This is a genomic window from Streptomyces sp. NPDC097640 (assembly GCF_040302705.1).
GTDB lineage: Bacteria > Actinomycetota > Actinomycetes > Streptomycetales > Streptomycetaceae > Streptomyces.
This window is the reverse complement of record NZ_JBEOSB010000002.1, coordinates 461,372-576,714: the sequence shown is the minus strand read 5'-3', so window position 1 is coordinate 576,714 and position 115,343 is coordinate 461,372. Positions and strand designations below refer to the sequence as shown.

The following is a 115,343-nucleotide window of genomic DNA, read 5'->3' as shown; positions in this document are numbered from 1 at the left end:
CAGGCCGATGCTGGTGGCGGTGGCGACCCCGTCGGGGCCGTAGTGGGCGAATCCGGGGTAGAAGCGGGCTCCGAAGAGGTTGCTGACGGGCGCGTCGAGGAATTCGGGCACCACATGGTCCGCGACGCCCGCGAGGCGGGCGGCCAGTTCGCTGTCGCCCGCGTCGATGCCGACCACCGTGGCCAGCACCGTGCCGCCCGCGTCGCGCACTCGGCGCGCGCGCTCACCGAGCTCGGGGACGCTGTCGTCGCAGCTCGAGCACTCCAGCGACAGAAAGGCGACCAGCACCGGCCGGCCGGCCAGTTCGTCACGGGTGACCGTCGCGCCGTCGGCGGTGACCGCGGTGAAGGCGGGCATCCGGTCTCCGGGCTCGATGCCCAGCTCCAGCTCCCCGTCGACGGCGACGGGGCCGTGGTGGCCGTGGTGCGCGGCCGGCGGGGCGCTCAGCCGGGCACGCCAGCGGCGCGCCACGGCCAGGGTCAGCACGACGTTCAGCGCGGTGACCGCCGCGACCAGAACGAGTCCTGCGACGAGGTATTCCACGGGTGTCCTTTCCGGCTCCGGCGCCGTCTCACCGGCCGAGGTCCCCGACCGCGACCGGGGACTCGAAGAGCGCGGCGATGTCATCGACGAAGACGATCAAAGTGGTGAGCAGCCCGGCCGCGACGACGGCCAGTACGATCCCCGGCGCATGGGCGGGCACCCCGTCGCCCAGGCGCAGCACCACGAGGGTGCCCAGGCCGGCCGCCGCCAGCAGTACCGCGTTGCGGGCGACGTGCCAGCCGCTCATGGGGACCTCGCCGGCGCCGAAGCAGGCGCACTTCACCGTCTTCCCGCGGACCAGCACCAGGATCGGGACGGCCGTCAGCCCGCAGCAGAACAGCGTGGCGAGGACGAATCCGATGGTGACGGTGGGCGGGACGGCCAGCAGCAGCGCGATCAGCAGCTCGGCGACCGGGACCAGTACGGCGAGGGGGGACCTCAGCCGCGCGGGGATGAAGTCGAAACCTTCGAGAGAGGCGGCGAAGACGCCCGGGGAACGCAGCTTGGACACCGCCGCCAGCGTCATCACCGCCACCAGAGCGAGGCGGCAGGCAAGCGATACGTACAACACGGAGGCTCCTGGGAGGGGTTGCGCGAAGGCAAGGTGGCCGCGGCTCGTTCGGCGAGCTTCGGCGTGCCGACGTGGCCGCCCCGACGGGATGGCCACGTGGCAGATCAACCGGCGTTATTCAGTGCTTAAGCAAATCAGCAGTAGTTGTGGCTCATGCTGTACCAGGCGCCGCAGACCACCTTGCAGGCGCCGTTGGTCGAGCAGTTGCGACAGAAGCAGGTACCGCTCATTTCCTTGCACTCGGTGTACGGGTCCGGCGGGCAGGCGGCGTCGGCGGTGGCCTTGGGAAGCAGCACCTCGACGGCGCGGGTGACACGCTCGGTCACGCTGCGGAACATGGCTTCTCCTTGGGGTTGGTGTGATCGGTTTCCGCACACGGGTGGACCGCCGCCACGAAGGGACGTCGAACGCGGCGGCCGCGGCCCGCGCGGGCTTTGTGGGTGGGCCTTCGGGACGCTAGGAGGCGACCGGCTGGGCCCGCAGGGCGGCGACGCCCGCGCCCGCCGTGGTCACCATGCCGTCGGGCCCGTACCAGGCGTAGCTCGGGTAGTGCTTGGCGCCGTACCGCTTCGACAACTCGGCCTCGGAGTCCTCGGCGATCACGATGTCCATCACCTCGCCGAGCATCGCGGCCAGCTCGCTGTCGGCCGAGTCGTCTCCATGGACGATCGCCAAGGAGGTCCCTCCGTCGGCCCGCAGCCGCTCGGCGTGCCCGGCGAAGAGGGGCACGGCGTCGACGCAGGCCTTGCAGGTGAGCGAGAAGAACCCGACCAGGGTCTCCTTCTCGAGCAGAGTGCGCTCCGTCACCGCGGTGCCATCAAGGGCACGAGCGGAGAAATCCGGGAGCCGGTCGCCGGTCCGGATGTTGGAGATGGCGCCGGTCGTGGGGAAGCCATGACTGTGCCCGCCGCCGCCCGAAGCCTCCAGCTCCCGCCAACGGCGGAGCACCACCAGGAGGATCACCAGGTTCAGCGCGCTGACGACGCCGACCAGGACGAGCCCCACCACAGCGAAAATCACGACATGCGTCCTCTCCATGGAACCTGCGGGCACCGGCGCCCCGCGGCCGCTCGCCGATGACCTTGTCGAAGCGGGCTAACCGGTCCCTAACAGGCCCCTAACAGCCCGCCAACACCTCCCCCGGGAGGTTTCAGGGACAATGGAGATCCATCCCGAGCACGGCGGACCGCCGTGCTCACCTCACGGCAGGAGCTCAGGCACGTTGTCCCGGAAGCGCGAAACCCCCGCGGTCGGAACCCCCGCCACCGCCCCCGACCGGCTCGCCCTGCGGGCCGACTGCGCCAACTGCTTCGGACTGTGCTGTGTCGCCCTGCCCTTCGCCGCCTCGGCCGATTTCGCGGTCGACAAGCCGGCCGGGCGGCCGTGTACGAACCTCCAGGCCGACTTCCGCTGCGGCATCCACGCGCACCTGCGCGAGCGGGGCTTCTCCGGCTGCACGGTCTTCGACTGCTTCGGGGCGGGCCAGAGGGTCTCCCAGGTCACCTTCGGCGGCCGCGACTGGCGTCAGGCGCCCGACACCGCGCCGCGGATGTTCGAGGTGTTCCCCGTCATGCGGGCCCTGCACGAGCTGCTGTGGTACGTCACCGAGGCGCTGACCCTGCCACCGGCCCGCCCGGTCCACGCCGACCTCCGCCGCGCGCTGGAGGACATCGACGCCCTCACCCGCGGCAGCGCCGAGGCGCTGGCCGGGGTGGATGTGGCGGCGCTGCGCCAGGAGGTGAACGCCCTGCTGCTGCGGACCAGTGAACTGGTGCGGGCCCGGGTCCCGGGCCGCAAGAAGAACCACCGGGGCGCCGATCTCATCGGGGCCCGTCTGAAGGGCGCCGATCTGCGCGGGGCCAACCTGCGCGGGGCCTGTCTCATCGCGGCCGATCTGACCGGCGCGGACCTGCGGACCGCCGATCTGATCGGGGTGGACTTCCGGGACGCCGAGCTGACCGGAGCCGACCTCACCGGAGCCGTCTTCCTCACCCAGGCCCAGCTGAACGCGGCCAAGGGAGACGCCACCACGAGGCTGCCCCGGACGCTCAGCCGCCCGGCGCACTGGCCGTCCGGTGAATGATGCACGGGAACGGCCGCTGAGAAGGTATAACCGTTACCAGAACAAGAGTTGACGTTTTTCGACGAGACAGGGGCCGGGCTTGGACCGAGGGCCTCGGAGGTAACGGGTGCGGTATCGGGTCCTGGGTACGCTTGAGCTGAGGGACGGCGGCGAATGGGCCTCCCTCGGCCCTGCCAAGTGGCGCATGCTGCTGGCGGTGCTGCTGTGCCACGCCAACCGGACCGTGCCCACCGAGCGGCTCATGGACGAGCTGTGGGGCGAGGAGGGGCGCCCGCAGAGCGCGGGCAAGCTGCTCCAGACCTATGTCTCGCGGCTGCGGCAGGCCCTGGGGGACGAGTCCGGCGATGTCCTGATCACCGACAAGCAGGGGTACAAGGCCCACGGGTACCGACTCGTCGTGGAGGCGGCCGAGTTCGACGCGCACCGCTTCGAGCAGCTGGTCGAGGAGGGGCGGCGCGGTCTGGACCGGGGCGCCCCCGAGGCCGCCGCGGAGCGGCTGCGCGAGGCGCTGGCGCTGTGGCGCGGCTCCCCCTTCCAGGACGTGCCCCCGACCCCGGCCGTGGAGGCGGAGACCGCGCGGCTCGAGGAGTGCCGTCTGGAGGCCCTGGACGCCCGGGTCGAGGCGGATCTGCGGTGCGGCCGCCACGCCTCGGTGCTGGGCGAGCTGGAGACGCTGACGGCCGAGTACCCCTTCCGGGAGGATCTGCGCGGCCGGCAGATGCTGGCGCTGTACCGGTCCGGGCGGCAGGCCGACGCCCTGGCGGCGTACCGCGATCTGCGCCGGGCGCTGGCCGAGGAGCTCGGCGTCGAGCCGACCCCGGCGCTGCAACGGCTGCACCAGCGCATCCTGGCCGCCGACGAGACCCTGATGCCGCCGCCACCGGACCGTACGGAGGAGGGGGCACCGCCCGGCGGCTGGGGGTCGCCCTCGGCCGCTCCCCGGCCGGCTCCCCGGGGCCCCCAACAGCTGCCGCCCGCCAGCCCCGCCTTCACCGGGCGGCACAGCGAGGTCGCCGTGATCCGGACGCTGGTCGAGGAGCGGGACGACCTGGTGGCCGAGAGCGGCGAAGGCGGCGCGGGCGGGCGGCCCGTGGTGATCGCGGCCATCGACGGCACCGGCGGGGTCGGCAAGTCGAGCCTGGTCATCCACGCCGCGCACCAGCTCGCCGACCGCTTCCCCGACGGCCAGCTCTATGTGGATCTGCACGGCGCCACCGCGGGGCTGACCGCCCTGGACCCCGGCGAGGTGCTCGGCCGGTTTCTGCGCGCCCTGGGGGTGGACGGCTCCAGCGTCCCCAGCGACACCGACGAGGCGGCGGCCCAGTTCCGCTCCCTGGCGGCGGGCCGGCGGCTGCTGGTGATCCTCGACAACGCCGCCTCCGTGGAGCAGATCCGCCCGCTGCTTCCCGCGGGCCCCGGTTGCAGCGCGCTGGTCACCAGCCGCGAGATGCTCACCACCCTGGAAGGCGCCACCCATCTGCACCTGGACATCCTCCCCCGCGACCAGGCCGTCGCGCTGCTGGAGCGGATCGTCGGCGCGGAGCGGGTCGGGGCCGAGCCCGAGGAGGCCGAGGCCATCACCCGGCTGTGCGGCGGGCTGCCGCTGGCGCTGCGGATCGCCGGGGCCCGGCTGGCCGCCCGCCCCAACCGCCCGCTGCGCTCCCTGGTGGCCAAGCTGACCGACGCGCGCGGCCGGCTGGACGAGCTGAGCTTCGGCGACCTGGCCGTCCGTACCAGCTTCCAGGTCAGCTATGACGCCTTCCGCGAGGGCCGGCGGTCCGACGACCAGGACGCGGCGCGGGCGTTCCGGCTGCTCAGTGCATTGCCCGGGCCGGATGTGAGCCTGCCGGTGGCCTCGGCCCTGCTGGGCTTGAGCGAGAGCCGGGCCGAGAGCGCCCTGGAGCGGCTGGTCGACGCGCAGCTCCTGGAGAGCCCGGACTCGATCCGCTACCACATGCACGATCTGCTCGGGCTGTTCGCCTCCGAGCGGGCCGAGCAGGAGGACTCCGAGAGCGAGCGCTCGTCGGCCGTGACACGCGCGCTGTCCTGCTATGTGGCCACCGCGCAGCAGGCGGTCGCCCTGCTCGATCCGCTCCGCCCCTGGCCGCGCCACGCCGTCGAGGGCGCCGTGGTCCCGCTCCGCGACGGCCCGGAGGCGGAGACGTGGCTGAAGTCCGAACTCCGCAATCTGCTGGCCGCCGTTACCCACTCCGCCGACCAGCCGGAGCCGGTGGCGCGCCTCGGGATGTGGCTGGCGCAGTGTTTGCAGTGGTTCCTCTATCCGCGGGCGCACACCCAGGACCTCCGGACGATCAACGAGCTGGCCATGCGGACCGCCCGCCGCCTCGGCGACCTGGAGGGCGAGGCGTGGGCGCTCGACCACCTCGCGGGGGCGTGCTGGCTGGAGCACTCGTACGAGGACATGCGGGAGTGTCTGGAGTCCGCGCTGGAGATCTGGCGGGAGCTGGGTCATCGCGAGGGCGAGCTGCGCTCCCTGTGCAACCTGGCCGACGCGCTGTGCGAACTGGAGCTCCACGAGGAGGCCATCGAGATGCAGGAGCGCCATCTGGCCCTGGCCCGGGAGACCGGCGACCGGGCGGCCGAGGTGGTCGGCCTGGGCAACCTGGGCCGGGCCCACCGCGGTCTCGGGCGGTCCGAGGAGGCGCTGACCTGCTTCAAGGAGAGCCTGGAGGGGGCGCGGCGGACCGGCAACATCCACCACCAGGGGTTCGCCCTGTACGAGATGGGGATCACGTACATGGAGCAGGGGCGGTTCCCCGAGGGCCGGACGCACCTGGACCAGGGCCTGCCGGTGTGGAAGCAGGCGGGCACGTACGAGAGCTGGCGCGGGCACACCTGGAGCGGGCTCTTCCCCGCCTTCATGACGCTGGACGTACGGCCCGGCCCGCGCTGAGGCGGGCCGGGCGGGGGCTGGCCGTGGGTTACGGCTTGCGGGCGACGCCGCCGTAGGCCCAGACGCGGGACGGGTCGTGCTCGGCGCCGATGCCCGGCCGCCACAGCGGCAGTTGCACCAGGCCGGGCTCCAGAAGTTCCAGCCCGCTGAAGAATCCCTGGATCTGCGACAGGTCGCGTGCCCCGGACGAGACGGGACTGGTGAACCCGGACCAGTCCCGGTAGGGGTTCTGTGTGAAGTCGCCGGTGACATGGGACAGGACCAGACAGCTGCCCGGCGCGGCCCAGTCCATGAGCTCGGCGACCAGGCCCCAGGGGTCCTCCGCGTCGGCGATGTAGTCGAGGACGAACGCCAGCACGATCGCCACCGGTTGCTGCGGGTCGAGCAGCCGGCGCAGCTCCTGGTGGTCCAGGATCCGCTCGGGCTCGCGCAGGTCGGCCCTGATGGTGGTGGTGCCCGAGCCGGCCAGCAGGGCGCGTCCGTGACTGGCCACGATCGGGTCGTTGTCGACGTAGACGACCCGGGCCAGCGGATTGACCGACTGCGCGACCTCGTGGACGTTCGGGTTCACCGGCAGGCCCGAACCGATGTCCAGGAACTGGGTGATGCCGTCCGCGGCCAGGTCGCGGACGGCCCGGGCCAGGAAGCGGCGGTTGGACAGCGCGGTGTCCCGGACCTCGGGGGCGACCTTCAGAAACCGCTGGGCCTGCTCGTAGTCGGCGAGGTAGTTGTCCTTGCCGCCGACGAGGTAGTTGTAGACCCGGGCGGGATTCGCCTGGCGCCCCTGGTCGCGGCCGTGGCCGGTGTGTGGCCGGCTTCCCGGTGTCCTGAGCCCGATTCCGGCTCCGCTGCTGTTCATCCCGAATTCCCCTGACACGAGCATTGCCACCGCCTCACCGCATGCCGTTGCGCGTCATTGCCCGTGCGGCGCGAGCCCGGGCCGCCAGGTGACCGTTTCCCGCGGCCCCGGTTCCGCCCAGGCGACCGGGGCGCGGGACCACAGGTGGAAGGGCTGGTCGAGGTTCCCCTGCACCTGGCTGAGCTGTCCCCAGGAGTACACGTCCGAGTGGACGGCCGCGGCCTGAAGCGCCGCCTCGAGGCAGGCGCGTGCGGTTTTCTCCGCGCGGCAGGTGCCGCTGGGGCCGGACCCTTCCACTCCGCCGGAGACCTGAAAGGTGCTCCAGGCGTAGAGGGCTTCGCGCTCGGTGTGCGTGTGCTGTTGCTCGTCGACGTTCACTGGCCCTCTCCAGACGCATCCCAACCGGACGGCTGTAGCGATGTGTCCAGTGTGGAAGAGGGCGGGGTAGCGGCGGTATAGCGGCGGTAAACCGAGGGGCGGGCCGGTATACCGCGGCCACCGGTGAGCCCGTATCCGCTGGTGGGAGCCGGGTTCACCGGTGGGGTGGGCGCGCGGCGCGCCACTTGTCGCGGTATCGCCGCCTCAGCCGGCCGCGAACCGAGCCCAAAAGAAAAGGGCGCCTACTCGGCCAGCCAGTCCAGGATCTTGCGGTTGATGACCTCGGGCCGCTCCAGGTGCAGGAAGTGTCCCACCCCCTCGACCAGGTCGACGCGCGAGCCGGGCGGGAGGTGGTCCTTGGCGCTGCCGACCACGTCCGCGCCGATGCACCCGTCGTCCGTGCCGTGCAGATAGAGCGTGGGCCGCTCCCCGGTCCGGGTGACGGCCTCCTGCTCGGCGGCGTACTTCTCCAGGTGCTTCGACGGGTCGAACAGGGCGCGGTAGTAGCCGATGGCGGCCTCGAGGTTGGCCGGCTCCCGCAGGCTCTCCTTGACGTGGGCGATGTCCTGCTCGGCGTGGTGGTACCCCGGCGACCAGTCCCGCCACAGGCCGTCGATCAGCGCCATGTCGTGCGCCGCGGCCCCCGCCTCGGCCAGGGGCGTCTGGAACAGGAAGATGTAGAACGAGCGCTTGAACTGGCCGTAGTCGAAGCCGAAGAAGTCGGCCAGCACCCCGCCGAGCGGCGGGACGGTCATGGTGACGGCCCGCCGCCAGCGCTCGGGGGAATGGCCGGTGGCGCCGTAGGTGGCGATCGCGCCCCAGTCGTGTCCGATGAGCACGGCGTCGTCGCCGCCGCCGAGCGCGTCGTGCAGCGCGTTGGCGTCGGCGGCCAGCGCACCGGCCTGGTAGGCGCCGTCGGCGGGTATGCCGGTGGGCGCGTAGCCCCTCTGGAAGGGCGCGACGGCGTGGTAGCCCGCGTCGCCGAGGGCCGGCAGCAGATGGCGCCAGGTGTGCGCGGTGTCGGGGAATCCGTGGAGGCAGAGCGCCAACGGCGCGTCGGTCGGGCCCGCTTCGTAGTAGGCGAAGTCAAGTCCGTTTGCGTTGACATATTTCAGCTGTGTCACGCCGGGGATGCTATGCCACCCCCATGGGCTCGTCCATGAGCGGCAGGCGCCCCTGCCGCGGCCCACCGCCTCCCCCTTCGCCGGGCAACACCGTTGCGTTCACACGTTGTTCGATGTTGAGGGTGGCGGTGCAACACACGGGCGAGGGTGGCAGACTGCGCATCACACCGTCCAGTTGACCGAGCCACGGACGTGTGTGCGTATTTCCGGCACAGCCCGAGGGAGCCCCTATGACCGGCCAGAGCAGTGGAGTCGCGGAGGACAGCGGCTCCATGGTGCACCGCGGATTCCTCTACCAGGACGAGGAGGAGGTGGTCTCGGTCGGCGTGCCCTTCCTGCGCGCCGGTCTCGAGGCCGACGACGCCGTCGCCGTCGTCGCCTCCAAGGCGAACATCACGGCGCTGCGGGACGCTCTGGGCCAGGACGCCTCGTCGGTGCAGTTCGAGGACGCGCTCAGCTGGTACCAGCACCCGGTGCGGACCATCGCCGCCTACGACGCCTACGTCAAGGCCCAGAAGCCCCGCCGGGCCCGGCTGGTCGCGGAGCCGGTGTGGCAGGGGCGCACCCCGCTCGAGGTCGTGGAGTGGGCGCGCTACGAGTCCATCGTCAACGCGGCGTTCAGCGACTCCGGCGCGCGCGTGATCTGTTGCTACGACCGGGAGACGCTCCCGAACGAGATCCTCGACTACGCGCGGCGGACCCACCCCGAGATGATCGACGGCGAGGGGCCGCGCAGGAGCCAGCAGTACACCGACCCGGGCCCGTTCATCGCCACCTGCGACCGCCGGCCGCTCCCCCGCGCGCCCCGGCTGGCCGAGATGATGTCGATCGACACGGCCGACATGGACGCCCTGCGCGCCTTCGCCACCGAGCGGGCCGACCGCCACGGGCTTACTGGTGACGCGCTGCGCGACATGGTCTCCGCCGTGGTCGAGGTGGCCACGACCGCCGCCCGGCACGGAAGGGCGCCGGCCGCCCTCCGGATGTGGACCGACAACGGCGATCTGGTCAGCGAGATCTCCGGCCCCGGCCACTGGTACCCGGACGCGCTGTGGGGCTTCGCCCCGCCGGCCGACTCGGAGCCCGCGTTCGGGCTGTGGGGGGTCCGCATGCTGTGCGATGTGGTGCAGATGCAGGCCGACACGGACGGCACCGTCATCAGGCTGCGCACCCGTATCTGAGCGCGGATAAACCGCGGAAAGTCAGCGGCCCGGCGGGCGAGGGCGACAGCGCGTGTTCCTGAGGTGTTCACGCGCTGTCGCCTCCATCCGTCGGGCCGGATCACTACGGTGCCGATCATGAACGGACTTCAGGTGTCACGCCGCGCCGTGCTCGGCGGGGTCTTGGGAGGGGCCGCGGGGCTGGCGCTCGGCGGTACGGCGGCGGCCGCGGAGCCCGGGCGCGGCAGGCCGCCCCGGGTGCTGGTGGCCACCAACGAGCCCTGGGGTACGTACCACGTCAAGCCGCTGCTCGCCGAGGTGGCGCGGCGCGGGTGGCAGCTGACCCAACTGGTGCCGGACTACACCCAGATCACCCCCGGGGACCCGGTGCGGGTCGCCACCCCGGCCGACGCCCCGGAGGCGGATCTGCTGGTCGTCACGGGGGCCGGGGACTGGCCGGCGGACTGCGCCGCCCGGTTCCGGCGGCTCCCGCTGGCCGCGAGCGCCCTGGCCTACCAGAAGCCGGTCGAGGCGCCCCGCGCCCGCGAGCTGCGCCCCCGGATCCGGCTGCTGACCGCCTCCTCGCCCGCCGAGGGACGGGCGTTCGCCCAGTACCTGGGCACGCGGCGGCCGGTCCGGGCAGTCGGTTCACCGCAGACCGACGGCCTCCCGGCGCGCCGCCCGGAGCCCGGTCTGGTGCTCGTCCTGACCAGCGTCACGCACCCGGACGCCACGGGAGACGCGGCCCCGGGCACGGAACTGCTGCTGGCCAGTGCGGAGAAGCTCGCCGCGGCGGGCAAGCGGATCCTGGTCGGTCTGCACCCGCGCGAGGACCGCCGGCTGTGGGATCGCTACGAGATCAGCGACGTCCCGTCGGTCACGGCCTCCGCACGCGCCGAGGCGGCGATCGGCATCCCCGGGACGGTCTTCCCGCTGGTCGCCGCCGTCGGCACCCCCCTGGTCGGCTGCACCGACCCCGAACTGACCGTGCCGGACTACCTGCTGGCGGTCTGCTCGGCCACCGTGGACGACGCGAGCGCGGCGGTCGCCGCGGTGGACTCGGCCCACCTCCCGGACGCCGCCGTCCTCGCGGACGCCGTCGGGCCGGTCGGCGGCTCGGCCGCCCGGCTGCTCGACGCCTGGCTGCGCTGCGCCCGGCAGGGGGCCCGCCACCCCTGAGCGCGCTGCTGTGGTGCTCCTCGGTGCCGACGTGGTGCCGGCTCAGGGGTGGTGGTCGGCGCGGGTGGCGCGCCGGTAGGTCGTGGTGATCCGGGCGAGCTCCTCCCGGGATCGCGCGTCCCCCGAGCGCTGCATCTCGCGGTTCGCGGCGACGACGGCGGCGGTGGCCTCCCGTCGCGCCTTCTCGTAGGCGGCCAGGCCGCGGGAGAAGTCACGGGCGAGCTCCTCGGCCAGTACCCGGGCGTCGACGATGGCCTGCGAGGCCCCGTTGGCGCCGACCGGGTACATGGGGTGCGCGGCGTCGCCGAGCAGGGTGACCCGCCCTTCGCCCCAGGTCGGCAAGGGGTCGCGGTCGACCATCGGGTATTCCAGGATCTCCGGGCTGTTCTCGATCAGCGCGGGTATGTCCAGCCGGCCCAGGTCCCAGGCGCGGAAGTGCTCCAGGACCTCCTCGGCGCGCCCCGGGGTGTTCCAGTCGGCGCCGCCGGGCAGCGGGCCCGGCTCGGCCACCGTCACCATGGCCACCCAGTTCACCAGGGACAGGCCGATCGGATACGCGATCAGCTCGGCGCCCGACGGGCCGCGCGCGATGATCATGGAGCGGCCGCCGAGAAACGGCCCGGCCTCGGACGCCCCGCGCCACATCCGCACCCCCGACCACAGCAGCGGGCCCTGGTCGGGGTGCAGCCGGGCGCGCACCGCCGAGTGCAGCCCGTCCGCGCCGATCAGCGCCGCCGCCTCGATCTCGGCCCCGGGAACCCGGACCCGGACCCCCTCGGCGTCCTGCTCGAAGTCCAGCAGCCGGGCGCCGGTGCGTACGGCCTGCGGGCCGAGCCGGTCGTGCACCGCGGCCAGCAGCAGGGCCTGGAGCCGGCCGCGGTGCACCGAGTACTGCGGCCACCGGTAGCCCCCGGCGAGCCCGCGCGCCTCGGTGAAGAGCGTGTTCCCGGACGGGTCGCAGTACACGTTCTCGGCGGTGGCGACCGAGATGCGGGCCAGGTCCTCGCCGAGGCCGAGCGCGGTCAGCTCCCCCACGGCGTGCGGCAGCAGATTGATGCCGAGGCCCAGGGGGCGCAGCTCGCGGACGGCCTCGATCACGGTGGCCTCGATGCCCGCCGCGTGCAGGCTCAGGGCGGCGGTCAGCCCGCCGATCCCGGCCCCGGCGATGAGCACCCGCACGGTCAGCTCCTGATCTCGGGGCGGTCGATCACGCGCAGCCAGCTCCCGTCGGGCTGGCGCCGTACGACCTGGACCCGTCCGCCGGTGTTGTCGGCGGGGTGCGTGGAGGTGACGGCGAGGTCGCCGTTGCGGACGGTCGGCAGCGTCGGTTCCTGCTCGAAGCGGGGCACCTGCGCGAGCATCCGCTCGAACACGGCCCGGATCGCGTCGCGGCCGACCGTCTGCGACCCGGGCGGATAGGCGAGCACGGCGTCGGGCTCGTACAGCTCGGCGAGGCCCTCGGCGTCCCCGGCGTTCGCCCGCTCCACGAACAGGCGGGTGAGGTCCTCGGGCTCGGTGGCCCGCTCGCGGGCGGTGGTCCGATCGGTCATGGCTGCTCCCGGTCTCCGGTCGTCTCTCGTCCTGACACCTCCACTCTGCGGCCTCGCGATCTAGAAGTCCAAGAGCTGGTTGTGCTGCTCGCTAGAATCAATCGTTATGGAACTTCGGCAGCTCGAATACTTTGTGGCCGTGGTCGAGGAGGCCAACTTCACCAGGGCGGCGGAGCGGCTCCACGTGGCCCAGCCGGGCGTCAGCGCGCAGATCAAACGCCTGGAGCACGAACTCGGACAGGAGCTGCTGGACCGCTCGGGGCGCTCGGTGCGGCCGACCGAGGTCGGCGCGGCGGTCCTCCCCCACGCCCGGGCCGCGCTCTCGGCGGTGTCCGGGGTGCGGCTGGCCGTCGAGGAGCTGACCGGGCTGGTCCGCGGACATGTCGCCATCGGGACGGTGACCTCCCACAACATCGACCTGGCCACGCTGCTCGCCAAGTTCCACGACGACCACCCGGCAGTGGAGATCACCCTCACCGAGGACGGATCCGACCGGCTCATCGACGCGCTGCGCGGCGGCCGGCTGGACGCGGCGATCATCGCCTTCGGCACCACGCCCCCACCGGACCTCGAGACCCACGTCGTCACGGAGGACGCGGTGGTCGCGGCCGTCAGCCCGGATCACGAACTGGCCGGGCGGTCGACGATCCCGCTCGCCGCGCTGCGCGACCAGGTGCTGATCAGCCTGCCCCAGGGCACGGGCATCCGCTCGCTGCTCAACGATGCCTGCGCCGCGGCCGGGTTCACCCCGCACATCGCCTTCGAGGCCGGCACCCCCGCGGTGCTCGCCCAGCTCGCGGCGCGCGGGCTGGGCATCGCGATCGTGCCCTCGGGCATCGTGCGGCCGGGCGAGGACCTGCGCGCGCTCACGATCACCCGGCCCGCGCTGCGCGGCACCCTGGCGTTCGCCTGGCGCGCCGAGGGCCCCATCAGCCCCGCCGCCCGCGCCCTGATCGGGCGCGCGCGGCGGCAGATCGGCGACCGTGCAGCTCAGGGCAGCTCCAGGAGCGCCTGCACCGGGAGGTGATCGCTGGGGAACTGGCCGTCCCGGGAGTAGGTGTTGATGGTGGCGGCATGCGTGCGCACCGCGGGCGAGGTGAGGATCCAGTCGATCCGGTCGCCGTCCGGGACCAGCGGCTTGTAGCCGTGGAAGGTCGCGTACAGCGCGCTGCGCCGCTCGGCTGCGTCCCAGGCGTCGACCAGGGAGCCGCCGCCCAGCATCGCGTCGTAGACCGGGTTGCCGTGGGCTGCGACGTTGAAGTCGCCGGTGACGATGCGGGGCAGGGCGGCGTCGAGGCCGCCGAGCCGCTCGGTGATCAGCGCGGCGGCGCGCTCGCGCGCGGGCTGGCTGCGGTGGTCGAGGTGGGTGTTCAGGGCGTAGAACTGCCCGCCGGTGCGCTTGTCATGGAAACGGACCCAGGTGACCATGCGGACCACCGCCCCGCCCCAGGTGTTGGACCCGATCACATACGGGGTGTCGGACAGCCAGAAGTGGTCGTACTCGAGCGGTTCGAGGCGGCCGGTGTCATAGAAGACGGCCATGAACTCATCGCGGCTGCCGCCCGCCCGCCCCGTGCCCAGCCAGTCGTAACGCGCCCCGAGGTCCTGGGCGATATCGCGCAGCTGGCCGTACACCCCCTCCTGGGTGCCGAGGAGTTGGGGCGCCTCGCGGCGCAGCAGCTCCCGCATCACGGGACGGCGCCGGGCCCAGGAGTTGGGCTCGGCGTCGGAGGCGTAGCGGAGATTGAAGGTCATGACGCGCAGCCGCGCGTCGCGCTCCGGGCCGGAGTCGGCCTCGGCGGCGCCCTCGGCGTGGATGGCCAGTGGCATGGCCAGGGCCGCGGCAGCCGCGGCGCGCATGCCGTGGCGACGGCTGAACACAGGTGCGGGCATGGCTCCTCCGTAAGGTCCGGCGATGGCCTCAAGTCTCGGGCCTCGCGGTGTGGGCGAAGTGACCTGCGGTGACCGTGCTTTGAAACGTAGGACTACCCGCGGATTGCCGCCGAGCCACCGCGCGGCGGCTCGGATCGCGCGGATTTCCCCGCGCGATCTGTGTTGAGAGCGGCCGCGGCGGGGCAGGCGCCCCCGGGTCCGATGACCGTTCGATCAAAGGTTCCCGGGAGACTCAGTGCAGCAGGACAGCCCCACGCGAGTGCGAACTCCGTCGGCCGCCGCCGCGCCGCCCCGGGCCGGCGGATCCGCGGGCCGCACCCGCGACCCGTACTTCGACAACGCGAAGTACCTCACCATCGTGCTGGTGGTCTGCGGTCACGCCTGGGAGCCGCTCACCTACGGCAGCCGCACCGTCACCGCGGCGTATCTCACGGTGTACGCGTTCCACATGCCGGCCTTCGCGCTGATATCGGGCTATTTCTCGCGCGGTTTCGACCTGGGGCCCGGGCGGCTGCGGCGGCTCCTGACCGGAGTCGCGGTGCCGTACGTCGTCTTCGAGGTCGCGTACACCCTCTTCTACCGCTGGGCGCAGGACGACCCGGGCTATCCGATCAGCCTGTTCGACCCCTGGTATGTGATGTGGTTCCTGGTCGCGCTGTTCATCTGGCGGCTCACCACGCCGCTGTGGCTGGCCCTGCGCCATCCGGTGCCGGTCGCGCTGGCCCTGTCCGTGCTCGCCGCGGTCTCACCGGACGTGGGCGGCGATCTGGCCCTCCAGCGGGTGCTGGCGTTCCTGCCCTTCTTCGTCCTCGGGCTGTCGCTGCGGCCCGAGCACTTCACGCGGCTGCGCACCCGGCGGGTCCGGCTGGCCGCGCTGCCGGTCGGCGCGGGGGCGCTGATCGCCGCGTACGCGCTGGCGCCCCGGCTGGACGCGGGGTGGTTCTACCGCCGCGGGAGCGTGGCGGGCCGGGGCGTGCCGGCCTGGGCCGGGGTGTTCACCACCCCCGCGCTCTTTGTGCTGGCGCTGGCGCTGACGGCCGCGTTCCTGGCCTGGGTGCCGGGGCGGCGGCTGTGGATCACCGCGCTCGGTACCGGGACGATGTACGGCTTTCTGCTGCACGGCTTTGTGATCAAGTCGTCCCGCTTCTGGGACTGGTACGACCACCCCTGGCTGCACACCCCCGTCGGCGAGCTGGCGGTCACGGCCGCCGCGATCGCCATGATCACCGTGCTGTGCACCGCGCCCGTGCGGCGTGTCTTCCGCCCCCTGGTCGAGCCCCGGATGGCCTGGGCGTTCCGGCGCGAGACCGAGGCATCCGGCCGGGTCGCCGCCAAGAACGCCGCAAACACCGCGCAATATCAGAAAACAGCACAGGACACTCACTAGAGTGGGTGATATCCGCGCGAGGCGGGCACAAGCCATATCCGGAGCACACCGGACCGCCATCAGGTGAGAGACCAGGTGAGGAGTCGGCCATGCCGCAGACAATGGAGTGGAAGGTCCACCTCTACCTCTACGAGGACCAGGGAACGACGAAGGCGCGTGTGGTGCTCGACACGAAGGACACCTCGTTCACCGGCCGGGGCGTCGCCCGGTGCAGCCCCGAGGACCACGATGTGCCGGAGATCGGCGACGAGCTGGCGGCCGGGCGGGCCATGCACGACCTGGGCGAACAGCTGCTGATCGCCGCGGAGCGCGATATCGAGGGCGAGGTCGTCTCACACCGGCCACGGATCAGGCCGGCCCCCGGGTGGGCCCTGTAGGCGGTCGCTCCGCCGCGCGGCGCCGCTGGTGGACCAGCGGCGCGGCGGCTGCGCTGCGGGCGGCCGTCCGGCGCACGGCCGCCCGCAGCGGAGCCGCCCGCCGGAGGACCTCACCCCCAGCGGGTGGAGTAGCCGCTGTACCGCCGCCGGCCCGGCCGGATGACCAGCGTGGCCAGGAACCCGAGGAGTCCCGCGCCGATGAGCGCCAGCCCGGGGCCGAGGCTCTCCGCGTAGTTGACGATCCCGGCGAGCGACGACGTGTCGCCCTGGGTCCCCGGAATGATCGGGCTGACCTGTCCGCCCGTGCCTCCCGGCACAACCGGGGCGCCCGCGCCGTTGGCGCCGTTGGCGGGGGTGGTGGGCGCGGCGCCCGCGGCGGCGTCGCCGCCGCCGTCGCTCGCCGGGGCGTTCGGGATGGACACGCCGAGCGCCGTCAGCGCCTTGGTCACCGGCTGGAAGAAGGTCACGCCTCCGCTGGTGCAGTCGCCGGTGCCGCCGGAGGTCACGCCGAGCGCCACGTTCTGCGCGAACAGCGGGCCCCCGCTGTCACCGGGCTCGGCGCACACATTGGTCTGGATGAGCCCGCTGACGGTGCCCTCGGGGTAGTTCACCGTCGCGTTCAGCGCCGTCACCTCGCCGGACCGCAGCCCCGAGGTGCTGCCGCTGCGCGACACCTGCTGGCCGACGACCGGATCGGCGGCGCCGGTGATCCGCACGATCTGCCCGTTCCCGACGTTCAGCACGCTGCTCTGGTCCAGGTCGGCGTTCTGGTACTGCACGAGGGAGAAGTCGCTTCCGGGGAAGTCGCTCCTGACCGTCGTGCCGACGGTGGTGTTTCCCTGGTTGTCCGCGAACCACGGGGTGCCGTTCGGACCGCAGTGGCCCGCCGTCAGGATGAACCCGGCCTGGCCGTTGGTCACATTGAACCCCGCCGAGCAGCGCCCGCCCTGGGTGAAGATCGGCTCGGCGCCGGCGGTGCGGGTGGTGAAGGAGCCGGTCGTCCGCTCCATCCGCACCTCGCCGCCGATCTCCGCGGCCACCCCCTTCATCCGTGACCACTGGTCGGTGGAGACGGTGCTGTCGCCGAGCACCACCACCTTGTTGGTCGTGGCGTCCACCGCCCACGCGGTCCCCGCCACCCGGGGCGCCGCCCGTAACGTCTCGGTCGCCGAGCGCAGCTGCCGCATGCTGTACCGCACCTGCTTGGCCCGCGCGCCCGCCCGGGTGACCTCCTCGGCCGCCGCCTCGTCCGTCACCGCGACCACCGCCCGGCCGTCGGAGCCGATCCAGCCGCCGGCCGTACGGGAGGTGCCGAGCTTGTCCACCAGGCTCCTGGCCAGCTCGGCGTCCCGGGTGTCTCTCGCCCCCAGGGCCCGGGTGGGATCGCCGCCGGACTTGTGGGCGGGCGATCCGTCCGCCGCGGCCTGAGAGACCATCAGACCGCCGCACACCACTGCCCCGATGGCCACCAGGCGCGCGACACGGTGCGCCCTGCGCCGCGTGTGTCCCACCAGCCTGCCTCCTTACGTCGTTCCAGCACGGCGCCGCCCTCCGGTCGCCGGGGCCCGGGACGGCATGGACCCCCCTTCCATACGGACCGCGGCGCCATTCCGCTCACCACGACCTCAGATGACCGGGAAATCGGGGCCGGGCCACCTACGATCGTGAGAATGAACAGCGCAGACGTCCTGGCCGACGGCTTCGGCCGCGTTCAGGAGACGGTTCACGAAGCGGTGAAGGGGCTCACGGCGGACCAGCTGGCCACCCGCCTCGACGACAAGGCCAACACTGTCGCCTGGCTGGTGTGGCACTTGACGCGGGTTCAGGACGACCATGTCTCCGAGGTCGCGGAGACGGAACAGGTCTGGACCGAGGAGGGCTGGTACGACCGGTTCGGGCTGCCCTTCTCGGCGGCGGCGACGGGCTACGGACACCGGGCCAAGGACGTGGCCGCCGTCCGGGTGCCCCCGAAGCTGCTCCTCGGGTACTACGACGCCGTCCACGAGCGCACCGTCGGCTTCGTCCGGGGGCTGCGCGACGCCGATCTGGACGTGATCGTGGACGAGGCGTGGACGCCGCCGGTGACGCTGGGCGTCCGGCTGGTCAGCGTCATCTCCGACGATCTCCAGCACGCGGGGCAGGCGGCGTTCATCCGCGGCGTGCTGCGGCGGCGGTAGCGCGGCCCGAGGCGCGATCTGTCCCTCAGCGCAGCGCCATCCCTCCGCGCCGCGGCAGTCCGCCGCCCCGCCCCGGCTGCCGGTCAGCCGCGCCCGACCGTCACCGTGCGTGCCGCCGCCGCGCCCGGACGCGCAGCGCCCGGCGCTCCTCCTCGCTCGTGCCGCCCCACACGCCGTGGGTCACCCCCGCGTCCAGCGCATACTCCCGGCACTCGTCGATCACCGGGCAGCGGCCGCAGATCCGCTTGGCCCGCGCCCGTTGCTCCTGGGCCGCCGGGCCCGCCACCCCTACCGGGAAGAACAGTTCCGGGTCCTCGTCCACGCACGCGGCGTGGCGCCACCACTCCATGGCCGCTCCTCAGCTGCCGATCGCCGTACGCCTGACGGGGGGCGGGTCCCCAGCGGCCGGGGCGGCAAACGGCCGTGCGGGCTCCGAACTCCGGTTACGGCACATCACTTGTGACGGGCAGTCAGCTCCGCAGTCGCCCGGGCAGCCGGAACGCCTTAGTCGCGCGGCGGGCCGAAGCCGCCGCCGCCCGGCGTGTGGACGACGAGCACGTCCCCCGCCCCGGCCTCCGCCGTGTCACAGCCGTCGAGCCGGTCCACCGAGCCGTCGGCGCGCTCGATCAGGTTCTCGCCGCACGCGCCCGGCCCGCCGCCCGCCATGCCGTACGGCGGCACCCGCCGATGGCCGGTCAGCAGCGCCACCGTCATCGGCTCCAGGAAGCGGATGCGCCGGGTGACGCCGTGGCCGCCGCGCCAGCGGCCGCGGCCGCCGCTGCCGCGCCGCACCTCAAAGGCGTCCACGCGCACCGGGTAGCGCCACTCCAGGACCTCGGGGTCGGTCAGCCGGGAGTTGGTCATATGGGTCTGCACGGCGTCCGCGCCGTCGAAGCCGTCCCCGGCCCCCGAGCCGCTGGCCACGGTCTCGTAGTACTGCACGCGGTCGTTGCCGAAGGTGACGTTGTTCATCGTGCCGGAGCCCTCGGCCTGGATGCCCAGCGCCGCGTACAGCGCGCCGGTGACGGCCTGTGAGGTCTCGACGTTGCCCGCGACCGTGGCGGCGGGGAAGGCGGGCGCGAGCATCGAGCCCTCGGGGATGCGGACCTCGAGGGGCTTGAGGCACCCGCTGTTGAGCGGGATGTCCTCGGCCACCAGCGTCCGGAAGACATAGAGCACGGCCGCCATCACCACCGAGCTGGGCGCGTTGGCGTTGCCCGGCTGCTGCGGTGAGGTCCCGGTGAAGTCCAGTACGGCCCCGCGCGCCGCGCGGTCCACCCTCAGGGACACCTCGATGACCGCGCCGCTGTCCGTCTCGTAGCGGTACGAGCCGTCCTTGAGGCGCGGGACGATGCGGCGCACGGATTCCTCGGCGTTGTCCTGCACGTGTCCCATGTAGGCGTGTACGACGTCCAGGCCGAACTGTCCGATCATCCGGCGCAGTTCATGGATGCCCTTCTCGTTGGCGGCGATCTGGGCCCGCAGATCGGCGAGGTTGGCCTCGGGGGCGCGCGACGGATACGGCCCGGAGGTCAGCAGCTCGCGGGTCTCCCGCTCGCGCAGCCGGCCGTCCCGCACCAGCAGCCAGTTGTCGAAGAGCACGCCCTCCTCCTCGATCCGGCGGCTGAAGGCGGGCATCGAGCCGGGGGTGATGCCGCCGATCTCGGCGTGGTGGCCGCGCGAGGCGACGAGGAACAGCAGCTCGGCGCCGCGCTCGTCGAAGACCGGGGTGACGACGGTGACGTCCGGCAGATGGGTGCCGCCGTGGTACGGGTCGTTGATGGCGTACACATCGCCCGGCCGCATCGCGTCCCCGTTGCGCCGCAGCACCTCCTTGATCGACTCGCCCATGGACCCGAGGTGCACCGGGATGTGCGGGGCGTTGGCGATGAGATTTCCCCCGGCGTCGAAGAGGGCGCAGGAGAAGTCCAGCCGCTCCTTGATGTTCACGGAGTGGGCGGTGTTCTCCAGGCGCAGGCCCATCTGCTCGGCGATCGCCATGAAGAGGCTGTTGAACACCTCCAGCATCACCGGGTCGACCTCGGTGCCGACCGCCACGGTGCGCGGCCGCGGGCGCACCCGGGTGAGCAGCAGATGGCCGCCCTCGCCGACGGCGGCCCGCCAGCCCGGGTCGACGACGGTGGTGGCGTCCGACTCGGCGACGATCGCGGGGCCGGTGACGGCGTCCCCCGGGCGCAGTTCGGCGCGCTCGTACAGCGGGGTGTCCCGCCAGGCGCCCGCGGTGAACATCCGCACGGTGGCGGCCGGGCGCGGCCCGCCCGGGCGCCCCGGCCGCCCGCCCGGATACCCGCCGGTGGGGGCCGTGGGGCCCGCCGCGCCGACGGCCTCGACCGACACCGCCTCGGCCACGAGCGGCTTGTCCATGGTGAAGGCGTAGCGCGCGCGGTGCGCCCGTACGAACTCCTCGGCCATCGCCTCGGCGGTGTCCAGGCGGACCGGGATGGCCGAGTCGGTTCCCGCGTAGCGCAGATGGACCCGGGCCGAGGTGGTGACGGTCTCCTCGGGGACGCCGTCCGCGCGCAGCTCGGCGCGCGTCCGCAGCTCCAGCTCCGCGCAGGTCTCGCGCACCTGCGGCAGCGTGGCCTCGCCCAGCTCCGCCTCGACGGCCTGTGCGCGCATGGCGGTGGCGTCGGCCACGCCGATGCCGTACGCGGAGAGCACACCCGCGAGCGGCGGCACGACCACGGTGTTCACGCCGAGCGCGTCGGCGACCGCGCACGCGTGCTGGCCGCCCGCGCCGCCGAAGCTGGTGAGCGCGTAGCGGGTGACATCGTGGCCGCGCTGCACGGAGATCTTCTTGACGGCGTTGGCCATGTTGAGCACCGCGATGTCCAGGAAACCGGCTGCGGCCTCCTCCGGCCCGCGCCGGTCGCCCGTCTCCTCCGCGATCCGGGCGGCGAGGACGGCGAAGCGGCCGCGCACCGTCTCGGCGTCCAGGGGCTGGTCGCCGCGGGGGCCGAACACCGCGGGAAAGTGGCCGGGCTGGACGCGGCCCAGCATCACATTCGCGTCGGTCACGGTCAGCGGGCCGCCGCGCCGGTAGCAGGCCGGGCCCGGGACGGCCCCCGCGGAGTCCGGCCCCACGCGGTAGCGCCGCCCGTCGAAGTGGAGCACCGAGCCGCCGCCCGCCGCGACGGTGTGGATGTTCATCATCGGAGCGCGCATCCGCACCCCGGCCACCTCGGTGCCGAAGACCCGCTCGAACTCGCCCGCGTAGTGCGACACATCGGTCGAGGTGCCGCCCATGTCGAAGCCGATGACCCGGTCGTGGCCCGCCTCGCCGGAGGCGCGCACCATGCCGACCACCCCGCCCGCGGGGCCGGACAGCACCGCGTCCTTGCCCCGGAAGTGCGAGGCCTCGCGCAACCCGCCGTTGGACTGCATGAACATCAGCCGGATGCCGCGCAGCTCCGCGGCCACGTCCTCGACATAGCGGCGCAGGATCGGGGAGAGATACGCGTCGACGACGGTGGTGTCGCCGCGCGGCACCAGCTTCATCAGCGGACTCACCTCATGGGAGCAGCTGACCTGCGTGAAACCCAGCTCGCGCGCCACCGCCCCGACCGCCCGCTCGTGCGCGGCGTGGCGGTAGCCGTGCAGCAGCACGACGGCGGCGCTGCGGAAGCCGTCCCGGTACGCGGTGCGCAGCGCGCGTGCGGTGGCCTCCAGGTCCGGCGCGCGCACCACGCCGCCGTGGGCGTCCACCCGCTCGGGCACCTCGACGACCCGGTCGTACAGCGCCTCGGGCAGCACGATCCGCCGGTCGAACAGGCGGGGGCGGTTCTGGTACGCGATGCGCAGCGCGTCCCGGAAGCCTTCGGTGACCACCAGGACGGTCGGCTCGCCGGTGCGCTCCAGCAGGGCGTTGGTGGCGACGGTGGTGCCCATCTTGACGACAGCGATCCGGTCGGCCGGGATGGGCTCGTCGGGGGCGAGGCCGAGCGTCAGCCGGATGCCGGCGACGGCCGCGTCCCGGTAGCGCTCGGGGTGGTGCGAGAGCAGCTTGCGGGTCTCCAGGCGGCCGTCCGGGCGCTTGCCCACGACGTCCGTGAAGGTCCCGCCACGGTCGATCCAGAACTCCCAGCGTCCCGTCGTCACCCCGCCATTGTCGCCCCTTTTGTCCGGACGGCCGGGTCTGTGTGATCGGCCTGGTCGGTGTCGTGGGGGGTGTCGTGGGGGGTGTCGTGGGGGGTGTCGTGGGGGGTGTCGTGGGGGGTGGCCCGCTCGCGGGTGATGGTGGCGAGGGCGGCGCGGGTCTCCCGACGGTCCCGGGCGTCCAGCAGGTGGCCGGTGCCCAGCACGGCGTGGCGGCATTCGATGGCCGCCAGCCGGAGGAGGTCGGGCAGCAGATCGGTGCAGCGGTCGGCGACCCAGCGGGTGCCGCGCGTGGCCATCCACCAGGTGCCGGAGAGAAGCGACGGCGGCGGTCCGTCGAGCGCCTCGGCGGGCGGGTGGCCGGTGGCCATCCCGCGCGCGACGAGGCACGCGTGGAACTCCCGCGCCAGCAGCCGGTGTCCGAGCTCGCTCGGATGCAGCCGGTCCACGCTCCACGCCGCCCGCCGGGCGACCCAGGCGTGGTCCGCGAGATGCACATGCACCGCCTCGTACCGCCGGGACAGCGTGTGCACGACAGTGTTCACGGCGCGCATCCGGCGGGCCAGGGGCCGGGCGAGCGGGGGCGGCAGCCCCAGCATCCGGCCGGGGTCGGGGAGACACGCGGTGAGCACCACGGCGCCGTCGGCGCGCAGCGCGCCGATCGTCGTGTCGAGCGCCTCGGCGACCCGCCGGATGTCGAACGCGGCACGGAGGGTGTCGTTCGCGCCGGCCACGACCGAGGCGAGGTGCGGCCGGGCGGCGCGGGCGGCGGCCAGCTGCCCCTCGGCGACGTCGGTGGAGAGCGCGCCGCTCCGGGAGACGTTCACGAGCTCCACCGTCCCCGGGAGGGGCGCGAGCCCGGCCGCCAGGTGCACGGCCCAGCCGCGCCAGCCCCCACCGGGCGCGGGGTCGCCCATCCCCTCGGTCAGCGAGTCGCCGAGCGCGGCGAACCGCAGGGTGTGGGGTGCGCGGTCGACGGCGGCGGGCGGGACCGGGGCCCGCGGCCGCTGTACGGCCGGATGGCCGCCCGGGTCGTCCGGGTCGCTCGGGACGGCCGCGAAAACGGCCTGGGCGGCCGAAACCGGCGGCCGCGGAGAACGTGCCGGAAGCGGGCCCACGGTCAGGCCGGCCGGCTCGGCCGTCTCCGGCCGCTGCCCGACGGCTCGCCGCGCGGCGGTACGCGGCGCCACGACGACGCCGTCCGGCGGGACCTCCCCGTCCTCCCGCCCCGCCGGATCCGCCGGCACCGGGGCGCCCGGGCCCCACACCGCGGTCACCGCCGCCGCCCCGCGGAAGTGCCTGGCCGCGTCCGGCTGACCGCCCGCCACGACAGGGATCCCGCCGCCTGGCCCCGAGGCTGCCCGGGCGGGCGTCGCATCGCCGTACCGCTTTGCTGCTGCCGACCACCGGGTCCGTGGCACGGCGGCCGGTTCCGGTCGGCGCGGGCAGCGGCGGCAGCCGCGTGCACCGAGGCCGCGCTGAACGGCCGCCGGCGCCCCGGCAGGCCGCGGCCCCGCGTGCCCAGGTCATGTCCGCAGAGTCGCGGTCCTGGGCCCGGCGGGACATCGCGGACACGGCCCGGGCCCCGGCCGGGCGATCTCTGAGGCTGTGACTCCCCCGGCCTTCGCCCCAGATGAGTCCAGGCTGAAGGGGCGTCACAGGGCACAGGGGCGCCCTCGCGCCGGGTGCTGCGGTCGATGACCGGCTGACGCGGGGCGGCGGCCGAGACCGCCCCAACGGGGCCTGCGCCGCGGCCCGCGCTCATCGCCCGGTCCCGGCGGCCGGGCCGACCGGCAGGCCGTCCGTGCGCGCCGACGGCTCCGAGGAGGGGGCCTCATCGGTACGGCGATCACGACCGGAGACATCGCCGCTGACGAACGCCCCGCCGTGGACAGGAGACACATCGTGGACGGGCTGCGCGTCGTGCGCCGCGAGGAACGCGGCCACCGCCTCCGGCCAGCTGTAGCGCTCGGCGCGGGCACGGGCCGCGGCGCGGCGGATGGGCTCGGGGCGGGACAGGACGTGTTCGACGGCGTCCGCGAACGCCGCGCCGTGGTCGGCCGCCGTCGCGCCTGCGGCGCCGACGATGGCCGGGAGGGCGGACAGTTCACTGACGACGACAGGCGTGCCGCACGCCAGCGCCTCGAGCGCGGCCAGCCCGAAGGTCTCCGCGGGCCCCGGGGCGAGCACGACGTCGGCGCTCGCCTGGAGCGCGGCGAGCGTGCCCCGGTCGGCCACATGGCCCAGGAACGCGGCCGGGAGCCCCTCCGCGCGAGCGCGGGCCTCGAGGCGCGGCCGCAGCGGGCCGTCGCCCGCGACCACGAGCGCCGCGCGCACGCCCCGCCGGCCCAGTTCGGCGAGCGCGTCGAGCGCGCGGCCCGGTCGCTTCTCCGGCGACAGACGCGAGCACATCACCAGGAGCACCGCGGCGCCGCCCCGGTGCCGGTCGCGCAGCGCCGGGTCGCGGTGGGCCGGGCGGAAATGGTCCAGATCGACGCCCAAGGGGGCGCGTACGACGTTGCGCGCGCCGATCCGTACAAACTCGCGCGCCGCCCACTCCGTGGTGCAGACGATCCGCGAATACGCCCGCGCGGTGCGCACATTCAGCCGGTCGGCGGCCCGGCGGGCGGCGGCCTCGGGGACGCCCCAGGTGCGCAGCACGCCGTCGGCGCTCTCGTGGGAGACCATCACCGAGGGCACGCGCGCCCGGCGGGCCCACTCCCCCGTCCACCTCAAGGTGGTCCGGTCGGACACCTCGAGCCGGTCGGGCGCGAGCCCGTCCAGCAGCCGGGACAGCCGTCGGCGGTCGGTCAGCACCCGGTAGCCGCCGGTGCCGGGCACCTGGGGCCCCGGGACGGTGATCACCCGCCCCTGGGGGGTGAGCTCGTCGGAGGCGTGCGCGCCCGGCACCACCAGGACCGGCTCGTGCCCGGCCGCCCGGTAGCCCGCGCCCAGTTCGCGCAGCGCGGTACGCAGCCCGCCGGAGGAGGGGGTGACGAAGTTGGCGAGCCGGACGATCCGCAAGGGGGCGCCCATGCCGTCCGGGGTCTGGTCGGGCGCGCCCGCGCGCCGCTGTGGCGCGCTCATGCCCCTCCCTCCCGCTCAGTCCCGGCGCGCTCCAACGCACGGGCTTCCCTCGTCACTGCTCGCTCCTCCGTCGCTGCGCGGCTCCTCAGTCCAGCCCGCACAGCGCGCCAAGACACGCTCATACGGCCACCGCCGTACGGGTCGCCAGCACCTCGGTGTAGTGCCCGATGAGCTGGTCGCCGACCGCCTCCCAGGTGCGGCCCTGGACCACCTCGCGCCCCGCGTCGCCGAGCGCCGAGCGCAGCCGCGGGTCGGCGGCGAGGAGGGAGACGGCGTCGGCGATCGCGGCCGTGTCACCGGGCGGCACCAGCAGGCCGGTGCGGCCGTGGTCGACCAGGTCGAGCGGGCCGCCGGCCGCGGGGGCTATCACGGGGACGCCGCTGGCCTGGGCCTCCTGGACCGTCTGGCAGAAGGTCTCCTGCGGGCCGGTGTGCGCGAAGACGTCCAGGGACGCGAAGACGCGGGCGAGTTCGTCCCCGGTGAGTCGCCCCAGGAACCGGGCCCCGGGCAGCGCGGCGCGCAGCCCCGGCTCGCTGGGGCCGTCCCCGACGATGACGACCCGGACGCCGGGGAGCGCGCACACGGACGACAGGAGCTCGACGTTCTTCTCGGGCGCGAGCCGGCCGACATAGCCGACGATCAGCTCGCCGCCGGGCGCAAGGGTGCGGCGCAGCTCGGTGTCGCGGCGCCCGGGGGTGAAGCGTTCGGTGTCGACCCCGCGCGCCCACAGCCGGACCCGCGGCACGCCGTGGTCGTCGAGGTCGCGGGCGGAGGCGGTGGACGGGGCGAGGGTCCGGTCGGCCGCGGTGTGCACGGCGCGGATCCGCCGCCAGGCCGCGTTCTCGCCCTTGCCGAGGTACGTACGGGCGTATCCGGCCAGGTCGGTCTGGTAGATGGCGACAGCGGGGATGCGCAGCCGCAGCGCGGCGGTCATACCGCGGGCGCCGAGGACGAAGGGGCTGGCGAGGTGGACGACGTCGGTGCGGTGGGCGGTGAGGGCGGCGGCGAGGCGTCGGCTGGGGAGGGCGACGCGCACCTGGGGGTAGCCGGGCAGGGGCAGGGACGGGATGCGGAGGACGGGGTAGGGGCGGGAGGCGTCGGGGTCCGCCGGGCCCTCGTGCGGCACGGCGGGCGCGATGACGAGCGGATGGTGGCCGCGCCGGTGCAAGTGCCGGGCGGTCTGTAGGGCGCAGTGGGCGACGCCGTTGACGTCGGGCGGGAAGGATTCGGTGACGATGGCGACACGCATACCGGTGTTGTCGGCGTACGAGAGGTGGCCCCGGCATCGTGCACCTTTCGGGACGAGGAACGTCCCATGAGCGTTCGCCTTCGGGGTCGGCGGGGCGACGGTGCGGCGTGCCGCGGTTCACGGCGGGTGGCTCAGCGGCTACGCGATCCGTGCCACGGGGGACCGGGCGCTCGCGCCGGGTGGCGGGCCGGCGCGGTCAAAGCACTTGGGCCGACGTGAACGGGCTGGCGCGAGCAGGCCTGCGTGGGCAAGGCGCTCGGACCGGTGCAGCAGGCCGACTCGGGCAGGCCTCCGTGGGCGAGGCGTGGCGAGCGGGGCGCTCTGCCCAACGCTGGCGGGCTGGAGGCGGGCGGGGCGCCGCGCTGGGACCGGCGCGGGCAGGGCGGGCGAGGCGAGACGAGACGCTTGGACCGGCGCCGGCGGGCTGGCGCGAGCGAGGCGAGGCGCTCATGCCGGGGTGGCAGGCCTCCCTGGGCGAGGCGCGGCGAGCGGGGCGCTCTGCCCAACACGGGCGAGCTGGAGGCGGGCGGGGCGCCGCGCTGGGACCGGCGCGGACGGGCCGGCGCGAGCGGGCCGCGGGCTCAGACCGCCCTTGGGTCCGGGTCGATGCGGCTGCGGACCGCGGTCTGGACCTCCGCCTCCTCCACCGGGTCGGCGGCGAGTCTGCGGAGCTGTTCGACGACGCGGGCGTCGGCGGTGGTGGCGTGCCGGGCGGCCAGTTCGCGGGTGCTCTCCTCGCAGTCCCAGAGGCACTCGACCGCGAAGCCCGCGCCGAAGGAGGGGTCGGTGGCGGCCAGGGCGCGCGCCGCGCGGCCGCGAAGGTGGGAGGAGGCGGTCTCTCGGTAGATATGGCGGAGCACGGGCGCCGCGCAGGCGATCCGCAGCCGTCCGGCGCCGTCGACCAGGGCCCACAGGGCCGGTGCGTCGGGGCCCTCGGCCCGGACCGTGTCGCGCAGGGCGGAGAGTACGAGGGGCGCGTCGTACTGGCCGCCCCGGCAGGCCAGCATGGCGGCGGCCGCGGCGCCGAGGGCGTCGGGGCGCTGGGCCCACATCCGGGCCCGGTCGAGGGCGACGATGCTGCGCATCCGCTCGAAGGCGGCGAGGGCTCCCTGCGAGACCAGCTCGGCGGCGGCGGGGTCGGTGACGGCGGCCTCGATCAGGTCGAGCACCTCGGGATCGCCGGTCTCCGCGAGATGCCGCAGCGCCGCCGCGCGGGCCGCGTCGGGCGCGGCCGCGGCGGCGGCGAGCAGTTCGGGCCGGTCCTCGGGTCCGGCGACGGCGGCCAGGCAGCGGGCCGCGGCCTCGGGGCGGCGGGCGCCGGGCCGCAGATCGTCCTCTTGCTGGGCCCACAGGAGCACGTCGTGGACGCTCCAGCCGGGGCGCGGGCCCGAGGGGCTCAGCTGGCGCTGCCAGCGGTCGAAGGAGCCGTGTTCCTGGGCGGCGCGCACGCGGTCCCCGTGGCGGGGGTCGTCGGCCCACAGCCGCCAGGGCCGGGGCTCGTAGGCGCCGCGCACGGCGGCGGCCAGTTCGGCGTCACCGTCGGGGGTCTCGGGGTACCGGGCGAGGACGGCCGCGGCGAGGGCGCGCAGCTCGGTGTCCTCGTCGCGCAGGGCGAGCTCGTCCAGCGCCCACTGCCAGTTGCCGCCGGTCGCGGCGTAGCGGCGGAGCAGCCGGAGGGCGTCCTCACGGCCGTACGAGGCGAGGTGGCCGAGGACGGCGAGGGCGAGGCCGGTGCGCTCCTCGGCGGTGTCGATGAGGTCGTCGGGGTCGAAGAGGTGCTGTTCGATCTCGTCGAGCCCGGCATCGAGGTCGAGACAGAGCCGGGCGTAGTACAAGGAGCGGTTCTCCACCTGCCAGTCGCTCCGGGGGTCGTGCAGCACACAGTGGTGCAGCGCCGCGAGCGCCTCGGCCCGCGGGGCCGCGAGTGCGTGCAGGGTCCCGTCGCCGCGGCCTCGCTGGAGGAGGCCGAGCAGGGTGCCGCTGGGCGCTATGTCTGGATCGAACATGAGGTCAGCATCCGGTGCGGGGGGTGAGCTGGCAACGGGATTTCCGTCGAACGGCATTCTTGCCGGTGTCCTGGCGCGGTATGCGCGATGAACACGGATCAACACCCCGGACCACGGAATCCCGAGCGCCGCAGCCTACCTGGAAGAGGCCGTTCCGCCGAGTCGCGCCCGAGTCGCGCCCGACATGCCCCGGACGGCCACTGGTATATGCCAAAAGCACCACCGTATCGGGTATTGCCAAACCGCTTACGCAACGTCGCAGGCTGTGCAAGAGTCGTTACCGGTCCTTCCCTCACGACCCGGCCGCGCCGTGCCCGTATCGGAGAACGTCATGCCGTCCCCCCGCTCCGCGGACCATTCCGCTGCCCAGCCCCCCCAGCCCCCCAGGGACACGGTCGACGCCCTCATCTCCCAGACCCGGCGGCTGCGCGGCGGAGTCGACGCCGTCCGGCGCGACACCACGGCGGACATGGACCGTGCGGACGACCCCCAGCTGCGCTGGCAGCGCGCGCTGTGCGATCTCGCGGTCCATCAGCTGGACGACCTGGGCCGCCATCTGGACCAGCTGCGCGACGGGCTGCCCGCCGACCCCGCCGAGGCCGAGGCGCCCCCGGAGCACGGAGAAGGCAGCGACACCACCGAACCGCCCCCGCCGCCGGGCTCCGCCTATGCCGCGCCCGCGCGGGAGGCCGGGCCCGAGGGCCGCGGCTCGCTGCTGAGCCGGGTCGGCAGCGCCGAGTGGAATCTCCTCACCGACGCGGTGACCTGGTCGGACGAGCTCTGTCAGATCTTCGGCCGGACCCCTGAGGACGGCGGGCTGACCCTGGACGAGCTGCCCTCCTGGGTGTTCTCCGAGGACCAGCCGACCCTGACGGCGCTGGTCACCGACTGCCTGGTCGACGGCAAGCCGATCGACGGCGAGTTCCGCATCGTGCGCGCCGACGGCGTGGTGCGCACGGTCCATATGTCGGGCGAGCCCGTGCTCGACGACGACGGCAGCACCGCGTCCATGTGGGCCGTGCTGCGGGACGTCAGCGAGCTGCGGCGCAGCGAGCGGGCGGTGCGCGAGACCCGTGACTCGCTTCAGCGCCAGCGGCAGATCGCACGGGCCGAGCGCCGGGTCGCGGTCGAGCTCCAGGAGTCCGTGCTGCCCGTGTGGCGCGGCTCCCCCCGGGCCCCCCGGGCACGGGCCGCCCGAGGCGGGGCCGCCCGGGCAGCCGCCCTTGACCACCGCGCCCTGGACCTGGCCGCCCACTACTTCCCCGCCTCGGCCAGCACACAGATCGGCGGCGACTGGTACGACGCGCTGGAGCTGCCCGACGGCAGGACGCTGCTCAGCGTCGGCGACCTCACCGGCCATGGCGTGGCCGCCACCTCCGGCGTGGCGATGCTGCTCGGCGCGGTGCGGGGGATGGCGGTGGCCGGGGTGGAGCCGGGCGCCCTGCTGGGCCGGCTCAACCAGCTGCTCGACGCCTCCTCCGCGCAGCCCGCCCTGGGCAGCGCCGTGTGCGGCCGCTACGACCCCACCACCCGCACCCTGGTGTGGGCGCAGGCCGCGCACCCCGCCCCGCTGCTCTTCCGCGACGGGACGGGGCGCGCCCTCCAGCCACCGGACGGCGTGCTGCTCGGCGCCACGCCGGGCGCGTCGTACGCGCAGGCCGGTGAGCGGCTGGAGCCCGGCGATCTGCTGGTGCTGCGCACCGGAGGGCTCTGGCCGTTCAGCGCGGACACCGACGGTGACGGTGACGCGGGGGCCGAGCGGCTGCTCGGGCTGGCACCACGGTTCGCCGCCGCGCACAGCGCACAGGAATGCCTGCGGGCCGTGGTGGAGGCGTTCGACGACGAGCGGCGCGAGGACGACGCGTGCGTGCTCATCGCGAGGATCGGCCCGTAGCGCATGCCCGCCTCGTAGCGCGTACGAGAGCCCTCCCGCCGCGGGGCGCTAGACCGCGGCCGTCCTGCCCTCGCCGCCCGGTGTCCTGGCGCCCGGCACCTTCGGACCGGGCCCCTTGGGGCCCAGCCCTTTCGGCGCCCGCTGCTCGATCTCCTCACGCAGCCTCTGGATGTCGGTGCGCGAGGAGTAGCCGCCGGTGAGCCGGTACATCTCGCGCAGCCGGTCCCAGGTGCGGTGCGAGGAGTTGTGTTCGATGGTCAGCAGGGCCAGGCGCGCGTACTTGTCCGCCTGCTCGGGGTCGTCGCCGAGGAAGCACGCCGAGGCGATGGAGATGTGGTCGAAGATCTGCGACCGGTCGCGGCCGCCCTCTCTCATCCGCAGCCCCTCCTTGGCGTGCCGCTGCGCGATCGCGGCGGCACCGGGCTCGTGTTCCGCGAGGGTGCGGTAGACCAGCCCCTCCATGCCGTGCAGATCCGCCTCGTTGAACAGCTGCATCCAGCTCGGCGGCGGCACGTCACCCTTGTCCGAGACGAACAGCTCCTCCGCCTGGCCCAGGGTGCGGCGCACCGCCTGCCCATGGCCCATCGACGCCTGCGCCCAGGCCTCGATGGTGCAGAACATGGCGCGGGTGCGGGGCAGCGTCTCCTCGCCCGCACCGGACTTGGCCAGTTTCATCAGATCGAGTGCGTCGTCCGGCCGGCCCAGGTGGACCATCTGCCGGGCGGCGCGGGAGAGCGCCTCGCCGGCCCGGGGGCGGTCGCCGCCCTCGCGGGCCGCGTGCGCGGCGATGACGAAGTACTTCTGGGCGGTGGGCTCCAGGCCCACGTCGTGGGACATCCAGCCGGCGAGTACCGCCAGGTTGGCCGCGACGCCCCACAGGCGGCGCTGGAGATGCTCGGGGTGGCGGTAGGCGAGCATCCCGCCCACCTCGTTGAGCTGGCCCACGACGGCCTTGCGCTGAAGCCCACCGCCGCGGGCGGCGTCCCAGGCGCGGAAGACGTCGACCGAGTGTTCCAGCGCGTCGATCTCCTGGGAGCCCACGGGGGCCGCCTCGTAGCGGTCGAAGTCGGCGAAGTCCGCGGACAGGGGATCGTCCGTACGGGGGGCGTCGGTGGCCAGAGTCGGGTCACTGTGCAGCCAGTCGTGCATGGCACCGGTGATGGCTGATCCTGCGGCGAGCGCTGCGCCCGCACCCACCAAGCCGCGTCGGTTGAACATAAGGTCCATTCCCGTGAATTCGGTGAGGACCGCGGCCGTGGACTCGGGCGCCCAGAGCAGCCCGTCCGCGGACTGCCCCTTCCCCGCGCGCCCCTGCCGTGCGAACCCGAGGTCCTCGATGGTCACGACTCGACCGAGGCGCTCGGTGAACAGGGCGGCCAAAACCTTGGGCACGGGATCGCGCGGCATCTCGCCGGTGTCGATCCAACGCCGCACCCGCGAGGTGTCGGTCGCCAGCTGCGGATGGCCCATGGCCGCCGCCTTCCGGTTCACGAGCCTCGCAAGTTCCCCCTTGGACCAGCCGGCGAGGCCGAACAGGTCCGCGAGACGGGTGTTGGGTTCCCTCGTCACGTCAAGCCCCCAGGTTCTCGGCTGACTTGACAGTAACCGCCCTGTCACGGCCCGTGCGACTATTCGCCAGGGTTCGCCAGGGTCCGCCAGATGGTGTGCCACCCGCGTGCGGGTGTGGTGTAGGACCGCGCCACCCGGCCCGGCCGCGATCAGCGAACCAGATGATCCAGCCGAACCAACAGCCCAACCGACAGCCCAACCGACAAGCCGACCGACAACCCGACCAAACAGTCGAACCGACAGTCGAACCAAAAGCCGACCACAAGCCGAACGAGCGGCCGGACCAGCGGCCGGATCGACCGGGCGAACGGACCGCATTCCCCAGGGTGCGGTCCCGCCCCGGGACCGGGAGGCGCGCGAATCGTCGGCACGCGAAGGGATCTGTATTGTCCATGTACGCAGCATCGTCCTCCGTGTCCGCCCTGCCCCGGCCGTACCGTCGGCAGCCGCCCGGCGCCGGGCCGTTCCTGGACCCCGCCCCCGGCGGGCGAGCGAGGCGGGCCCCCGGCCCCGGCCCGCTGAGCGGGAGACTCGACATGTCCGGCCCGCAAGGAGCACAGCTGCGCACGGCCATCGCGTCGATCCACCGCATCTGCCCGGAGTTCAACCCCGTCCAGGTGCTCCGGCGCAGCGGGCGGTCCGTGCTCCTGGTCGGCACCACCGGCCGCACCACCGCGGTCGCCAAGTGCCTGCTGGACCACTCCCCGTCCTGGGCCGAGCGGTTCCGGCGGGAAATAGCGATGTACCGGGCGTTCGTACGCCACCGGCCGCCGGTCCGGGTGCCCCGGCTGATCGCGGCGGACCCGGACAACTGCACCCTGGTCATCGAACGGATGCCCGGGCGGGTGGCGGCCTCCCAGCGCCACCCCGTCGAGCCGCCGCCGCGCGCCGATGTGCGGGCCGCGCTCGGCGCCATCTGCCGGATCAATCTGTGGCGCCCGCCCGCCGATCTGTTCGACGCGCCGATCGACTACGCGGCCCGGCTCGCGCGCTACCACGAGCTCGGGCTGCTCACCGACCGCGACATGGGCGATCTACGGAAGCTGCTGCGCGGGTTGGCCCACACCGTGGGGCGCCAGAGCCAGTTCTGCCACGGCGACGCGTTACTGAACAACGTCCTGCTCTCCCCCGCCGGCGCGGCGCTCATCGACTGGGACCACGCGGGCTGGTACCTGCCCGGATACGACCTGGCCACACTGTGGACCGCGCTCGGGGACGCCCCGGGGCCGCGGCGCCAGATCAGCCAGCTGGCGCAGGCGGCGGGCCCCGACACGCGGGACGCCTTCCTGGTGAATCTGATGCTCGTGCTGACGCGGGAGATCCGCCAGTACGAAACGGCCGTGCAGCGCACCATGCACGACCCCGCCCCCGTGGTTCCGGGCGCGGTCGGGGCCGGTGAGGAGCAGCGTCTGCTGCTGCGCCGCCTGCACGACGACTGCTCCCTCGCGCGGCGCGCCGTGCGGGCCGCGGTCGGAACCCGTTGAGCCGCGGGGCGCGCCACCGGTCTGGACCAGTGACGCGCCGCAGGCCCGTGCGCCCGTGCCGGGCGGGGCACCTCCCAGCGGTGGCTGGGGGCGCTTGGCACGGGCGTTGACGTGCGAACACCCGAGCGGTCGAACATGATTGACGGATCGCCCGGCAGCGGATACCTCTAGGTGGGCTCGGCCCCGCACGCACGACCCAGCGCACACCGGGCGCACGTTCGGCCCGCCTTGGAGGAGGCTGCAATGCGAGGATCCGCACAGGACAGCGCGCACGACCCGAACAGACCGGCACCCGGCCCCAGCCGGAGGACCACCCTGCGGACCGCGGGTGTCGCCGCGTCGGCCGCCTTCCTGCTCCCTCTCGCCTCGCAGGCCCCGGCCGCCCTGGCCGACGAGCCGCGATCCGGGAGCGACGCCCTCCAGCAGGCCTTCGCCGCGGCCGCCGAGGAGTACGGCGTCCCGCTGAGCGTGCTGCTGGGCGTGTCGTATCTCCAGTCGCGCTGGGACGGCCACGCCGGCGCGCCCAGCGTCACCGGCGGCTACGGCCCCATGCACCTCACCGACGCGACCACCGCCCTGACCCGCACCCCGCACCACAGCCACGGCACGGAGGACGCGCGCGGCGATCTGGCGCGCCCCCTCGAGGTGCCCGCCACCGAGGTGCCCCAGGCGCGGCAGCTGCCCGCGCGGCTGCGCACCCTGGAGCGGGCCGCCGCGCTGACCGGGCTGTCCGGCGCCGCGCTGCGCGGCGAGGAGGCGGCCAATGTGCGCGGTGGCGCGGCGCTGCTGGCCGCCGAGCAGAGGCGGCTGGGGCTGCCGCTGAGCGAGGACGCGAGCGAGTGGTACGCGGCGGTGGCGGCCTACTCGGGCTCCGACAACGCCACGGCGGCCGCCGTGTTCGCCGACGACGTCTTCGAGGTGATCCGCGGCGGCGCGGCGCGCACCACGGACTCGGGCGAGGCGGTCTCGCTCCCGGCCGCGCCCGAGGTGTCCCCCGACGCCCGGCAGTTGCGGGCGCTGGGTCTGCCGTCCGTCAAGCGGGATCCGAACATCGACGCGCCCAAGGACGTCTCGTGCGAGTGGATCCCGGCGCCGTACGAGCAGTTCGGCGACAACGACTACGGCAATCACGACCTGGGCAACCGCCCCGAGTCCCAGTCGATCGACCACATCGTCATCCATGACACCGAGGGCACCTGGGACGTCTGTCTCAAGCTGATCCAGGACCCCACGTATGTGTCCTGGCAGTACACCCTGCGCTCGGCCGACGGGCACATCGCGCAGCACCTGGCGCTCAAGGACGTCGGCTGGCACGCGGGCAACTGGTACATCAACGCCAAGTCGATCGGGCTGGAGCACGAGGGCTTCCTCACCGCCCCCGACACCTGGTACACGGAGGCGATGTACCGCGCCTCGGCCCGGCTGGTGCGCTATCTGGCGCGGAAGTACGACATCCCGCTGGACCGCCAGCACATCCTGGGCCATGACAACGTGCCCGGCACCACCACCCCGAACATCAAGGGCATGCACACCGACCCCGGCCCGTACTGGGACTGGGCGCACTACTTCACCCTCCTCGGCGCGCCCTTCCGCGCCACCGCGGGCCCGGGTGGCGGGCTGGTCACCATCCGCCCCGACTACGACACCCACCAGCCCGTGTACACCGACTGTGAGAGCGCCGGACAGGCGTGCGCCCCGCACGGCTCGGGTGCGGTGCGGCTGCACACCGCGCCCGGCGCGGACGCCCCGCTGGTGAAGGACATCGGGCTGCGCCCCGACGGGGCGGACTCCACGACCGGCGTCAACGACACCGGCGCCCGCGCGTCCACCGGTCAGCAGTTCGCGGTCGCGGAGCGCCAGGGCGACTGGACGGCCATCTGGTATCTCGGGCAGAAGGCGTGGTTCGAGAACCCCAAGCGCCGGCCGACCGCGGTGAACGGGAAGGGCCTGGTCGTCACCCCGAAGGAGGGTGCGGCGGAGGTGCCGGTGTACGGCCGCGCCTACCCGGAGAAGGAGGCGTACCCGGAGGGTGTGCCGGTGCAGGCGGTCTCGCCGCTGCCGTACAAGCTGCTCGCGGGGCAGCGGTACGCGCTGGGGCTGAAGACCCGGGGCGAGTATCTGTGGGCGACCACCTTCGACCCGGCGGGCCACAAGGTGGTGCGCGGCCAGGACACGTACTACCAGATCCAGTTCGGGCACCGGGTGGCGTTCGTGCGGGCCGCCGATGTGCGGATCGAACCCTCCGACCACTAGGCCCGGTCCGGCCCGCCCCGCGGCTCAGTCGCGTGTGGTGAAGGTGTAGGTGTGGCCGCTGAGGGCCGCGAGGGTGACCGTGCCGGCTTCGTGCCGGACGGCCGCCTCGCGGCCCTCTGTGGCTCCTGTGGCCGCGGCGGCGCCCGTGGTGTCGTGCGTGTCGTGGGCGGCGTACGGGGCGTCGAAGAGGCCGCTGCGCACCCGTATGGCCCCGTCCCGGCCGGCGGTGAGGGCGATGGTCCGCGCCCGGCCACCGCGCCAGACGAGGTCGACGGTCACGTCCCCGCGCGCCCGCAGGCCCCGCGCCGCCCCGTCCGGCCAGCGGCCCGGCAGGGCGGGCAGCACGTCGACCACGCCGTGGTGGCTCTGGAGCAGCATCTCCGCGACTCCTGCGGCGGCGCCGAAGTTGCCGTCGATCTGGAACGGCGGGTGGGTGTCCCAGAGGTTGGGCAGCGTGGAGTGGATCAACTGCTCGGCGAGCAGCCGGTGGGCGCGGTCGCCATCGCGCAGCCGGGCCCAGAAGTTGACCTTCCATGCCTTGCTCCAGCCGGTGCCGCCGTCGCCGCGCGCGTCCAGGGACACCCTGGCGGCGTCCGCCCACGGGGTGTCCGGCTCGATCTGCCGCCCGGGGTGGAGGGCGAAGAGATGGGAGGCGTGGCGGTGGTCGTCGGCCGGGTCGTCCAGGTCGTCCTTCCACTCCCGCAACTGCCCCCAGGAGCCGATGCGCAGCCCCGGGTCGAGGGCGGCCAGGGCGCGCTGGAGGTGATCACGAAAGGGAGGGTCGTCGCCGAGTTCGCGGGCCGCCTCCAGGGTGGCGGTGAACAGGCCGTGGACGATCTGCTGGGACATCGAGGCGCCCGCGGTGAAGGCGCCGTGTTCGGGCGAGTAGCTCGGGGTCACCACGAGCGCGCCGTCCCTGGGGTCGGTGCGCAGCGTGTCGAGCCAGAACTCGGCGGCCTCCCGCATCGCCGGGTAGGCCACCTCGCGCAGGAATCCGGTGTCGAGGGTGAAGCGGTAGTGCTCGTGGAGGTGGTGGGCCAGCCAGGCGGCGGCCTCGGGGAACCAGAAGGCGGTGGGCCAGTCGTGTACGCCGGTGAAGCCGTACGGATTGGTCTCGTTGTGCACCACCCAGCCGCGCGCGCCGAACATCCGCCGCGCCGAGCGGCGGCCGGGGGCGCGCAGGGCGGTGATGAAGCGGTGCAGGGGCTCGGTGGTCTCGGCGAGGGCCAGGGGGTGGGCCGGCCAGTAGTTCATCTGGAGGTTGATGTTGGTGTGGTAGTCGCCGGACCACGGCGGGGCGGTGGTGTGGTTCCACAGGCCCTGGAGGTTCGCCGGGAGCGGGGAGCCGGGGCGGGAGGAGGCGATGAGGAGATAGCGGCCGTACGCGACGTAGAGCGTCTCCAGCGCCCGGTCGGCCGGGCTGTCGCCACCGGTGTACCGGGCCAGCAGCCGGTCGGTGGGCTCCTCGGCCGGGGCCTGCCCGCCGAGGTCGAGGGACATCCGGTCGAACAGCCGCCGGTGGTCGCGGACATGGCGCGTCACGAGCGACGGGTAGCGCTCGCGGGCGGCGGCGTCCACGGCCTCGGTGACCGCCCGGTGGGGGTCCGCGCCCCGGTAGCCGGGGTGGGTGTCGGCGTAGTCCGTCCCGGCCGCGAGGACGAACCAGGCGCTGTCGGCGCCCGCGACGGTGAGCGTGCCGTCGTCCCCGGCGGTGACGGTGCCGCCCGGGGCCACCACGCGCACCTGGGCCTCGAACCGCAGCCCGCCCTCGGTCAGGGCGCCTCGTACGGTCAGCCGGGCACCCTCGGCCGCCACCCGGTGGTCGGCGCGCGGTGAGGTGTAGCGCAGGGTGAAGCCGACCGCGCCGGGGCGGTCGGCGCTGAGCCGCCCGGCAATCACCCGATCGGGGTACGAGGCGAAGAACTCCCGCTGATGACGCGTCCCTTGGGCGGTGTACACCACGGTCGCCATGGCGTTGCGGATGTCGAGTTCGCGGCGGTACCCGTCGGCGGTCCCGGGCGCGCCGGGGAACTCCAGCCACAGGTCGCCGAAGGTCTGGTAGGCGCCGTAGCCGGTCCTGGCCTGGCCGAGCCGGGCCGCCACCTCGGCGGGGTCGGCGCGGCCGTCCTCGTCGATCCGCCGCTGGACCGCCTCCAGCACGCCGGGCCTGGGCTCGCGCCAGTCCCCGAAGTCGTAGCCCGGCACGCCGGGGCCGCCGGTCCACAGGGTCTTCTCGTTGAACTGGATCCGCTCGCGGGCGAGCCCGCCGAAGACCGTCGCGCCGAGGGTGCCGTTCCCGATGGGCAGCGCCTGGCTCTCCCATTCCTCGGCCGGCCTGTCGTACCAGAGCCCGTCGGACGCGGATGACGAAAACGCAGACGCGGTCGACGAAGACGTGTCGTACGGATGGAGCCGCATCGCCACCCCCTCGGTACGACGGACCGTGTGCCGGGCCTCAGCCCTGCTGGAACATCTCCGCGGGCAGCGGCTTGAGCAGCCGGTAGAGGTCGTCGGTGATGGGGCGGTCCCAGCTGGCGATGGTGACCAGGACACCGTCGCTGCGGTCGAACTGGGCGCAGGAGATCCGGCCCTCGGAGAGCTTGATGCGGCGCACGATGAGGAGGTTGTCGTCGTGCATGACCGGGGTGTCCTCGGTGTCCACCACATGAACCGGCTCGTCGTTGCCGAGCGCCGCCAGCAGCTGCGTCACCTCGAACGGCACCTGCCCCTCGGCCAGCTCACGGGCCGGAGACCCCTCGGGCAGATTTCCGATGATCATCGCGGGGCCGCGCCCGCCGAACAGGTCGTAGCGCAGGAAGACACCCTGGCAGCTGCCGTCGGGAGCGGGGAGCAGACCGGCTCCGAGATCGCCGGGCCAGTCCCCCGGGTCCATGGCCAGGACATCGAAGTCCGGACCGGTGGGCGTGGCGGGGCTGCGGCGGCGGAGGAACGACATGCGGACATGGTACGTGGCCCGGCGCCGGAATCCGCCCCGGGGAGCGGCAGGGCGGCGGTCCGGCGCCGGCGCGCGCGGTGTCCGGGTCGGGCCCGGGTCAGCGCCCGGACACCGGGCGCGGGACACGGCCGCCGAAGGCGAGGCCGGCCGGGGCGCCCAGCACCTTGGCCAGCCCGGTGCGGTCGGCGCCCACCTTGCGGTAGACGCCTGACAGCACCTGCGCCACCTCGCGCTCCTCCAGACCCAGCTCGACGCCGATCCGGTCGTCGCCCCAGCCGAGGGCGGCCCGCTCGGCGGCGGCCTGTTCCTGCGAGGTGAGCGGGGAACCGTGGTCGGCGCGCAGCTGTAGCGGGCGCAGCCCGGTGGCGGACAGCTCGTCGCGGGCGCGCACCGCGAGGGCGTCGGCCCCGCACTGCACCGCGCCTTCGAGCCCGCGGTAGAGCCGCTCCCCGGCCTCCTGGGGCAGCCCGATCCGGCGCAGGTGGGTGCCGTGGTCGACCAGGGCGAGGGCCAGGTCGTAGGCGGACGGCGAGCGTTCGAGGTGGTCGACGGCGTCGGCGAGCAGCCTGAGCCGCTCCGGCCCCTGGGCCACCAGACCGGCGGTGTGCAGCGCCCGGCCGATCATGGAGTGGGCGCCGAACTGGTGGGCGCGGCGCACCGCGTCCTGCGCCACCTCGGCGGCCTGCCGTGGCTCGGTGAGCGCCAGCGCCTGGGCCAGATACAGCTGCCAGGGGCACCAGGCGGGGTTGCGCATGCCGCGCCGGTCCATCCGGTGGCCGATCTCGGCGAGCCGCTGCCGGGCCTCGCGGTGCATATTGCGGGCCAGCAGCAGTTCGCCGCGCACGGTCGGCGCGTCCGGGCACATCAGGGCCTGGGGGATGTTCGTGTTTCCGCCGCAGGTGTGCTCGGCGGCGAACTCATGGGCCTCCTCGACCCGGCCGCGGGCGAGCAGGGTTTCGACGAGGGTGCCGACGGCCGTCCAGTGGGCGGGGGTCTCCGGGCCGACCAGGTCGGCGACGCGCAGTCCCTCGCGGGCGAGTTCCTCGGCCTCGGCGAGCGCCCCGCGGCGGTAGCGGACATGGCCGAGGAGGGTGAGGCCGAACGCCAGATGGGCGCCGCGCCAGCCTTTGCGTTCGCATTCGGCGACGCCCTCCGCGAACAGCTCCTCGGCGCGCCCCGGCTGGTCGCAGTGGAGGAAGGTCAGGGCGACCAGAATGGGCACCTCGAAGCCCCACTCCTCGTCGGTCCAGCTGAGGCCGTCGCCCAGGGCCTCGTCGGCGTAGCGCAGGGCGGTGGCGACCGGTTCGCCGCGCGTCATCGCGTCGAAGGCGCGCAGCCCCAGCAGATAGCGTTCGGCCGTGCCGCGGCCGGAGAGGCGGTCCGCGAGCCGGGCCAGTCGGCGGGAGCGGGCGGGCGAGTCCTGGCTGTCGGAGCGGAACATGTTCCACATGATCTGTTCGGTCTGCATCCGCAGCCGGGTGCGGGCGCTGGTGGCCCGCCCGGCCTCGGCGGCCACGACCTGCGCGGCCTCCTCCATGCGGCCGCTGTGGCCGTACGCCTGCGCGAGCCGGAAGGTGACCGCGTCGCGCAGCTCGGGGCCGAGGGCGGGCTCCTCCAGGGCGGCCCGCAGATGGTTGACCGTGACCACGGGCTCGCTGAGCTGGGCGGCGCAGCCCAGTTCGTACAGCACGGCGGGCCGCTCCTGGAGGGAGGGCGGCTCGCGCAGCGCGCGGGCGAGACAGCGGCGCGCGGCGTCGGGCGCGCCGGCCCGCAGATATTCGCGGGCGGCCGCGCGCAGATGGCGCACCACCCAGGAGTCGGCCTCGGGGTGCAGCTCCAGCAGATGCCGGCCGGCGGCCCCGGAGCCGCGGCCCGCGGTCAGGACGGTGGAGGCGGCGCTGCCGTGCATGGCCACGCGCAGCGCGCCGGGGATCGCGCGGTAGACGGCGGTGGCGATCAGCGGGTGGAGGAATTCGAGAGGCCGCTCCTCCGGTGCCGGGCGCGGCTGGGCGAAGATCCGGGCGTCGGCCAGCCGCAGGGCCAGGTCTGCGGTCTCGGTGCTGGACAGCCCCGCGACATCCGCGGCCAGGGCCGGGGTGGCCTCGCTGCCGAGGACCGCTACGGCCCAGGCGAGCCGGACGGCGGAGGTGCCGAGCCGGGTCAGCCGGTCGTTGAGGCCGCTGTCCTTGGCGCTGGAGACCAGCTCGCGCAGGTGGGCGAGGTTCACCGACTGCGGTTTCAGATCGCGCTCGCGGACCTTGGCGGTGAGCTCGACGACCTCGAAGGGGTTGCCGCCGGTGACCGCCCAGCACTCGCGGCAGAACGCGTCGTCCGCCTCCGGGCCGAGCGTCTCGCGCACGATGCGGCCGACCGCGCCCGGGGTGAGCGGCGCCAGCAGCCGGGGCCGCGAGCCCTGGCGCTCGGTGAGCCCGCGCACCGCCGAGGCGTCGGCGGACAGCTCCTCCGGGCGGTAGCCGACCGCGAGCAGCATGGGCAGGTCCACGACGCGCGGCGCGAACCGGGTGAGCCAGTCGAGGGATTCGGTGTCGGCCCAGTGGGCGTCGTCCAGGATCATCACGACCGGCGCCCGCTGGACGGCGAAGCCGGTCACCAGCCAGTCCAGGCCGTCGCGCACGCCGTGTGGGTCGGGCGCGCCGCTGTCGGCCGAGACCACCAGGCCCACGGCGGGCGCCACGATGTCGTACCAGCCGCCGAGGATTCTGCGGTGGGTGTCCTCGCCGGTCGCCGCGAGCACGGGCTGGAAGAGCTGGCGGACGACGTGGAAGGCGACGCCCTGCTCCTGCTCGCCGGCGCGCGCCGAGATCACTGTGCAGCCACGCGCCGCGGCCCGCCGCCGGGCCTCGGCGAGGAGCGCGGTCTTCCCGGCGCCGCCCGGCCCCGCGAAGGCGATCACCCCGCCGGTGAACGGCCCGGTCGGGTCGGCCGCAGGACCCCCGCACAGCTCGGTCAACGCGGCGTCCACCGCGCCGAGTTCCGACTCCCGTTCCAGCAGTGTCCGGCGTCCCGGGCCCTGTCGTCTCATCATCTCCGCCACGCTCGTACCCCTTCGGCAGGTACTGCTGAGCGTAGCCCGATCGGGACGCTGCGTAGCGCCGTATGCGGGGAATTTTCTGACGGCATTGCCATTGGCACACGCCAATTCGCCAGGCGCCCTATCGAAGGGCACAAGGATCGCGCCACCATGTCCGGGTGCAGCGAGGACCGTGGCGCGGAGGGGGCCGGTCCCAGGCGCCGGCGCGGTCCCGTGTGTCCTGAGAGGGCGGATACGGACCATGGACAAGGCAGGTTCACCACCAGCGACCACCGGGCCGGCGGCGCTCTTCGGCTTCCCGGCCTCCGACCGGATCAGCCCCGACGCCGAGGCCGCGCGGCGGCACACCATCCGGTGGCTGTCGCGGTACGGCGTGTTCCAGGGGGACGAGTCGGTGGCGGAGTACGACGCCCTGCGGTTCGATCTGCTGGCGGCGCACTTCTACCCCGGGGAGACGGGTTCCGATCTGGCGCTGGGCAATGATCTGTGCGGGTGGTACTTCGTCTTCGACGACCAGTTCGACGGTGAGCTGGGGTGCCGGCCCCAGGAGGTGTCACGGCTGGTGGACGCCGTCTTCCGGGTGACGGAGGAGCCGGAGGACCCGGCCGGGACGGCCGCGGAACACACCCCCGGCGGCCCTCTCGTCGAAAGCTTCCGCGACCTGTGGCGGCGCATCCACCACGGAATGCCACGGGTGTGGCGGGACCGCTTCCGCCACCACTGGACGGAGTATCTGCTCTCCTACCACCGCGAGGCGCTCGGCCGCACCGGGAGCCGCCCGCGCTCGGTGGAGGCGGTGGTCGCCCTGCGCCGCCACTCGATCGGTGTGCAACCGTGTCTGGACCTCAACGAACGCTTCGGCGGATACGCCCTGCCGGAGGCGGTGCACGGCGGTTTCCCGCTCGCGCAGCTGCGGAAGGCCACCGACGACGTGGTGGTCTTCACCAATGACATCGTCTCCCTGGCCAAGGAGTTGGCCGCCGGGGACGTCCACAACAGCGTGCTGGTCCAGCGGGAGCTCGCGGGCGGCACCCTGGAGGAGGCGGTGCGCCATATCGCCCGTCTCGCCGACGCCCGCTACCGGTGGTTCGAGGACACCGCCGCGCGGCTGCCCGCGCTGCTCGCGGGGGCCGGGGCGGACACCCTGCGGCATGTCGCGCACTATGTGGACGGCATGCGGCATGTGATGCGGGGCAATCTCGCCTGGTCGTTCGAGACCGCCCGGTACGACGAGCGCGGCATCGCGGCGGTGAGCAGCGGGCGGCAGCGGCCCTGGGCGGGCCTCGCCCCGTATGCGACAACGGCGCCCTGACGGCCGAATCCTTTCGCCTGCGGGCGGATTTCGCCTGCGGGCGGGTTCAGGATTCCGCCCGGTGGCGGCGGTGGTGGCGGGCGACGCGGGCGCGGTTGCCGCAGGACGGCTTGCACCACTCCTGGCGCGGATGGTCCTTGACGAAATAGCGCACACAGCGCGGGGCGGGGCAGGCCCGCAGCCGCTCGCGGTCGGGCCCGGCGAGAAACCCGATGGCGTCGCGGGCCAGCGCCGCCACCAGCCGGTCGGTGTCGGTGAAGCCCGCCGGCCGCGCGGCGCGCACCACGGGGGCGCCGTCCTCGGGCCACTCCAGGCGAGGGGCGCCGGGCACCCTGGCCGCCGCCGCGTTCAGCCGCTCCACGGCCAGGTCCCCGGGCAGCAGCCGGTGGGCGTCGGCGGAGCTCGGCGGTCCGGGCCGGACCGCGCGGGCGAACAGCGCGCGGACGGCGGCGCGCAGGTCGCGTACGGCACCGAGCGCCTGCGCGTCCGCGGTGAAGGCCCGCGCGTCCAGCGCGTCCCGCAGCGGCTCGGCCAGCTCCCGCACCCAGGCGGTCAGCCCCTCGGGCGCGGCGAGGTCGTCGGCCACCCCGCCGTGCCCGTCGTGGCGGATGGTGACGGCGAGTGCGAGTGCGAGTCGATCATCGGACATGGCTTAATGGTAACCTCCCAATCCAACCATTAGCCCAGGGGACTCCATGAACGAGCCGGACACGAGCGCGACCACACCAGCCGACGGCGCGGCGCGCGTGGTCGCCGCCGTACTCGACGGACACCAGCGGCTGCGCACCGTGCTTGACGGCCTGACCGAGGCCGCGGCGCGGGAGCCGAGCGCGCTGCCCGGCTGGAGCCGCGCGCATGTGCTGGCGCATATCGACGGCGTCGGATCGGCGCTCGCCCGGCAGGTCAGGTTCGCGATGCAAGGCGAACTGGTCGAGGTGTACGACGGGGGCCGCCCGGCCCGGGACGCCGGGATCGAGGCGGGCGCGAAGCGCACGGCGGACGAGCTGCGACACGCCGTGGCCGAGACCCTCACGGAGGTGGAGGGGGCCCTGACCGCCGTGGGCCCACAGGACTGGGAGCGGCCGGTCCGCTACCGCGACTCGGATGTGCGGGGCGTCGCGCTGTGCTGGTGGCGGGAGTTGGAGTTCCACACGGCGGACACACTGCTCGGCCGGGGCCCCGGCGACTGGTCGCGTGACTTCTGCGCGCACGCACTGGACTTCCTCGCCCCGCGCGCGCCGCTGGACACCCGGCTGACCCTGGAGGCCGCCGACGGACCGGAGCGACGTACGTACGGCTCCGGCGAACCGCTGACCGTACGGGGACGGCTGGCCGATCTCACGGCGTGGCTGGCCGGACGCACCCCCGCCGGCCCGCTGGACAGCGGCCCGGCGCCGCTCCCCGAACTCCGCCCCTGGCCCTAGGCCAAACCGGCGCGGCCCATAGAGTCCGCCCTCATGACGGATGTACTCAACCTCTGGAAGGCGGGCCTCGGCGAGGTGCCCGAGGACGTGTGGGAGCGCACCGGGCTGCGGGTGCTGATCCTCGCCGACAACGGGCTGGCCCACCTCTCCCCGGCCATCGGGCGGCTGCGTCGGCTGCACACGCTCGACCTGGGGCACAACCGGCTCACCGAAGTCCCCCGCGAGCTCGGCGAACTACGGGGCCTGACCCGGTATCTGTATCTGCACGACAACCGCCTGACCCGGCTGCCGGCCGAGCTCGGTCGGCTGGACGGGCTGGAGTACCTCAACGTCGGCGAGAACCGGATCGGTGAACTTCCTTCGGAGATCGGCGACATGGCGGGCCTGGTGGAGCTGCGCGCGCAGCACAACGAGCTGACCGGGCTGCCCGAGTCGATCGGGCGGCTCGGCCGGCTGCGGGAGCTGTGGCTGCGCGGCAATCGCATCGGCTGCCTGCCCGCCACCTTCTCCGCGTTCACCCAGCTGCGCCACCTCGAACTGCGGGACAACGCCCTGGAGTCGGTGCCCGAGCCACTGTGCGCACTGCCGCTGCTGCGCCATCTCGACCTGCGGAGCAACCGACTGCACGGGATTCCGGACTGGATCGCGGAGCTGCCGTCCCTGGAAAAGCTCGATCTGCGCTGGAACGGATTCGAGGAGCGAGGAGAGGAGCTGCGGCCACTGCGGGCGCTCAGGAGAAGGGGCTGCGCCGTGCTCACCTAGAAACCGGACGCCGCTCGCCCCCGCCCTCGCCCCTGTCCCGTCCGGACGCATGCCCAGCCAGACCAGCATGACCCGGACCCATATGGGGGATAACCATGGCTCCAAGTGGCCCGTACGGCGGGCCGGTGCGGCACGGGGGCAGGGGACAGAGGGATGACAACGGGGGATCCTCATGGCCGAATTCCGGCGTATCCGGGGGTCGAGCGCTTCGTCGAGGCGTTCGACAAGCTGGTCACCCAGCCACGGCGCCGCCGCAGCAGGGTGCCGGTGGTCCTGCTGCACGAGGCCGGGACCGGGCGGGCCGGGCAGCGGATCGTACGAGGGCTGCGCGCGCGGCTACGGGGGCGCACCGAAGTACTGGCAGCGCATGCGTATGTGCCCGCGCAACCCGCCGGGACCGGTCCGCCGCCGCTGGAGCTCTTCGAGCAGATCGCGCTGCAACTTGCCGAGTTCATGCCCGCGGACACCGGCCGGCTGAGGCTGCCGGGCTACCGCCTGCTGCACTCGGTGGTGACGGCCCCCGCCATCGACGGGCCGGTCGAATACCGCCACCGTGAACTGCGCGACCACTGCTACGAAGAGCACCGCCGCTGGTCGCGGACGGCCAGTGCACTGTGGGCGGTGGGCGGCCGGGACCAGGCCAGCGGCGGCACCCTCCTGGAGCTGCTGTGGAACTTCGTCGCCGGCCCGCTGTTCCAGAAGCTGCCGCGCTGGCTGTTCGGGGTCCGCGCCTCGCGCCGCATGCTCGGCCGCGGCCGACACCGCCGCTGGTACGCGGAGTGGGCGCGGCGGCAGCACGGCACGCCGCCGACCGACTTCTTCCGCTCGGCGCTCGACCATGTCCCCGGCGGGGAGGGCAGTGATCCCGAGCGGCTCGACCGGGTGCTGACGCACGCGTTGCTGGCCGATCTGGACGGGGCGGTGCGCAAGCGCCGCTTCAACCCCTGGCGGATGCGCCGGACCACCCGGTTCGTGCTGCTGTTCGAGGAGGCCGGGGAGCTCGACTCCCGGGTCCAGCGGTTTCTGCGCGAGTTGCGGTCGGCGGTCGAGGATCTGCGCTGTACGTCGGTCATCGCGATCGCGGCCGGGACGCGGTCGCTGGCCGCGCGGATCCCTGACATCGAGCCAGCCGATCTCGCCCACGCGGGCGCCGAGTTGACGCTGGTCGAACAGCAGGGCATGCGGGCGGGGCAGCCCACCGGCATCGTCGTCCCGGTGAGCGAGGGGCCGGAGGACGACGAGCGCGCCTCGTACTGGCTCGGCCGCCGACCCACCCTGTTCGTGCCCTCCCGCCGGTGGGGCCCGCGCGCCGAGCTCGTGGGGGTGGCGGTGGCCGTGCTGGCCGTGCTCGCGGTCGTGGCCGGGCTGCTCCACGGGCCGGTGGGCGGGGGCCGGGACAGCTGTGCGGGTCAGACCTTCCTGGGACAGGACGGCCAGTGCGTGGGAGTCCGCGAGGGCAAGGCGCAGTTCGCGAAGGACAGTGAGGGACAGGTCACCGCGGTGTTGGAGCAGATCGATCAGCAGAACAGCGTGGTCGACGCCGCGATGCGGCACCTGGAGCCCGGTCAGCCCCGCTACCGCACCGTGGTCTACCTCGGTCCGTTCTCCGGCGGCGAGGGGGCCGAAGACCCGGCCCGCGGCGGCACGCTGCCCGAGTTGCTGGGCGTCGCGCTCGCGCAGGAGCACATCAACAACCTGGCGCTGAAGGCGGATGACCGCGTGCCGCTGCGGGTGCTGGTGGCCAACGTCGGGCATCTGTACGAGGACGCCCCGGCCGTCGCGGACTCCGTCGTCCAACTGGCACGGCGCGATCCGTCGATCGTCGGTGTGGTCGGGTTCGGGCAGAGTCGGCGCGCCACCTACACCGCGATCCGCAAGCTTGACGAGGCCGGCATTCCTATGGTCGGGACCTCGGGCACGGCTGACGCGCTGCTGGCCGATGGCCCGCACTACTACCAGATGGCGCCGGTCGACTCCCGCACCGCGCAGGTCATGGTGGCCTTCTTGCGGCATGCCTCGCTGGTGGCCCTGCCGGACGGCAAGACCGTGCCGGCCGAACGGGCCGTCGTGGTCGCCGACCCCTCCGACCCCTACAGCAACGGCCTGGCCCGGGCGTTCCGCGCCGCCTACCGGCAGGATCCTCTGGAGGTGCTGCTCCTGGGATCCGGGGGGAGCGACCAGCACGGCGCCCTGGCCGGCCGGCCGGTCGCCACCGTGGGGGAAGCGGCGGAGCGGGTGTGCGAGGCGGTCGGCGGCGGCAAGCGGCCGACGGCGCTGGTGTGGACCGCCCGGGCCAGCCAGTTCAGCAACTTCCTGGCCGAGTTCAGGCGGGTGGCCGACAGCTGTCCAAGACTCAGCGTGCTCGGCGACGACGACGTCACCAACACACTCCTACAGAACCGCGGTCCGTGGACGGCCTTCCCCCACCTGAACCTGTACTACGTCTCGCTCGGCGAACCCTCGCGGGTGAGCGGGCAGAGCGCACAGGCCTTTCTCGAGGCCTACGACGCGAAGTTCAGCGACAAGCCCGGCGCCCCGAGTGAGGCGATCCGGCTGGACGGACACGCCCCGCTGGCCTGGGACGCCCTGGGCTATCTCTCGCAAGCCGTCGACGAGGCCTGGGTGGGCACCGGCAAGCAGGACCCCCGCCTCGAGCGGGCGCTGGTCCAGGCCGTGCTCTACCAGGGCCTGGGCCGCGGCGGCTTCAGCGGCGCGACGGGCCGTATCGACGCTCATGGGGTGAACGGCGGCGGGCGGCTGACCGCGGACAGGCTGGTGGCCATCCTCCACGGCAAGCCCTCGGGCACCGTAGAGACCGCGCTGCTGTGCGGGGCGGTCACCGCGACCGACATCCGGCGGACGTGGGGCCCGAGCGGGCGGTACGCCTGCCCGGAACCCACCCCCTGAGCGTCAGGTCAGGTCGAACTCGCCGGCGCGAGCGCCGATGACGAAAGCGCGCCACTCGGCCGGGGAGAAGATCAGGGCCGGATCCTGCGGCCGACGGCCGTGGCGCATGGCGATATAGCCCTCGACGAAGGCGATCTCGACATCGCCCACTCCCTGACTGCTCGACCTCCACTGCGCGGCGGTGAGGTCGAGGTCGGGCTTCTCGGCAGTGGCTGCCCAGGGCTGTTCGGTGGTGGTGTCGGCCACGTGGTTGGCTCCTCCCAGGTCGTCGTCCCGGCTCCACCCTAGCGATCGCGGCGGGTGCCGCACAGGCCGCGAAAGAAGGACGGCACCGCACACGCGGGCGTACGGCGGGGGCGGTCCGGGCCACGGTCAGCCGGCCGGGGGTTCGGCCCCCACCAGCCACATCGAGAAGAACTGCGACCCTCCGCCGTAGGCGTGGCCGAGCGCCTTGCGCGCCCCCTCCACCTGGTGCTCGCCCGCCTGCCCGCGCACCTGGAGCGCGGCCTCGGCGAAGCGGATCATCCCGGAGGCGCCGATGGGGTTGGTGGACAGCACCCCGCCCGACGGGTTGACCGGCAGGTCTCCGTCGATCTCCGTCACCCCCGACTCGGTGAGCTTCCAGCCCTCGCCCTCGGCGGCGAACCCCAGGTTCTCCAGCCACATCGGCTCGTACCAGCTGAACGGCACATACATCTCCACCGCGTCGATCTCCCGGCGCGGGTCGGTGATCCCGGCCTGCCGGTAGACGTCGGCCGCGCAGTCCTGCCCGGCCCGCGGCGAGACGCAGTCCTTGCCGGCGAAGAGCGTCGGCTCGCTGCGCATGGCGCCGCCGTGCACCCAGGCGGGCGGGGCGGGCGCCCGCGCCGCGCCGGCCCGGTCGGTGAGCACCATGGCGCAGGCGCCGTCGGAGGACGGGCAGGTCTCCGAGTAGCGGATGGGGTCCCACAGCATCGGTGAGGACTGCACCTTCTCCAGGGTCAGATCCTTCTCGTGGAGATGGGCGTAGGGGTTGCGCAGGGCGTTGCGGCGGTCCTTGTACGCGACGAGCGACCCGACGGCGGCCGGGGCGCCGGTCCGCCGCATGTAGGCCCGGACGTGGGGGGCGAAGAAGCCGCCCGCCCCGGCCAGCAGCGGCTGTTGGAAGGGGACGGGCAGGGAGAGCCCCCACATGGCGTTGGACTCGGACTGCTTCTCGAAGGCGAGGGTGAGGACGGTGCGGTGGACGCGGGCGGCCACCAAGTTCGCGGCGACCAGCGCGGTGGAGCCGCCGACCGAGCCCGCGGTGTGCACCCGCAGCATCGGCTTGCCGACCGCGCCGAGCGCGTCGGCGAGATAGAGCTCGGGCATCATCACGCCCTCGAAGAAGTCGGGCGCCTTGCCGATGACCACGGCGTCGATGTCCGCCCAGGTCAGCTGGGCGTCCTCGAGGGCGCGCACGGCCGCCTCGCGGACCAGCCCGGCGATCGACACATCCCGGCGGGCGGCGGTGTGCTTGGTCTGGCCGACCCCGACGACGGCTATGGGCTCCTTGCTCATGCCCCTCCCTCCCGCTCAGTCTTGGCGCGCTCCAACGCACGGGCTTCCCTCGTCACTGCTCGCTCCTCCGTCGCTGCGCGGCTCCTCAGTCCAGCCCGCGCAGCGCGCCAAGACACGCTCATGCCTGGTCCCCTTCCGATTGCCCGTCCCGTTCTCCTTCCAGGACCGCCACCAGGTTCTGCTGGAGACACGGCCCGGAGGTGGCGTGTGCGACGGCCCGGTCGGACTCGCCGCGGTGGATGCGGGCCGCGGCCTCGCCGAGGCGGATCAGCCCGGCGGCCATCATGGGGTTGGCGGCGAGCGCGCCGCCGGACGGATTGACGCGTACGCCCTCGTCCAGCCCCAGCTCGCGGCGCAGGATCACCTCCTGCGAGGTGAAGGGCGCGTGCAGTTCCGCGGTGTCGACGGGCGCGGCGTCGTCGTCGAACAGACCGGCGTTGCGCGCGGCGAGCCGGGTCGAGGGAGAGCGGGTGAGGTCCCGTACGCCCAGTGCGTGCGCCTCGATGCGGTGGTCCATGCCGCGGATCCACGCGGGGCGGGGGCAGAGCCGACGCGCGGTGTCACCGGCGGCGAGGACGACGGCGGCCGCGCCGTCGCCGATGGGCGGGCAGTCGTGGCGGCGCAGCGGCCGCACCAGGTAGGGGTCCGCCAGCAGCGCGTCCGGGGCCGCGGAGCCGGTCAGTTGGGCGTGCGGGTTGTGTTCGGCGGCGGCGCGGCTGCGCGCGGCGACCCCGGCGAGGGCTCGCTCGTCGGTGGCTCCCTCGTCGATGAGCGCCTGGGCCTGGAGGGCGGCCAGGGACACCGGGTCCGGCCACAGCGGGGCGAGGTAGTAGGGGTCGAGCTGGCGGGTCAGGACGTCGCGCAGCTCTCCGGGCGAGGACTTGCCGTAGGAGTAGACGAGCGCCGTCTCGGCCTCTCCGGCCAGCAGCTTGACCCACGCCTCGTACAGCGCCCAGGCGCCGTCCATCTCCACATGCGACTCGGAGATGGGCGGCGAGGCGCCGACGCCGTCCAGTGCCATGGTGAAGGAGAAGGCGCGGCCGGCGAGATAGTCGGAGGAGCCGGAGCAGGTGAAGCCGATCTCGCCGGTGCGCAGGCCGACCGCGCCGAGCACCTCGTGCAGGACCGGCATCAGCATCTCGACCTCGGACAGCTCGGCGGATCGGCGCCGGTGGCGGGTCTGTGCGAACGCCACGATGGCGACGGGCCTCGGGTTCACAGCAGCTCCTTGTAGGTGTCGTAGTCCGCGTCGGGCTCGCCGGTGGGGCGGTAGTGGTCGGGGTAGCGCCCGCCCTCGGTCCACACCGGCTCGACGCGCAGCCCCATCCGGACCTGGTCGTAGGGGATGCCGCCGATGCGGCCGTGGAGGGCGAGGTCGGCGCCGTCCAGGGCGATGTGCGCGTAGACGTACGGCACCTCGATATCGAGGTTCTTCGCCTTGATGTTGACGATGCAGTAGGTGGTGACGGTGCCGCGCGGGCCGACCTCGACCTGTTCGTCGGTGGCGACGCCGCAGGTGGGGCAGGCGCCGCGGGGCGGGACATACACCTTGCGGCAGGCCGGGCAGCGCTCCCCCACGGACCGCCGGCCGGAGAGGGCGGCGATATAGCGGGACTGGGCGCGGCCGGGCGAGTACACGTAGTCCAGGCGGGCGGGCGCCACGATCCCCTGGACGGGGTCGGTGAACTCGCCGCTGTGCGGGGTGGTTCGCGGGTCGGGCTCGCTCTCGTACGGCTCGAAGCAGGCGATGTCGGTGATGGCGCCGGTGCGCTCAGGCGCCCAGCGGACGCGCACCCGCAGGCCGGTGCGGACGGCCTCGGGGCCGGGTACGTCGAGGGCGTGGAGGAGGGCGGTGTCGGCGCCGTCGAGCCGCACCAGCACCCAGGCGAAGGGGGTGGTGAGGGGCTGTCCGCGGCGCGGCTCGGGGTTCCAGGCCCAGGTGGTGACGGTGCCGGTGGCGGCGACCTCGACGAGGGCGCGGATCTCCTCGGCGGTGACGGGGTCGTACTCGACGGGGGGTACCAGCACCCGGCCGTCAGCGGTCCGTACGCCGAGCACGGCGCGTTCGCGCAGTCCGGTCAGAAACGCGCTCTGGACGGGGCCGAGGGAGCGGGTGAAGGGGAACTCGACGACCAGAGGGGCGGAAAGCACCTCGGGCACGGGAGCCGGTGTCATGTGTGCCTCTCCTCTATTTCCAGGCTCGTTCGCCTCCGGGGCGCTACAGCCCCTGTCGACGGTCGACCGTGCTCGGCCCTTCGTTCCTCAGGGCCTCCGCGCGCTCTCCCTTTCGACAGCGGCGCGCCCCTTCGGCTCACTCGCCGTGCGGCATGGGCGCTCAGGCCCGTCGGTAGACCGGCGGTCGCTTCTCCGCGAAGGCCTTGGAGCCCTCCTTCGCGTCGGCGGTGGCGAAGATGGGCCAGCCGCGTTCGAGTTCGGACTTCAGGCCCTCGGCTTCGGTCAGCTCCGCCGTCTCGTAGACGGACGCCTTGACGGCCTCGACGGCGAGGGGGCCATTGGCGTTGATCAGCTCGGCGATCTCCAGGGCCGTCCGAAGGGCGGTGCCGTCGGGCACGACCCGGCCGATCAGCCCGATCCGCTCGGCCTCCTCGGCGGTGTACGGGCGGCCGGTCAGCAGCATCTCCAGCGCGTGGGTGCGGGGCACCTGGCGGGCGAGGCGGACCGTGGAGCCGCCGATGGGGAACAGCCCGCGCCTGACCTCGAAGAGGCCGAAGGTGGCGCCGCGGCCCGCGACGCGGATGTCGGTGCCCTGGAGGATCTCCGTGCCGCCCGCCACGCAGTGTCCCTCGACGGCGGCGATCACCGGCTTGCGCGGCCGGTGGTGCCGGAGCATGGCCTTCCAGTGCAGGTCGGGGTCGGCCTTGAGCCGGTCCCGGTAGTGCTCTCCGGCCATCCCGCCGCCGCCCGCGAGGGCTTTGAGGTCCATGCCCGCACAGAAGGACCCGCCGGCCCCGGTGAGCACCACCGACCTGATGTCGTCGTCCGCGTCGGCCTGGGCCCAGCCGTCGTGGAGGCCGACCAGCATCGGCAGCGAGAGCGCGTTCTTGGCCTCCGGACGGTTCAGGGTGAGCACCAGCGTCGCACCGGCGCGCTCGACCGTCAGATGTTCGGTCCCGCTTGTCACGGCAGTCCTCCCGTCTCGACCTAGAACAGGTTGCAGGAGCCGCGGGGCGACTTCAAGAGAAATCTGATGCCCAGTCAGATTTATTGGCCATGTGCCTTCACATCTCTTCCGGACGGCGCTCCAATGACCGCCATGCCGCCCGGTGTCAGGTCAGGAGGAGCCGTGGAGTACAACCTTGCCGACCTGTTCGAGTCGATCGTCGACACGGTGCCCGACAGAGAGGCGCTGGTGTACATCGACCACCCCGGCACCGGGGCCGAGCGGCGGCTGACCTACGCCCAGCTGGACGCGGCGGCCAACCGGCTCGCCCACCATCTGCGGGACACCGCCGGCATCGCGCCGGGCGAACACGTCGGCCTGCATCTGTACAACGGCGTCGAATACCTCCAGACCTCACTCGCCTGTCTGAAGATCCGGGCCGTGCCGGTGAACGTCAACTACCGCTATGTGGAAGACGAGTTGGTCTATCTCTACCGGGACGCCGACCTGGCGGCGCTGGTGTACGACGCCGAGTTCGGCGACCGGGTGGCCGCCGCGCTCCCCCGCGCCGACACCGTGCGCCATCTCGTGCGGGTCGGCCGGGCCAGTGCCCCGGCCGGGGAGGGCCCCGTCCCGGACCCCGCGCCCGTGTCCTTCGAGGAGGCCGAGGCCTCGGGCTCGCCCGAGCGCGGCTTCCCGGCGCGCTTCGCCGACGACCGGTTCATCATCTACACCGGCGGCACCACGGGCATGCCCAAGGGCGTGATGTGGCGGCAGGAGGACCTGTTCTTCTCCGGGCTCGGCGGCGGCTCGCCCACCGGCGAGCCGGTCGGCAGGCCCGAGGAGCTGGCCGAGCGGGTGGCGGCGGGCGGCGAGGGACTGGTGTTCTTCCCCACCCCGCCGCTGATGCACGGGACCTCCACGCTCACGGCCTTCATCGGCTTCAACTTCGGCCAGAAGGTGGTCATCCACCGTAAGTTCGTGCCCGAAGACGTACTGCGCACGATCGAGAAGGAGAAGGTCACCAGCGTCTCGCTGGTCGGCGACGCGATGCTGCGCCCGTTGGTGGACGCCCTGGCCGGCCCCCTCAAGGGCACCGACTGCTCCTCGCTGTTCAGCGTCAGCAGCTCCGGCGCGGTCCTGTCGGACACCGTTCGGGACCAGTTCTCGGAGCTGGCGCCGCACACCATGCTGCTGAACAACTTCGGCTCCTCGGAGTCCGGTTTCAATGGCACCGCCACCGAGGACGCCGGCCCCGAGAAGGGGTTCCGGCTGCGGGTCAACGCCCGTACCTCGGTGATCGATCCGGCCACCCACCGGCCGGTGGCGCCCGGCGAACCCGGCCGCATCGCCCAGCGCGGCCATGTGCCGCTCGGCTACTACAACGACCCGAAGAAAACCGCCGAGACGTTCTTCGAGGCGGACGGCGCGCGCTGGGTGCTGCTCGGCGACATGGGCACGGTCGACGAGGACGGCGTGATCACGGTGCTCGGGCGCGGCTCGCAGTGCATCAACACCGGCGGCGAGAAGGTCTATCCGGAGGAGGTCGAGCAGGCGCTCAAGGCCCATCCGGATGTGTACGACGCGCTGGTGGCGGGCGTGCCGGACGAGCGCTGGGGCAGCCGCGTCGCGGCCGTCGTCCAGCCCCGCCAGGGGGCGGACCGGCTCACGGCCGACGCCGTACGGGCGCACTGCCGCGACCGGCTCGCGGGCTACAAGATCCCGCGTACGGTCGTCTTCAGCGACCACATCCAGCGCTCGCCCAGCGGCAAGGCGGACTACCGCTGGGCGAGGGACATCGCGGCAAACGCCCCGGCCGACTCCTGACCACGTCGGCGGTGGCCGCCGGGCGCGACCCCGTATTCCCCGCGCCCGGAACGAGGCGCGCGGCTCGGAGGCGTACGGCGGCGAGGCGGTCGGGGTGCGGCCCCCGGATCCGCGTGGGAGGCCGCCGCGGTCAGGTTCCGTTCGGCGCGCACACCGACCGCAGCGCCCGCTCCAGCGCCACCGTGTGCAGCGCGTCCAGCTGTCTGTCGTGGCGTACCCGCACCGCGGCCACGGTCAGCCACCCCGCGCAGGACGGCTCGGCCTGGGCCCGCGCCGAGTCCGCGATGGCCCGCACCAGCTCGCCGTTGATGCGGTTGATCTCCAGGCGGACCTTCGAGAGGTCGGGGCGCTCGGTGGGCGCCTGGGCTGGGTCGGCCTCCCAACGGCGGTACAGGCCGCGCTGGACGAGCTTGTTGGCCTCGATCTGGTCGCGGAAGATCCGCACCGTGGCCTCCGGGTCCGCGCCCAGCGCGCGGGCCTGTTCGGCCACCGCCTCCAGCACCTGCCGCTCCCGCTCCGGGTCGTCGATGGGGCTGTCCGTTCCCCACTTCGCCTGGGCCACCTGATCGGCGGTCAGCAGCCGCTGGGCGGACAGGTCGGCGATCGGCAGCAGTTGCCCGTACGGAAGCGCCGGCGCGGAAACCGAGGCCGGAGCGGCGGCGGAGACGGCCGGAGCCGCGGTCGCGCCGGGCGCCGCCGTGACCAGCAGCCCGAGGGCCGCGGCGGCGGTCAGCGCGTGGCGCAGGGTCGCGTTCGGCGTCACTCCCCCGCCTCCAGGAAGGGGCGCACCTCGGCCAGGAACTCCCCGGGGCGCGTCTCGTGGACGAGGTGTCCCGCGTCGATGGTGACCAGGCGGCAGTCGGGTATCCGGTCGGCCATGTCGGCCAGCAGCTCCTGCGGGATGTGGCTGTCCGGGCCGCCGCCGATCAGCAGGGTCGGGGCGGTGATCCCCGAGAGCCCCTCGATCCATCGCGGGTCGGGCGCGTTGCGCTGCTCGGTGAACTGGGTCTTGACCGCCCAGTCGAAGGCCTGCCGCCCCACCGGGCGCTCGGGCACCTCAAGCGGCGGGTCCTGGGGCCACAGCGGCGGGGCGTCCTCGATCACCAGCCGCTCGACGAGGGCGGGGTGGCGCTGGGCGAGGAGGTAGCCGACCACGCCGCCGTAGGAGTGTCCGACGACCGAGGCCCGGGTCAGGCCGAGGGCTCCGAGAAAGCCGGCGACGTCGTCGCTCACCCGCTCCAGGGCGTAGTCCCCGGGCCAGTCGCTGGCCCCGTGGCCGCGCAGATCGAGGGCGTAGACGCTCCGGGTGCGCGCGAGTTCGGGAGCGATTCCCAGCCAGTCGGCGCCGTCCCCGCCGAGGCCGGCCAGCAGCAGGACGGGGGGAGCCGCACGCTCCCCCCAGACCCGGTAAACCAGTTCGATCCCGGCCACCTCGACCGTGTCAAGTGTGTGCATACGGCCGAGACTACCCGCGTCACATCGCTCGCTCACGTCCCTTCCAGTACGGCTCGCGCAGCCGCCGCTTGTAGAGCTTGCCGTTGGGGTCCCGTGGCATCTCGGCCACGAAGTCCACCGACTTGGGGCGCTTGTATCCCGCCAGCCGCGCCTCGCAGTGGGCGAGCAGCGCCCGCTCCAGCGCGGGCCCCGGCTCCTGGCCGGGGGCGGGCTCCACGACCGCCTTGACCTCCTCGCCCCAGTCCTCGTGCGGGATGCCGAAGGCGGCGGCGTCCGCGACGGCGGGGTGGGTGAGCAGCTCGGCCTCGATCTCGGCCGGGTAGATGTTGACGCCGCCCGAGATGATCAGGTCGATCTTGCGGTCGCGAAGGTAGAGATAGCCGTCCTCGTCGAGCAGGCCGAGGTCGCCGACGGTGAAGAAGTCGCCGATGCGGTTCTTGCGCGTCTTGGCCTCGTCCTTGTGGTACGCGAAACCGCCGGTGCTCATCCGCATGTAGACGGTGCCGAGTTCACCGGCGGGGAGCCGGTTGCCCTCGTCGTCGAAGATCGCCAGTTCGCTGATGGGCCAGGGCTTGCCGACCGTCCCCGGCTTCTTGAGCCAGTCCTCGGCGGTGGCGAAGGCGCCGCCGCCCTCGCTGGCCGCGTAGTACTCCTCGACGCAGGCGCCCCACCAGTCGATCATCGCCCGCTTGATGTGGTCGGGGCAGGGCGCGGCCCCGTGGATGGCGTGGCGCATCGAGGACACGTCGTAGCGCCGCCTGACCTCCTCGGGCAGCGCCAGCAGCCGGTGGAACTGGGTGGGGACCATGTGGGTGTGGGTGCAGCGCTGGGTGTCGATGAGGCGCAGCATCTCCTCGGGCGTCCACCTGTCCATGAGGACCAGCCGGTGGCCGATGTGCAGGGAGGAGGAGGCGAACTGGAGCACCGCGGTGTGGTAGAGCGGTGAGCACACCAGATGGACGTTGTCGGGCTCCTCGTCGCGGGGTTTGATGCCGAAGATGCGCAGGAAGCCGCCGAGGTTGGCCTCCTCGGGCGGGACGCCGGTCAGCGCGCGCCGGATGCCGCGCGGGCGGCCCGTCGTACCGGAGGTGTAGTTCATCACCCAGCCCAGCTCGCGGTCGGCGGGCGGCTCCTCGGCCTCTCCTTCCAGCAGCTCGGTGTACGGGCGGAAGCCGGCGACGGCGCCGACCGCGTAGCGCTGGTCGGCGGGCAGCCCGGCCTCGTCGGCGGCGAGGGTGGCCTGTTCGCCGAAGCGCTCGTGGGCGATGAGCACCTTCGCGCCGGAGTCCGAGACGATCCAGGCGATCTCGGGGCCGACCAGGTGGTGGTTGACGGGCACCAGGTAGAACCCGGCCTGAGTGGCGGCGAGCGCGGCCGTGAAGAACTCGACGCCGTTGGGCAGCACCACCGCGAAGGCGTCGCCCCGCCGCAGCCCCGCGGCGCGCAGCCCGCCGACGAGCCGGTTGCAGGCGGCGTGCAGCCGGGCGGCGGTCCACTCCTCGCCGTCCGGGGCGACGAGTACGGCGCGGTCGGGTTCGAGCGCGGCCTGGGCCCAGAAGCCGTTGGGTGTACGGGACATGAGGGTCCGGTCCTCCTTCTGGCGGCGTGTCAGGCAGGGACGACAGGGGTCACGGCGGGCTCAGGCCCGTCCGGCGATGCGGTTGACGCGGTCGATGGCGCGCTCGAAGCCGCGGGTCAGATCGTCGAAGACGGCCTGCACGGGGCGCTTGGTGTTCATCCGGCCGACGATCTGCCCGACCGGCGTGCCGAGCAGCGGCTCCACCTCGTACTTCTGGATGCGGGAGACGGCCTCGGCCACGAGCAGCCCCTGGAGCGGCATCGGCAGCGGGTCCGGGCCCTCGGCGTCCTCCCAGGCGTCGGTCCACTCGGTGCGCAGCTGCCGGGCGGGCTTGCCGGTGAGTGCGCGGGAGCGGACGGTGTCGCCGGACCCGGCCGCCAGCAGCTTGCGGGTGAGCGCGGGCGAGGTGAGGGCGGCCTCGTCGGTGGTGAGCCAGATGGAGCCGAGCCAGACGCCCTGCGCGCCGAGGGCGAGCCCGGCGGCGATCTGTTCGCCGCTGCCGATGCCGCCGGCCGCGAGCACGGGCAGCGGGTCCACGGCCCGCACCACCTCGGGGGTGAGGACCATGGAGGCGATCTCGCCGGTGTGGCCGCCCGCTTCGTAGCCCTGGGCGACCACGATGTCGAGACCCGCGTCCTTGTGGTGCCGGGCGTGGCGCGCGCTGCCCGCGAGCGCGGCGACGAGGATGCCCTTGCCGTGGGCGCGCTCGACGACGTCGGCGGGCGGTGAGCCGAGGGCGTTGGCCAGCAGCTTCACGGGGTATTCGAAGGCGACGTCCAGCTGGCTGCGAGCGACGTGCTCCAGCCAGCCGGTGATCCGCCAGCCGGAGGCCTCGCCCTCGGAGAGTTCGGGCACGCCGTGTTTGGCGAGGGTCTCCCGGACGAACCGGCGGTGTCCTTCGGGGATCATCGCCTCGATGTCCGCCTCGGTCACCCCCTCGACCTTCTTCGCGGGCATGACGACGTCCACGCCGTACGGCTTGCCGTCGGTGTGCTCCTGCATCCAGTCGAGGTCGCGCGCCAGCTCGTCCGCCGCGCCGTAGCGGACCGCGCCGAGCACGCCGAACCCGCCGGCCCGGGTGATCGCGGCGGCCACGGCCGGGAACGGCGTGAAGCCGAAGATGGCGTGCTCGACTCCCAGCCTTTTGCTCAACTCCGTCTCCATGGGCGGCAGGATGCCGCAGCTGGCCGGACGAAGGAAGAGTTTTTCTGACGCTACGTCAGATTCTTTGGCTGCGTCGGATTCTTTTCGGGCCCGGCTACCTGCCGAGGACCGCCATGGCCGCGTTGTGCCCCGGGATCCCGCTGACCCCGCCGCCGCGCACCGCGCCCGCGCCGCACAGCAGCACATTGGCGTGGCGCGTCTCCACGCCCCAGCGGCCGGTGCCCTCCTGGGCGTACGGGAACGCCAGCTCGCGGTGGAAGATGTTGCCCCCGGGCAGCCGCAGCTCGCGCTCCAGGTCCAGCGGGCTCTTCGCCTCGATGCAGGGCATCCCCTCGGCGTCGTACGCCAGACAGTCGGCGATCGGCTCGGCGATCTCGGCGTCGAGCAGTTCGAGGGTGGCCTCCAGCAGCGCCGCGAGCGCCACGTCGTGGTCGGCGGCGAAGAGCCGCGCGGGGGCGTGCAGCCCGAACAGGGTCAGGGTCTGGTAGCCCTGCCGGGCCAGCTCGGGGGCCAGGATCGACGGGTCGGTCAGCGAGTGGCAGTAGATCTCCGAGGGGGGCCGCATGGGCAGGGCGCCCGCCGCGGCCTGGCGGTAGGCGGCCTCCAGGTCGCCATAGCCCTCGGCGATGTGGAACGTCCCGGCGAACGCCTCGCGCGGGTCGACGCCGGGGTCGCGCAGCGCGGGCAGCCGCCGCAGCAGCATATTCACCTTGAGCTGCGCGCCCTCGGCGGGCGGGGCGGGCGACTCGTCGCCCAGCAGCCTGGCCAGCTCCTGCGGGGCGGCGCCGACCAGCACATGCCGGGCGCCCACCAGGCCCTCGCCCTCCGCGTCGCGGAACATCACCTCCGCGTCCCTTCCGTCGGTGGCGATGGCCGTCACCTCGCATCCGGTGGCGATCCGGGCGCCCGCCGCGAGCGCCGCGTCCGCCAGCGCGTCGGTCAGCGCGCCCATCCCGCCGACCGGGACGTTCCAGTCGCCGGTGCCGCCGCCGATCACGTGGTAGAGGAAGCAGCGGTTCTGACGCAGCGACGGGTCGTGGGCATGCGTGAAGGTGCCGATCAGGCCGTCCGTGAGGACCACGCCACGGACCAGGTCGTCCTCGAACGCCTCCTCGACCGCCTCGCCGAGCAGCCGCTCGAACAGCGCCCGCCAGGCCGTCTCGTCGCCCACCCGCGCGCGCAGCGCCGCGCGCGTGGGCAGCGGTTCGGTGAGCGTCGGGAACACCCGCTCGGCCACGTGCCGGGTCATTGCGTAAAAGCGCTGCCAGGACTCGTACTCCCGGTCCGAGCCGGTCAGCCGGGCGAACGAGGCGCGGGTGCGGGCCTCGTCGCCGCCCACCAGCAGCCCGGTGGGCCGCCCGTCCCGGACGGTGGGGGTGTACGAGGACACGGTCCGCTCGGCGACGGAGAAGCGCAGGCCCAGGTCGTCCACGATCCGCCGCGGGAGCAGGCTCACCAGGTACGAGTAGCGGGAGAGCCGAGCGTCGACCCCGGCGAAGGGGCGGGTGGAGACGGCGGCTCCGCCGGTGTGGTCGAGCCGCTCCATGAGCAGCACCCTGCGGCCGGCGCGGGCGAGGTAGGCGGCGGCGACCAGCCCGTTGTGGCCGCCGCCGACGATGACGGCGTCGTACGCGTCGCTGTGAGGCATACCTCCTGACTAGCACGCGGTGATCGCCGGGGCCAGGACGCGGCAGGGCGGTCTCACCCCTGACGGCGCCGCACCGAGGCCATCCGCCGGTACAGCTCGACGGCCTCCTCGCGCCGCCCCAACTGCTCCAGGCACTGGGCCTCGTCGCCCAGGCTGGCGAGGGCGTCGGGGTGGTCCGCGCCCAGGACGTCCTCGCGGGCCCGGGCGACCCGGCGGTAGAGCTCCAGGGCGTCGGTCCAGTTGCCGAGCCAGCCGAGGGCCACCGCCACCTCCCGGCAGCTGACCAGGGTGTCGGGGTGGTCCGGGCCCAGCGTCCGCTCGCGGAGGGTGGAGACGTCGCGGGCCTCGGCCAGGGCCTCCTCCCAGTGGCCGAGGCGGCCCAGATTGACCCCGAGGCCGTGCCGGGCGCGCAGGGTCTCGGGGTCGGTGGGGCCCTGGGCGCGGGTGCGGTCGTCGACCAGGGCGCGGTAGAGCGCCAGGGCCTCCGCGCTGCGGCCGAGCCGGCCCAGGCTGATACCGACCTCGTAGCGGGCCGCGAGGGCGTCCGGGTGCTCGCGGCCGAGGGTCCTGCCGCGGGCGTCGGCCACCTCCCGGTAGATGTGCAGCGCCTCGCTCCAGCGGCCCAGCCGGCCGAGGGCGTACGCGACCTCGTAGCGGGTGACCAGGGTGTCGGGGTGGTCGGGGCCCAGCACCCGGGCGCGGGCGGCGGCCACCTCGCGGGCCACCCGGTGGCAGTCCTCGAGCCGCCCCAGACGGCCCAGGTTGAAGGCCAGATTGTGGCGGCAGCGCAGCGTGTCGGGGTGCTCGGCGCCCATCGTCCGCTCGCGGGTCGCGAGCACGGCGGCGTAGACCTGGTGGGCCTCGAAGTGACGGCCGAGGCGGCTCAGCGCGAACGCGGTCTCCTGCCGGGCGGCCAGCGTGTCCGGGTGCTCGGGCCCGAGCACCCGCTCGCGGCCCGCCGCCACCCGCCCGTACTCGCCCAGCGCGTCGCCGTGGCGGCCCAGCCGCCCGAGGGCGAAGGCCGCCTCGTAACGGCTGATCAGGGTGTCTGGGTGGTCGGGGCCGAGCACGCGCTCCCGCTCGGCGGCGACCTCCCGGTGCGTCCGGCCCGCCTCCTCCCAGCGGCCCTGTAAGGCCAGGCTCATCCCGACGGTGTGCCGGACGGCGAGCGCGGCGAGCAGGCTCGGCGGCGGGGGCTCGCCGGCGGGCGCGCGCGGCGCGGCGAGCAGCGGCGCGACGAGCGGCGGCGCGACGAGCGGCGGCGCCGGGCCTCCGGCCCACGCCCCGGTGAGCCCGGCCGCCCCCACTCCCCCGCCGGTCCACGCCCCGGTGAGCGCGGCGGCCTCGCCCGGGGGGCCCGGCCGCGCCCCGGCCCGGCCGGCCGGGTCCGCCGCGGTGCCAGCGGTCATGTGCCGGGCCCAGTCGGGCAGCTGCGGCGGCCGCCGCGCGGGGCTCCCCACGGGAAGCCCCGCGGGGAGCCCCGCGCCGGGGCCCGGCAGAGTCCACTCCGGGACGAGAGGCTGCCCGGCACCCCAGGTCGCGCGGGCCAGGGCGATCCGCTTGGCCAGGTCGGAGGCGTCGCGCGGGCGGTCCTCGGGGTCCTTGGCGAGCAGGTCGAGGATCGCCCGCTCAAAGAGCTCAGGGATCTCGGGCCGGTGCCGGCGCGGCGGATCGGGCGGGTTGTCGCGGTGGCCGACGAGCACCGCCCAGGCGTCGTCGAGATGGAACGGCGGCGCGCCAGTGGCCAGTTCGTACAGCACACAGCCCAGGGAGTACAGATCACTGCGGTGGTCGACGGACCCGTCCGCGATCTGCTCGGGCGACATGTAGTGCGGGGTGCCCATGGCGATGCCCGTCCCGGTCAGCCGGGCCGTGAAGTCGATGTCATGGCCGAGCCGGGCGATGCCGAAGTCGCAGATCTTCACCGAGCCGTCGGCCAGCCGCATGATGTTGGCGGGCTTCAGATCGCGATGGACGATCCCCTGGTCGTGGGTGTACGCGAGGGCGACGGCGAGCTGGCCGGCCATGTCCAGGACATCGGGGACGGGCAGCGGTCGCCGCTCGTTGTCCTCCAGCAGCTGGCTGAGGTTGCGCCCCTCCAGCAGCTCCATCACCAGAAACAGGACGCCCTCGTGCTCTCCGAAGTCGTGCACCACGGTCACCCCGTGGTGCTGTAGCGACGCCGCGACCCGCGCCTCGCGGCGGAACCGCTCACGTAGCACGTCCATGAAGGACGGGTCCCGCTGCTGCCCCATCGGCTTGAGGCACTTGACGGCGACGCGCCGCCCGAGCGACTCGTCGAGCGCCCGCCACACCTCGCCCATGCCCCCGCGCCCGATGAGATCGAGCAATCTGTACCGGCCCTGGATCAGTCTGGTTTCCGCCATGGTCCCCCTGACTCCGGCGGGAGTGCCGCCCCCGCCGCCCCCGTGAAAGCCGACGGCCCGTCAGCGAGCCTTCGGCGCATCCCCGTTGTCCAGTATGGCGGCGTTTTGGCGCAACTTGTAGACCGACGCTCGACGGCGGGCAGGATGTGCTGGGGCGGCAGCTACCACCGGAGGGTGGGCGGAATGCGGCGCAGCACCCAGCGGCCCGCGGACGGCGGGCGTGGGCGCCGGGCGGCCGTACAGCTCATGGGCGTACGGGGGCAGACTCGCGCAGGCGAGCGCCGCGACGCGCCCCCACGGCACCGCGCGCGCCGGCACCAGCGGGGGGTGAACGGGAGGTCTGCGCAGAAAGGCGTCGACTTCCCCGGCCTCGGGGGTGTGGGCGAGCTCCGGGCGCACCTTCTCCAAATACGCGGCTAGTGCCGCCGTGTCGGCGGGGACACCCGCGGGGTCGAGACCCGCCAGGCGGGCGGACTCGCCACGGGGTGCCGGGCGCCGGTGCCCGGGTCGATGACGGTGGGCCTGCGGTGGATGCCGCGCACCACGAGCGGATGCAGCGCCTAAAAATGGAGCGCGGACGCCCGCGATCACATCATGGGGTCGCCGCGTGTCTGCCAGGTGACCGAGTCCGGCCCGTACAGCCCCAAGTCACCGGCGATCCGGCCTTGCTTCAATGCCACCACCTCCCGCGGCCGGCCCGGGCCCCGCCCGGGGCGTGGGTGGCCCACCGTTCAGATCCGACCCGCTCGGCGCTGCCGTCGGAGCAGCAGGGCCAGATACAGGCCTCCGGCCACCGCAGTCACCACACAGAAGGGCAGCGTCCGCTGACCGCGATGGGGGAGAGGCTGCGCTTTGTACGCGGCAACCAGGTCGTGGTCGGGCCGCTGCTGATCCGGTGTCTGCGCCGTGGTCTTCGCGATGCCCTACGCGCTCTTCCCCGAGCTGGGCCCCCGGTGCACCACACCGGACCGGCGCTGATCGGCGCGGTCGCGTTGCGGGCGTGGCGATCGCCTGCTTCGGCTTCAGCCCGAACCTGTGGTCGGCGCTCGCGTTCCTGGCTCTGGCGGGCCTCGGTGACACCGTCTCGGAGATCCTTCGCCGAACGCTGCTCCAGCACTACACGCCGGGCCGTCTCCACGGCAGAGTCGGCAGCCTCTGGCTCGCCCAGGCCACCGCGGCCCCCTCGGCTGGCAATCTGGAGGCGGGCCTGGCGGCCAGGGCGCTGGGCTCGCCGACCGGAGTCGAACTTGATCAGACCGGGCTCCAGGTTGTCCGGCCCAGGGGATGCCCAGCAGGGATGGGCTTCTGAGCTGACTGCCCGTCGAGCGTCGGTCACCACGTAATCTCCCTTCTTCGCTTCGGACATGTTCGTCACCGACTCACTGACCTCGAATTGACCTCCCTGCCCGAGGGGAGGCAAGCTCAGGCCGAGTTCGTTCATCAGCTTGGCCGCGAAGTCGTCCTCAAAGGCGATGCTGAAGATCTCGGCCGGTGTGTTGCCGATGGACAGGCCGTAGATGATCCCCCGCAATTCCGCTTGTAGTCCTTGTCCAAGGTGAAGTCGGATATGGCGAGGATTCAGTTCCGGCTGGAGGGCGGCGATCTCCGCGTAGTCGATCTCGATGGAGCCACAAGCCGCCGACCCGGCGGCCAGGGTCACGTTGAGAAGGATTTTGAAGATGCTTTAAGCCCCAGACGCCCGCCTCTGACCAGGGCAAAATGGCCACACTTGACCGACACAAACAGCCTCGAACTACAAATTCCGCTTTTCTCTGCCCGAGTAAGGTTGTTTTATGCGATCTACCTCTATTAGTATTCCAACACATCCCGATCCGGGCATGTCCGACCTGCGCACTGGTCGGGTGGACGCAAGACTCCTTTAGGAAGGTGGAGCCATGAACAACCTCATCTCCGGATACTCGGCGTACACGTCAGCCGCCGAGTTCGGCGCCGCAACGTTCGACGAGGCCCCTGCGACGACCTCCGCCCCGTGCGCGGTGGGCACGATCATCATCCTGACGATCGGCGCTGTCTGCTGATCGCCTTGTATCTGGCAGGACCGTATTAGACGCTGCTGACCTGCGGCGATTCAACGCCTGGGTCAGCTGGTCGATAGCCGGGCCGAAGCCTTCTCCGCAGGTCGCAGCCTCACCCCGCGAACCGCGGCAGATCAACGACGCCCGACGGTCACGAATGTAACGAAGTCCTACTGGAGACAGGTGCGTGGAGCACGTGCGTGTCCGCGTGATCCACGCACCTGTCGCGTCGTGGAGGGGGAACAAGCGATGGTCGGCCACCTGCTGGCCAATACAGTGCAGGTAGACGAACCCGCCGAGCTGATCCGGGTGGTTCAGGAACTCGGGCTGGGCGATCTCAACGTTGCCGGTCTGCGGAGTTTCCTCGGTCGCAACGTCAACTGGTCCGGTGAGACCTTGTCCGGCGAGCGCATCTTCGCCAAGCAGTTCGTCGGCCACGACGCCGCGGGGCGATTCAAACGGAGTGTCACTGCCGCCGCCGTTCTCGACGCGCACGTCCCGACGCCGCGGCTCCTGTATCAGCATGCCGAAACACGAACTCTCATCTTCGCCGTACCCGACGGCGCTGAGCAGGTCGAGGAATTACGCGGCGACCTTGATCAGGTGCGTAGCGATCTCGTGGACTGCGGACGTGCGCTGGCAGCGGTCCATGGGACCCGTCCGTTCGACGGTCTCGATACCTCTCGCTTCCACGGGCCGGCGCCATCCGCTCTGAGAGCCGTGCCTGTCGCCGCCTATCAACGACTCAGCGCTGGGCAGCTCGAGGCATTCCGGATTCTGCACGCCGATCACACGGTCGCCGACAGCGTTTCTTCGTTGCTCGCCCGGGAAGAAGCCGCACGGCGGTATTTCACTCCAGTGCACGGCGATATCCGGCTCGACCAGTTCATGACGTCTAACGACCGGGTAGTACTGATCGACTTCGAGGAGTTCCGACAGGGCGACCCAGCACGTGACCTCGGTGCCCTTGTGGGCAGTGTGCTGCACAGCGTGATCGTGTCTATTCCCGACCGTCTCAGAGATCAGAGGCCGATCGGCGCGGAGGTCTCGGATGCGGACATCCAGAGCGCAGGAGGCGCAGATCTCGAACGGGCGGCTGCTGTGATTCGGAAAATTTGGGCCGCATATCGCCAGCACCGCGGGTCTGCAGCAGACGACGCCGAACTCGCCGCCAGAGCGACCGCCTTCGGGGGATGGCACATGTTCGACAGGATGCTCGCCTCCGCTGAAACGGCAACCAGCTTGTCTCCTTCAGTTCTTGCCGCGGCAGGCATCGGTCGAATGCTACTTATGGAACCCGACGTCCACGCCGACACTATTGGGCTGGGAGGAATACAGTGACCGTGGCTGTCGCGGCAACAGTCGCCGAGATCATCGACGAGATCGAAGTATCCGAGTCACTTTGCGCGGCGTCCTATCGCGGACGTGAGATCACAGAGTCTGGTCCTGCCAAGCTCACGACGACCCTGGCCCAAATGATCTACAGCAATGCTCACGCCGGGCTTCAGAGTGAACGGATGACGCGCCCGTCCACATGGCATGACGAGGCGCTGGAGCGCAGACTCGCCGCGGCAGTTCCGGTGGGGCGGATGCGCATTCGTGCCGAGCTGCTGCACTCTGATGCAGGGGCGCTGTTAGTCGACGTCGGCGGTGTTCATCTCACCGTCCCGGCAGACTCCGAGCACCTTGAGTCCCGGACCGGGAACGAGGTGATCCTCGTTCTGCCAACGCAATGGCCGAAGCGCTCGCCCGGATTCTTCATGGCCGACAGCCCCAAGCGCGCCTACAAGGCATTCGGCCCGATCCTCCGCATATACGTCCGATGTGAGTCTTCCGACCGTGCCCTCAAGGTGTGGGAATCGCTCGGTGGCATCCTTCCGTCCCTGGAAGTTCCGTGGCGCGCAAAAGTCCTCTCGATCCCACAGTCTTTCCCGCGCAACGACGCCATCGTCATCTACCTGAATCGACCGGCATGGCATGAGTCGGGGCGGATTCTTGAGTTCCTTGAGGAGAACAAGCTCGCCGATCCTGGTGGGTCGATGCTCGCCTCGCGACGCTCTGCGGGGATCGGCCTCGCCTTCGAACCGGCCGACACCCGGCCGACGTACTCCGGATTGAGCTTTGGCCAGCACCGCAGCCGTCTGATCGCCGACGGTGTCATCCGTGCGGCTCGGGACAACATCGATGCGCGGACGGCCGTAGAAGAGTCGTTCCGGAACGGTCTCGTGGACCCTGCAGCACCATGGCGTAACAGCACCTCGCCCCTGGTTCTCGAGATCGAGAATACGCCGTCGCCATCGCTCAGTTGAAGGTCGGAAGGCGCAGTCACCCATGATGTTTGAGAGACTGACATCGGGACTGACCGTGGAAGTACGCGAGATGCGCGGTGCGCCAACGAGCGTCGCGGTTGTCTACCGGGCCGGCATGCGGTGCGATCCGGTGGGCATGCCGGGCCTGGCGCACCTCGCGGAGCACGCTTTTCTCCAGTCCGTTCCCGAGGATCACGCAAGAAGACGGCTGCCACGTGGGGGCCTCACACGGTGGACGGCGCACACACTGACCGACACCGTGGAATTCTCAGTGCAGTGCCCCGCGGCGGTGGTTGGCGATGCCGTCGAAATCCTGGCTCCGTTTGGTGCGGGCAACCGCATCACGGCCTCCGTCGTCGAGCGTCAGCGCTTGGTCGTCATGGAAGAGCTCCGGATGCTCACCGCGAGAGGGAACCGCGGAGACATCTGGCGCTTCCTCCCCGCAGCGCTGTTCGACGACTGGAGTCGGGGGCACGACGGGTACGGCACCGCCCAGGCTATTCCCTCCTACGACCACCACGCGGTCAAACAGTTCCTTGAAGCGACATACGTGCCGCAACGATGCGCGGTGAGCATCGTGACCGGCGAGACGGCGACGGTCCACAAGGCTCTTGACAACAGCGGAATTCTGGCGCGACTCGGTGACTGCGCCGTCGAACCTCGCGGGGACTCTGAACCGGCACTTCGACGTCTCGACCGCACAGACCTCGCCCTGAGCGATCCACTGTACGACCGGGCTGAAGTACCGCTTGGTCATGCACTCGGATGGGTGCGTTCTGGCTCGATGTCCTCAAAGGAACTCGGTCTACACATCGCGCTGTGCGGTGTTGTTCATCAAATTTCAGTGGCAAGCCGAGACCTGGCCGCCTCGCATGGCTACAGATCCGTGAGGACACAGGCCGGCTTCTTCCATCCCTTGCGGGCCACACCACCGTGGGTCTGCGCCATCACCGCACAATCTCGGGCAGGGGAGGCCGGAGACCCCGAACGTCTGTGGGGAGAGCTACGAAACAGGATCCGGACAGCCGATCAGAACATATACGACCGGGCGACGGCACTGGCACGGACCGAGGTCCATCTGAATCTCGCGGACGCATCCCAACGTGCCCTTCTGCATGCCCGGCACGCCGTTCTGGCACGCGAGCCGTTCAACGACGAAGCGTTTCTGGTGATGCTTTCCCCAGAGTCGTTTGCGGAGTGCTACAAGCTCGCATCACAGATGCCCTCGGTCCCGGACGGTCTCCGGGCCCTCACCGGAGTCGGATGACCAAATCTCATACGCCGCCTCCTCTGCGAAGAAAGGTATTCAGATGGATGGACTCCGGGCTCTGCGCGATAGGACGACACAGATCGTACTGCCAGGTGGCACCAGCGCGTGGTATTCGCAGATAGCGGACGAACCGTTGACCTACGTGACTGCGGCAGTGAAACTACCCGTCCAGTCGCTGGAAGATGTCGGAGCCGCAGAGGTACTGCTCGCTCTCTGGGCCGAAACGATCCCATCGAGCGAAGCTTTCAACCGGGGCATCAAAGTCTTTACCCGGCGCCACAAAGATTGGGTGTTCTTGGAGGCTATCGCACCGTCGGACGAGCACGGTCTCGCTTGGGACGTGCTTCAGGAGATGCTCACAATTGACCCGACTGTGGAGGCGATAGCGAATGCCGTCACAGTCGCGCGAGAAAGAACAAATGAGGCCAAGAGCACCTCAAGCATTCGCGCAGACGTGTTGCGCTGGGACACTGTTTTCACGAAATCGCCCGCCATGTTCGCGCTTCCGGATGACGATGCGCTGAGCTCGATTACATATACGCGAATCGCGCGCCTCGTGGAAGATTTGGTGCGTGAAGCGCCCAAATCCCTCGTTGTCATCGGCCCGATACCGCTGGAGGAAGTCGAGGCACGCGCTCGCGCCTTCGTCATGGGCTCCGCGTGGTCGTGCAGCACACACACGCGTACCGCGCCACCCGGGGAGGAGGTCGTCCCGCGCCCAGGACTCCGGCTGATATCCGAGCGCGCCTCGGCGAACTTGTGCTTCCGCCTGGTCCTACCCTTCGATCGAGGTACACAGACGGACACCTACGTGCTTCTGGCAACCGCGCTGGCCCTCGGCGGTGCTCATTTCGCTCCGTTGCAGACCCGCCTCCGCGACTGGTGCGGGGCCGCCTACTCGCCGTCGACAGGAATCGAAGTGCTGAGTACCTGCACGCCGCTCTGTATAAACGTCGACGCCGAAGGCGGACAGGCGTCTGCGATCTCGGAGACTATAAAATTGGTCGTAGAGTACTTTGAACTTGGCAGTTGGCGAGATCACTGGCGCGACGGCGTCGAACAGCTTACTGGAATCTACGCCGACGCCTGGGCCAATGCCCGGGGCCGCGGGGTGTTCATCACGTCCAACATTGCGATCGGACGCGATCCGCGTCAGATTTCGACAATTCCGGATATCTTGCAGGAACTTTCCGAGAAAGCCTTCGAGACGACGCTTGGCGAGTTTGAGGCGGAGGCTTTCCGTGGTGTTCTCCTGGGGCGGTTCGACGCCGTCGAGGCGGGCCAGCTGCTGCGCAACGCCGGGTTCAATGTCGTCAAGGCGGTGGCGTGATGCTTGCCGCCCGCAAGATCCTGTACGTCATTACCGGCGGTATCCAAGCAACTCTCGCTCCGGTTAGGGCGAAGTGGATGCTCACAGTCAACCCCGAGATCGACATCGTCATCGGCGTTACGCCGATGGCGCTGCGGTTCACCACGCCGACGGCGCTGTCGGCTTTCGGCCGCAGTTCCGTGGTGATCGACAGTTGGGATGACAGCCTCACCCCGGCACATCATGTCGATCTTGCGACCTGGCCTGACGGTGTCATCGTTCATCCCATGACGTTCGACTACCTGGGGAAGCTGGCTGGGGGGCTGGGTAGCGGTCCCGTCATGCTTTCGCTTCAGGCCACCACGGCACCCATCGTTCTATGCCCGGGTTTCCCTCCTGGATTGTGGCAGAGCCCGGTCACCCGCGAGAACCTTCGCCGGGTGATGCTGCGACCGAACGTCACAGTCCTCCCCCCGGTGCAGGGCGAGAGTGCGCAGTCAGGTGAGACCTTCGTGGGTGCTCCTGTGGACTTCGAGAATGCTGCCGCGGCCTTGGCGGAATCACTCGCGACAGGGGAAGCAACGGATTCCGACCATGCAGCTTGAGCGCGCTTTCGGTACCGCAGCCTTCAAGACGGTGATCAGACCTGACGCCGACGGGACGCATACCTGGGAAAGGGTGGCTCCTGCTGGGAGCCCGATCGCGTTTGCGCTGAGTGACGGAGCAGCGCAGTGGTGCGCGGCCTCCAGCACCCCACAGATTCACTTCGTCGCCCCGATGCACATCGGCACGCAAGACGTTCGGTGGAAGGTACGCGGACGTACCACCCTCGCATCGCTCATCCATCCTGCGGGAGAAGATGGGTCTGATTCGGCGCCAGACCCTGCGCAACTCCGGAAATTTTTCAGTGCTCTCGGCGCGGCAACCCCCCGAACCGTCGGCCCACATTCGTTGCGGTCAATCAGCGGGCCGGCCATGCCCGACGCGCTGTACCGCCTTGTTCGCTGGTTTGCCGGTGAGTGGAACGTCGGCGCTTCAAGCTGCGACCGCGATATTCTCAAGAGGCTTATCGGAAAGCATCTGTTCGGCAGGCTGCAAAATATCGCGGAGAATCTGGCTTCGCTCTTCGAATCCGACGCTGCCGAAACCACGGTCCACGGCGCCTTCACGTCCGGGCACATCATTGTCGAACCTGATGCCCTGGAAATCTGCGACGTTCTCTCTGGAATCGACCTCGCGCCTGGGCCGGCATCGTATGATCCCGGAATTCTCCTTGGCGACTTGTGTGAACACTATCATGTAGCGTTGGCAGCCGGTCTGCCGTACGTACATTTTCGCGATCTGGCCCGAGCTTATCTTGCAGGAGCCGGGCTGCAACCTCATGGACAGGTCGCCGACGCCATGATGACGCGGATCGTCGGGCACATCGTCGATTACTCCAGCTTTGTTGGCAGTGCTACTGAGATAGCACTGTATCGAGACTTAATTCACGAGATAGCCACCGACCCGTGGGGTTGGCTTGAAGAGTAGTCAATTAAATATCCTCGGCGCGCCGGCCGCGGAAATGCTGTTCTCGACTCTTGTGGAGGGACTGATATGTGGAAAGCCGTCATTATCGTAGTGGCATGCATCATCGGTCTGGTCGTCCTTGACAGACTGCTACTCCTCGCCGAGTCACGAGGCTGGATCTACTGGAGAAGACGACGTGCCGCGCCAGGAGGAGGTGAGGCGATGGCAGCAGAGCTCGTGAAGGTATTCCGCCCTAGCGAGAGCTTTGTACAGCAGGAGAGGTTGCGTAACGAGGCCGGCGCTCAACAGGGTAGCGCCGAGGATTTCGATCCCGACAAAGGACGCATCGTGATCCGCTTGACCGGCGAAAACACTCGTAAGACATCGGACGAAGACCCGCAGAGCGGGAAATGATCGGCTTGACGGGCAGGGCAAGGGGGGCGGATCGGAGAAGTGAATGGTTTTGCCATCGAAATTGAAGATGTTCGATGCAGTTACGGCCCATTCTTGGCAGTCCGCGATGTGAGCCTTCAAGTGAAGAACGGCGAGATCTATGCCCTCCTGGGCACAAATGGAGCCGGCAAGACTACGCTCCTCGAGACGATTCAAGGATTCCGAAAGTCGAATTCCGGTCGCGTGATGACGTTCGGCGTCGAACCGGATAACACGATTCGGCACCGAATCGGGTTCATGCTTCAGGAATCAGCCCTGGTCGGCGAATTAACGGCCGGCGAGACCGTCGCATTCTTCGGCTCCGCCTCCGGACGGTCGGACAGCGTCCGGCGCACCCTGTCCGTCGTCGGGCTGCTTGAGAAGGAGAATGTCAAGGTGTCGCAGCTGTCCGGTGGGGAGCGGCGACGGCTGGACTTCGCCTCGGCGATCTATGGAAACCCGGATCTCGTGTTCCTGGACGAGCCGACGGCGGGCATGGATCCGGAGGCGCGAAGCGACTTGTGGGCCAGTGTCGCCGGCATGAGGGCACATGGGACAAGCTTCCTCATCACAACCCATTACCTCGAAGAAGCTGAGCAGCATGCCGACAGGATCGGTCTGATACATCAAGGCGAATTGGTGCTGGAAGGCGCCCTGTCTGAGATCAATGCCGGTCTCCCTGCGACGATCTCCTTCCGAACGAGAATCCATGATGCCATTTTTCCGTTCGACGACGTGACCTGGACGGGCTTCCGGACGGAGATCCGCACTCAGGATCTTCAAGCGACTCTCCTGACTCTCCTTCGCTGGGCCGAGCGTGAGGGTTGTCGTCTGGATGACCTCACGGCCGAGCAACCCAGCCTTCGGCAAGTCTTCGAGTCTCTCAAAGGCGACGTTTGATGACAAAGAATGTGCTGCGCGGTACCGCTTCCATTGCGAAGTTCGAGTCGATCGTCTTTGTCAGGAACAAGGTCGTCATCGCATCATCGATCTTCGTGCCACTGCTCTTCGCCGTTGCACTCCTGCGGATTCCGGACTCGATCGCGCGCGCCGGAGCCCTCGCGGGTCTCCAGGTGGCGGTTATTGCCGGTCTCGGGAACTATGTGACTGCTACCACTACGCTCGCCAGTCGGCGGGAATCGCATTACCTTAAGCGCCTTCGCGGTACCCGATTGACGAAAGTGGCGATCCTCGTCGGGATCGCGCTGCCGGTGGTGGTGGTGAATCTCGTTCAGATTGCGGTCGTTCTGGTGTGGCTCTCGATTTCGATGGCAACGCCCACGCGTTCTCTTGCGCTTATTGCAGGGACCATTCTGGTGGAAGCGCTGCTCATCGCACTTGCTGTCGCAACTTCTGGTGTCACCAGTTCGCCGGAATACGCCCAGATCACGACGGTGCCGGTGTTCACACTGCTCGTGGGTCTCGCGATATGGGACTCTGTGACTGTCGAGGACGGCTGGGAGTGGTTGCGGCGCATGGTACCGGGCGGCGGAGCCATCGAACTCATCTCCAGCAGTTGGGGTGATCTCCCCATGTGGATTGCGTTGCTCGATGTCGTAGTCTCGGCGGTCTGGATAGCTGCTGCGGCCTACGCGGCTCCTCGCCTCTTCCGCTGGGACACCAGGACGGGTTGACCTCGATTCGTCAGCGAGGTTCTGCCGCCGAGACCGAGCCGGTGGCGAAGAGCACGGGCCGAGATCCATCGCATGCTGAAAACTAACGGCGCACCCTCGGCATCCCCAGGCCGATCCAGGAGATGATCTCCCGCTGCACCTCGTTGTTGCCGCCGCCGAAGGTGAACACCACGCTGCTGCGGTAGCCGCGCTCCAGCTCGCCGTGCAGCACCGCGCCCGTCGAGCCCTCCTTGAGCGGGCCCGCCGCGCCGACGATCTCCATCAGCCAGGCGTAGGCGTCGCGGCGCGCCTCGGAGCCGTAGACCTTGACCGCGGAGGCGTCCTGGGGGGTGAGCGCCTCGCGCTGGAGGGCGTCCACCATCTGCCAGTTGAGCAGCTTCATGGCGTCCAGCCTGGCGTGGGTGCGGGCCAGCCGCCCGCGCACCCAGCCCAGGTCGATGACGCGGCGGCCGTCCGCGAGCTTGGTGTCGGCGGCCCACTGCTGGACGCCGCGCAGGGCGCGGATGGCCATCGTGCCGTGGGCGGCGAGGGTGACGCGCTCGTAGTTGAGCTGGGTGGTGATCAGCCGCCAGCCCTCGTTCTCCGCGCCGACCCGGCGGGTGGCCGGCACCCGGATGTTCTCGTAGTAGCTGGCCGTGGTGTCGTGGGAGGCGAGGGTGTTGATGACGGTGCAGGAGTAGCCGGGGTCGCTGGTCGGCACGAGCAGGATGCTGATGCCCTTGTGGGGCTTGGCGTCGGGGTCGGTGCGCACCGCGAGCCAGACCCAGTCGGCGGTGTCGCCGTTGGTGGTCCAGGTCTTCTGGCCGTTGACCGTGTAGTGGCCGGTGTGGGGATCGCCCTCGCGCACCGCACGGGTCTTGAGCGAGGCGAGGTCGGTGCCCGCGTCGGGCTCGCTGTAGCCGATGGCGAAGTCGATCTCACCGGAGAGGACCTTCGGCAGGAAGTACTCTTTCTGCTCACCGGTGCCGTGGCGCATCAGGGTGGGCCCGACGGTGTTCAGCGCCATGAGGGGCAGCGGTACGCCCGCCTGGGCGGCCTCGTCGAAGAAGATGAACTGCTCCACGGGGCCCAGGCCGCGCCCGCCGTACTCCCGCGGCCAGCCCACGCCCAGCCAGCCGTCCGCGCCGAGGCGGCGGATGGTCTCGCGGTAGAACCGCTTCTGTCCGGCGGGGTCGGCGTAGCGGGCGTAGGCGTTGTCCGGGACCAGCTCGGTGAAGTACGCGCGCAGTTCGGTGCGCAGTTGCCGCTGCTCGGGGGTGTAGTCGAGGTGCACGGCCCCTCCTGGAGTCTCGCGTCCGCCGCGACGGCGCTGGAATCGAGGGGCACGGTAGAACGTGTTCCAACAATACGGAAGGGCCATGGGCCCGGACGCCGCATCCGCCGAGGCGGCGTCCGGGCCCACGGGCATCCCGGCCGAACGGGCCGATTGGCTGTGGGCGGTCAGACCGCCCGTAGCCAATCGTCGATCAGCGCGGGATGGTCCGTGGTGACCGCGTCGGCGCCCAGGGCCACGCAGCGCGCCAGCCGCTCCGGGTCGGCAGCCGGCCAGGCGTCGACCCGCAGGCCCTGGGCGTGGCAGCGCTCGACCAGGCCGGCCGTCAGCTCGGGCCGCAGCTCCGGGCAGACCCAGGTGGCCTTCACCTCCGCGGCGCGCGCGGGCAGTTCCTCCGTGGGGTGGGCGGTGATCAGCCCCCGTTCCACCCGGGGCAGCAGCCGCGCGGCGTGGTCGAGCATCTCGGCGTGGAAGGAGGTCAGCACCACGCGCGGGGGCAGGGGGTCGCGCCGGTCGGACTCGGCCAGCGCGGCCACCGCCTCGGGGGCCTTGATCTCCACCTGCACCAAGCCGGGGAAGGCGTCCAGGGCCTCGCCGAGCGTGGGGATCCGCTCGCCCCCTCCGGCGTCGAGCTCCCGCAGCTCGGCCAGGGAGAGCGCGGCGACCTCGCCGGTGCCGTCGGTGGTGCGGTCCACTGTGGCGTCGTGGATCACCACGAGGTGGCCGTCACGGGAGACCCGCACATCGAGTTCGACGCCCTCGGCGCCGACCCGGTGCGCGTGGCGGAAGGAGCGCAGGGTGTTCTCCGGCTCATCGGCCCTGGCGCCCCGGTGTCCGTAGACCAAGGGGCGTGGTGCGGCGGTTCGGGACGGTGTCACAGGTGCTCCTCGATGGACTCACGGTGCCGGTCCACTCCCTTGCGCAGCCGCGTGGCGACATCGGAGAACGCCTGGTGCGCCGGGGTGTTACCGGTCCAGATCTTCTGTAGGCCGGTGTAGATCTGGACATTGGCGTTGGGCACCATCATCCGCACCTGGTCGCCCTTGCGGGTGTGCGGCAGTTGCTTCACCGCGGTGGAGAAGTTGGGGTCCTCCGTGAGCAGCTTGGCCAGCACGGGGGACTTGGTGGCGGCCGGGACCACCGGCATATAGCCGGTCTGGACGGTCCACTGGGCCGCGTTCTCCGGCCGCGCCAGGAAGCGTACGAACTCCGCCGCCGCCTGTTTGCGCTCCTTGGGTACCCGCTTGAACATACCGAGCCCGCCGCCGCCCGTGGTCACCCCGAACTCCTTGTGACGGGGCAGGAATCCGGTGCCCAGCTCCCAGCCGCCCGCCTTGGCCATCTCGGAGATCTTCCGCAGCCCACCGGTGGAGGTGATCAGGGTGGCGATCAGCTGGTTGCCCATGTCGCCCGCCGGGTCGGTGGACATATAGGCGATGCGGTCCCGGTGGACCAGCTTGCGCTGCCACTCCCCCGCCGCGACGGTGGCCTCGTGGTCGATGGCCACGTTCAGGCCGTTGGAGTAGGCGCCGCCCCACTGCCAGGCGGTGCACTGGAACTGCCAGTCCCCGTCGATCTTCTGGTACGCCTCCAGGGCGACCCGCTTGCCCTGGGTCTTCAGTTGGGTGATCTCCTTGGCCCAGCCGTACATCTCCTCCCAGGTCTCGGGCGCCCGGTCGGGCACCCCGGCCTTCTTGAAGAGGGTGCGGTTGTAATAGAAGAGCGGGGTGGAGCGGGCCAGCGGCAGCCACCAGTGGTGGCCTTTGACGCGCCCCTCCCCCAGTAGCCTGGCGTTGTAGGTGGCGCGCAGCTCGCCGGGGTCGATGTAGTCGTCCCAGGGCTCGAGCGCGTCCCCGAAGTAGAAGCGGTACCACTTCACATCGGACAGCACGCACAGGTCGGGCGCCTGGCCGGCGAGCAGCCCGACGACCGCCTTCTGGGCGCACTCGTCGTACGTGCCCTGGAACTGGACCTCCACATAGATGTCGCGCTGGTCGCGGTTGAACTTGTCGGCGAGCTCCTGGAGGGCGCGGCCGGGCACGTCCGCGAAGGTGGACCACAGGACGACGCGGGTGCGCCCGGAGTAGCGGTCGGGGACCGATCCGCCCGGCTGGTCCACCGGCCCTGTGGTGGTGCCGCAGGCGCTCAGCAGCGCGGCGGCCGTGGGCGCCCCGGCCGCGAGGGTGAGGAAGCGCCGGCGGCTGGGGAGGCTCTGGCTCACTTCCCGGCTCCCTGGGTCAGCCCGGCGATGATGTAGCGCTGGGCGATGAAGAAGACGACGAGCACCGGCAGGATCACCATCACCGTGCCGGCCAGGATGGCGCCCCAGTTGGCGTACGTCTCCTGGTCCCGCAGGAAGAGGAGGCCGACGGGGAGGGTGCGCATATCGGCGCTGCTGGTCACGATCAGCGGCCAGATGAAGTCGTTCCACTTGGTCACCATGACCACGATCGCGACGGTGATCACCATGGGCCGTGACATGGGCAGCACGACGCGGAAGAGCGTGCGCAGATGGCCCGCCCCGTCGATCCGGGCCGCGTCCATGACCTCCTTGGGGAGCGTCAGCATGTGCTGGCGCAGCAGGAAGGTGCCGAAGACCGACCCGAGGCCCGGGGCGATCAGGCCCGCCCAGGTGTTGACCCAGCCCAGCTGGGCGACGGTCAGGAAGTTCGGCAGCAGGGTGACATGGCCGGGGACCATCATGGCGCCCAGCAGAAAGAGGAACAGCCACTTCTTGCCGGGGAAGGGCAGGAAGACGAAGGCGTACGCGCACAGCAGCGCGGAGCACAGCTCGATGGCGGTGCCGACGACCGAGACCACGAGGGAGTTGAGGAAGAACCGGTCGAAGGGGGCGGCGTTCCAGGCGTCGGAGAAGTTGCTCCAGCGCAGGTCGGTGGGGACCCAGTGGGGCGGATAGGCGTAGATCTGGGGGTTGGTCTTCAGCGCCGAGGAGGCCAGCCAGTACAGCGGGCCGGCCGCGATGAAGGCGACCAGGACGAGGAGCGCGTACAGGCCCAGGCGCCGGGCCCGGCCGCCGGGGCGGCGGGAGGGCGCCGCCGGGTCGAGGGCGGTCACTGGTAGTGCACCTTTCGCTCGAGGTAGCGGGCCTGCCCGGCGGTGATCAGCAGCAGCACCGCGAACATGATCATCGCGCCGGCGGCAGCGCGCCCCGCGTCGAAGGCGCGGAATCCCTGGTCGTAGATGAACCAGCTGAGGGTGGAGGTGGAGGTGCCCGGTCCGCCGCTGGTCATCATGGCCAGCACGTCGAACGCCTGGAAGGTGCTGATGGTGCAGGTCACCAGGAGGAAGAAGGTGACGGGTGAGAGCAGCGGGAGGGTGATCCGGCGCAGCCGCGTCCACGGCCCGGCGCCGTCCAGGGCGGCCGCCTCGTACACCTCCCTGGGCAGGCCCTGGAGCCCGGCGAGATAGACCACGGCGACGAATCCGGTGTTCTTCCAGAGGTAGACCAGGATCAGGCCGGTCAGCGCCCACTTCGAGTCGGTCATCATCGCCGGGGCTGTGAGCCCGAGCGGGTCCATCAGCGGGCGTATCAGCCCGTAGTTGGGGTCGAACACGAACAGCCACAGGGTGCCGACGGCGGCCCCGGAGAGCACATACGGGGCAAAGGTCAGCGTCCGCACCACGTTCCGGCCGCGCAGCTTCTGGTTGAGGAGCAGCGCGGTGGCCAGCCCCAGGACGATGCCTCCGGCCACGATGCCGACGACGAAGAGGACGGTGATCCACAAGGTGGCGCGGAAGTCGGGGTCGGTCAGCAGGTCGGTGTAGTTGCCGAGGCCGACGAAGTCCTTGGCCGGGGAGATCATGTCCCAGTCGGTCAGGCTGAGATAGGCGTTGTAGACCACCGGCCAGTAGGCGAAGAGAAGCAGGAACAGGAAGTTCGGGGCGGCGAACGCGGCGAAGAGCAGATAGTCGCGCCGTCTGCGCCTGGCGCGCAGACGGCGGCCGGCGTCGTCGATGGCAGACAAGGGGGAGTTGATCCTTCCGAACTGCGCCCCGAGGGACCCCTGGGGACGTGCTGGTGACAGCCCCAAGGGATACCAACAGAGTTGATGAGAAGGAAACACCTTGTCGTGTTACAACTTAGCCTACTTCACATACCCAGCTTGATATTTCTCACTTCTCCCGTGAACAGGCCGTCAGGAGTCCGGGCCTCAACTCCCGCCCTCCCCTTGCGGCGCGCTGTCGTCCGCGCCGCGCCGGGTGGTCCGTACGGGCTCGCCGGGGCGCCAGGTCTGGAGCACCGGATCGGAGCCCTCCACGGCGGTGCGCACCACCTCGGTCACCTCCACCCGGAAGAGGTGGAAGGGCTCCGGCGGGTGGACCTCCGCGGCGAAGCGGGCGAGCATCTCCGGGTCGCTCACCTCCACGGCGCGCCCGCTGACCCGCACATCGCCGCCGTCCATCCCGGTGTCCGGCCCCGGGTTGGCGTGGATCGCGAAGCGCGCGTCGCGCCGCAGGTCCAGGGCCTTGCGCGAGTCCGGCATCATGCCGAGCCACATCTCACCGAAGCCGAAGTCCGCCTCCAGGCCGGTCACCCGCGGGCCGCCGTCCTGGCGCACGGTGGCCAGGACATGGTGGCGGTAGCGCTGGAAACGCTCCCGCACCACGGCGGAGAACTCGGGCTCCGCCGCCTCGAACCCGCCCCAACTGGTCGTCGTCGCACTCATCATGGGGCCCATGCTCCCGGGATTGCCGGACGCCTTCTGCCGTGATCGCAGCTCACGCGCCTGGTCCGGGGGCAGATGGGCGATCCAGCCCGTCCCCGGCAGCGGGTAGGCCACCCAGGTCTGGGCGTAGGCCGGGGGGCGCGGCCGGGAGCGGTGGGTGAGCAGGGCGGTGGGTTCCCGGGCGGACCGCAGCACCAGCGCCGCCGGGGCGATGGACCGGTTGTTCCCGCTGGTCTGGGCGGAGGCGCAGCCCGCGTGGTACGCGATGGGCAGCGCGCGGTCGCCGGCGACCAGGCACGGCGGCCGCAGCCCCAGCCGGTGCAGCGCGGCCGCGGCCGTACGGTAGCTGCCGTTGACCTTCTCGGACTGCGCCGCCGAGCGGCCGAGCACCACGTACTGGGAAGCCAGTTGGAGGGTGATGACCACGCCCACCGCGACCGCCACCGGCTGCGGGGAGCGCGCGGCCTTGACGGTGCGCAGCGCCAGCTCGGCGATGGGGAGCGCGAGCAGGGCGTAGGAGGGCACCAGGAAGCGCGGGGCGAAGTAGCCGATCAGCAGCAGATAGGGAAGGGCGAGCGTGGCGGCGCAGACGATCGGCAGGATGCTCAGCGCGAGCGGATGGCCGAAGTGCGGGGCGCCCGGGCGGGAAACACGCTCCCGGCGGTCGCGGCGGTCCCGTACGGCCATGACGATCGCGGCGGCGGTCAGCAGCGGCAGCGCCAGCCACCACGCGGTCAGCTCCGGGTGGCGCAGCGGGACCTCGCACGGGCGGCACAGCTGCGGCCCGTTGAGGCTGCGCAGCGCGGCCCCCACGTTGAAGTGGAGCCCCATGCCGCCCTCGACATCGCTGGAGACCTTCAGCCGGTCCATGATGCCGCCGAAGCGGGCGTACGCCTCGCCCACCCATTGCATGGCGCCCAGCGCGAGCCCGCCGAGCAGCGCGGGCAGCGCCGGCCGCCAGGTCCTGACGGCCACGGCCGCGCCCAGCAGCGGCAGGGCCAGCCAGCCTCCGTCGGGGGTACGTACGAGGGTGACGCCCGCGATGACGGCGGCCAGCCACCAGCGCGCGTTCCGCTCGGCGGGGAGGCGCAGAAACCAGCCGACCGCGGCCACGGCGCCGAGCGCCACCCACAGGTTCGGCATCACCGCCGGTCCGCTGATCTGGGTGATCCACAGCCCGGCGAACAGGAGTGCGGCCAGGGCGACCGCGCCCGGGCCGAGCAACCGGCGCCACACCCGGAAGGCGGCGTACAGGGCGACGGCGGACAGCACCGCGAGGAGTACTCGCAACACCGGAATGGAGGACGTCACCGCGACGACCGGGGCGACCAGCATGCTGATGCCGCGGGAGCGCGGGGCGCTGAAGTACGCGGCCGGGTTGCGCGGGTCGACCTGGGAGACGTACACGGACTCGTCCCAGCCCAGCGCGTGCCCGATGTGCGGGACGACCACGAGGAGCTGGACGAGGGCGTAACCGGCGGCCACCAGCGCGAGCCAGGGCGCGGGGCGCCGACGGCGCGCCGGCTCGAAGGGCTGCGGGCGCGGGCGCGGGGTGGCGGCCGCCGGTGCGGCAGTGTTCTCCATGCGCGAACCATATGATGATTTTGTACCTTTTTCTCCGCATTGATCCATTCAGCTCAGCACACACGGGGGTGCCATGCGCGCCTGAGATCCGTAGGATTTTCATCCCGCAGACAGCTCCACCCCGGCGGAGAATGGACACGCATATGAAGATGCTGATCAACGTCGCCGAGACCGTGGTCACCGATGCCCTGCGCGGACTGGCGGCCGCTCACCCCGAGTTGACGGTGGACATCGAGAACCGGGTGATCGTCCGGCGGGACGCCCCCGTCGAGCGCAAGGTGGGGCTGGTCTCCGGCGGCGGATCGGGGCACGAGCCGCTGCACGGGGGGTTCGTCGGGCCCGGGATGCTGGACGCGGCCTGCCCCGGCGAGGTCTTCACCTCCCCCGTGCCCGATCAGATGGTGCGGGCGGCGGCCGCCGTGGACAGCGGTAACGGCGTCCTGTTCATCGTCAAGAACTACACCGGCGACGTGCTCAACTTCGACATGGCGGCCGAGCTCGCCGAGGACGAGGGCGTCCAGATCGCCAAGGTCCTGGTCAACGATGACGTGGCGGTGACCGACAGCCTCTACACCGCCGGGCGGCGCGGCACCGGGGCCACGCTGTTCGTCGAGAAGATCGCCGGCGCGGCGGCCGAGGAGGGCGCCCCGCTGGACCGGGTGGCCGCGCTCGCCCGGCAGGTCAACGAGTCGTCGCGGAGCTTCGGCGTCGCCCTCAGCGCCTGCACCACCCCCGCCAAGGGCAGCCCGACCTTCGACCTCCCTGCCGGGGAGCTGGAGTTGGGCGTGGGCATCCACGGCGAGCCCGGGCGCGAGCGGCGGGCCATGATGACCTCGCGCGAGATCGCCGACTTCTCGGTGGACGCGGTGCTGGAGGACCTGCGGCCCGACAACCCGGTCCTCGTCCTCGTCAACGGCATGGGGGCGACACCGCTGCTGGAGCTGTACGGCTTCGCCGCCGAGGTGCACCGGGTGCTCGGCGAGCGCCAGGTGGCGGTGGCACGTACGCTCGTCGGCAACTACGTCACCTCGCTCGACATGGCGGGCGCTTCGGTGACCCTGTGCCAGGTCGACGAGGAACTGCTGCGGCTGTGGGACGCACCGGTACGGACCGCCGGGCTGCGCTGGGGCTGCTGACCGGGACCGGCCCCGCCATCGATCCGTACGCTGGCGGGCCCATCGACTGAGGAGGCGTCTGTGCCCAACTCCGTGTCCGACAGGGAAACCGCCGGCGAACCGGTGCTCGACACCGACTTCGTCCACCGCTGGCTCACCGCGGCCGCCGCCGCCATAAGCCGCGAGGCCGCCAGACTGACCGACCTGGATTCGGCCATCGGCGACGCCGACCACGGCAGCAACATGCAGCGCGGCTTCACGGCCGTGACCGCCGCGCTGGAGAAGGAGCCACCGGACTCTCCGGGCGCGGCGCTCATCCTGGCCGGACGTCAGCTGATCTCCAAGGTGGGCGGCGCCTCGGGCCCGCTGTACGGGACGCTGCTGCGGCGGGCGGGCAAGGCGCTCGGCGACGCGGAGCGGGTCACCCTTCAGGAGCTGGCCGGCGCGCTGCGGACCGGCGTGGAGGCGGTGGCCCAGCTCGGCGGCTCCGCGCCCGGCGACAAGACGATGCTGGACGCGCTCGTCCCCGCGGTGGAGGCGCTGGCCACGGACGGCGGATCCTTCGAAGCGGCGAGCGAGGCCGCGGACAAGGGCGCCCTGGCGACCGTGCCGATGCTCGCGCGCAAGGGCCGGGCCAGCTATCTGGGTGAGCGCAGCATCGGCCATCAGGACCCCGGCGCCACGTCCTCGGCACTGCTGTTCGCGGCCTTCGAGGAGGTGGCCCGATGAGCGTGTCTTGGGGCGCTGCGCGGGCTGGACTGAGGAGCCGCGCAGCGACGAAGGAGCGAGCAGTGACGAAGGAGCGAGCAGTGACGAAGGAGCGAGCAGTGACGAAGGAAGCCCGCGCGTTGAAGCGCGCCAAGACTGAGCGGGCGGAGGGGTGCGTGTCTTGGCGCGCTGCGCGGGCTGGACTGAGGAGCCGAGCAGCGACGAAGGAAGCCCGCGCGTTGAAGCGCGCCGAGACTGAGCGGGAGGGAGGGGCATGAGCGGCGCGGGTGCGGAGAAGCTGGTCGGCGTGGTGCTGGTGTCGCACAGCGCCGCGGTGGCCCAGTCCGTCGCCGAGCTGGCCATCGGGCTGGCCGGGGGCGGCGGCACCGCCCCGGTCATCGCCGCGGGCGGCAACCCCGACGGCGGCCTCGGCACCAGCCCGGAGCTGGTCACCGAGGCCGCGCACGCGGTCGACCAGGGCGCGGGGGTGGCGATCCTCGTCGACCTGGGCAGCGCGGTGTTGACCGTGAAGGCGCTGCTGGCCGAGGGCGACGAACTGCCCAACGACTCCCGGCTGGTGGACGCGCCGCTGGTGGAGGGCGCGGTGGCGGCGGTCGTCACCGCCTCGGCCGGGGCGAACGTGGACGCGGTCGCGCGGGCGGCGGAGGAGGCGTACGACTACCGCAAGGTCTGAGGCCGTCCCTGCGGGCCTTGTCCGGCGTAGTGACAGGGGCGGTCCCGGTTGGTTGAATGCGCCGAGCGCTTTCCGGCCGACCCCTGGAGCGTCCCTGTGCAGATCTCGCGTCGTGCTCTGCTGTCGCTGGTCCCGGCCGCGACCCTGTCGGCGGTGGCGCCCTCGGCGGTGGCGCGGCCCCGGTACGCCCGGGCCGCGGACCACGCCGGGGTGCTGGACAACGCCACCGCCGTCCTCGCCGGCACCGCCGACTCCAACGCCCGGCCCGAGGTCGCCGCCAAGCTCGCGGCCATCGGCTCGACCGCCCGCGCCCGGCTGACCGCCCTGGACGACGCGGGTCCGGGCGAACTGTTCCGCGGCCTGCCCCTCGGGACCAGCGACACCAATCTGACGACGTCCTTCCAGTACCTGTACGAGATCGCCCTCGCCACCCGCGTCCCCGGCGGAGCGGCCCCGGGCCCGGGTGACGACACCGCGGTCCAGCGGCGGGTCATCGACGGCCTGGCCCGGCTCCACGACGACTACTACGGTGACCAGTCGAAGGGCTACTACGGCAACTGGTTCAACTGGGAGATCGGCATCTCCTCCCAGCTGACCCGGACCCTCGTCCTGCTCAGGGACGAGCTCGCCGCGTACCGCCCCGATCTGACCGCCACCTGCGTCGCCTCGATGGACGCCTACCTCCGCAACGGCAAGGGCGGCGACGTCGACCTCGACTCCCGCTTCCACACCGGTGCCAACCTCGCCGACATCACCACGAACCGGATCCTCCAGGGCGCCGTGCTCGGCGACGACGCCCGTATCGACAAGGCCGTCGCCGACCAGCTGACGGTCCTGGCCACCATCGACCCGTACCAGCTCAGGCACGACGTCACCGACGGCTTCTACGCCGACGGATCGTTCATCCAGCACGCCTCCGTCGCCTACACCGGCTCCTACGGCAAGGGCCTGCTCACCCGAGTCGTCCAGACGATCAAGATCCTCGAGGGCACCGGCTACGCCGATGGCGAGGACCTCGTCGGCACCGTGCGCGACTGGGTGGTGCGCGGCTTCGCACCGCTCGTCTTCGAGGGCTGGATGATGGAGATCGTCAAGGGCCGCGGGGTGTCCCGGACCACCACGGGCTACACCGATGTCGCGGAGGTCGTCGAGGCCGTCGTCGACCTCTCCGCCTACGCGGCCGAGCCCGAGGCCACCGCCCTCAAGGGCTACGTCAAGTATGTCCGGCAGACCTCCAGGGCCGCTCTCGACCCGGCGCGCTTCGTCTCCCCGGTCAGCGTCGCCCGCTACGCCGACATCCTCGCCGACCCGGGGATCGCGGCGCAGGACCTCAACCCGGCCGAGCGGAACGTCGCGTTCAATGCGATGGACAAGACCGTCCACCGGCGCCCCGGCTATGCGTTCGCGCTGGCCAGGAGCTCGCCGCGGATCAGCAAGTACGAGTACATGAACGGCGAGAACCTCATGCCGTGGTTCCAGGGCGACGGCGCCCACTACCTCTATCTCTCCGGCCAGGACCAGACCCAGGCCTACGGCGTCGACTACTTCACCACCGTTTCGCCCTACCGGCTGGCCGGCGTCACCGCGCCCGTGGAGACCCGCCGCACCGTCCCCGAACTCTACGGCGGGCTGTGGTACGACAACCCGGAGCGCGGATTCACCTCCTCCTCCGAGTCGCAGAACACCTATGTCTACTTCCCGCGCGGCGCGGGCGGGCTCTCCGGCGGCGCCTGCCTCGGCGCGTACGGCGCGGCCGGGCTCGTCCAGGCCGACGATGTCGCGTACGCCGCCCAGCAGGCCGGAACCCTCCCGGACGACTTCATCGCCTACCGCAACGCCCGCGCCACCAAGTCGTGGTTCATGCTCGACGACGAGATCGTCGTCCTCGCCGCGGGGGTGGGCGACCCGGCCGGACGCGCCATGACGACAACCGTCGACACTCGCGTCAGCGGCGTCAGCGGCGTCGCCCTGCCGTCGGGGCGGTTGCGCGACGGCTCCCCCTGGTCCGGCACCGGTACCGCCCCGCTGGCCTGGCTGCGCTACGCCGACGCGGGCCAGGGCACCGCCGTCGGATATGTGTTCCTGGAGGGGCAGCGACCCACCGTGGCGCTCGATGTGGTCACCCGCAGCCGCCGCGCCGTCCGCCTGTCGAACCCCGACACCATGGTGACCAAACAGGTCTTCTCCGTGTCCTTCGAGCAGCCGGCCGGCGCGCCGCCCGCCGCGATGGCCTACGCCCTCGTCCCGAACGCGTCCGAGCGGCAGCTGATGTCGTACGCCCGCGGGCCGGTGTCCGTCCTGGTCAACACCGCCCGTGTGCAGGCGGTGCGGCACAGGGGGCTCGGCCTGGTCGCCGCCAATGCCTTCACCCCCGGCGCCCACCGGGCCGGACCGCTGTCGATCGACGGCCCGGCGTCGGTGATCCTCCGTGAGGGGCGCAGCGGCACCGTGTCGGTGGCGGTGGCCGACCCGACCACCGAGCGCGACACGGTCTCGGTCGTCATCCGGGGCCGCGCCCTACGGACCGTCACGGCGGACGAGGGCGTGCGCGTCGACCGCGTACGAGGTGGCACCCGAATCCGCGTCAGCACCCGCCATGCCTACGGACGGAGCTTCACGGCCACGCTGCGCGGGCTCCACCGAGCCGAGGGGTAGCGGGCGGCCCCGGAGGCCAAGGGCTCCAAGTCTTTCTCGCCGTGGGTGACCTCCCGCTCACCCGGACGGTGCAGGAAATCGAGGAACACCGGCTCGTCGAACATTACTGTCGTGTCATCGCGATCGAGTCCGAGCGGTAACCAGTGACCGGTGGTCACCGAACTTTCCTCAAGGAGCTCGAATGGTTGACAAGTCCGCCGAAGTCTTGATTTCCGAGCCGGACGAACCCGCGATGGCCGGGCGCGGCGGCACCGCCCCGGCGGCGACCGACATCGAGAGGAGACTCGCCGAGGTACTGGCCGAGGTGGTACCGGCAGAAGGCGTCTCGGCCACCAGTCACTTCTTCACCGATCTCGGCGCGAACTCCCTGGTCATGGCCCAGTTCTGCGCGCGGGTCAGAAAGCGGCCGGATCTGCCGTCCGTGTCGATGAAGGACATCTACCGGCACCCCACGATCCAGAGCCTGGCGGCGGCGCTCGCGGACACCGCTCCCCCCGCCGTCGATTCACCGCCCCCCGCGCAGGAACCGACGCGGGTGGCGTCGCCGACGCGGAAGGCATCGTCGCGCACACGGGATTACGTCCTGTGCGGAACACTTCAGCTCCTGGTTTTTCTCGCATATTCGTTCGTGACCGGGCTCGTCGCCGCCCGGGGCTACGAATGGGTCGCCACCGGAACGGATCTGGCCGACATCTATCTGCGGTCGGTCCTGTTCGGCGGCATCGGCTTTGTCGTCGTGTGCGCCTTCCCGATCGCGGCCAAATGGATCCTCATCGGCCGCTGGAAGCCCCGCGAGTTCCCGGTGTGGAGCCTGACGTATGTGCGCTTCTGGATCGTCAAGGCGCTGCTCCACGCCAATCCGGTGCGCTTCTTCAACGGCAATCCGCTGTATGTGCTGTATCTGCGGGCGCTCGGTGCGCGGATCGGCAAGGGAGTCACGATCCTCTCCCACTCCATCCCCGTCTGCACCGATCTGCTCACGATCGGGGCCGGCACGGTGATCCGCAAGGACTCGTTCCTCCTCTGCTACCGGGCCCACGCCGGGCGCATCCAGACCGGCCGGATCACCCTCGGCCGGAACGTGTTCATCGGCGAGAAGACCGTGCTCGACATCGACACCTCGATGGGCGACGGAGCGCAGCTCGGCCACGCGTCCGCGCTGTACCGCGGCCAGGTGGTCCCGGACGGCGAGCGCCGGCACGGGTCGCCGGCACAGCCGACGGAGATCGACTATGTGCGGGTCGGGCCCGCCCGGTGCGACACATCGCGCCGGTTCCGCTTCGGCCTCGCCACCCTGCTCCAGCTGTTCCTCCTGTACCTGCCGCTGACCGTCGGCGGTACGTACATGCTGTTCCGCGAGGTTCCGGCGCTCGGCGAGCGATCCGATGCGGGCACGGCCGGACTCACCTCGTCGGCTCTCCTCACCGACGCGCTGCTGGTGTCCGCCGTGCTGTTCTTCGGCTTCGTCGTCGTGGGCCTCGCCGTGGTGTGCACCGTTCCGCGCCTGCTGAGCCTGGCCGTCAAGCCCGACGAGGTGTATCCGCTCTACGGCTTCCACTACGCGGTGCACCGGGCGATAGCAGGCATGACGAATCTGAAGTTCTTCACCTGGCTCTTCGGCGACAGCTCCTACATCGTCCACTATCTCCGCGGCCTCGGATACGACTTGTCCCGGGTCGAGCAGACGGGGTCCAACTTCGGCACGGAGGTGCGGCACGAGAACCCGTATCTGGTGACCGTGGGCAGGGGCACGATGGTGGCCGACGGCCTTTCCATCGTCAATGCGGACTTCTCGAGCACGTCCTTCCGGGTGTCCCGGGCCTCGATCGGGACCCAGAACTTCCTCGGCAACAACATCGCCTATCCCGCCGGGGCCAGAACCGGCGACAACTGCCTGCTCGCGACGAAGGTGATGATTCCCCTCGACGGTGAGATCCGCGAGGGAGTGGGGCTGCTCGGCTCGCCCTGTTTCGAGATTCCCCGGTCGGTGGAGCGCGACTCCCGGTTCGACCACCTCAGGGCCGGGGACGAGCTGCGCCGCAGCCTCGCCGCGAAAAACCGCTACAACCTCCGCTCCATGGTTTTCTTCCTGCTCGTGCGGTGGCTGCACGCCTTTGTGCTCACGACGCTCGGTCTCGCCTCGATCGGTCTGTACGGTCTGCTCGGGCATGCCGTGATCGCCGCGTATCTGGCTCTCACGCTCGGATTCACCGCCCTCTATTTCATCCTGGTGGAGCGCTGTGTCGCGTCGTTCCGCGCACTGCGCCCCCGGCTGTGCTCCATCTACGACCCGTACTTCTGGTGGCACGAGCGGCTCTGGAAGGTGCCGGACGAATACTTGGACGTTTTCAACGGAACCCCCTTCAAGAACGTGATCTGGCGGCTGCTGGGGGTGCGCATCGGCAGCAGGGTGTTCGACGACGGCTGCTATATGACCGAGCGGACGCTCACCACCGTCGGGGACGACTGCACCCTCAACGCCGGAAGCAAGATCCAGTGCCACTCGCAGGAGGACGGCACCTTCAAATCGGACCGCACCACGCTCGGCGACCGCTGCACCCTCGGTGTCGGCACCCATGTGCACTACGGCGTGACGATGGGCGACGGTGCCGTGATGGCGCCCGACTCCTTCCTCATGAAGGGCGAGGAGGTCCCCCCGAACGCGCAATGGGGAGGAAACCCGGCCACGGAGCTGCCGGACACCCCTGCCCTGCCCGGCCGCGACGGCCCGGCGGCGGCAACGGCAACGGCTTCGGCGAACCACGCCGGATCGACGGCGAGTTGAGGAAGGGGCCATTCGATGGGAGCACGCGTGGAAGCGGACCTGGAGTGTGCCGTGCCGACCGCTGGCGGATTCCCCGTCATCCCGCGGTGGGCACGGGAGCCGGTGGCGGGGGTGGCCGAGTGCGAGGCGGCGGTGCCGGGCGACGTGGTGAAGGCGGTCCGTGGACTGGCGGACGAGCTGAGGGTGCCGCTCAGCGCGGTGCTGCTGGCCGCGCACGCCAAGGTGGTGTCCGCCCTGTCGGGTGAGCCGGAGGTGGCGACGGGGTATGCCACCGGCGCTACGGACACTCCCGTGCCCTGCCGGCTGACCGTCGCGCCCGAGTCGTGGCGCGCGCTGGTGTCGAGCGCGCATCGCGTCGCCGCGGAGTTGCCGGCGCACCGGGAGCCGGAGGCGGCCGGGCGTTCGTACGAGGTCGTGTTCGACCCGGCGGGCACCGGGGGCGGGCTGGGCGACGGCGTGGTGCTGAGCGTGGGCTGGTGTGATCACCACGGGGGGCTGACGGCGCGGCTGCGGTATCGCACCGAGGCGATGGATGCCGGGTACGCGGCCCGGATCGGCGGCTACCACCTGGCCGCGCTGCGTTTGATGGCGGCGGATGTGGACGCCGAGCACGCGCGGCAGAGTCTGCTGTCGACCGAGGAGGCGCGCCACCAGCTCGAGGGGCTGGCCGGGCCGCGCCGGATGCTGCCGCGCGGGCGTGTGCACGAGCTGTTCGAGCGGCGGGCGCGGGCGCATCCGGAGGCGGTGGCGGCGGTGCACGGCGACCGCCGGTGGACGTACGGGGAGCTGAACGCGCGCGCGAACCGGCTGGCGCGGGCGCTGCTGGCGCGGGGTCTTCGCCGGGAAGAGGTGGTGGCGGTCGTCACCGAACGCGGCCTCGACTGGCTGGCCGCGGTGTTGGCGGTGTTCAAGGCCGGGGGCGTGTATCTGCCGGTCGAGCCGCACTTCCCCGCCGGCCGGATCGCGGCGATGCTGTCGCGCGCCGAGTGCCGGGTGGTGCTGACCGAATCCGGCAGCGCCGACGCCCTCGACCAGGCCCTGACCACACAGCCGGAAGTGACGAAGGTGCTGGTCGAGGAGGCGTATGCGGAGCAGCACGCGGACACCGACCTCGGGGTGAAGGTCTCGGCCGATCAACTGGCCTACATCTACTTCACCTCCGGCTCCACGGGCGAGCCGAAGGGGGCGATGTGTGAGCACGCGGGCATGCTCAACCATCTCTACGCCAAGATCGATGACCTGGGGATCGGCCAGGGGCGGGTGGTGGCGCAGACGGCCCCGCAGTGTTTCGACATCTCGCTGTGGCAGTTGCTGGCCGCGCTGGTCGTGGGCGGGCGGACACTGCTGATCGGCCAGGAGGTGATCGTCGACGCGGAGCGGTTCGTCGACACGCTGGTCCGCGGCCGGGCGACCGTGGTGCAGCTCGTGCCCTCCTATCTGGAGGTGGTGGTGTCGTACCTGGAGCGCTACCCCCGCGATCTGCCCGACCTGAGGTGTGTGTCGGTGACCGGTGAGGCGTTGAAGCGGGAGCTGGTCCAGCGCTGGTTCGCCGTCCAGCCGAGGATCAAGCTGGTCAACGCCTATGGCCTGACCGAGACCTCGGACGACACCAACCACGAGGTCATGGACGGGGTGCCGGAGCGGGTGCTGCTGGGCCGTGCGGTCAACAACGTGCGGGTCTATGTCGTCGACGAGCGTCTGTCGCTGGTGCCGATGGGCGCCCCGGGGCTGATCGCGTTCTCCGGGGTGTGCGTGGGGCGGGGGTACGTCAACGACCCCCAGCGGACCCGCGAGGCCTATCGGGACGATCCGTACCGGCCGGGTGAGCGGCTGTACCTGGGGGGTGACTGGGGGCGCTGGCAGCCCGGCGGCAAGCTGGAGTTCCTCGGCCGCCGGGACAGCCAGGTCAAGATCCGTGGTTTCCGTATCGAGATCGGCGAGATCGAGAACACTCTGCTGCGGGTGCCCGGGGTGCGGGACGGCGCGGTGGTCGTCGCCGAGCGGCCCGGCCACAGCACGCACCTGATCGCCTTCTACAGCGGCCGGCGCCAGGAGACGGACGTGCTGCGCGAGGCGCTGGGCGCCGCGCTGCCCGCCTATATGGTCCCCTCGGCCTTTCACTGGCAGCACGGCCTGCCGCTGACGGCCAATGGCAAGATCGACCGGAAGGCCCTGACCGCGCTGGCCGAACAGACCCCGTCGGCCGAACGGCTCGCACCGGCCGGGGACGGCGAGGCCGCCTCCGGGGTGCACGGCGCCCCGGGCACCCCGACCGAGCGCAAGCTGGCGGCCGCCTGGGCCGAGGTGCTGGGCGTTCCCCGTCACCAGATCGGCCGGCAGGACCACTTCTTCGACTCCGGCGGCACCTCGCTGTCGGCCGTGAAACTCACCATCGCCCTGAACCGGGCGGTCTCCCTCAAGGACATCACGCGCCACCCGGTACTCGCCGACCTCGCCGCGCTCCTCGACGGCACGGCCCAGCGGCGCCCAGGGCTGCTCCAGCCGCTGTCGGGCCGGGCACTGTCACCCTCGGACGGCGCGCCGGAGTGCGCCCTGGTGTGCTTCCCCCACGCGGGCGGCAACGCGGTGAACTTCCGGCCGATGGCCGATGCCCTGGCGGGCGGCGGGCCCGCGGTCTACGCCGTCGACCTGCCAGGGCACGACCTGACGACCGCCCAGGGCGAGCCGTTCGCGCCGATGGCGCGGGTGGTGGACCGGGTCATCGCCGAACTCACCGGGCATGGCCTGCGCAGGGTCATGCTGTGGGGCCACTCCTCTGGCGCCGCGCCCGCCGTGGAGACGGCGAGGAGGCTGCGGGAGCGCGGGGTGGACGTCCCCCGCGTGTTCCTCGGCGCGCAGCTGCTCGGCACCGCCGCCGGTCGGAGCGCCGCCATCACCGAGCTGACGGGGCGCACCGACGCCGAGATCGCGGCGAAACTGAGCGCGCACGGCGGGTACACCGAGCTCGGCGAGTTGAACGCGCGACACGCCGAGCACGTCGGCGCCGCCTACCGTCACGACTGCCTGGCCGCGCACCGCTACTTCGCCGACGCCCTGGAAACCCCGCCGGAGGCGAAGCTGTCCGCGCCGGTCACCGTGGTCGTCGCCGCCGACGACCCGAGCACGGCGGGGTATCGCGACCGGTACCGCGACTGGCAGCTCCTGGCCGAGCGGGTGGACCTGCACGAACTCGCCGACGGCGGCCACTACTTCCCGCGCACCCGCCCGGCCGCGACGGCACAGGCCGTCCTGGCCGCCGCCGAATCGCCGGCCTCCGCGGATTCTCTGGCCCCCTCCTGAGGCTCCTCCCCGAGCTTCCGAGTGGCGATTGAAAGGAAACCGAGATGTCGTCCACATCCCTGCAACCGCTGTCCGCGGTGACCCCGCACCCGGGCAGACCCCCCATCCTGCATGTCGAGTCCCCGGATGACGCGCCGAGTTGGGCGGCCGAGCACCGCGCCGCGCTGCGCGAGCAGGTCGCCGAGCACGGTGTGCTTCTCGTCCGCGGCCTGGGGCTGCGGGAGGTGGATCAGGTCGGTGCCGTCTTCGCGGGACTGGCCGATGGTCTGATGGCGGAGAGGGAGGCCTTCGCTCCCCGGGAGAGCCACGGCCCGGGGCTGTACTCCTCCACCGCCTGGCCGGCCAACCAGCCGATGTGTATGCACCATGAGCTGAGCTATGCGGCGGAGTGCCCCGGCCTGATGCTGTTCGCGTGTCTCGAGGCGCCCGCCGAGGGCGGGGCGACCGCGGTGGCCGACGCCGAAGGTGTGCTCCAGGCGCTGCCCGCCGCGCTGAGCGAGCGGTTCGAGCGGGAGGGCTGGCTGCTCACCCGCAGCTATAACGACGAGATCGGGGCGTCGGTGGAGGAGTCGTTCGGCACCGACGACCGTGCCGCGATCGAGCGCTACTGCCGGGCTCACGCCATCGACTTCGACTGGCGGCCCGACGGTTCCCTGCTCACCCGGCAGCTCCGCGCCGCCGTGGTACGGCACCCGCTCAACGGCCGGCGCTGCTGGTTCAACCAGATCGCCTTTCTCAACGAGTGGACACTGGCCCCCGAGGTGCGCGAGTACCTGGTGGATGTCTACGGGGCGGACGGACTGCCGTTCAACACCCGCTTTGCCGACGGCTCCCCGATCGGCGAGGACGTCATCCAGCTGCTCAACTCCACCTACGAGGACCACACCGGACGCGAGCCCTGGCAGGACGGCGATCTGATGCTGGTCGACAACATCCGCACGGCGCACAGCAGAGAGCCGTTCACCGGAGAGCGCCGGGTGCTGGTCGCCATGGCCGAGCCCCGGCGCCTGGCCGACCACTGCCCCGCAGGGAAGGTGAGCCGGTCATGAACCCTTCGCCGTCCCCCGCCACCCGGCCCGCCACCTCCCGTCAGGTCCCGGCGCCGTCCTTCGCGGTGATCTCCGGCGGGCAGGTACAGCAGGCGCTCGAAGGGCGCGAGAAACAGATCGTGGAGCTGGTCGAGGCCACCTACCGGCTGCACGGCGCCGGGGACTCGGTCAACCCCCCGTCGTACTTCCTGCGCTTCCCCGACCGCCCCACGGCCCGGATCATCGCGCTGCCGGCCTCCGTCGGCGGGCCGGTCCATGTGGACGGGCTGAAATGGATCTCCAGTTTCCCGGACAACGTGGCATCCGACCTGCCGCGGGCCTCGGCGGTCCTCATCCTCAACGACCCCGACACCGGCTACCCCTTCGCCTGTCTGGAGAGCTCGATCATCAGCGCCACCAGAACGGCGGCGTCCGCCGCGCTGGCGGCCGACTGGCTCAGCCGCACCAGGCCCCGCCCCACCCGTATCGGTTTCTTCGGCACGGGCCTGATCGCCCGCTACATCCACACCTTCCTGACCGGCACCGGCTGGACGTTCGACGCCATCGGCGTGCACGACGTGTCCGCCGACAGCGCCGAGGGCTTCCGTGGCTGTCTGCGCCGGGCCGACGCATCAGGACAGATCACCGTCCACGACAGCGCCGAGGAACTGGTGCGCTCCAGCGACCTGGTGGTCTTCGCCACCATCGCCGGCCGGCCGCACCTCACCGACCCGGGCTGGTTCGGCCACAACCCGCTCGTCCTGCATGTGTCCCTGCGTGACCTCGCCCCCGAGATCCTGCTCGCCTCGGCCAACGTCGTCGACGACGTCGAGCACTGTCTGAAGGCCGACACCTCCCCCCACCTGGCCGAACAGCTCACCGGCAACCGCGACTTCCTGGACGGCACCCTCGACGACGTCATGACCGGACGGGTGACCCCGCCGGCCGACCGGCCAGTGATCTTCTCGCCCTTCGGGCTCGGCGTCCTCGACCTCGCCGTCGGCAAGCACGTCTACGACGAAGTGGCCCGGGCCGGACACCTGCACCTCATCGACGACTTCTTCCACGACCTGCGCCGGTACGGCTGAGAGTCCCCTCTCCCAGCTCTGGCATCAGGAGGCCAGCGTGCCCGTCATCTCCACACCCCATGCCTTCAACGAGAGCCGGCTCTATGTCGACCTCCGGTCGATCTTCGGGCGCTCCCTCTATCTGAAGTGCGAGGGCTTCAACTTCGCCGGCTCGATCAAGCTGAAGGCCGCGATCGAAATGGTGGAGACCGCCGAGCGGCGCGGTGTCCTGACGCCGGATTCGATCCTGGTCGAGTCCTCGTCCGGAAACCTGGGCGTGGCGCTCAGCATGATCGCCGCCAGCAAGGGCTACCGGTTTCTGTGTGTGACGGACTCCCGCTGCAACCTGTCGGCCAGACTGCTGATGGAGGCGCTGGGCAGCCAGGTGCACATCATCTCCGATCTGGACCCCACCCGCGGCTTCCTCGGCGCCCGGATCGACTACGTACGCGCGCTGTGCGACTCCGACGACCGGTACGTGTGGCTCAGCCAGTACACCAACCCGGGCAACTGGCGGGCGCACTACCGCAGGACGGGCCCGGAGATCGCCCGTCAGTTCCCCCGTCTGGACGTGCTGTTCATCGGCGCGGGTACCACCGGAACCCTGATGGGCTGCGCGCGCTACTTCCGGGAGTGGCACCGGCCGGTGCGGATCGTCGCGGTGGACAGCGCCGGGTCGGTGACCTTCGGTGGCAAGCCGGGCCGCCGGATGATTCCCGGCCTGGGCATGAGCATCCGCCCGCCGCTGCTCGACGAGTCCTACGTCGACGAGGTGATCCGGGTCGAGGAGGCGGACACCATCCGCGCCTGCCACCGTCTGGCCAGACGCGGGTTCCTGTTCGGCGGCTCCACCGGGACGGTGGTCAGCGGCGCGATGGACTGGCTGGACCGGCATCGAACGCCCGGCCTCACCGCGGTGGCCATCGCCCCGGACCTCGGCGAGCGCTATCTCGACACCATCTACCAGACCGCCTGGCTCCAGGATCTGTACGGAGATCACATACTCGACTTCGACGAGGTGCCCGCCGACTCCCTGTGAGCCGAGGTCATACCGCGTACAGCGGGTCGGCGGGTGACCCCCGGAACGGCCCGGCGGCCCGCCCGTACGCGCGGGGACCGGAGGCGGCACGCACACTGCGCCGCCGAAGTATGGTGTCCCGCCACATGTGCCCCTCACCTGTGTGTTCCTACCTTGTGCGGACACGAACACGTCCCCACCGAACACCTGGAAGTGGTGCACATGGCCTCCGCAGGATCCGCTCCCCCGACGCCCGCAGCACCCACGAAGCTCCCCCGCATCGTCGCCGCGAGCCTCATCGGCACCACCATCGAGTGGTACGACTTCTTCCTGTACGGCTCCGCCGCCGCGCTCGTCTTCAACAAGCTCTTCTTCCCCGACTCCGATCCGCTGGTCGGCACGCTGCTGTCCTTCCTGACCTACGCGGTGGGCTTCGCCGCCCGCCCCATCGGCGCCCTGGTCTTCGGGCACTACGGCGACCGGCTCGGCCGGAAGAAGCTGCTGGTCCTGAGCCTGCTGCTGATGGGTGGCGCGACCTGTGCGATCGGCCTCCTGCCGACCCACGCCACGGTCGGCTCCCTGGCGCCCGTGCTGCTGACCACGCTGCGCCTGGTCCAGGGCTTCGCGCTCGGCGGCGAGTGGGGCGGGGCGGTGCTGCTGGTGTCCGAGCACGGGGACGCGCGGCGGCGCGGCTTCTGGGCGTCGTGGCCGCAGACCGGCGCACCGGCCGGACAGCTGCTGGCCACCGGTGTGCTCTCGGCGCTGACCGCCCTGCTGTCCGACGACGCCTTCGAGTCCTGGGGCTGGCGGGTGCCGTTCCTGCTCTCGGGCTTGCTGGTGCTGGTCGGCCTGTGGATTCGTCTCTCTGTCGATGAATCGCCCGTCTTCAAGGAAGCCCTGGCGCGGGCCGAGACCCGCAAGGCCGAGGCGGACCGGACGGGCGACCTGGCCGAGAAGCTGCCGCTGGTGGCCGTCCTGCGCCACCACTGGCGGGATGTGCTGGTCGCGATGGGCGCCCGGATGGCGGAGAACATCAGCTACTACGTCATCACGGCCTTCGTCCTGGTCTACGCGACCTCCGACCACGCGGGCCTCGACAAGCAGACCGCGCTCAACGCCGTGCTGATCGCCTCCGCGGTGCACTTCGCGGTGATCCCCGCCTGGGGCGCGCTGTCCGACCGTATCGGACGCCGCCCGGTGTATCTGCTGGGGGCCGCCGGGGTGGGCGCGTGGGCGTTCCCGTTCTTCGCCCTCATCGACACCGGGGACTTCGGGTCGCTGCTGCTCGCGGTCACGGTCGGGCTGGTCTTCCACGGCGCGATGTACGCCCCTCAGGCCGCCTTCTTCTCCGAGATGTTCGCGACCCGGATGCGCTACTCGGGCGCCTCGATCGGCGCCCAGTTCGCGTCGGTCGCGGCCGGCGCGCCCGCGCCGCTGATCGCCACGGCGCTGCTGGCCGACTACGACAGCTCCACGCCGATCTCGCTGTACGTCATCGCGGCGGCGCTGCTCACCCTGGTGGCGGTCGGCGTCGCCAAGGAGACCCGGGACCGCGACCTGGCCGGGATCGAGCCCACGTCGGCTCCGGCGCCGACCGGGGCGGTGCGGGACGCGAGCGAGCCGAGCACGGCGTCGCGGTCGGGCTCGGCCTGAGGGCCGGTGGGAGGGGCTCCGCCGCCCTTGCCCCTCCCACCGCCTCCCTCAGCACGCTTCGGCACGCTTCGAGGCGGGCCCCGGTGTTCAGCGGGCGACGGCCGTGGCCAGGCGGTGCAGCCGCAGCGCGAGCTGCACCTCCAGGGCGCGGGACGGCGACTGCCAGTCGGGGCCGAGCAGCCGTCCCACCCGCTCCAGCCGCTGCGCCACCGTGTTGACGTGGACGTGCAGTTCGTCCTTGGTGCGGGCCGGGCTCATGCCGCTCGCGAAGTACGCGTCGAGGGTGCGCACCAGATCCGTACCGCGCCGTGTGTCGTAGTCGACCACCGCGCCGATGGTGCGCGCGACGAACCCCGCCACGCGGGCGGCGTCCCCCGCACCGTCGCCGGCGCCGGCCAGCAGCAGGCCGAGGAAGCCGAAGTCCTCGGCCGCGGCGCCCTCGCCGCCGCGCCCCAGCACCCGCAACGCCTCCAGACAGCGCTGCGCCTCCGCGTACGCCGAGGCCACCTCGCCGGGGCCGGCGGCGGGCGCGGCCACCGGCGCGGAGGCGCCGACGGTGACCGCCGCGTGCACGGCGGTGCCGAGCTCCCGGGCGGTGCGGCGGGCCAGGGCATCGGCGCCGCCCTCGCCCTCGGCCATGGGCAGCAGCAGGACGGTGCCGCCGTCGCGGGCGGCGGCCAGGCCGTGCCGGGTGGCCGCCAGATGGGAGGCCGCGGACCACAGGCGCTGCCGCCCGGCCGCCTCGTCCGGCGCGTCGATTCCGGCGGCGAGGACGACATGGGGCGCGTCCAGGTCCGCGCGCAGCCGGGCGGCGCGCTCGCGCAGCAGCCGCGGCTCGCGGTCGGGGGCGTCGAGGAGGTCGTCCAGCAGCTCGCCCCGTACGCGCTGTTCCGCCTCGTCGGCCGTGCGCCGGGCCAGCTGGAGCAGCGAGGTCACCATGGCGGCCCGTTCGAGGGTGCGCTGGTCCATGGGGTCCAGGCGGGGGTGGCCGCGCAGCACGAGCGCGCCGAACAGCTCGCCGCTCGCGGAGACCGCGGCGATCCAGTCCTCGCCGTGCCGTACCGCGTGGCCGTCGGCCCGGGAGCGGTCCACGGCCGTGGCCGGGGCCCTGTGGGCCTCGGCGAACTCCACCGTTCCGCTCAGCACCTCGGCCACGGCGGCCGCCACGTCGTGCACCCCGCCGCCGCGCAGCACCAGTTCGGTCAGCCGGTCGTGGACCTCAGAGGCGCGCTCGATGACCTCGCTGCGATCCCCGATGATCTCGTTGGCGGCCTCCAGCTCGGCGAGTGCCGAGCGCGTCTCGGCCAGCAGGTTGGCCGTGTCGATCGCGACGGCCGCGTGGGCGGCGAAGGAGCCCAACAGGGCTATCTGTTCGCGCTCGAAGACACGGGCGCGGCGGTCCGCGGCGAACAGCACGCCGATGACCCCGCTGCCCAGCATCAGCGGCACGCCGAGGATGGCCACGAGACCCTCGTCGTGGACGCCCGCGTCGATGGTCCGGGTGTGCTGGAACCGCTCGTCGTCGAAGTAGCTCTCGGTCACATACGGGCGGGCGCTCTGGGCGACCAGCCCGCCGAGCCCCTCCCCCATGCCCAGCCGCAGCTGCTGGAAGCGGGCCGAGACCGAACCGTCGGTGACCCTCATATAGGTGTCGCCGGCCTGGGGGTCGTTGAGCGTGAGATACGCGATCTCGGTGCCGAGCAGGGAGCGGGCGCGCTGCACGATGGCCTGGAGCACCGCGTCCAGGTCGCGCAGCCCCGCCAGGTCGTGCGCGGTCTCGAAGAGCGCGGACAGCTCGGCCTCGCGCCGTCTGCGCCCCTCCAGCTCGCCGCGGACGCGCAGGGCCAGCAGCTTGGCGCGCTCCAGGGCCGCCAGCCGGGCGGCCGGCGCCCCCTCGGCGCGGGCGCGCAGCACCGGCCGCTCGTAGGCCTCGGCGGGCGCGCCGCGCGCGAGCAGTTCCAGGTACGGGGTCTCCGGTTGATCATGGGACATGGTCACAGGGATACTCCCGCCGGGCTCGAACTCGCCAGTGGCCGGGCCGAACCCCGGCTCCCGATCCGGCGCCCGATCCGCCGTGGGCCGTGCCGGTCGGGAGGCCGCCGGGCGGCCGGGCAGCCGGTCCGAGGGCCGGTCGCTCAGTGAGCGGTCCATCCGCCGTCCATGGCGAGCGAGGCGCCGGTGACGAAGGAGGCGTGCGGGCCGCAGAGATAGGCGACGGCCTCGGCGACCTCCTCCGGCTCGATGAGCCGCTTGACCGCGGAGTCGGCCAGCATGACCTCGGAGACGACCCGCTCCGGGGAGATGCCGTGGGCGGCTGCCTGGTCGGCGATCTGCCGCTCGACCAGCGGGGTGCGCACATAGCCGGGGTTGACGCAGTTGGAGGTGACCCCGTGGGGGGCGCCCTCCAGGGCCGCGACCTTGGAGAGCCCTTCCAGCCCGTGTTTGGCCGCGACGTACGCGGATTTGTAGGCCGAGGCGCGCAGGCCGTGGACGGAGGAGATGTTGACGATCCGGCCCCAGCCCTGGGCGTACATGTGCGGCAGCGCCCCCCGTACCAGCCGGAAGGGGGCCTCCAGCATCACGGTGAGCACCCGGGAGAAGACCTCGGGCGGGAAGTCCTCGATGGGCCGGACGAGTTGCAGCCCGGCGTTGTTGACCAGGATGTCGACGCCCTCGGCGGCCCGCTCGGCGGCGTCGAGGTCGGTCAGGTCGAGCGCGCGCGTCTCCACCCTCCCGGGCGGCCCGGACCCCCGCCCGTCGGTCCGGGCCGCCAGCGCGGCGAGCCCCGCGAGCCCCTTCTCGTCCTGGTCCACCGCCAGGACCGTGGCCCCGGCGGCGGCCAGCCGGAGGGTGCAGGCCCGGCCGATGCCGCCGGCGGCCCCGGTGACGAGTGCGGTACGGCCGCCGAGGCCGGGGTCGGCCCCGGCGGCGGGGCCCGGTGTGGTGGACTCGCTCATGAGGGGCAGGCTAGGCGGCGGCCGGGGCCCGACCGATGTGCGCCCGGCACATACTTCACTCCGGGACAGTGGGATCGAACCACGTCGGGCCGTCCTCGAGAGCCCGCTTGATCCGGGTCAGCGCGTACTCGTCCAGCTCCGGCAGCGAGTCGAGCGGGAACCAGCCCACTTCCAGGGACTCCTCGTCGTTCACCCGCGCCTCGCCGCCCACCGCGCGGCAGCGGAAACAGATGTCGACGAACTGGCATACGTCGTTATTGGGATAGGTCACCGGCTCCGCGGTGTGGACGAGCACGATGCGCTCGGGGACGCAGCGCACCGCCGTCTCCTCGTACACCTCGCGCACCACCGCCATCGCGGGCTGCTCGCCGGGTTCGGGGATGCCGGAGGGGAGCGCCCAGCGGCCGTTGTCCGCTCGGCGCCCGAGCAGCACTCTGTCCTCGTCGTCGAGGACGACGGCGCTGGCACCCGGCAGGAACAGCAGTTGGTGGCCCGCGGTCGCCCGCAGCTCGAGGATGAAGTCGGGAGTAGGCATGCGCTGAGGCTATCGGTCCGGGTGAGCGGCACCGGATGCCGTTTCCGTCACAGCCGGATGCCTTCCGCACACCTGCCACACATCTGCCGCATCGTTTCTGCGCACCATATACACATATCCGGCCACAGTCGCTACGGTATCCGTCCTGGCCCGCATGCGGCCTTTGGCCGCCTCCGGCGGGTCCTCCCGGGCCCGCCGCCGCACGGCCGGTCCGGCACGCGGTGCCCGTCACGACTCGGGGGGTCGAACGGGATGGCGTCTTCAGCGGCACGGCCTGTCGTACGGAAACACAGCAGCGCGCCCGACATCGTGGGCGCCGCGGTCCTCGGGTGCTGCGCCGTCTGGGCCCTGGTGTGCGCCGCGGGCCGCACCGCCCGTCCCGAAGGCGTGCTGCTGGCCGTGCTGGCCGTGGCCGCCGGGTACGCGTGCGGGCGGATCGCCGGCTCGCTGCTGCCGGTGGCCTCGGCCACGGCCGCGGCGCTCGCGGGCCTGGGCCTGGCCTGCACCGTCCCGGACGGGGCGGGCGGCCACGACGGGGCGGCCCACGCGGCGCTGTTCACGCTCGCCGTCGGGGCGGCCTGCGGCGCCGCCTGGGCCGCCCGGTCGGCCGTGCTCCGGCTGGCCCTGCGCCTGCTGGCCGTGGCGATCGCGGCCACGGCCCTGGTGGCCGGGTCGCCGGCCGGCTGTGCGGCCGGGGCGCTGGTGCTGCTGTGCTCGCTCGCCGCCGCCCGGGCCAGGCGCCGGCTGCCGGGGCTGGCCGGGCTGGCCCTGGTCGCGGCGGTGGCCGTCGGCGGCTGCTGGGCCATCGCCGAGGACGCCCTCCCGGACAGGCTCTCGGCGCCGTTGCGCGACCGGCTGGGCGAGCACCGCGTACGGCTGTGGCAGGACGCCGTACGGATCGCCGGACACGGCCCGCTGCGCGGAGCGGGGCCCGACCGGTTCGGCGAGCTGAGCCCCACCGTCCAGCGCTCGGCCACCGCCTCGGACGACACCCCGTCCTCGGCCCCGCTACAGCAGGCCGCCGGGCAGGGGCTGCCGGGGGCGGCCCTGCTGGGCGCGGCCTTCGGCTGGCTGCTGTACGCGCTGTGGCGCTCGCCCCGCCGGACGCCGGCCGTCCTCACCGCGGCCGCCGCGCTGACGGCCCTGGCCGTCGAGTCGGTGCTCGGCAACGCGCTCAGCTTCCCGGAGGTGACCGCCGGGGCCGGCCTGATCGCGGGGCTGGCCACGGCGCGGCTCCCGGACGCGGACCCGGACCCTTTCGCGGGCGCACCCCCACCCCTGGACCCGCTCCCGGCGACGCGCTGAGCGCGCGGGTGGGCGTCCCGCACGCGGCGGGGCGTCCCCTTGGGCGACAGGCGTTTCTTCCCCCACCCCGCCCCTTCCCGCAGTGTCGAGCCGCTGCCCATGTGCGGCTCCGCCGCGCGAGGCTCCGCCGCGTCGCAAGGGCTTCGCCCCTGGCCCCTGGGGCCTGGGGCAGCGCCCCAGTTGAGGGAAGGGGCGGGGTGGGGCAGTGTCCGAGCGGCGGTCGATGTGCGGCTCCGACGCGCGGGGCTCCGACGCGTGGGCCCGCCGCAGGCGTCAAGATCCGCCGGACGGGGCCTAGGCCCGCGAGGCCCCGGCCGCGATGCCGCGCAGACGGTGGCGGATCACGCGCACCGCGGCCTCGGCGTCGTCCACGGTGACGGTGAAGATCCGGCCGTCGCCGAGCCGCAGCACCAGGCCCTCACCGCGGCGCACGACCACGGCGGTGCCCTTCTCGGGGCGCCAGCGGTAGCCCCAGCCGCCCCACTGGCACGGGGTGACCCGGGGGGCGAAGTCCGCGTGGACCACGTCGTTGAGCGGAATGCGGCGGCGCGGCAGCCCGATGTGGCCGCAGCGCACCTCCAGAGCCTCCTCGTCGACCCGCACGGCCACATGGACGAAGGCCAGGGTGCCGAAGAGCATCAGCAGCCCGACCGCGAGGCAGCCGATCACGGACATCAGGAGGGGGGCGAGACCCGAGGTCCAGGGAGAGTCGACGGCCAGGTCGATGCCGAGCGCCACACAGGCGGCGCCCCCGGCGGCCAGCACCCATTGGGCGCGGTTGTGCGCACGTCCCGTCCAGACCTCGGGCGGCTGCCCGGTCGCCGCCCGCTCGTCGCGCTCGTCGCCCTCGCCGTGGTGCCCCATAGCTGGCAGGGTACTCACGTTCCGCTACCCCGGCAGAGGATGGCCGAAAGGACGCCGGGGAGGGCAGCCGCGGAGCGGTCGGGCCGGGTCAGCCCCGGGCCAGCGGTTCGGGCGCCAGCAGACGGCCCTCGGTGTAGGCGAGGGCGACGTCCGGCAGGGCGGCCTCGCGGCCGCTGAGGATGACGGTGAGCCGTCCCCGGGAGAGGGCCGACGGGGCCTCCCCCGCCGCGGGCGCGGCAGCGGCGCCGATCCGGCGCAGGGCCTGGGCGGCGACGGCCTCGGCGGACCCGTGCAGGGCGATCGGCGGTGCGTCGGCCGGCTGGACGGCGGCCCGGATACGGTCGGCGACCAGCTCGTAGTGCGTGCAGCCCAGGACGAGGGCCCGGATGTCGCGCGGGGTGCGGGCCGCGGCGTCGGCCACCGCCGCGTCGATCGCCGCGGAGTCGGCGTGCTGTACGGCCTCGGCGAGCCCCGGGCAGGCCACCTCCGTCACGGAGACCCCGTCCGCGAAGTCACGGATGAGCCCACGCTGGTAGGGGCTGCCCGTGGTGGCGGGGGTGGCCCAGATCGCGACGGGTCCGCCGCCCGCCGCCGCGGGCTTGATCGCGGGTACGGTCCCGATGACCGGCAGCGTGGGCTCCAGCTCGGCCCGCAGCGCGGGCAGGGCGTGCACGGAGGCGGTGTTGCAGGCGATGATCACCGCGTCGGGGCGGTGCGCGGCCGCGGCGCGGACGCAGGCCAGCGCGCGCTGGGTGACGTCCTCGGGGGTACGGGGTCCCCAGGGCATGCCGTCGGGGTCCGAGGAGACGACGAGATCGGCGTCCGGCCGGAGCCGATGCACCGCGGCCGCTGCCGGGAGCAGGCCGATTCCGGAATCCATGAGCGCGATCTTCACCCGGTCACCTTAATGGATCGCTCCGGAGCGCCCGGCGGCCGGGCACCCGGTCGGGCAGACTGCCACGGTGAACGCGCTGACGTGGATCGCCGTCGGGTCACTTGTCGCCTGGGTCTGGCTGCTGCTCGGCCAGGGCTTCTTCTGGCGTACGGACATCCGGCTGCCCAGCGGCGGCCAACCGGCGGACCCCGGTGGCGAACCGGGGGCGAACCTCGACGACGAGGAGTGCTGGCCGGCGGTGGCCGTCGTCGTCCCCGCCCGGGACGAGGCCGCCGTCCTCCCCGTGAGCCTGCCGTCGTTGCTGGCGCAGGACTATCCGGGGCCGGTGGAGATCTTCCTCGTCGACGACGGCAGTACGGACGACACGGGCAAGCTGGCCCGTGAACTCGCCGATGAGCACGGCGGGCTGCCGCTGACCGTGGACTCGCCCGGTGAGCCGCCGCCGGGCTGGACGGGCAAGCTGTGGGCGGTGCGCCACGGCATGACGCTCGCCGGGGCCCGCCCGGACACCGAGTATCTGCTGCTGACCGACGCGGACATCGCGCATGAGCCGGACTCCCTCCGCGAGTTGGTGCGGGCGGCCCGTGGCTCCGGGCTCGACCTGGTGTCGCAGATGGCGCGGCTGAGGGTGGTGACGGTCTGGGAGCGGCTGATCGTCCCGGCGTTCGTGTACTTCTTCGCGCAGCTGTATCCGTTCCGGTGGGTCAACCGGGCGGGGGCGCGGACGGCGGCGGCCGCGGGCGGGTGTGTGCTGCTGCGGCGGGAGGCGGCCGAGCGGGCCAGGGTCCCGGATGTGGTCCGGCACGCGGTCATCGACGACGTGGCGCTGGCCCGGGCGGTGAAGCGCGGTGGCGGGAGGATCTGGCTGGGGCTCGCGGACCGGGTGGACAGTGTGCGGCCCTATCCGCGGCTCGCCGAGCTGTGGCGGATGGTCGCGCGCAGCGCGTACGCACAGCTGCGGCACAGCCCGCCGCTGCTGGTGGCCACGGTGGCCGGGCTCGCGCTGGTGTACCTGGTGCCTCCGGTGGCGCTGTGCGCGGGGCTGGTGGCGGACCGGCCGGCGCTGTGGGCGGCGGGGGCCGCCGCGTGGGCGCTGATGGCGGCGACATACGTCCCCATGCTGCGCTACTACCGGCAGACGCTGTGGCTGGCCCCGCTGCTGCCGGTGACGGCGCTGCTGTATCTGCTGATGACCCTGGATTCGGCGGTGCGGCACTATCAGGGGCGCGGCGCGGCGTGGAAGGGGCGGACCTACGCCCGCCCCGGCGCCGCGCCCTGACGGCACGTCTCACTCGCTCACTTGCGGCCGGGTGTCCAGTTCATGCCCCAGCCGTAGGCGTAGTCGAGGGTGCGCTGGGGGCTGACGCCACGTTCGGGCACCAGGTAGCGGGCCTCGCGCTGGACCACGAGGTCGCCCCCGTTGTTGGTGATCAGCGCGAGGGCGCAGACCGGGGAGGGGACGGTGCACTCGTCGAGCGAGAAGTCGATGGGCGCGCCGTGCTGCGGCTGGAGGGTGACCGTGGCATTGAGGTTGGCGAAGCTGCGGGCGCCCTCGTAGATCGTGACGAAGACGAGGATGCGGCGGAACGCGTTCTTGTGGTCGAGGTTGATGGTGAGGTTCTCGCCGGACGCCTGGGCGCCGGTGCGGTCGTCGCCGTCGAGGTGGATGAACGGTGGCTGGTGCAGCGAGCCGAAGGAGTTTCCGAGCGACTGCACCACGCCCTTGCTGCCGTCGGCGAGCTCGAACAGCGCGCCCAGGTCGAGGTCGAGGTCCCCGTGCATGGCGATGGCCTTGCCGAGTTTCTGGCCCCAGCCCTTGAACTGTTTGCGCACCTGCCAGTTGAGGTTCACCCGCATGGCACCGGAGGTGCCCCCCTGCTTGGTGAGCGAGACGGAGGGGGCCTCCTTGGTGAGGGTGATCTTGGACAGGCTCACCGGGGCGGCGGGGACCGGGGGCGCGGCGGCCGGGTAGGCGGGCGCCGTCGGCGGCGGAAGCGGCACGGCGGCCCCGACGGGCGGCGCGGGCGGCATGGGCGGAAGTGGCGCGGACTGCGGTACGGGCGCGGGGGCCGCGGCCGGGGCGGCGGGGGTCTGCTGTGGCTCGTCGACGCTGATGCCGAAGTCCGTGGCCAGGCCCTCGAGTCCGCTGCTGTAACCCTGGCCGACGGCCCGGAACTTCCACGCGCCCTGCCGGCGGTAGAGCTCGCCGAACACGAAGGCGGTCTCGACGGTGGCGTCCTCGCTGTCGAAACGCGCGATCTCCGCGCCACCCGAGGCGTTCACCACCCGGATGAACAGGCCCGGGACCCGGCCGAAGTTTCCGCCGTCCGAGGACGCGGCGAGCACCACGGTCTCAATGGCGGGCTCGACCCGGTCGAGGTCCACCGCGAGCGTGTCGGTCACGGTGTCACCGGTGGTCCGCTTGCCCTCGTGGCGCACGGCGCCCGAGGAGTGTGCCGGCTGGTTGTAGAAGACGAAGTCCGCGTCGGAGCGGACCTTTCCGGATGCCAGCAGCAGCGCCGAGGCGTCGACATCCGGCACCCCCGGGCCGGTGCGCCAGCCCAGTTCGACCCGCACCGCCGACGCCGGAACCGGAACATTGCTGCCTTTGCGCATCGCCATGCTGTCCCCCTGCCTTTCTTCATTCGTTCATCAGGGCGCCCGGCCGGGCCACCGGGCCCGAGGTCCATCCGATCGGCGGACCGCGGCCGGTAACCCGCCGAAAACGCGCTCTTTACAGGATCTCAACGTACCCTGCGACCGTTTTTCCCTGGTTCGCTCGGGTTGGGGAACCCCAGCCGCTCCCAGCGGGTAAAACAACCTTCTTACCGGACTCCCCAATCGGCACATCGTGGGCTTAACTTATGGGCTATGACCTCCCCCCGCGGTAGCTACGGCAGCGGCTACTACTCCTCGTCGTCCTTCCCGGACACCCCGATCTACGACAGCCTCGTCGCCGAGCGGGGGACACCGCAGATCGCGCCCATCCGGGTGGCCCCGCCGTACGACACCGGCAGCCACCTCCCGGCGCTCCCCTCCGCGCTGCCGGCACTGCCGGCCGCGCCCACCCAGTACAACCCCTCGCAGGGGTACCAGGGGGGTGGCGGTCAGCCGCAGCCCGCCGGGCTCCAGCAGGCGCCCTCGCCGTACATCCCGCCGCAGGCGGCGGGTCCGCGCGGCTACCCGGGAGGGCAGCAGCAGCCACCGCAGCAGCAGCGTCCGGCGGCGCCCTCGGGCTACGAGGCGATGCGCCCGGCCATGCCGCGCCCCGCGGCGCCCCGGCCGGCGGCTCCCGCGCCCTCGCCGTACGAGGACCCCTACGGCCGCCAGCAGTACCCGGGGCGGCCGCAGCAGCCGGGGCCCGGCTACTGAGCCGCTGAGCGCCCGACGCGGCGGGGCCCGGGCACGGCGGCCGGGTCCGTGTCGTGGCTCGGGCTCGGCGCTGTCGGACCTCGCTGGCAAGATGTCCTCATGGTCAACCCAGTGCTGAGCGCCGTCCATGTGTACCCCGTCAAGTCGGTCGCGGGGACGGCTCCTCATGAGGCGGTCGTCGAGCCGTGGGGGCTCGCCGGAGACCGGCGGTGGATGGTCGTCGAGCCCGGCGGCAAGTATGTGACTCAGCGTCAGCAGGCGAGGATGGCACTGGTTTCGGCCGAACCGCTGCCGGGTGGCGGGATCCGGCTCGGCGCGGCCGGGCATGAGCCGCTGACCGTCGCCGTGCCCGGGCCCGGGGACGCCCCGGGGGCGGTGTCGACCGTGTGGCTGCACAAGGAGGCGGTCGACGTGGTCCCGGCGGGCGCGGCGGCCGATGAGTGGCTGAGCGGCTTTCTGGGCACCCCGGTCCGCCTGGTCCATCTGGACGATCCGTCGCGCCGCCGACCGCTCACGCCGGAGTTCGCGCGCGGGGGCGAGACCGTGAGCCTGGCCGACGAGTTTCCCCTGCTGCTCACCACCACCGCGTCGCTGGACGCGCTCAACTCGCTCATCGCCCAGGGGGATCACCCGGACGAGGGTCCGCTGCCGATGAACCGCTTCCGGCCGAACGTGGTCGTCGAGGGCACCGCGCCGTGGGCCGAGGACACGTGGCGGCGGATACGGATCGGCGAGGTCGTCTTCCGGGTCACCAAGCCCTGTGCCCGGTGCGTGATCACCACCACCGACCAGGAGACCGCCGAGCGCGGCAAGGAGCCGCTGCGTACGCTGGCCCGCCACCGGCGCTTCGGTGATCAGCTCGTCTTCGGCCAGAATCTGGTCCCGGAGCTCCCCGAACTCCCCGACCGGGCCGCGCTCTTGGGGGAGGGCCCCGGCATCGGGACGCTGCGGGTGGGCGACGCGGTGGAGATCCTCGAGTAGCGATGGCCCCGTCCGGCCCGGTCATCAGGGCCGTTCGGCCCCTTCCTGGTGTGCACACCGCTCGCCGATGCTCATCACCAGCGCCTGGGAACCACCTTCGCCACGAGGCCGCGCCGGGCTCTCACTCCACTGCGGTGAGAAGCCACCCGGACGGGCGCGGCCCCGTGCGGCGTGGGGCGCGGGGCCGGAAGGGGAGTCGGCCTCGCGCCCCACGCGACGTCATTCGGCGGCGCGGCGGTCCCTGATGCGCTCGGCGATGACCGCGGCCTGGATGCGCCGTCCCACGCCGAGCTTCGACAGAATCGCCGAGATGCGGTTCTTGACCGTCTTCTCGGCGAGGAACAGCCGCTCGGCGATCTGGCGGTTGGTCAGCCCCTCGCCGATGAGTTCCAGGATCTCCCGCTCGCGCGGCGACAGCCGCTCCAGCTCGACCGGCACGCTGGGCTGTGGCCCACGCAGCCGGGCCATCACCCGCGCGGTCGCGCCCGGGTCGAGCATGGACCGGCCGCCCGCCACGGTGCGGACGGCGGACACCAGGTCGGAGCCGTTGATCTGCTTGAGCACATAGCCCGCCGCGCCCGCCATGATCGCGTCGAAGAGCGCCTCGTCGTCGTCGAAGGAGGTGAGCATCAGACAGGCCAGTCCGGGCAGCCGGGCCCGCAGCTCGCGGCAGACCTCGATCCCCTCGTGGTCGCCGCCGTCGGCCGAGGAGCCGAGCCGTACGTCGAGCACCGCGACCCGGGGCCGGACGGCGGGGGCGCGGGCGATGGCCTCGCGCGCGTTGGCCGCCTCCCCCACCACGCACAGGTCGGGCTCCGAGTCGAGCAGGTCGCGCAGCCCGCGGCGCACCACTTCGTGGTCGTCGAGCAGGAAGACCCCGATGCGCTCGGCGGGCCCCATGGGGTCGGCTGTCGAAGCCACCGCTTCTCCTTCCGTTCCCTCAGTGGCGCGCGGGGCGCGCCGGGCGTGATCCGCCGCCCAGCTTTATGCCCCGACGCCGCGCGGGGTAAGGGCCGTTCGGCCCTGCGGCCCGCCGCGAGCGCCCGCCCGCGGGCCGCTTCAGGCCCGCTTGTTCTCCGCGATCAGCGGCCGCAGCACCCTGCGCAGATCCCGCTCGCTGAGCGGCGCCAGCGCGCGGGCGGCGAGCCGTCCGTCGGGGTCGAGGACGATGGTCGAGGGGATCGCCTGCGGGTTGACGCTGCCCCTGGGAAGCTTGAGCACGATCCTGCCCATCTGGTCGTAGAGGCTGGGGTACGGGACGCCGTACTCCTCCTCGAACCTGATGGCCGCCTCCCGGCTCGGGTCCCGGGTGTTGATGCCGACGAACCGTACGCCCTCGGCCTCGGTCTCCTTGGCCACCTTCACCAGATTGGGCGCCTCGCCCCGGCACGGCCCGCAATTGGAGCCCCAGAGGTTGACCACGACGACGTGGCCCTTGTAGTCCGCGAGGTCCAGGGGCTTGCCGTCGAGCGTCTTGCCGGAGATCCCGTGCACCTGCTCGCGCTCGCCCGGCGCGTAGCTGCTGATCACCTCGTTGCCGCCACCCGACGTCGAGGTGTCGTCCCCGGAGGAGCCCGCCCCTGTCCCGCATGCCGACAGGAAGAGGGCGGCGGCCAGTGCGGCGGCCGAACCGGAGGTGAGATGACGGGTGTTCATGTGGTCAGCTTCGCAGGTCGCGGGGGCGCCTCGGCGCGCGGGTCCCCGGTCCGTTCACGGCGACATGCCGCCCGCGTACGGTCCGTACAGGTCCAGCAGCCGGGTGCGGGCGGACTGGAGCCGGCGCCCGATCACCTGGGCGCAGGCGAGGGCGAGCGCGTAGCCGAGCTCGGTGTCCTCGTCACACAGCCGGCGCACCGCCTCCGCGTCGAATTCGTACGCCCGCACCGGGCTGAGGGCCTCCGCGCCCAGATGCCAGGTGTCCGGCGGGAAGAGCCAGGACCAGCCGATCAGCTCGCCGGGGCCGAGGGTCTCGATCACGGCGGCGCGCCGCCCGGGGACGTGCAGGTCGAGGGTGACCGCTCCGGTGCGGATGATCCAGAAGCGGTCGGCCGTGCGGCCCTCCTCGAAGATGCGGCCGCCCGAGGGGAAGGACACCTCGCGGGCGAGCGCCATCAGCCGGTCGCGGTGCTCCGGGTTCAGCGGGCTGAGAAGTCCCATCATGACCTCACTGTGCCGTCTCCCGCTGCTCGGCGCCCCTCGGCTGCCCCTCGGTCGCCTCTCGGCGCGGACCGCGCGGACGGGCCGAAGGGCGGCCGGGCGCCGCTTGTGGCATGGTCGTAGGTGGGTCCTTGAGGTCCGGTGCGGCGCGAACGGCCCGGGCCGGGTACCACGCGGAGGCACGCATGGGACCGCAAGCCACGCTCACCGACCGCGAGCTGCACAGCCTGGACGCCCACTGGCGCGCGCTGAACTACCTGGCGGCGGGCCAGATCTATCTGACCGCCAATCCGCTGCTGGCCGAGCCGCTGCGCCCGGAGCACATCAAGCCGCGGCTGCTGGGCCACTGGGGCACCTGTCCCGGTCTGAACCTCGTCTACACGCATCTGAACCGGGTGATCTCGGATCGCGACCTGGACGCGGTGTGCGTCTGGGGCCCGGGCCACGGTGGGCCGGCCGTGTTCGCCGGGGCCTGGCTCGAGGGCACGTACGGGGAGCTGTATCCCGACGTGGGGCGGGACCTGGCCGGGATGGCCCGTCTCTTCCGCCAGTTCTCCACGCCCGGCGGGGTGCCAAGCCACGCCGCACCACAGCTGCCCGGCTCGTTCCACGAGGGCGGGGAGCTCGGCTACTCCCTCGCGCACGCCTATGGCGCGGCGCTGGACAACCCCGGTCTGGTGGTGGTCTGCGTGGTCGGCGACGGGGAGGCCGAGACGGGGGCGCTGGCCACGTCCTGGCACGCCGACAAGTTCCTGGATCCGGTGTACGACGGCGCCGTGCTGCCGGTGCTGCACCTCAACGGCTACAAGATCGCCAATCCGGCCGTCCTGGCCAGGCTGCCCGAGGGCGAGCTGGACGAGCTGCTGCGCGGCTACGGCCACGAGCCGCTGTACGTCACCGCCGCCGCCGGCGAGGACCCGGAGCGGACGCACCACGCCATGGCGGCGGCGCTGGACGTCGCGCTGGACCGGATCGCGGCCTTCCAGCAGGCCGCGCGGGAGGGCGGCGGGGCGCGGCGGCGGCCGCACTGGCCGTTGCTCGTGCTGCGCACGCCCAAGGGCTGGACCGGCCCGGCCGAGGTGGCCGGGGTGCCCGTGGAGGGCACCTGGCGGGCCCATCAGGTGCCGCTGGCGAGGGTCAGGGAGGATCCCGGGCGGCTGCGACAGCTGGAGCGGTGGCTGCGCTCGTACCGCCCGGACGAGCTCTTCGGCCCCGACGGCCGCCCGCGCCCCGAGGTGCTGGCCTGTGTGCCGGCGGGCGACCGCAGGCTCGGCGCCAATCCGCACGCCAACGGCGGTCGGCTGCTGCGCGAGCTGCCGCTGCCCGACCTGGCCGGCTTCGCCGTCGCCGTGGACAAGCCGGGCACCCGGCTGCACGAGCCGACGCGCGTGCTCGGCGGGATGCTGCGCCAGGTGATGGCCGACACGGCCGAGCGCCGCGACTTCCGCCTGGTCGGGCCGGACGAGACGGCGTCCAACCGGCTCCAGGACGTGTACGAGGTGACGGACAAGGCCTGGCAGGCCGAGACGGTGGAGACGGACGAGCATCTGGGGCCGCACGGCCGGGTCATGGAGGTGCTGTCCGAGCATCTGTGCCAGGGCTGGCTCGAGGGCTATCTGCTGACCGGGCGGCACGGCCTGTTCTCCTCGTACGAGGCGTTCGCCGACATCGTCGCCAGTATGGCGTCCCAGCACGTCAAGTGGGTCCAGACCGCCCGCACCGTCCCCTGGCGGGCGCCGATCGCCGCCCTGAACTACCTGCTGACCTCACATGTGTGGCGGCAGGACCACAACGGCTTCTCGCACCAGAACCCCGGGTTCGTCGACCACATCCTCAACAAGGACCCGCAGACGGTGCGCGTCTACCTCCCGCCCGACGCCAACACCCTGCTGTGCGTCGCCGACCATGTGCTGCGCACCCGGGACGCCGTCAATGTGGTCGTGGCGGGCAAGCAGCCCTGCTACGACTGGCTCGGTCTGGAGCAGGCCCGCGACCACTGCGCGCGAGGCCTCGGCATCTGGGAGTGGGCGGGGACGGAGCGGCCGGACGGCGAGCCGGAGGTGGTGCTCGCCTGCGCGGGGGACGTGCCCACCCAGGAGGCACTGGCGGCGGCGTCCGTGCTGCGCACCCGCCTGCCGGAGCTGGCGGTCCGGGTCGTCAACATCGTCGACATGGCCAAGCTGCTGCCGCGTCAGGAGCATCCGCACGGTCTGACGGACCGCGAGTTCGACGCGGTGTTCACCCGCGACCGGCCGGTGATCTTCGCGTATCACGGCTATCCGTGGCTGATCCACCGGCTCACCTACCGGCGGGCCGTCCATCCGCGGATCCATGTGCGCGGCTACCGGGAGATGGGCACCACGACCACGCCGTTCGACATGGTCGTGCGCAATGACCTCGACCGCTTCCGGCTGGTCATGGACGTGTTGGACCGGGTGCCGGGGCTCGCCGTCCGTGCCGCGGGGCTGCGCCAGTCCATGGAGGACATGCGCCACCGGCACCACGCCTGGATCCGGCGGCACGGCGAGGACATGCCGGAGGTGGCGGAATGGAGCTGGCCCGGCTGACCCGAAGCAGAATGCGGGTGAGCAGATTACGGGCACCGATCGCCCACTTCCGGTAAGTGTTCGATGCCCGAACCGTCAATCTCGGTCTCGGCGTGCGCGGACGGCCCAAGGCCCGTACCCTCGGCTGCTTCATCGACCCTGCTGTCACTCGCAGCTGTCACTCGCACTCGTCAACGGGAGGCACCGGTGCCGGCGCAAACCCGCCTGTGGTCCGCCGATCGAGCCATGGAACGTCTGCTCCAGCGCCGTTTCACCGCACGCGAGTTGCCGCTGCTGCGCGTGCAGATCGAGGAGTGCGCCGCCTGGGCCGGGCTGGCCGAGGCGCGCCGGGGCGACTTCGTCCTGGCCGTGGACGCGATCGCCACCAACGCGGTGGAGCACGCCGGCGGGGAGGGAAGCCTGCTGCTGCGGCGGGTCGGTGACGAGCTGGAGTGCCGGATCAGCGACTCGGGCCCCGGCTTCTCCGAGGACGTCATCCCCCGGATCCTGCCGGGCCTGGACGGGGCGACCAGCGGGCGCGGGCTGTGGCTGACCCGCCTGGTCACCGACCGGCTCGCGGTCAGCGCGGGCGCCGTCGGGGCCGTGGTGACGCTCGCGATGCGGCTGCGCTGAGCGCTCCCCCGCTGTCTCTCCCCCCGGCACCCCGCCACCTCCCGCCACGCACGCCGGCCTGTCCCGCCTCGCCCGAGCGGCTTCCGGCGGGACAATGGGAAGGAACGTATCCATGTGCTGACATGAGAGGCGGTGGGCGCGGTGGAGCTTCCCGTCGTGGTGGGGGTGGACGGTTCGGACGCCGCCTTCGACGCGCTGGACTGGGCGGCCGACATGGCCGCGCGGCGCCAAGTGCCGCTGCGCATCGTGCACGCGTCCCTGTGGGAGCGCTACGAGGGGTACATCCCCTCCAGCTCGCCGGACCGCCCGGCGGAGCGGATCCGCAGCGAGACCGTGCTGGCCATGGCCGCCGAGCGGGCGGGGCGGCGCTCCTCGGCGCTCAAGGTGATGACGGATGTGGCGGCCGACGACGCGGTGACGGCCCTGCTGCGCGCCGCGCAGAGCGCGGACGCGGTGGTCGTGGGTTCGCGGGGGCGCGGGGAGTTCGCGTCGCTGCTGCTGGGCTCGGTGGGGCTGGGGATCGCGGCGCGCGCGCACTGCCCGGTGGTGGTGGTCCGCGGCCGCCCGCAGAATGTGCAGGGTCGGCTGAACCGGGTGACGGTGGGCATCGCCGAGCGCGAGCGCCCCGGCGGGCCCGAGTACGCCTCGGGTGCGGCGGCGAACGCCTTCGCGCTCCGCGAGGCGCGGCTGCGCGGCTGTGAGCTGGAGGCGGTGCACGCCTGGCGCTACGCGGCCGCCGAGGCGGCCGGGGAGCCCGGGAACCCCGAGGAGCGGGCGCGGCGCGCCGGTGAGCTGCTCGACGAGGCGCTGGGCGGCTTCTCGGCGGCGGCGCTGCCGCCCGTGCCGGTGGCGCACCGCGTGGTCGAGGCCTCGCCGCGCAAGGCGCTGCTGGACGCGTCGGCGCACTCCGACCTGCTGGTGGTGGGGGCGCGGCGGCGCCATGGCCACTTCGGCATGCAGTTGGGCCTGGTCAACCACGCGGTGCTGCACCACGCGCACTGCCCGGTGGCGGTGGTCCCGCAGACCTGACCGGCCCCGGCGACCCTGGCGCCCCCTTTGACGGCAGGCGCTAGGCTGCCCTGAAGCGGCTGACGGGCACGACGGAGGCCAGGTGTCGGGCACTGGGGATCAGGGGCGCCATCCGGCACTGCCCCAACTGCGTCTGGACCAGCTCATCGACGAGCTTCAGGCGCGGCTCGACGCGGCGCGGGCCACGCAGGGCCGTACGCACAACCTCCTCGAGGCGGTGCTCAACGTCGGCCGCGAGCTGGATCTGGAGCAGGTGCTGCGGCGGATCGTGGAGGCCGCGGTGGTGCTGGCCGACGCGGAGTACGGCGCGCTGGGCGTGGTCGACCAGCACCGGCTGTCGGAGTTTCTGCCGGTGGGGATATCCGAGGAGCTGGCGCGGCGGATAGGACCGCTGCCCGGCGGCCACGGTCTGCTCGGCGAGTTGATCCGCCGTCCGCAGCCGCTGCGGCTGACCGATCTGGCGGCCCATCCGTCCAGCCGGGGCTTCCCGGAGCACCACCCGCCCATGCACTCGTTCCTGGGGGTGCCGATCCGGGTCCGCGACGAGGTCTTCGGGATCCTGTATCTGACCGAGAAGCGCGGCGGCGCCGACTTCGACCCCGAGGACGAGGCGGTGCTGACCACCTTGTCGGTGGCGGCGGGCGTGGCCATCGACAACGCGCGGCTGTACCAGGAGAGCAGGCGCCGCGAGCAGTGGCTGGAGGCGTCGGGTGTGATCACCCGGACGCTGCTGGCCGGGACCCCCTCGGGCGAGGCGCTGAGCCTGATCGCCCGCCTCGCCCTCCAGGTGTCCCTGGCCGACTCGGCGGCGGTGCTGCTGCCGGTCGAGGGGACCGGCAGCCTGCTGGTGGAGGTGGCCGAGGGCCATGACGCGGAGCGGCTCGGCGGGCAGGTGGTGCCGTCGGAGGGGTCGCTGGCCGGGCTGGCCGCGCGCACGGGGCGGCCGGCGGCCAGCGGCGACGTACGGGGCGACCCCCGGGCCTGGCCGATCCCGGCCCGGGAGGGGGAGTTCGGCC

Annotated in this window: 94 protein-coding genes (2 of these 94 running past the window's edge); 44 read left to right on the top strand and 50 right to left on the bottom strand. The window is 72.3% G+C overall.

Going from position 1 to position 115,343, the window contains the following annotated elements:
* From ABTY62_RS04330 to ABTY62_RS04315, 4 genes are all read right to left on the bottom strand, one after another.
* Nucleotides 1–543, bottom strand: the 5' portion of a protein-coding gene (locus tag ABTY62_RS04330; protein ID WP_352127822.1) for a peroxiredoxin family protein. 39 nt of this gene lie to the left of the window's left edge; the window shows 543 of its 582 coding nt (coding positions 1–543); its start codon is at nt 541–543; the stop codon falls past the left edge of the window.
* Nucleotides 544–571: 28 nt separating this feature from the next.
* A complete protein-coding gene (locus tag ABTY62_RS04325) occupies nt 572–1,114 on the bottom strand; it encodes a MauE/DoxX family redox-associated membrane protein (RefSeq protein ID WP_352127821.1) in 543 nt (180 codons plus the stop codon).
* A gap of 134 nt (nt 1,115–1,248) precedes the next feature.
* Nucleotides 1,249–1,452, bottom strand: a complete 204-nt coding sequence (locus ABTY62_RS04320) for a hypothetical protein (protein ID WP_311723059.1) — start codon at nt 1,450–1,452, stop codon at nt 1,249–1,251.
* Between the two features lie 118 nt (nt 1,453–1,570).
* Nucleotides 1,571–2,134: a redoxin domain-containing protein gene (locus ABTY62_RS04315; RefSeq protein ID WP_311723060.1), complete on the bottom strand. Its 564-nt coding sequence runs from the start codon at nt 2,132–2,134 to the stop codon at nt 1,571–1,573.
* Nucleotides 2,135–2,336: 202 nt separating this feature from the next.
* On the opposite strand from ABTY62_RS04315, the gene ABTY62_RS04310 reads away from it, so the two are divergent.
* Nucleotides 2,337–3,197: a pentapeptide repeat-containing protein gene (locus tag ABTY62_RS04310; RefSeq protein WP_352127820.1), complete on the top strand. Its 861-nt coding sequence runs from the start codon at nt 2,337–2,339 to the stop codon at nt 3,195–3,197.
* Between the two features lie 106 nt (nt 3,198–3,303).
* Nucleotides 3,304–6,111 (top strand): AfsR/SARP family transcriptional regulator, encoded by a 2,808-nt coding sequence (locus tag ABTY62_RS04305; protein WP_352127819.1) that lies wholly within the window; start codon nt 3,304–3,306, stop codon nt 6,109–6,111.
* Nucleotides 6,112–6,139: 28 nt separating this feature from the next.
* Here the strand turns inward: ABTY62_RS04305 and ABTY62_RS04300 are convergent, their stop codons facing one another.
* The 3 genes from ABTY62_RS04300 to ABTY62_RS04290 form a co-directional block, all read right to left on the bottom strand.
* Nucleotides 6,140–6,970, bottom strand: coding sequence for an SAM-dependent methyltransferase (locus ABTY62_RS04300; protein WP_352127818.1), 831 nt, complete (start codon nt 6,968–6,970; stop codon nt 6,140–6,142).
* Nucleotides 6,971–7,024: 54 nt separating this feature from the next.
* Entirely contained in the window at nt 7,025–7,348 is a 324-nt protein-coding gene (locus ABTY62_RS04295; protein WP_352127817.1) for a hypothetical protein, read from the bottom strand.
* 242 nt (nt 7,349–7,590) lie between these two features.
* Nucleotides 7,591–8,472, bottom strand: coding sequence for an alpha/beta fold hydrolase (locus ABTY62_RS04290; RefSeq protein ID WP_352127816.1), 882 nt, complete (start codon nt 8,470–8,472; stop codon nt 7,591–7,593).
* Nucleotides 8,473–8,702: 230 nt separating this feature from the next.
* On the opposite strand from ABTY62_RS04290, the gene ABTY62_RS04285 reads away from it, so the two are divergent.
* Nucleotides 8,703–9,653 carry an anti-sigma factor RsbA family regulatory protein gene (locus tag ABTY62_RS04285; RefSeq protein ID WP_352127815.1) on the top strand — a complete coding sequence of 317 codons (951 nt, stop codon included), beginning with the start codon at nt 8,703–8,705 and terminating at the stop codon, nt 9,651–9,653.
* A 117-nt stretch (nt 9,654–9,770) separates the two neighbouring features.
* On the top strand, nt 9,771–10,811 hold the full coding sequence (locus ABTY62_RS04280) for a hypothetical protein (RefSeq protein ID WP_352127814.1): 1,041 nt from the start codon (nt 9,771–9,773) through the stop codon (nt 10,809–10,811).
* 42 nt (nt 10,812–10,853) lie between these two features.
* On the opposite strand, the gene ABTY62_RS04275 is transcribed toward ABTY62_RS04280, so the two are convergent.
* Nucleotides 10,854–11,990, bottom strand: a complete 1,137-nt coding sequence (locus ABTY62_RS04275) for a flavin-dependent oxidoreductase (protein WP_352127813.1) — start codon at nt 11,988–11,990, stop codon at nt 10,854–10,856.
* 2 nt (nt 11,991–11,992) lie between these two features.
* Nucleotides 11,993–12,361, bottom strand: a complete 369-nt coding sequence (locus ABTY62_RS04270) for a YybH family protein (RefSeq protein ID WP_352127812.1) — start codon at nt 12,359–12,361, stop codon at nt 11,993–11,995.
* 106 nt (nt 12,362–12,467) lie between these two features.
* Between ABTY62_RS04270 and ABTY62_RS04265 the strand changes: the two genes are divergently transcribed.
* Nucleotides 12,468–13,388, top strand: a complete 921-nt coding sequence (locus ABTY62_RS04265; RefSeq protein ID WP_352127810.1) for a LysR family transcriptional regulator — start codon at nt 12,468–12,470, stop codon at nt 13,386–13,388.
* Here ABTY62_RS04265 and ABTY62_RS04260 read toward each other — a convergent pair.
* Entirely contained in the window at nt 13,352–14,254 is a 903-nt protein-coding gene (locus ABTY62_RS04260; RefSeq protein ID WP_352127809.1) for an endonuclease/exonuclease/phosphatase family protein, read from the bottom strand. The genes ABTY62_RS04265 and ABTY62_RS04260 overlap by 37 nt on opposite strands.
* A 235-nt stretch (nt 14,255–14,489) precedes the next feature.
* On the opposite strand from ABTY62_RS04260, the gene ABTY62_RS04255 reads away from it, so the two are divergent.
* Both ABTY62_RS04255 and ABTY62_RS04250 read left to right on the top strand, forming a co-directional pair.
* A complete protein-coding gene (locus ABTY62_RS04255; protein WP_502997397.1) occupies nt 14,490–15,641 on the top strand; it encodes an acyltransferase family protein in 1,152 nt (383 codons plus the stop codon).
* A gap of 89 nt (nt 15,642–15,730) precedes the next feature.
* Nucleotides 15,731–16,018, top strand: a complete 288-nt coding sequence (locus ABTY62_RS04250; RefSeq protein ID WP_352127808.1) for a DUF1876 domain-containing protein — start codon at nt 15,731–15,733, stop codon at nt 16,016–16,018.
* A gap of 110 nt (nt 16,019–16,128) precedes the next feature.
* Here the strand turns inward: ABTY62_RS04250 and ABTY62_RS04245 are convergent, their stop codons facing one another.
* On the bottom strand, nt 16,129–17,529 hold the full coding sequence (locus tag ABTY62_RS04245) for a S1 family peptidase (RefSeq protein ID WP_352127807.1): 1,401 nt from the start codon (nt 17,527–17,529) through the stop codon (nt 16,129–16,131).
* Nucleotides 17,530–17,688: 159 nt separating this feature from the next.
* On the opposite strand from ABTY62_RS04245, the gene ABTY62_RS04240 reads away from it, so the two are divergent.
* On the top strand, nt 17,689–18,195 hold the full coding sequence (locus ABTY62_RS04240; RefSeq protein WP_352127806.1) for a mycothiol transferase: 507 nt from the start codon (nt 17,689–17,691) through the stop codon (nt 18,193–18,195).
* 100 nt (nt 18,196–18,295) lie between these two features.
* Here the strand turns inward: ABTY62_RS04240 and ABTY62_RS04235 are convergent, their stop codons facing one another.
* From ABTY62_RS04235 to ABTY62_RS04210, 6 genes are all read right to left on the bottom strand, one after another.
* Entirely contained in the window at nt 18,296–18,544 is a 249-nt protein-coding gene (locus ABTY62_RS04235) for a WhiB family transcriptional regulator (RefSeq protein WP_352127805.1), read from the bottom strand.
* 155 nt (nt 18,545–18,699) lie between these two features.
* Nucleotides 18,700–22,314, bottom strand: a complete 3,615-nt coding sequence (locus ABTY62_RS04230) for a hydantoinase B/oxoprolinase family protein (RefSeq protein WP_352127804.1) — start codon at nt 22,312–22,314, stop codon at nt 18,700–18,702.
* The gene (locus tag ABTY62_RS04225) at nt 22,311–23,639 is read right to left on the bottom strand and encodes a GDSL-type esterase/lipase family protein (protein ID WP_352127803.1); all 1,329 of its coding nucleotides are present in this window, start codon (nt 23,637–23,639) and stop codon (nt 22,311–22,313) included. The genes ABTY62_RS04230 and ABTY62_RS04225 overlap by 4 nt, the downstream gene beginning before the upstream one ends.
* A 433-nt stretch (nt 23,640–24,072) precedes the next feature.
* Nucleotides 24,073–25,347: a glycosyltransferase gene (locus ABTY62_RS04220; RefSeq protein ID WP_352127858.1), complete on the bottom strand. Its 1,275-nt coding sequence runs from the start codon at nt 25,345–25,347 to the stop codon at nt 24,073–24,075.
* A 169-nt stretch (nt 25,348–25,516) separates the two neighbouring features.
* Nucleotides 25,517–26,647 carry a glycosyltransferase family 4 protein gene (locus tag ABTY62_RS04215; protein WP_352127802.1) on the bottom strand — a complete coding sequence of 377 codons (1,131 nt, stop codon included), beginning with the start codon at nt 26,645–26,647 and terminating at the stop codon, nt 25,517–25,519.
* Nucleotides 26,648–27,228: 581 nt separating this feature from the next.
* Nucleotides 27,229–28,653, bottom strand: a complete 1,425-nt coding sequence (locus ABTY62_RS04210; RefSeq protein ID WP_352127801.1) for a HEAT repeat domain-containing protein — start codon at nt 28,651–28,653, stop codon at nt 27,229–27,231.
* Nucleotides 28,654–28,984: 331 nt separating this feature from the next.
* On the opposite strand from ABTY62_RS04210, the gene ABTY62_RS04205 reads away from it, so the two are divergent.
* On the top strand, nt 28,985–30,547 hold the full coding sequence (locus ABTY62_RS04205; RefSeq protein WP_352127800.1) for a PP2C family protein-serine/threonine phosphatase: 1,563 nt from the start codon (nt 28,985–28,987) through the stop codon (nt 30,545–30,547).
* 48 nt (nt 30,548–30,595) lie between these two features.
* Here ABTY62_RS04205 and ABTY62_RS04200 read toward each other — a convergent pair whose 3' ends face one another.
* Nucleotides 30,596–32,116, bottom strand: coding sequence for a DNA-binding protein NsdB (locus ABTY62_RS04200; protein WP_352127799.1), 1,521 nt, complete (start codon nt 32,114–32,116; stop codon nt 30,596–30,598).
* A 392-nt stretch (nt 32,117–32,508) separates the two neighbouring features.
* Here ABTY62_RS04200 and ABTY62_RS04195 point away from each other — a divergent pair, with 392 nt between their 5' ends.
* Complete coding sequence (locus ABTY62_RS04195) at nt 32,509–33,600, top strand: aminoglycoside phosphotransferase family protein (protein ID WP_352127797.1); 1,092 nt, start codon at nt 32,509–32,511, stop codon at nt 33,598–33,600.
* 243 nt (nt 33,601–33,843) lie between these two features.
* On the top strand, nt 33,844–35,853 hold the full coding sequence (locus tag ABTY62_RS04190; RefSeq protein WP_352127796.1) for an N-acetylmuramoyl-L-alanine amidase: 2,010 nt from the start codon (nt 33,844–33,846) through the stop codon (nt 35,851–35,853).
* A gap of 24 nt (nt 35,854–35,877) precedes the next feature.
* On the opposite strand, the gene ABTY62_RS04185 is transcribed toward ABTY62_RS04190, so the two are convergent.
* The 3 genes from ABTY62_RS04185 to ABTY62_RS04175 all read right to left on the bottom strand — a co-directional run bounded on the left by ABTY62_RS04185 (nt 35,878) and on the right by ABTY62_RS04175 (nt 41,852).
* Nucleotides 35,878–38,271: a glycoside hydrolase family 95 protein gene (locus ABTY62_RS04185; RefSeq protein ID WP_352127795.1), complete on the bottom strand. Its 2,394-nt coding sequence runs from the start codon at nt 38,269–38,271 to the stop codon at nt 35,878–35,880.
* A 37-nt stretch (nt 38,272–38,308) separates the two neighbouring features.
* A complete protein-coding gene (locus tag ABTY62_RS04180) occupies nt 38,309–38,809 on the bottom strand; it encodes a hypothetical protein (RefSeq protein WP_311723086.1) in 501 nt (166 codons plus the stop codon).
* A gap of 97 nt (nt 38,810–38,906) precedes the next feature.
* Nucleotides 38,907–41,852 (bottom strand): ATP-binding protein, encoded by a 2,946-nt coding sequence (locus ABTY62_RS04175; protein WP_352127857.1) that lies wholly within the window; start codon nt 41,850–41,852, stop codon nt 38,907–38,909.
* A gap of 250 nt (nt 41,853–42,102) precedes the next feature.
* Here ABTY62_RS04175 and ABTY62_RS04170 point away from each other — a divergent pair, with 250 nt between their 5' ends.
* Entirely contained in the window at nt 42,103–43,173 is a 1,071-nt protein-coding gene (locus ABTY62_RS04170) for an isoafricanol synthase (RefSeq protein WP_352127794.1), read from the top strand.
* 46 nt (nt 43,174–43,219) lie between these two features.
* On the opposite strand, the gene ABTY62_RS04165 is transcribed toward ABTY62_RS04170, so the two are convergent.
* A complete protein-coding gene (locus tag ABTY62_RS04165) occupies nt 43,220–43,822 on the bottom strand; it encodes a CGNR zinc finger domain-containing protein (protein WP_352127793.1) in 603 nt (200 codons plus the stop codon).
* Nucleotides 43,823–43,868: 46 nt separating this feature from the next.
* On the opposite strand from ABTY62_RS04165, the gene ABTY62_RS04160 reads away from it, so the two are divergent.
* From ABTY62_RS04160 to ABTY62_RS04150, 3 genes are all read left to right on the top strand, one after another.
* On the top strand, nt 43,869–44,597 hold the full coding sequence (locus ABTY62_RS04160; protein WP_352127792.1) for a maleylpyruvate isomerase family mycothiol-dependent enzyme: 729 nt from the start codon (nt 43,869–43,871) through the stop codon (nt 44,595–44,597).
* Between the two features lie 33 nt (nt 44,598–44,630).
* Nucleotides 44,631–45,359, top strand: a complete 729-nt coding sequence (locus tag ABTY62_RS04155) for a leucine-rich repeat domain-containing protein (protein WP_352127791.1) — start codon at nt 44,631–44,633, stop codon at nt 45,357–45,359.
* A 153-nt stretch (nt 45,360–45,512) separates the two neighbouring features.
* Nucleotides 45,513–48,266: an ABC transporter substrate-binding protein gene (locus ABTY62_RS04150; protein WP_352127789.1), complete on the top strand. Its 2,754-nt coding sequence runs from the start codon at nt 45,513–45,515 to the stop codon at nt 48,264–48,266.
* 3 nt (nt 48,267–48,269) lie between these two features.
* Here the strand turns inward: ABTY62_RS04150 and ABTY62_RS04145 are convergent, their stop codons facing one another.
* From ABTY62_RS04145 to ABTY62_RS04125, 5 genes are all read right to left on the bottom strand, one after another.
* Nucleotides 48,270–48,512, bottom strand: coding sequence for a DUF397 domain-containing protein (locus ABTY62_RS04145; protein ID WP_352127788.1), 243 nt, complete (start codon nt 48,510–48,512; stop codon nt 48,270–48,272).
* A gap of 126 nt (nt 48,513–48,638) precedes the next feature.
* Nucleotides 48,639–49,805 (bottom strand): thiolase family protein, encoded by a 1,167-nt coding sequence (locus tag ABTY62_RS04140; RefSeq protein WP_352127787.1) that lies wholly within the window; start codon nt 49,803–49,805, stop codon nt 48,639–48,641.
* Between the two features lie 118 nt (nt 49,806–49,923).
* Nucleotides 49,924–51,024 (bottom strand): thiolase family protein, encoded by a 1,101-nt coding sequence (locus tag ABTY62_RS04135; RefSeq protein ID WP_352127786.1) that lies wholly within the window; start codon nt 51,022–51,024, stop codon nt 49,924–49,926.
* The gene (locus tag ABTY62_RS04130) at nt 51,021–51,965 is read right to left on the bottom strand and encodes a Zn-ribbon domain-containing OB-fold protein (RefSeq protein ID WP_352127856.1); all 945 of its coding nucleotides are present in this window, start codon (nt 51,963–51,965) and stop codon (nt 51,021–51,023) included. Before ABTY62_RS04130 ends, ABTY62_RS04135 begins: the two co-directional genes overlap by 4 nt.
* Before the next feature lie 175 nt (nt 51,966–52,140).
* On the bottom strand, nt 52,141–52,947 hold the full coding sequence (locus ABTY62_RS04125) for a crotonase/enoyl-CoA hydratase family protein (protein ID WP_352127785.1): 807 nt from the start codon (nt 52,945–52,947) through the stop codon (nt 52,141–52,143).
* A 162-nt stretch (nt 52,948–53,109) separates the two neighbouring features.
* Here ABTY62_RS04125 and ABTY62_RS04120 point away from each other — a divergent pair, with 162 nt between their 5' ends.
* Nucleotides 53,110–54,753, top strand: coding sequence for an acyl-CoA synthetase (locus tag ABTY62_RS04120; RefSeq protein WP_352127784.1), 1,644 nt, complete (start codon nt 53,110–53,112; stop codon nt 54,751–54,753).
* A gap of 130 nt (nt 54,754–54,883) precedes the next feature.
* Here the strand turns inward: ABTY62_RS04120 and ABTY62_RS04115 are convergent, their stop codons facing one another.
* The 8 genes from ABTY62_RS04115 to ABTY62_RS04080 form a co-directional block, all read right to left on the bottom strand.
* Entirely contained in the window at nt 54,884–55,516 is a 633-nt protein-coding gene (locus ABTY62_RS04115; RefSeq protein ID WP_352127783.1) for a chorismate mutase, read from the bottom strand.
* Nucleotides 55,513–56,208 carry an alpha/beta fold hydrolase gene (locus ABTY62_RS04110; protein WP_352127782.1) on the bottom strand — a complete coding sequence of 232 codons (696 nt, stop codon included), beginning with the start codon at nt 56,206–56,208 and terminating at the stop codon, nt 55,513–55,515. The genes ABTY62_RS04115 and ABTY62_RS04110 overlap by 4 nt, the downstream gene beginning before the upstream one ends.
* Before the next feature lie 19 nt (nt 56,209–56,227).
* Nucleotides 56,228–57,787, bottom strand: a complete 1,560-nt coding sequence (locus tag ABTY62_RS04105; RefSeq protein ID WP_352127781.1) for an acyl-CoA synthetase — start codon at nt 57,785–57,787, stop codon at nt 56,228–56,230.
* Nucleotides 57,788–57,847: 60 nt separating this feature from the next.
* Complete coding sequence (locus ABTY62_RS04100; protein WP_352127780.1) at nt 57,848–58,951, bottom strand: NAD(P)H-dependent flavin oxidoreductase; 1,104 nt, start codon at nt 58,949–58,951, stop codon at nt 57,848–57,850.
* A gap of 94 nt (nt 58,952–59,045) precedes the next feature.
* Entirely contained in the window at nt 59,046–60,599 is a 1,554-nt protein-coding gene (locus tag ABTY62_RS04095) for a phytoene desaturase family protein (RefSeq protein ID WP_352127779.1), read from the bottom strand.
* Nucleotides 60,600–60,652: 53 nt separating this feature from the next.
* Complete coding sequence (locus ABTY62_RS04090) at nt 60,653–62,986, bottom strand: serine/threonine-protein kinase (protein ID WP_352127777.1); 2,334 nt, start codon at nt 62,984–62,986, stop codon at nt 60,653–60,655.
* 60 nt (nt 62,987–63,046) lie between these two features.
* Nucleotides 63,047–63,577, bottom strand: a complete 531-nt coding sequence (locus ABTY62_RS04085) for an oxygenase MpaB family protein (protein ID WP_502997396.1) — start codon at nt 63,575–63,577, stop codon at nt 63,047–63,049.
* Between the two features lie 208 nt (nt 63,578–63,785).
* Nucleotides 63,786–64,646: a hypothetical protein gene (locus ABTY62_RS04080; protein ID WP_352127776.1), complete on the bottom strand. Its 861-nt coding sequence runs from the start codon at nt 64,644–64,646 to the stop codon at nt 63,786–63,788.
* 235 nt (nt 64,647–64,881) lie between these two features.
* Here ABTY62_RS04080 and ABTY62_RS04075 point away from each other — a divergent pair, with 235 nt between their 5' ends.
* The 10 genes from ABTY62_RS04075 to ABTY62_RS04030 all read left to right on the top strand — a co-directional run bounded on the left by ABTY62_RS04075 (nt 64,882) and on the right by ABTY62_RS04030 (nt 73,485).
* On the top strand, nt 64,882–65,025 hold the full coding sequence (locus ABTY62_RS04075) for an LxmA leader domain family RiPP (protein ID WP_352127775.1): 144 nt from the start codon (nt 64,882–64,884) through the stop codon (nt 65,023–65,025).
* Nucleotides 65,026–65,271: 246 nt separating this feature from the next.
* Nucleotides 65,272–66,363: a class V lanthionine synthetase subunit LxmK gene (lxmK, locus tag ABTY62_RS04070; RefSeq protein ID WP_352127774.1), complete on the top strand. Its 1,092-nt coding sequence runs from the start codon at nt 65,272–65,274 to the stop codon at nt 66,361–66,363.
* A gap of 2 nt (nt 66,364–66,365) precedes the next feature.
* Nucleotides 66,366–67,331, top strand: coding sequence for a T3SS effector HopA1 family protein (locus ABTY62_RS04065; RefSeq protein WP_352127773.1), 966 nt, complete (start codon nt 66,366–66,368; stop codon nt 67,329–67,331).
* Between the two features lie 22 nt (nt 67,332–67,353).
* The gene (locus ABTY62_RS04060; RefSeq protein WP_352127772.1) at nt 67,354–68,598 is read left to right on the top strand and encodes a M16 family metallopeptidase; all 1,245 of its coding nucleotides are present in this window, start codon (nt 67,354–67,356) and stop codon (nt 68,596–68,598) included.
* Nucleotides 68,599–68,743: 145 nt separating this feature from the next.
* Complete coding sequence (locus tag ABTY62_RS04055) at nt 68,744–69,931, top strand: hypothetical protein (RefSeq protein ID WP_352127771.1); 1,188 nt, start codon at nt 68,744–68,746, stop codon at nt 69,929–69,931.
* On the top strand, nt 69,931–70,515 hold the full coding sequence (locus ABTY62_RS04050) for a flavoprotein (protein ID WP_352127854.1): 585 nt from the start codon (nt 69,931–69,933) through the stop codon (nt 70,513–70,515). The genes ABTY62_RS04055 and ABTY62_RS04050 overlap by 1 nt, the downstream gene beginning before the upstream one ends.
* Nucleotides 70,505–71,440 (top strand): hypothetical protein, encoded by a 936-nt coding sequence (locus ABTY62_RS04045; protein WP_352127770.1) that lies wholly within the window; start codon nt 70,505–70,507, stop codon nt 71,438–71,440. Before ABTY62_RS04050 ends, ABTY62_RS04045 begins: the two co-directional genes overlap by 11 nt.
* A 201-nt stretch (nt 71,441–71,641) precedes the next feature.
* A complete protein-coding gene (locus ABTY62_RS04040) occupies nt 71,642–71,833 on the top strand; it encodes a hypothetical protein (protein WP_352127769.1) in 192 nt (63 codons plus the stop codon).
* Between the two features lie 39 nt (nt 71,834–71,872).
* Nucleotides 71,873–72,751: an ABC transporter ATP-binding protein gene (locus tag ABTY62_RS04035; protein ID WP_352127768.1), complete on the top strand. Its 879-nt coding sequence runs from the start codon at nt 71,873–71,875 to the stop codon at nt 72,749–72,751.
* The gene (locus tag ABTY62_RS04030) at nt 72,751–73,485 is read left to right on the top strand and encodes an ABC transporter permease (RefSeq protein WP_352127767.1); all 735 of its coding nucleotides are present in this window, start codon (nt 72,751–72,753) and stop codon (nt 73,483–73,485) included. The genes ABTY62_RS04035 and ABTY62_RS04030 overlap by 1 nt, the downstream gene beginning before the upstream one ends.
* 82 nt (nt 73,486–73,567) lie before the next feature.
* Here ABTY62_RS04030 and ABTY62_RS04025 read toward each other — a convergent pair whose 3' ends face one another.
* From ABTY62_RS04025 to ABTY62_RS04000, 6 genes are all read right to left on the bottom strand, one after another.
* A complete protein-coding gene (locus tag ABTY62_RS04025) occupies nt 73,568–74,758 on the bottom strand; it encodes an acyl-CoA dehydrogenase family protein (protein WP_352127766.1) in 1,191 nt (396 codons plus the stop codon).
* A gap of 167 nt (nt 74,759–74,925) precedes the next feature.
* Entirely contained in the window at nt 74,926–75,636 is a 711-nt protein-coding gene (locus ABTY62_RS04020; RefSeq protein WP_352127765.1) for a glycerophosphodiester phosphodiesterase, read from the bottom strand.
* Nucleotides 75,633–76,979: an ABC transporter substrate-binding protein gene (locus tag ABTY62_RS04015; RefSeq protein ID WP_352127764.1), complete on the bottom strand. Its 1,347-nt coding sequence runs from the start codon at nt 76,977–76,979 to the stop codon at nt 75,633–75,635. Before ABTY62_RS04015 ends, ABTY62_RS04020 begins: the two co-directional genes overlap by 4 nt.
* On the bottom strand, nt 76,976–77,833 hold the full coding sequence (locus ABTY62_RS04010) for a carbohydrate ABC transporter permease (protein ID WP_311723107.1): 858 nt from the start codon (nt 77,831–77,833) through the stop codon (nt 76,976–76,978). Before ABTY62_RS04010 ends, ABTY62_RS04015 begins: the two co-directional genes overlap by 4 nt.
* The gene (locus tag ABTY62_RS04005) at nt 77,830–78,744 is read right to left on the bottom strand and encodes a carbohydrate ABC transporter permease (RefSeq protein ID WP_352127763.1); all 915 of its coding nucleotides are present in this window, start codon (nt 78,742–78,744) and stop codon (nt 77,830–77,832) included. The genes ABTY62_RS04010 and ABTY62_RS04005 overlap by 4 nt, the downstream gene beginning before the upstream one ends.
* Before the next feature lie 186 nt (nt 78,745–78,930).
* A complete protein-coding gene (locus ABTY62_RS04000; RefSeq protein WP_352127761.1) occupies nt 78,931–81,030 on the bottom strand; it encodes a pyridoxamine 5'-phosphate oxidase family protein in 2,100 nt (699 codons plus the stop codon).
* A gap of 143 nt (nt 81,031–81,173) precedes the next feature.
* On the opposite strand from ABTY62_RS04000, the gene dhaK reads away from it, so the two are divergent.
* From dhaK to ABTY62_RS03950, 10 genes are all read left to right on the top strand, one after another.
* The gene (gene dhaK, locus ABTY62_RS03995) at nt 81,174–82,166 is read left to right on the top strand and encodes a dihydroxyacetone kinase subunit DhaK (RefSeq protein ID WP_352127760.1); all 993 of its coding nucleotides are present in this window, start codon (nt 81,174–81,176) and stop codon (nt 82,164–82,166) included.
* Nucleotides 82,167–82,226: 60 nt separating this feature from the next.
* On the top strand, nt 82,227–82,874 hold the full coding sequence (gene dhaL / locus ABTY62_RS03990) for a dihydroxyacetone kinase subunit DhaL (protein ID WP_502997395.1): 648 nt from the start codon (nt 82,227–82,229) through the stop codon (nt 82,872–82,874).
* 253 nt (nt 82,875–83,127) lie between these two features.
* Complete coding sequence (locus tag ABTY62_RS03985) at nt 83,128–83,547, top strand: PTS-dependent dihydroxyacetone kinase phosphotransferase subunit DhaM (RefSeq protein WP_352127759.1); 420 nt, start codon at nt 83,128–83,130, stop codon at nt 83,545–83,547.
* A 96-nt stretch (nt 83,548–83,643) separates the two neighbouring features.
* Nucleotides 83,644–86,202: a polysaccharide lyase family 8 super-sandwich domain-containing protein gene (locus ABTY62_RS03980; protein WP_352127758.1), complete on the top strand. Its 2,559-nt coding sequence runs from the start codon at nt 83,644–83,646 to the stop codon at nt 86,200–86,202.
* 181 nt (nt 86,203–86,383) lie between these two features.
* A complete protein-coding gene (locus ABTY62_RS03975; RefSeq protein ID WP_352127757.1) occupies nt 86,384–88,987 on the top strand; it encodes a Pls/PosA family non-ribosomal peptide synthetase in 2,604 nt (867 codons plus the stop codon).
* Between the two features lie 15 nt (nt 88,988–89,002).
* A complete protein-coding gene (locus tag ABTY62_RS03970; RefSeq protein ID WP_352127756.1) occupies nt 89,003–92,287 on the top strand; it encodes a non-ribosomal peptide synthetase in 3,285 nt (1,094 codons plus the stop codon).
* A gap of 44 nt (nt 92,288–92,331) precedes the next feature.
* Nucleotides 92,332–93,336, top strand: a complete 1,005-nt coding sequence (locus ABTY62_RS03965; RefSeq protein WP_352127754.1) for a TauD/TfdA family dioxygenase — start codon at nt 92,332–92,334, stop codon at nt 93,334–93,336.
* On the top strand, nt 93,333–94,403 hold the full coding sequence (gene sbnB, locus ABTY62_RS03960; RefSeq protein ID WP_352127753.1) for a 2,3-diaminopropionate biosynthesis protein SbnB: 1,071 nt from the start codon (nt 93,333–93,335) through the stop codon (nt 94,401–94,403). The genes ABTY62_RS03965 and sbnB overlap by 4 nt, the downstream gene beginning before the upstream one ends.
* Nucleotides 94,404–94,440: 37 nt before the next feature.
* Nucleotides 94,441–95,421: a 2,3-diaminopropionate biosynthesis protein SbnA gene (sbnA, locus tag ABTY62_RS03955; protein ID WP_352127752.1), complete on the top strand. Its 981-nt coding sequence runs from the start codon at nt 94,441–94,443 to the stop codon at nt 95,419–95,421.
* A 201-nt stretch (nt 95,422–95,622) separates the two neighbouring features.
* Complete coding sequence (locus ABTY62_RS03950; protein WP_352127751.1) at nt 95,623–97,053, top strand: MFS transporter; 1,431 nt, start codon at nt 95,623–95,625, stop codon at nt 97,051–97,053.
* Nucleotides 97,054–97,140: 87 nt separating this feature from the next.
* On the opposite strand, the gene ABTY62_RS03945 is transcribed toward ABTY62_RS03950, so the two are convergent.
* The 3 genes from ABTY62_RS03945 to ABTY62_RS03935 form a co-directional block, all read right to left on the bottom strand.
* Nucleotides 97,141–99,045, bottom strand: a complete 1,905-nt coding sequence (locus ABTY62_RS03945; protein ID WP_352127750.1) for a helix-turn-helix domain-containing protein — start codon at nt 99,043–99,045, stop codon at nt 97,141–97,143.
* Nucleotides 99,046–99,188: 143 nt separating this feature from the next.
* Nucleotides 99,189–100,010, bottom strand: coding sequence for a 3-hydroxybutyrate dehydrogenase (locus tag ABTY62_RS03940; protein WP_352127749.1), 822 nt, complete (start codon nt 100,008–100,010; stop codon nt 99,189–99,191).
* A gap of 55 nt (nt 100,011–100,065) precedes the next feature.
* The gene (locus ABTY62_RS03935) at nt 100,066–100,545 is read right to left on the bottom strand and encodes an NUDIX hydrolase (protein ID WP_311723122.1); all 480 of its coding nucleotides are present in this window, start codon (nt 100,543–100,545) and stop codon (nt 100,066–100,068) included.
* 252 nt (nt 100,546–100,797) lie between these two features.
* On the opposite strand from ABTY62_RS03935, the gene ABTY62_RS03930 reads away from it, so the two are divergent.
* Entirely contained in the window at nt 100,798–101,850 is a 1,053-nt protein-coding gene (locus tag ABTY62_RS03930; RefSeq protein WP_352127748.1) for an O-antigen ligase family protein, read from the top strand.
* A 294-nt stretch (nt 101,851–102,144) separates the two neighbouring features.
* Here the strand turns inward: ABTY62_RS03930 and ABTY62_RS03925 are convergent, their stop codons facing one another.
* Both ABTY62_RS03925 and ABTY62_RS03920 read right to left on the bottom strand, forming a co-directional pair.
* Nucleotides 102,145–102,714 (bottom strand): NfeD family protein, encoded by a 570-nt coding sequence (locus ABTY62_RS03925; protein ID WP_352127747.1) that lies wholly within the window; start codon nt 102,712–102,714, stop codon nt 102,145–102,147.
* A gap of 88 nt (nt 102,715–102,802) precedes the next feature.
* Nucleotides 102,803–103,609, bottom strand: coding sequence for a glutamate racemase (locus tag ABTY62_RS03920; RefSeq protein ID WP_352127746.1), 807 nt, complete (start codon nt 103,607–103,609; stop codon nt 102,803–102,805).
* 67 nt (nt 103,610–103,676) lie between these two features.
* On the opposite strand from ABTY62_RS03920, the gene ABTY62_RS03915 reads away from it, so the two are divergent.
* Nucleotides 103,677–104,888 (top strand): glycosyltransferase, encoded by a 1,212-nt coding sequence (locus tag ABTY62_RS03915; RefSeq protein ID WP_352127745.1) that lies wholly within the window; start codon nt 103,677–103,679, stop codon nt 104,886–104,888.
* 17 nt (nt 104,889–104,905) lie between these two features.
* Here ABTY62_RS03915 and ABTY62_RS03910 read toward each other — a convergent pair whose 3' ends face one another.
* A complete protein-coding gene (locus tag ABTY62_RS03910) occupies nt 104,906–106,231 on the bottom strand; it encodes a TerD family protein (RefSeq protein ID WP_352127744.1) in 1,326 nt (441 codons plus the stop codon).
* Nucleotides 106,232–106,480: 249 nt separating this feature from the next.
* Between ABTY62_RS03910 and ABTY62_RS03905 the strand changes: the two genes are divergently transcribed.
* Complete coding sequence (locus ABTY62_RS03905; protein ID WP_352127743.1) at nt 106,481–106,981, top strand: DUF6643 family protein; 501 nt, start codon at nt 106,481–106,483, stop codon at nt 106,979–106,981.
* 99 nt (nt 106,982–107,080) lie between these two features.
* The gene (locus tag ABTY62_RS03900; protein ID WP_352127742.1) at nt 107,081–107,962 is read left to right on the top strand and encodes an MOSC domain-containing protein; all 882 of its coding nucleotides are present in this window, start codon (nt 107,081–107,083) and stop codon (nt 107,960–107,962) included.
* A 219-nt stretch (nt 107,963–108,181) separates the two neighbouring features.
* Here the strand turns inward: ABTY62_RS03900 and ABTY62_RS03895 are convergent, their stop codons facing one another.
* The 3 genes from ABTY62_RS03895 to ABTY62_RS03885 form a co-directional block, all read right to left on the bottom strand.
* Entirely contained in the window at nt 108,182–108,862 is a 681-nt protein-coding gene (locus ABTY62_RS03895; protein ID WP_352127852.1) for a response regulator, read from the bottom strand.
* Nucleotides 108,863–109,021: 159 nt separating this feature from the next.
* On the bottom strand, nt 109,022–109,618 hold the full coding sequence (locus ABTY62_RS03890) for a TlpA family protein disulfide reductase (protein WP_352127741.1): 597 nt from the start codon (nt 109,616–109,618) through the stop codon (nt 109,022–109,024).
* A 54-nt stretch (nt 109,619–109,672) separates the two neighbouring features.
* Nucleotides 109,673–110,122, bottom strand: a complete 450-nt coding sequence (locus tag ABTY62_RS03885; RefSeq protein ID WP_352127740.1) for a Crp/Fnr family transcriptional regulator — start codon at nt 110,120–110,122, stop codon at nt 109,673–109,675.
* A gap of 182 nt (nt 110,123–110,304) precedes the next feature.
* On the opposite strand from ABTY62_RS03885, the gene ABTY62_RS03880 reads away from it, so the two are divergent.
* From ABTY62_RS03880 to ABTY62_RS03865, 4 genes are all read left to right on the top strand, one after another.
* Nucleotides 110,305–112,686, top strand: a complete 2,382-nt coding sequence (locus ABTY62_RS03880) for a phosphoketolase family protein (RefSeq protein ID WP_352127739.1) — start codon at nt 110,305–110,307, stop codon at nt 112,684–112,686.
* Between the two features lie 225 nt (nt 112,687–112,911).
* A complete protein-coding gene (locus ABTY62_RS03875) occupies nt 112,912–113,298 on the top strand; it encodes an ATP-binding protein (RefSeq protein ID WP_311723353.1) in 387 nt (128 codons plus the stop codon).
* Nucleotides 113,299–113,430: 132 nt separating this feature from the next.
* Entirely contained in the window at nt 113,431–114,327 is an 897-nt protein-coding gene (locus tag ABTY62_RS03870; RefSeq protein WP_352127738.1) for a universal stress protein, read from the top strand.
* A gap of 82 nt (nt 114,328–114,409) precedes the next feature.
* Nucleotides 114,410–115,343, top strand: partial view of a GAF domain-containing sensor histidine kinase gene (locus ABTY62_RS03865; protein ID WP_352127737.1) — the 5' portion only. It continues 785 nt past the right edge of the window; only the first 934 of its 1,719 coding nucleotides appear in the window; the start codon lies at nt 114,410–114,412; the stop codon falls past the right edge of the window.

Excerpts from the sequence above, each read along its gene's own strand:
- ABTY62_RS03945 (WP_352127750.1), bottom strand. The coding sequence starts at position 99,045 with ATGTCCCATGATCAACCGGAGACCCCGTACCTGGAACTGCTCGCGCGC.
- ABTY62_RS04320 (WP_311723059.1), bottom strand. The coding sequence starts at position 1,452 with ATGTTCCGCAGCGTGACCGAGCGTGTCACCCGCGCCGTCGAGGTGCTG.
- ABTY62_RS04235 (WP_352127805.1), bottom strand. The coding sequence starts at position 18,544 with ATGGAGTGGTGGCGCCACGCCGCGTGCGTGGACGAGGACCCGGAACTG.
- ABTY62_RS04170 (WP_352127794.1), top strand. The coding sequence starts at position 42,103 with ATGGACAAGGCAGGTTCACCACCAGCGACCACCGGGCCGGCGGCGCTC.
- ABTY62_RS04285 (WP_352127815.1), top strand. The coding sequence starts at position 8,703 with ATGACCGGCCAGAGCAGTGGAGTCGCGGAGGACAGCGGCTCCATGGTG.
- ABTY62_RS03880 (WP_352127739.1), top strand. The coding sequence starts at position 110,305 with ATGGGACCGCAAGCCACGCTCACCGACCGCGAGCTGCACAGCCTGGAC.
- ABTY62_RS04250 (WP_352127808.1), top strand. The coding sequence starts at position 15,731 with ATGCCGCAGACAATGGAGTGGAAGGTCCACCTCTACCTCTACGAGGAC.
- ABTY62_RS03885 (WP_352127740.1), bottom strand. The coding sequence starts at position 110,122 with ATGATGGGACTTCTCAGCCCGCTGAACCCGGAGCACCGCGACCGGCTG.
- ABTY62_RS04050 (WP_352127854.1), top strand. The coding sequence starts at position 69,931 with ATGCTTGCCGCCCGCAAGATCCTGTACGTCATTACCGGCGGTATCCAA.
- ABTY62_RS04205 (WP_352127800.1), top strand. The coding sequence starts at position 28,985 with ATGCCGTCCCCCCGCTCCGCGGACCATTCCGCTGCCCAGCCCCCCCAG.
- ABTY62_RS04265 (WP_352127810.1), top strand. The coding sequence starts at position 12,468 with ATGGAACTTCGGCAGCTCGAATACTTTGTGGCCGTGGTCGAGGAGGCC.
- dhaK (WP_352127760.1), top strand. The coding sequence starts at position 81,174 with ATGAAGATGCTGATCAACGTCGCCGAGACCGTGGTCACCGATGCCCTG.
- ABTY62_RS04175 (WP_352127857.1), bottom strand. The coding sequence starts at position 41,852 with ATGAGACGACAGGGCCCGGGACGCCGGACACTGCTGGAACGGGAGTCG.
- ABTY62_RS04270 (WP_352127812.1), bottom strand. The coding sequence starts at position 12,361 with ATGACCGATCGGACCACCGCCCGCGAGCGGGCCACCGAGCCCGAGGAC.
- ABTY62_RS03940 (WP_352127749.1), bottom strand. The coding sequence starts at position 100,010 with ATGAGCGAGTCCACCACACCGGGCCCCGCCGCCGGGGCCGACCCCGGC.
- ABTY62_RS04165 (WP_352127793.1), bottom strand. The coding sequence starts at position 43,822 with ATGTCCGATGATCGACTCGCACTCGCACTCGCCGTCACCATCCGCCAC.
- ABTY62_RS03985 (WP_352127759.1), top strand. The coding sequence starts at position 83,128 with ATGAGCGGCGCGGGTGCGGAGAAGCTGGTCGGCGTGGTGCTGGTGTCG.
- ABTY62_RS04190 (WP_352127796.1), top strand. The coding sequence starts at position 33,844 with ATGCGAGGATCCGCACAGGACAGCGCGCACGACCCGAACAGACCGGCA.
- ABTY62_RS04160 (WP_352127792.1), top strand. The coding sequence starts at position 43,869 with ATGAACGAGCCGGACACGAGCGCGACCACACCAGCCGACGGCGCGGCG.
- ABTY62_RS04215 (WP_352127802.1), bottom strand. The coding sequence starts at position 26,647 with ATGCGTGTCGCCATCGTCACCGAATCCTTCCCGCCCGACGTCAACGGC.
- ABTY62_RS04045 (WP_352127770.1), top strand. The coding sequence starts at position 70,505 with ATGCAGCTTGAGCGCGCTTTCGGTACCGCAGCCTTCAAGACGGTGATC.
- ABTY62_RS03965 (WP_352127754.1), top strand. The coding sequence starts at position 92,332 with ATGTCGTCCACATCCCTGCAACCGCTGTCCGCGGTGACCCCGCACCCG.
- ABTY62_RS04060 (WP_352127772.1), top strand. The coding sequence starts at position 67,354 with ATGATGTTTGAGAGACTGACATCGGGACTGACCGTGGAAGTACGCGAG.
- ABTY62_RS04000 (WP_352127761.1), bottom strand. The coding sequence starts at position 81,030 with ATGGAGAACACTGCCGCACCGGCGGCCGCCACCCCGCGCCCGCGCCCG.
- ABTY62_RS04090 (WP_352127777.1), bottom strand. The coding sequence starts at position 62,986 with ATGGCGGAAACCAGACTGATCCAGGGCCGGTACAGATTGCTCGATCTC.
- ABTY62_RS03875 (WP_311723353.1), top strand. The coding sequence starts at position 112,912 with ATGGAACGTCTGCTCCAGCGCCGTTTCACCGCACGCGAGTTGCCGCTG.
- ABTY62_RS04195 (WP_352127797.1), top strand. The coding sequence starts at position 32,509 with ATGTACGCAGCATCGTCCTCCGTGTCCGCCCTGCCCCGGCCGTACCGT.
- ABTY62_RS03970 (WP_352127756.1), top strand. The coding sequence starts at position 89,003 with ATGGGAGCACGCGTGGAAGCGGACCTGGAGTGTGCCGTGCCGACCGCT.
- ABTY62_RS04095 (WP_352127779.1), bottom strand. The coding sequence starts at position 60,599 with ATGCCTCACAGCGACGCGTACGACGCCGTCATCGTCGGCGGCGGCCAC.
- ABTY62_RS03895 (WP_352127852.1), bottom strand. The coding sequence starts at position 108,862 with ATGGGGCCCGCCGAGCGCATCGGGGTCTTCCTGCTCGACGACCACGAA.
- ABTY62_RS03950 (WP_352127751.1), top strand. The coding sequence starts at position 95,623 with ATGGCCTCCGCAGGATCCGCTCCCCCGACGCCCGCAGCACCCACGAAG.
- ABTY62_RS03900 (WP_352127742.1), top strand. The coding sequence starts at position 107,081 with ATGGTCAACCCAGTGCTGAGCGCCGTCCATGTGTACCCCGTCAAGTCG.
- sbnB (WP_352127753.1), top strand. The coding sequence starts at position 93,333 with ATGAACCCTTCGCCGTCCCCCGCCACCCGGCCCGCCACCTCCCGTCAG.
- ABTY62_RS04280 (WP_352127814.1), top strand. The coding sequence starts at position 9,771 with ATGAACGGACTTCAGGTGTCACGCCGCGCCGTGCTCGGCGGGGTCTTG.
- ABTY62_RS04110 (WP_352127782.1), bottom strand. The coding sequence starts at position 56,208 with ATGCACACACTTGACACGGTCGAGGTGGCCGGGATCGAACTGGTTTAC.
- ABTY62_RS04260 (WP_352127809.1), bottom strand. The coding sequence starts at position 14,254 with ATGCCCGCACCTGTGTTCAGCCGTCGCCACGGCATGCGCGCCGCGGCT.
- ABTY62_RS03930 (WP_352127748.1), top strand. The coding sequence starts at position 100,798 with ATGGCGTCTTCAGCGGCACGGCCTGTCGTACGGAAACACAGCAGCGCG.
- ABTY62_RS04220 (WP_352127858.1), bottom strand. The coding sequence starts at position 25,347 with ATGGGCGCCCCCTTGCGGATCGTCCGGCTCGCCAACTTCGTCACCCCC.
- ABTY62_RS04240 (WP_352127806.1), top strand. The coding sequence starts at position 17,689 with ATGAACAGCGCAGACGTCCTGGCCGACGGCTTCGGCCGCGTTCAGGAG.
- ABTY62_RS03890 (WP_352127741.1), bottom strand. The coding sequence starts at position 109,618 with ATGAACACCCGTCATCTCACCTCCGGTTCGGCCGCCGCACTGGCCGCC.
- ABTY62_RS04300 (WP_352127818.1), bottom strand. The coding sequence starts at position 6,970 with ATGAACAGCAGCGGAGCCGGAATCGGGCTCAGGACACCGGGAAGCCGG.
- ABTY62_RS04180 (WP_311723086.1), bottom strand. The coding sequence starts at position 38,809 with ATGTCGTTCCTCCGCCGCCGCAGCCCCGCCACGCCCACCGGTCCGGAC.
- ABTY62_RS04150 (WP_352127789.1), top strand. The coding sequence starts at position 45,513 with ATGACAACGGGGGATCCTCATGGCCGAATTCCGGCGTATCCGGGGGTC.
- ABTY62_RS03975 (WP_352127757.1), top strand. The coding sequence starts at position 86,384 with ATGGTTGACAAGTCCGCCGAAGTCTTGATTTCCGAGCCGGACGAACCC.
- ABTY62_RS04155 (WP_352127791.1), top strand. The coding sequence starts at position 44,631 with ATGACGGATGTACTCAACCTCTGGAAGGCGGGCCTCGGCGAGGTGCCC.
- ABTY62_RS04040 (WP_352127769.1), top strand. The coding sequence starts at position 71,642 with ATGGCAGCAGAGCTCGTGAAGGTATTCCGCCCTAGCGAGAGCTTTGTA.
- ABTY62_RS04185 (WP_352127795.1), bottom strand. The coding sequence starts at position 38,271 with ATGCGGCTCCATCCGTACGACACGTCTTCGTCGACCGCGTCTGCGTTT.
- ABTY62_RS04210 (WP_352127801.1), bottom strand. The coding sequence starts at position 28,653 with ATGTTCGATCCAGACATAGCGCCCAGCGGCACCCTGCTCGGCCTCCTC.
- ABTY62_RS04105 (WP_352127781.1), bottom strand. The coding sequence starts at position 57,787 with ATGTCCCGTACACCCAACGGCTTCTGGGCCCAGGCCGCGCTCGAACCC.
- ABTY62_RS04075 (WP_352127775.1), top strand. The coding sequence starts at position 64,882 with ATGAACAACCTCATCTCCGGATACTCGGCGTACACGTCAGCCGCCGAG.
- ABTY62_RS03935 (WP_311723122.1), bottom strand. The coding sequence starts at position 100,545 with ATGCCTACTCCCGACTTCATCCTCGAGCTGCGGGCGACCGCGGGCCAC.
- ABTY62_RS04100 (WP_352127780.1), bottom strand. The coding sequence starts at position 58,951 with ATGGAGACGGAGTTGAGCAAAAGGCTGGGAGTCGAGCACGCCATCTTC.
- ABTY62_RS03905 (WP_352127743.1), top strand. The coding sequence starts at position 106,481 with ATGACCTCCCCCCGCGGTAGCTACGGCAGCGGCTACTACTCCTCGTCG.
- ABTY62_RS04030 (WP_352127767.1), top strand. The coding sequence starts at position 72,751 with ATGACAAAGAATGTGCTGCGCGGTACCGCTTCCATTGCGAAGTTCGAG.
- ABTY62_RS03925 (WP_352127747.1), bottom strand. The coding sequence starts at position 102,714 with ATGGGGCACCACGGCGAGGGCGACGAGCGCGACGAGCGGGCGGCGACC.
- lxmK (WP_352127774.1), top strand. The coding sequence starts at position 65,272 with ATGGTCGGCCACCTGCTGGCCAATACAGTGCAGGTAGACGAACCCGCC.
- ABTY62_RS04140 (WP_352127787.1), bottom strand. The coding sequence starts at position 49,805 with ATGAGCAAGGAGCCCATAGCCGTCGTCGGGGTCGGCCAGACCAAGCAC.
- ABTY62_RS03910 (WP_352127744.1), bottom strand. The coding sequence starts at position 106,231 with ATGGCGATGCGCAAAGGCAGCAATGTTCCGGTTCCGGCGTCGGCGGTG.